The 115,343-nt window shown below is 71.3% G+C and carries 90 protein-coding genes, 1 pseudogene and 1 riboswitch (2 of these 92 cut by a window edge); of the genes and pseudogenes, 40 read left to right on the top strand and 51 right to left on the bottom strand.

Features of this window, described 5'->3' with window-relative positions; translation table 11 throughout:
• A protein-coding gene (locus ACTWQF_RS06995; protein WP_443278119.1) for a putative bifunctional diguanylate cyclase/phosphodiesterase crosses the window boundary here: on the top strand, nt 1-1,262 show its 3' portion. It extends 928 nt beyond the left edge of the window; the window shows 1,262 of its 2,190 coding nt (coding positions 929-2,190); its start codon lies off the left edge, out of view; the stop codon is at nt 1,260-1,262.
• A 23-nt stretch (nt 1,263-1,285) separates the two neighbouring features.
• On the opposite strand, the gene ACTWQF_RS06990 is transcribed toward ACTWQF_RS06995, so the two are convergent.
• The 6 genes from ACTWQF_RS06990 to ACTWQF_RS06965 form a co-directional block, all read right to left on the bottom strand.
• Nucleotides 1,286-2,221, bottom strand: coding sequence for an alpha/beta fold hydrolase (locus tag ACTWQF_RS06990; RefSeq protein WP_443278117.1), 936 nt, complete (start codon nt 2,219-2,221; stop codon nt 1,286-1,288).
• Nucleotides 2,222-2,470: 249 nt separating this feature from the next.
• Complete coding sequence (locus ACTWQF_RS06985; RefSeq protein WP_443278482.1) at nt 2,471-2,911, bottom strand: roadblock/LC7 domain-containing protein; 441 nt, start codon at nt 2,909-2,911, stop codon at nt 2,471-2,473.
• Nucleotides 2,901-4,610, bottom strand: coding sequence for an ATP-binding protein (locus tag ACTWQF_RS06980; protein ID WP_443278115.1), 1,710 nt, complete (start codon nt 4,608-4,610; stop codon nt 2,901-2,903). The genes ACTWQF_RS06985 and ACTWQF_RS06980 overlap by 11 nt, the downstream gene beginning before the upstream one ends.
• A 295-nt stretch (nt 4,611-4,905) precedes the next feature.
• Nucleotides 4,906-5,574: an alpha-ketoglutarate-dependent dioxygenase AlkB family protein gene (locus ACTWQF_RS06975; RefSeq protein WP_443278113.1), complete on the bottom strand. Its 669-nt coding sequence runs from the start codon at nt 5,572-5,574 to the stop codon at nt 4,906-4,908.
• A 37-nt stretch (nt 5,575-5,611) separates the two neighbouring features.
• Nucleotides 5,612-16,477: an amino acid adenylation domain-containing protein gene (locus tag ACTWQF_RS06970; protein WP_443278111.1), complete on the bottom strand. Its 10,866-nt coding sequence runs from the start codon at nt 16,475-16,477 to the stop codon at nt 5,612-5,614.
• Complete coding sequence (locus ACTWQF_RS06965) at nt 16,437-17,711, bottom strand: MFS transporter (protein ID WP_443278109.1); 1,275 nt, start codon at nt 17,709-17,711, stop codon at nt 16,437-16,439. The genes ACTWQF_RS06970 and ACTWQF_RS06965 overlap by 41 nt, the downstream gene beginning before the upstream one ends.
• 308 nt (nt 17,712-18,019) lie before the next feature.
• Between ACTWQF_RS06965 and ACTWQF_RS06960 the strand changes: the two genes are divergently transcribed.
• Nucleotides 18,020-18,814: a tyrosine-protein phosphatase gene (locus ACTWQF_RS06960; protein ID WP_443278107.1), complete on the top strand. Its 795-nt coding sequence runs from the start codon at nt 18,020-18,022 to the stop codon at nt 18,812-18,814.
• A 67-nt stretch (nt 18,815-18,881) separates the two neighbouring features.
• A riboswitch (cobalamin riboswitch) is annotated at nt 18,882-19,101 on the top strand.
• A 165-nt stretch (nt 19,102-19,266) separates the two neighbouring features.
• Nucleotides 19,267-21,612, top strand: a complete 2,346-nt coding sequence (metE, locus tag ACTWQF_RS06955) for a 5-methyltetrahydropteroyltriglutamate--homocysteine S-methyltransferase (protein ID WP_443278105.1) — start codon at nt 19,267-19,269, stop codon at nt 21,610-21,612.
• 101 nt (nt 21,613-21,713) lie between these two features.
• Here the strand turns inward: metE and ACTWQF_RS06950 are convergent, their stop codons facing one another.
• From ACTWQF_RS06950 to ACTWQF_RS06905, 10 genes are all read right to left on the bottom strand, one after another.
• On the bottom strand, nt 21,714-23,096 hold the full coding sequence (locus ACTWQF_RS06950; protein WP_443278102.1) for an aspartate aminotransferase family protein: 1,383 nt from the start codon (nt 23,094-23,096) through the stop codon (nt 21,714-21,716).
• Entirely contained in the window at nt 23,093-23,254 is a 162-nt protein-coding gene (locus ACTWQF_RS06945; protein ID WP_443278100.1) for a hypothetical protein, read from the bottom strand. The genes ACTWQF_RS06950 and ACTWQF_RS06945 overlap by 4 nt, the downstream gene beginning before the upstream one ends.
• 27 nt (nt 23,255-23,281) lie before the next feature.
• A complete protein-coding gene (hpnH, locus tag ACTWQF_RS06940) occupies nt 23,282-24,304 on the bottom strand; it encodes an adenosyl-hopene transferase HpnH (RefSeq protein ID WP_443278098.1) in 1,023 nt (340 codons plus the stop codon).
• Nucleotides 24,305-24,311: 7 nt separating this feature from the next.
• Nucleotides 24,312-24,977: a phosphorylase family protein gene (locus ACTWQF_RS06935; RefSeq protein WP_443278096.1), complete on the bottom strand. Its 666-nt coding sequence runs from the start codon at nt 24,975-24,977 to the stop codon at nt 24,312-24,314.
• Nucleotides 24,977-26,977, bottom strand: a complete 2,001-nt coding sequence (gene shc / locus ACTWQF_RS06930) for a squalene--hopene cyclase (RefSeq protein ID WP_443278094.1) — start codon at nt 26,975-26,977, stop codon at nt 24,977-24,979. The genes ACTWQF_RS06935 and shc overlap by 1 nt, the downstream gene beginning before the upstream one ends.
• A 52-nt stretch (nt 26,978-27,029) precedes the next feature.
• The gene (locus tag ACTWQF_RS06925; RefSeq protein ID WP_443278092.1) at nt 27,030-28,220 is read right to left on the bottom strand and encodes a polyprenyl synthetase family protein; all 1,191 of its coding nucleotides are present in this window, start codon (nt 28,218-28,220) and stop codon (nt 27,030-27,032) included.
• Entirely contained in the window at nt 28,207-29,664 is a 1,458-nt protein-coding gene (hpnE, locus tag ACTWQF_RS06920) for a hydroxysqualene dehydroxylase HpnE (RefSeq protein WP_443278090.1), read from the bottom strand. The genes ACTWQF_RS06925 and hpnE overlap by 14 nt, the downstream gene beginning before the upstream one ends.
• Before the next feature lie 103 nt (nt 29,665-29,767).
• On the bottom strand, nt 29,768-30,694 hold the full coding sequence (gene hpnD / locus ACTWQF_RS06915) for a presqualene diphosphate synthase HpnD (RefSeq protein ID WP_443278481.1): 927 nt from the start codon (nt 30,692-30,694) through the stop codon (nt 29,768-29,770).
• 62 nt (nt 30,695-30,756) lie between these two features.
• Nucleotides 30,757-31,701, bottom strand: coding sequence for a squalene synthase HpnC (hpnC, locus tag ACTWQF_RS06910; protein WP_443278088.1), 945 nt, complete (start codon nt 31,699-31,701; stop codon nt 30,757-30,759).
• 394 nt (nt 31,702-32,095) lie between these two features.
• Complete coding sequence (locus tag ACTWQF_RS06905) at nt 32,096-32,815, bottom strand: TetR/AcrR family transcriptional regulator (RefSeq protein ID WP_443278086.1); 720 nt, start codon at nt 32,813-32,815, stop codon at nt 32,096-32,098.
• Nucleotides 32,816-32,949: 134 nt separating this feature from the next.
• Between ACTWQF_RS06905 and ACTWQF_RS06900 the strand changes: the two genes are divergently transcribed.
• Nucleotides 32,950-35,190 carry an MMPL family transporter gene (locus ACTWQF_RS06900; RefSeq protein WP_443278084.1) on the top strand — a complete coding sequence of 747 codons (2,241 nt, stop codon included), beginning with the start codon at nt 32,950-32,952 and terminating at the stop codon, nt 35,188-35,190.
• A 100-nt stretch (nt 35,191-35,290) separates the two neighbouring features.
• Here the strand turns inward: ACTWQF_RS06900 and ACTWQF_RS06895 are convergent, their stop codons facing one another.
• From ACTWQF_RS06895 to ACTWQF_RS06865, 7 genes are all read right to left on the bottom strand, one after another.
• Entirely contained in the window at nt 35,291-36,136 is an 846-nt protein-coding gene (locus ACTWQF_RS06895; protein WP_443278082.1) for an ABC transporter ATP-binding protein, read from the bottom strand.
• Nucleotides 36,123-37,076 (bottom strand): ABC transporter permease, encoded by a 954-nt coding sequence (locus tag ACTWQF_RS06890; protein ID WP_443278080.1) that lies wholly within the window; start codon nt 37,074-37,076, stop codon nt 36,123-36,125. The genes ACTWQF_RS06895 and ACTWQF_RS06890 overlap by 14 nt, the downstream gene beginning before the upstream one ends.
• A gap of 66 nt (nt 37,077-37,142) precedes the next feature.
• Complete coding sequence (locus ACTWQF_RS06885; RefSeq protein WP_443278078.1) at nt 37,143-38,015, bottom strand: glycosyltransferase family 2 protein; 873 nt, start codon at nt 38,013-38,015, stop codon at nt 37,143-37,145.
• A gap of 29 nt (nt 38,016-38,044) precedes the next feature.
• Nucleotides 38,045-38,824, bottom strand: a complete 780-nt coding sequence (locus tag ACTWQF_RS06880) for a CDP-alcohol phosphatidyltransferase family protein (RefSeq protein WP_443278076.1) — start codon at nt 38,822-38,824, stop codon at nt 38,045-38,047.
• Nucleotides 38,802-39,863 (bottom strand): iron-containing alcohol dehydrogenase family protein, encoded by a 1,062-nt coding sequence (locus ACTWQF_RS06875; protein WP_443278074.1) that lies wholly within the window; start codon nt 39,861-39,863, stop codon nt 38,802-38,804. Before ACTWQF_RS06875 ends, ACTWQF_RS06880 begins: the two co-directional genes overlap by 23 nt.
• Nucleotides 39,851-40,588 carry a phosphocholine cytidylyltransferase family protein gene (locus ACTWQF_RS06870; RefSeq protein WP_443278072.1) on the bottom strand — a complete coding sequence of 246 codons (738 nt, stop codon included), beginning with the start codon at nt 40,586-40,588 and terminating at the stop codon, nt 39,851-39,853. Before ACTWQF_RS06870 ends, ACTWQF_RS06875 begins: the two co-directional genes overlap by 13 nt.
• A complete protein-coding gene (locus tag ACTWQF_RS06865; RefSeq protein ID WP_443278480.1) occupies nt 40,585-42,360 on the bottom strand; it encodes a DUF5941 domain-containing protein in 1,776 nt (591 codons plus the stop codon). Before ACTWQF_RS06865 ends, ACTWQF_RS06870 begins: the two co-directional genes overlap by 4 nt.
• Nucleotides 42,361-42,595: 235 nt before the next feature.
• On the opposite strand from ACTWQF_RS06865, the gene galE reads away from it, so the two are divergent.
• The gene (galE, locus tag ACTWQF_RS06860; RefSeq protein ID WP_443278070.1) at nt 42,596-43,606 is read left to right on the top strand and encodes a UDP-glucose 4-epimerase GalE; all 1,011 of its coding nucleotides are present in this window, start codon (nt 42,596-42,598) and stop codon (nt 43,604-43,606) included.
• 126 nt (nt 43,607-43,732) lie between these two features.
• On the top strand, nt 43,733-44,293 hold the full coding sequence (idi, locus tag ACTWQF_RS06855) for an isopentenyl-diphosphate Delta-isomerase (RefSeq protein ID WP_443278068.1): 561 nt from the start codon (nt 43,733-43,735) through the stop codon (nt 44,291-44,293).
• Nucleotides 44,294-44,348: 55 nt separating this feature from the next.
• Here the strand turns inward: idi and ACTWQF_RS06850 are convergent, their stop codons facing one another.
• Nucleotides 44,349-44,798: an ATP-binding protein gene (locus ACTWQF_RS06850; RefSeq protein ID WP_443278479.1), complete on the bottom strand. Its 450-nt coding sequence runs from the start codon at nt 44,796-44,798 to the stop codon at nt 44,349-44,351.
• Between the two features lie 404 nt (nt 44,799-45,202).
• Between ACTWQF_RS06850 and ACTWQF_RS06845 the strand changes: the two genes are divergently transcribed.
• The 3 genes from ACTWQF_RS06845 to ACTWQF_RS06835 all read left to right on the top strand — a co-directional run bounded on the left by ACTWQF_RS06845 (nt 45,203) and on the right by ACTWQF_RS06835 (nt 49,590).
• Nucleotides 45,203-45,997 carry an enoyl-CoA hydratase/isomerase family protein gene (locus ACTWQF_RS06845; RefSeq protein ID WP_443278066.1) on the top strand — a complete coding sequence of 265 codons (795 nt, stop codon included), beginning with the start codon at nt 45,203-45,205 and terminating at the stop codon, nt 45,995-45,997.
• Between the two features lie 166 nt (nt 45,998-46,163).
• Entirely contained in the window at nt 46,164-47,036 is an 873-nt protein-coding gene (locus ACTWQF_RS06840) for an SCO6745 family protein (protein WP_443278064.1), read from the top strand.
• 163 nt (nt 47,037-47,199) lie between these two features.
• Nucleotides 47,200-49,590, top strand: coding sequence for a Tex family protein (locus ACTWQF_RS06835; RefSeq protein WP_443278062.1), 2,391 nt, complete (start codon nt 47,200-47,202; stop codon nt 49,588-49,590).
• A 126-nt stretch (nt 49,591-49,716) separates the two neighbouring features.
• On the opposite strand, the gene ACTWQF_RS06830 is transcribed toward ACTWQF_RS06835, so the two are convergent.
• Nucleotides 49,717-50,784 carry a hypothetical protein gene (locus ACTWQF_RS06830; RefSeq protein ID WP_443278060.1) on the bottom strand — a complete coding sequence of 356 codons (1,068 nt, stop codon included), beginning with the start codon at nt 50,782-50,784 and terminating at the stop codon, nt 49,717-49,719.
• 409 nt (nt 50,785-51,193) lie between these two features.
• Here ACTWQF_RS06830 and ACTWQF_RS06825 point away from each other — a divergent pair.
• Nucleotides 51,194-52,814 (top strand): annotated as a pseudogene (locus ACTWQF_RS06825) (ABC-F family ATP-binding cassette domain-containing protein).
• Nucleotides 52,815-53,004: 190 nt separating this feature from the next.
• On the opposite strand, the gene ACTWQF_RS06820 reads toward ACTWQF_RS06825, so the two are convergent.
• From ACTWQF_RS06820 to ACTWQF_RS06800, 5 genes are read right to left on the bottom strand one after another with little or no spacing between them, the layout of a single operon-like run.
• Nucleotides 53,005-53,886, bottom strand: coding sequence for a Gfo/Idh/MocA family protein (locus tag ACTWQF_RS06820; RefSeq protein WP_443278058.1), 882 nt, complete (start codon nt 53,884-53,886; stop codon nt 53,005-53,007).
• On the bottom strand, nt 53,883-55,124 hold the full coding sequence (locus ACTWQF_RS06815; protein ID WP_443278056.1) for an ROK family transcriptional regulator: 1,242 nt from the start codon (nt 55,122-55,124) through the stop codon (nt 53,883-53,885). The genes ACTWQF_RS06820 and ACTWQF_RS06815 overlap by 4 nt, the downstream gene beginning before the upstream one ends.
• A gap of 40 nt (nt 55,125-55,164) precedes the next feature.
• On the bottom strand, nt 55,165-56,055 hold the full coding sequence (locus tag ACTWQF_RS06810) for a carbohydrate ABC transporter permease (RefSeq protein WP_443278054.1): 891 nt from the start codon (nt 56,053-56,055) through the stop codon (nt 55,165-55,167).
• On the bottom strand, nt 56,055-57,107 hold the full coding sequence (locus tag ACTWQF_RS06805; protein WP_443278052.1) for a carbohydrate ABC transporter permease: 1,053 nt from the start codon (nt 57,105-57,107) through the stop codon (nt 56,055-56,057). The genes ACTWQF_RS06810 and ACTWQF_RS06805 overlap by 1 nt, the downstream gene beginning before the upstream one ends.
• Nucleotides 57,104-58,516, bottom strand: coding sequence for an ABC transporter substrate-binding protein (locus ACTWQF_RS06800; RefSeq protein ID WP_443278050.1), 1,413 nt, complete (start codon nt 58,514-58,516; stop codon nt 57,104-57,106). The genes ACTWQF_RS06805 and ACTWQF_RS06800 overlap by 4 nt, the downstream gene beginning before the upstream one ends.
• 143 nt (nt 58,517-58,659) lie before the next feature.
• Here ACTWQF_RS06800 and ACTWQF_RS06795 point away from each other — a divergent pair, with 143 nt between their 5' ends.
• From ACTWQF_RS06795 to ACTWQF_RS06775, 5 genes are all read left to right on the top strand, one after another.
• Complete coding sequence (locus tag ACTWQF_RS06795; RefSeq protein WP_443278048.1) at nt 58,660-59,706, top strand: zinc-dependent alcohol dehydrogenase; 1,047 nt, start codon at nt 58,660-58,662, stop codon at nt 59,704-59,706.
• Nucleotides 59,707-59,788: 82 nt separating this feature from the next.
• The gene (locus ACTWQF_RS06790) at nt 59,789-60,607 is read left to right on the top strand and encodes a sugar phosphate isomerase/epimerase family protein (RefSeq protein WP_443278046.1); all 819 of its coding nucleotides are present in this window, start codon (nt 59,789-59,791) and stop codon (nt 60,605-60,607) included.
• Nucleotides 60,604-62,154 (top strand): MGH1-like glycoside hydrolase domain-containing protein, encoded by a 1,551-nt coding sequence (locus ACTWQF_RS06785; RefSeq protein ID WP_443278044.1) that lies wholly within the window; start codon nt 60,604-60,606, stop codon nt 62,152-62,154. The genes ACTWQF_RS06790 and ACTWQF_RS06785 overlap by 4 nt, the downstream gene beginning before the upstream one ends.
• Nucleotides 62,155-62,158: 4 nt before the next feature.
• Nucleotides 62,159-64,156, top strand: coding sequence for an amylo-alpha-1,6-glucosidase (locus ACTWQF_RS06780; RefSeq protein WP_443278042.1), 1,998 nt, complete (start codon nt 62,159-62,161; stop codon nt 64,154-64,156).
• Nucleotides 64,157-64,204: 48 nt separating this feature from the next.
• A complete protein-coding gene (locus ACTWQF_RS06775) occupies nt 64,205-65,158 on the top strand; it encodes an FAD-dependent oxidoreductase (RefSeq protein ID WP_443278040.1) in 954 nt (317 codons plus the stop codon).
• A gap of 16 nt (nt 65,159-65,174) precedes the next feature.
• Here the strand turns inward: ACTWQF_RS06775 and ACTWQF_RS06770 are convergent, their stop codons facing one another.
• A complete protein-coding gene (locus tag ACTWQF_RS06770) occupies nt 65,175-66,518 on the bottom strand; it encodes a M14 family metallopeptidase (RefSeq protein WP_443278038.1) in 1,344 nt (447 codons plus the stop codon).
• Nucleotides 66,519-66,696: 178 nt separating this feature from the next.
• Here ACTWQF_RS06770 and ACTWQF_RS06765 point away from each other — a divergent pair, with 178 nt between their 5' ends.
• Complete coding sequence (locus tag ACTWQF_RS06765) at nt 66,697-68,175, top strand: M1 family metallopeptidase (RefSeq protein WP_443278036.1); 1,479 nt, start codon at nt 66,697-66,699, stop codon at nt 68,173-68,175.
• A gap of 37 nt (nt 68,176-68,212) precedes the next feature.
• Here the strand turns inward: ACTWQF_RS06765 and ACTWQF_RS06760 are convergent, their stop codons facing one another.
• Nucleotides 68,213-69,091 carry an oxygenase MpaB family protein gene (locus ACTWQF_RS06760; RefSeq protein WP_443278034.1) on the bottom strand — a complete coding sequence of 293 codons (879 nt, stop codon included), beginning with the start codon at nt 69,089-69,091 and terminating at the stop codon, nt 68,213-68,215.
• A gap of 188 nt (nt 69,092-69,279) precedes the next feature.
• Between ACTWQF_RS06760 and ACTWQF_RS06755 the strand changes: the two genes are divergently transcribed.
• The 6 genes from ACTWQF_RS06755 to ACTWQF_RS06730 all read left to right on the top strand — a co-directional run bounded on the left by ACTWQF_RS06755 (nt 69,280) and on the right by ACTWQF_RS06730 (nt 75,141).
• Nucleotides 69,280-71,166, top strand: coding sequence for an ATP-binding protein (locus ACTWQF_RS06755; RefSeq protein ID WP_443278032.1), 1,887 nt, complete (start codon nt 69,280-69,282; stop codon nt 71,164-71,166).
• Complete coding sequence (locus ACTWQF_RS06750; RefSeq protein WP_443278030.1) at nt 71,163-71,603, top strand: roadblock/LC7 domain-containing protein; 441 nt, start codon at nt 71,163-71,165, stop codon at nt 71,601-71,603. Before ACTWQF_RS06755 ends, ACTWQF_RS06750 begins: the two co-directional genes overlap by 4 nt.
• Complete coding sequence (locus ACTWQF_RS06745; protein ID WP_443278028.1) at nt 71,600-71,962, top strand: DUF742 domain-containing protein; 363 nt, start codon at nt 71,600-71,602, stop codon at nt 71,960-71,962. The genes ACTWQF_RS06750 and ACTWQF_RS06745 overlap by 4 nt, the downstream gene beginning before the upstream one ends.
• Entirely contained in the window at nt 71,943-72,584 is a 642-nt protein-coding gene (locus ACTWQF_RS06740) for a GTP-binding protein (RefSeq protein ID WP_443278026.1), read from the top strand. The genes ACTWQF_RS06745 and ACTWQF_RS06740 overlap by 20 nt, the downstream gene beginning before the upstream one ends.
• 80 nt (nt 72,585-72,664) lie before the next feature.
• On the top strand, nt 72,665-73,873 hold the full coding sequence (locus ACTWQF_RS06735; protein WP_443278478.1) for a cytochrome P450: 1,209 nt from the start codon (nt 72,665-72,667) through the stop codon (nt 73,871-73,873).
• Nucleotides 73,870-75,141, top strand: a complete 1,272-nt coding sequence (locus tag ACTWQF_RS06730; protein ID WP_443278024.1) for a cytochrome P450 family protein — start codon at nt 73,870-73,872, stop codon at nt 75,139-75,141. The genes ACTWQF_RS06735 and ACTWQF_RS06730 overlap by 4 nt, the downstream gene beginning before the upstream one ends.
• 133 nt (nt 75,142-75,274) lie before the next feature.
• Here the strand turns inward: ACTWQF_RS06730 and ACTWQF_RS06725 are convergent, their stop codons facing one another.
• Together ACTWQF_RS06725 and ACTWQF_RS06720 are read right to left on the bottom strand one after the other, a co-directional pair.
• Nucleotides 75,275-76,732 (bottom strand): amino acid permease, encoded by a 1,458-nt coding sequence (locus tag ACTWQF_RS06725; protein WP_443278477.1) that lies wholly within the window; start codon nt 76,730-76,732, stop codon nt 75,275-75,277.
• Between the two features lie 157 nt (nt 76,733-76,889).
• Complete coding sequence (locus ACTWQF_RS06720; protein ID WP_443278022.1) at nt 76,890-78,725, bottom strand: AMP-dependent synthetase/ligase; 1,836 nt, start codon at nt 78,723-78,725, stop codon at nt 76,890-76,892.
• A gap of 119 nt (nt 78,726-78,844) precedes the next feature.
• On the opposite strand from ACTWQF_RS06720, the gene ACTWQF_RS06715 reads away from it, so the two are divergent.
• Nucleotides 78,845-79,675 (top strand): MerR family transcriptional regulator, encoded by an 831-nt coding sequence (locus tag ACTWQF_RS06715; RefSeq protein WP_443278020.1) that lies wholly within the window; start codon nt 78,845-78,847, stop codon nt 79,673-79,675.
• Between the two features lie 31 nt (nt 79,676-79,706).
• Here the strand turns inward: ACTWQF_RS06715 and ACTWQF_RS06710 are convergent, their stop codons facing one another.
• From ACTWQF_RS06710 to ACTWQF_RS06695, 4 genes are all read right to left on the bottom strand, one after another.
• The gene (locus tag ACTWQF_RS06710) at nt 79,707-81,917 is read right to left on the bottom strand and encodes a 3-hydroxyacyl-CoA dehydrogenase NAD-binding domain-containing protein (protein WP_443278018.1); all 2,211 of its coding nucleotides are present in this window, start codon (nt 81,915-81,917) and stop codon (nt 79,707-79,709) included.
• Between the two features lie 68 nt (nt 81,918-81,985).
• On the bottom strand, nt 81,986-83,200 hold the full coding sequence (locus ACTWQF_RS06705; protein ID WP_443278016.1) for an acetyl-CoA C-acetyltransferase: 1,215 nt from the start codon (nt 83,198-83,200) through the stop codon (nt 81,986-81,988).
• Nucleotides 83,201-83,272: 72 nt separating this feature from the next.
• The gene (locus ACTWQF_RS06700) at nt 83,273-84,415 is read right to left on the bottom strand and encodes an acyl-CoA dehydrogenase family protein (RefSeq protein ID WP_443278476.1); all 1,143 of its coding nucleotides are present in this window, start codon (nt 84,413-84,415) and stop codon (nt 83,273-83,275) included.
• Nucleotides 84,416-84,423: 8 nt separating this feature from the next.
• Nucleotides 84,424-85,653, bottom strand: coding sequence for a CaiB/BaiF CoA transferase family protein (locus ACTWQF_RS06695; RefSeq protein WP_443278014.1), 1,230 nt, complete (start codon nt 85,651-85,653; stop codon nt 84,424-84,426).
• Nucleotides 85,654-85,830: 177 nt separating this feature from the next.
• Between ACTWQF_RS06695 and ACTWQF_RS06690 the strand changes: the two genes are divergently transcribed.
• From ACTWQF_RS06690 to ACTWQF_RS06675, 4 genes are all read left to right on the top strand, one after another.
• The gene (locus ACTWQF_RS06690; RefSeq protein WP_443278012.1) at nt 85,831-86,346 is read left to right on the top strand and encodes a DUF1203 domain-containing protein; all 516 of its coding nucleotides are present in this window, start codon (nt 85,831-85,833) and stop codon (nt 86,344-86,346) included.
• A 138-nt stretch (nt 86,347-86,484) separates the two neighbouring features.
• The gene (locus ACTWQF_RS06685; protein ID WP_443278010.1) at nt 86,485-87,378 is read left to right on the top strand and encodes an SIS domain-containing protein; all 894 of its coding nucleotides are present in this window, start codon (nt 86,485-86,487) and stop codon (nt 87,376-87,378) included.
• Between the two features lie 183 nt (nt 87,379-87,561).
• A complete protein-coding gene (locus ACTWQF_RS06680; protein WP_443278008.1) occupies nt 87,562-88,434 on the top strand; it encodes a class II fructose-bisphosphate aldolase in 873 nt (290 codons plus the stop codon).
• Nucleotides 88,421-89,224 (top strand): DeoR/GlpR family DNA-binding transcription regulator, encoded by an 804-nt coding sequence (locus tag ACTWQF_RS06675; RefSeq protein WP_443278006.1) that lies wholly within the window; start codon nt 88,421-88,423, stop codon nt 89,222-89,224. Before ACTWQF_RS06680 ends, ACTWQF_RS06675 begins: the two co-directional genes overlap by 14 nt.
• Nucleotides 89,225-89,384: 160 nt before the next feature.
• Here ACTWQF_RS06675 and ACTWQF_RS06670 read toward each other — a convergent pair whose 3' ends face one another.
• Nucleotides 89,385-89,732 carry a VOC family protein gene (locus ACTWQF_RS06670; protein ID WP_443278004.1) on the bottom strand — a complete coding sequence of 116 codons (348 nt, stop codon included), beginning with the start codon at nt 89,730-89,732 and terminating at the stop codon, nt 89,385-89,387.
• 234 nt (nt 89,733-89,966) lie between these two features.
• On the opposite strand from ACTWQF_RS06670, the gene ACTWQF_RS06665 reads away from it, so the two are divergent.
• The gene (locus tag ACTWQF_RS06665) at nt 89,967-90,290 is read left to right on the top strand and encodes an AMP-binding enzyme (RefSeq protein WP_443278002.1); all 324 of its coding nucleotides are present in this window, start codon (nt 89,967-89,969) and stop codon (nt 90,288-90,290) included.
• Here ACTWQF_RS06665 and ACTWQF_RS06660 read toward each other — a convergent pair.
• Both ACTWQF_RS06660 and ACTWQF_RS06655 read right to left on the bottom strand, forming a co-directional pair.
• Nucleotides 90,280-91,140 carry an NAD(P)H-binding protein gene (locus ACTWQF_RS06660; protein ID WP_443278475.1) on the bottom strand — a complete coding sequence of 287 codons (861 nt, stop codon included), beginning with the start codon at nt 91,138-91,140 and terminating at the stop codon, nt 90,280-90,282. The genes ACTWQF_RS06665 and ACTWQF_RS06660 overlap by 11 nt on opposite strands.
• A gap of 118 nt (nt 91,141-91,258) precedes the next feature.
• A complete protein-coding gene (locus ACTWQF_RS06655; protein ID WP_443278000.1) occupies nt 91,259-92,209 on the bottom strand; it encodes a LysE family transporter in 951 nt (316 codons plus the stop codon).
• A 175-nt stretch (nt 92,210-92,384) separates the two neighbouring features.
• Here ACTWQF_RS06655 and ACTWQF_RS06650 point away from each other — a divergent pair, with 175 nt between their 5' ends.
• Nucleotides 92,385-93,347, top strand: a complete 963-nt coding sequence (locus ACTWQF_RS06650; protein ID WP_443277998.1) for a LysR family transcriptional regulator — start codon at nt 92,385-92,387, stop codon at nt 93,345-93,347.
• A gap of 20 nt (nt 93,348-93,367) precedes the next feature.
• On the opposite strand, the gene ACTWQF_RS06645 is transcribed toward ACTWQF_RS06650, so the two are convergent.
• Nucleotides 93,368-94,519 carry a WD40/YVTN/BNR-like repeat-containing protein gene (locus ACTWQF_RS06645; RefSeq protein ID WP_443277996.1) on the bottom strand — a complete coding sequence of 384 codons (1,152 nt, stop codon included), beginning with the start codon at nt 94,517-94,519 and terminating at the stop codon, nt 93,368-93,370.
• A 141-nt stretch (nt 94,520-94,660) separates the two neighbouring features.
• Between ACTWQF_RS06645 and ACTWQF_RS06640 the strand changes: the two genes are divergently transcribed.
• On the top strand, nt 94,661-96,397 hold the full coding sequence (locus ACTWQF_RS06640) for a CoA transferase (protein WP_443277994.1): 1,737 nt from the start codon (nt 94,661-94,663) through the stop codon (nt 96,395-96,397).
• Between the two features lie 163 nt (nt 96,398-96,560).
• Here the strand turns inward: ACTWQF_RS06640 and ACTWQF_RS06635 are convergent, their stop codons facing one another.
• Nucleotides 96,561-96,971: a hypothetical protein gene (locus ACTWQF_RS06635; protein WP_443277992.1), complete on the bottom strand. Its 411-nt coding sequence runs from the start codon at nt 96,969-96,971 to the stop codon at nt 96,561-96,563.
• Between the two features lie 219 nt (nt 96,972-97,190).
• Entirely contained in the window at nt 97,191-97,760 is a 570-nt protein-coding gene (locus tag ACTWQF_RS06630) for a glycoside hydrolase family 25 protein (RefSeq protein WP_443277990.1), read from the bottom strand.
• A gap of 251 nt (nt 97,761-98,011) precedes the next feature.
• On the opposite strand from ACTWQF_RS06630, the gene ACTWQF_RS06625 reads away from it, so the two are divergent.
• From ACTWQF_RS06625 to ACTWQF_RS06610, 4 genes are all read left to right on the top strand, one after another.
• Nucleotides 98,012-98,437, top strand: coding sequence for an OsmC family peroxiredoxin (locus tag ACTWQF_RS06625; RefSeq protein WP_443277988.1), 426 nt, complete (start codon nt 98,012-98,014; stop codon nt 98,435-98,437).
• 42 nt (nt 98,438-98,479) lie between these two features.
• Nucleotides 98,480-99,349 carry an Fpg/Nei family DNA glycosylase gene (locus tag ACTWQF_RS06620; protein WP_443277986.1) on the top strand — a complete coding sequence of 290 codons (870 nt, stop codon included), beginning with the start codon at nt 98,480-98,482 and terminating at the stop codon, nt 99,347-99,349.
• A 63-nt stretch (nt 99,350-99,412) separates the two neighbouring features.
• A complete protein-coding gene (locus ACTWQF_RS06615) occupies nt 99,413-100,618 on the top strand; it encodes a saccharopine dehydrogenase family protein (RefSeq protein ID WP_443277984.1) in 1,206 nt (401 codons plus the stop codon).
• An 18-nt stretch (nt 100,619-100,636) separates the two neighbouring features.
• Entirely contained in the window at nt 100,637-101,053 is a 417-nt protein-coding gene (locus ACTWQF_RS06610) for a VOC family protein (protein ID WP_443277982.1), read from the top strand.
• A gap of 9 nt (nt 101,054-101,062) precedes the next feature.
• On the opposite strand, the gene ACTWQF_RS06605 is transcribed toward ACTWQF_RS06610, so the two are convergent.
• On the bottom strand, nt 101,063-101,512 hold the full coding sequence (locus ACTWQF_RS06605) for a YchJ family protein (protein WP_443277980.1): 450 nt from the start codon (nt 101,510-101,512) through the stop codon (nt 101,063-101,065).
• Between the two features lie 99 nt (nt 101,513-101,611).
• Here ACTWQF_RS06605 and ACTWQF_RS06600 point away from each other — a divergent pair, with 99 nt between their 5' ends.
• Nucleotides 101,612-103,321: an L-lactate permease gene (locus tag ACTWQF_RS06600; RefSeq protein WP_443277978.1), complete on the top strand. Its 1,710-nt coding sequence runs from the start codon at nt 101,612-101,614 to the stop codon at nt 103,319-103,321.
• Between the two features lie 83 nt (nt 103,322-103,404).
• Here ACTWQF_RS06600 and ACTWQF_RS06595 read toward each other — a convergent pair whose 3' ends face one another.
• A complete protein-coding gene (locus ACTWQF_RS06595; RefSeq protein WP_030405997.1) occupies nt 103,405-103,608 on the bottom strand; it encodes a cold-shock protein in 204 nt (67 codons plus the stop codon).
• 215 nt (nt 103,609-103,823) lie between these two features.
• Nucleotides 103,824-104,816 (bottom strand): multicopper oxidase domain-containing protein, encoded by a 993-nt coding sequence (locus tag ACTWQF_RS06590; RefSeq protein ID WP_443277976.1) that lies wholly within the window; start codon nt 104,814-104,816, stop codon nt 103,824-103,826.
• A 241-nt stretch (nt 104,817-105,057) separates the two neighbouring features.
• Between ACTWQF_RS06590 and ACTWQF_RS06585 the strand changes: the two genes are divergently transcribed.
• Entirely contained in the window at nt 105,058-107,547 is a 2,490-nt protein-coding gene (locus tag ACTWQF_RS06585) for a ThuA domain-containing protein (RefSeq protein ID WP_443277974.1), read from the top strand.
• Nucleotides 107,544-109,520: an OmpL47-type beta-barrel domain-containing protein gene (locus ACTWQF_RS06580; RefSeq protein ID WP_443277972.1), complete on the top strand. Its 1,977-nt coding sequence runs from the start codon at nt 107,544-107,546 to the stop codon at nt 109,518-109,520. The genes ACTWQF_RS06585 and ACTWQF_RS06580 overlap by 4 nt, the downstream gene beginning before the upstream one ends.
• Nucleotides 109,521-110,024: 504 nt before the next feature.
• Here the strand turns inward: ACTWQF_RS06580 and ACTWQF_RS06575 are convergent.
• Both ACTWQF_RS06575 and ACTWQF_RS06570 read right to left on the bottom strand, forming a co-directional pair.
• Complete coding sequence (locus tag ACTWQF_RS06575) at nt 110,025-110,564, bottom strand: TerD family protein (RefSeq protein ID WP_443277970.1); 540 nt, start codon at nt 110,562-110,564, stop codon at nt 110,025-110,027.
• Between the two features lie 86 nt (nt 110,565-110,650).
• Nucleotides 110,651-111,322 (bottom strand): TetR/AcrR family transcriptional regulator, encoded by a 672-nt coding sequence (locus ACTWQF_RS06570; RefSeq protein WP_443277968.1) that lies wholly within the window; start codon nt 111,320-111,322, stop codon nt 110,651-110,653.
• 105 nt (nt 111,323-111,427) lie between these two features.
• Here ACTWQF_RS06570 and ACTWQF_RS06565 point away from each other — a divergent pair, with 105 nt between their 5' ends.
• On the top strand, nt 111,428-112,828 hold the full coding sequence (locus tag ACTWQF_RS06565) for an NAD(P)/FAD-dependent oxidoreductase (RefSeq protein ID WP_443277966.1): 1,401 nt from the start codon (nt 111,428-111,430) through the stop codon (nt 112,826-112,828).
• Between the two features lie 70 nt (nt 112,829-112,898).
• Here the strand turns inward: ACTWQF_RS06565 and ACTWQF_RS06560 are convergent, their stop codons facing one another.
• Nucleotides 112,899-113,504: a DsbA family oxidoreductase gene (locus ACTWQF_RS06560; RefSeq protein WP_443277964.1), complete on the bottom strand. Its 606-nt coding sequence runs from the start codon at nt 113,502-113,504 to the stop codon at nt 112,899-112,901.
• 20 nt (nt 113,505-113,524) lie between these two features.
• A complete protein-coding gene (locus tag ACTWQF_RS06555; RefSeq protein WP_443277962.1) occupies nt 113,525-114,259 on the bottom strand; it encodes an SDR family NAD(P)-dependent oxidoreductase in 735 nt (244 codons plus the stop codon).
• A gap of 112 nt (nt 114,260-114,371) precedes the next feature.
• On the opposite strand from ACTWQF_RS06555, the gene ACTWQF_RS06550 reads away from it, so the two are divergent.
• Together ACTWQF_RS06550 and ACTWQF_RS06545 are read left to right on the top strand one after the other, a co-directional pair.
• A complete protein-coding gene (locus ACTWQF_RS06550) occupies nt 114,372-115,205 on the top strand; it encodes a helix-turn-helix transcriptional regulator (protein WP_443277960.1) in 834 nt (277 codons plus the stop codon).
• Nucleotides 115,206-115,274: 69 nt separating this feature from the next.
• A protein-coding gene (locus tag ACTWQF_RS06545) for a DUF1266 domain-containing protein (RefSeq protein WP_443277958.1) crosses the window boundary here: on the top strand, nt 115,275-115,343 show its 5' portion. 1,242 nt of this gene lie beyond the right edge of the window; the window shows 69 of its 1,311 coding nt (coding positions 1-69); it begins with the start codon at nt 115,275-115,277; its stop codon lies beyond the right edge, outside the window.

Genomic DNA, 115,343 nt, shown 5'->3' with positions numbered 1-115,343 from the left:
TGCCGAACCGCACCCTGTTCGCCGAGCGCCTGGACCGCATCCTGACGCCGGGCAACGGGGTCAGCCGGTTCGGGCTGTGCTATCTGGACATCGACGGCTTCAAGACGGTCAACGACAGTCTCGGGCACGCCGTGGGCGACCAGCTCCTGGTCGCGGTCGGCGAGCGCCTGCAGTCCTGCACCACCGCGCCGGCACATCTGGTGGCCCGGATCGGGGGTGACGAGTTCGCCGTACTCATGTCCGACCCCGAGGGTACGGAGGAGGTCACCTGCCTGGCTCGGGCCCTGCTGGCGACGCTGGCGACCCCGATCTCGGTGGACGGGCGCGAGCTGTCCGTCCGCGCCAGCATCGGGATAGTCGAGGGTGCCTCCGGGCAGCTGGAGCCGGCCGAGGTGCTGCGGAGCGCCGACATCACCATGTACCGGGCCAAGGACGCGGGCGGCAACCGCTACGAGCTGGCCGACCCGGACTCCGAGGCCCGCGCGATAGACCGGCACAGCCTCACCAACCGGCTCCCCGCGGCACTGGAGCGGGACGAGTTCTTCCTGGAGTACCAGCCGCTGATCCGGATGAGCGACGGCAGTGTGGACGGTGCCGAGGCGCTGGTGCGGTGGAAGCACCCGGTGCACGGGCGGCTCGGCCCGGACCGGTTCATCCCGCTGGCCGAACACACCGGGCTGATCGTGCCGTTGGGCCGCTGGGTGCTGGAGCAGGCCGTGGCGCAGACCTGCGCCTGGTCGGCCGGTCAGCCGCTGCGGGTCAACGTCAACCTCTCCCCCCGGCAGCTGCACCACCCGGACCTGGTGCCGGACACCATCGCCGTACTGGAGTCGGCGGGCGTGGAGCCCTCGTCGCTGTGCCTGGAGGTCACCGAGAGCGCGCTGATCGGTGCGGACGAGGACGAGCTGAAGCCGCTGTGGCAACTGGCCGAGATCGGCGTCGACATCGCGCTGGACGACTTCGGCACCGGCTACTCCAACCTGGCCAACCTGCGCAAGCTGCCTGCCACCACGCTCAAGCTGGACCGCTCCTTCACCCAGGGCCTCCAGCAGCACCCGGCCGACCCGGTCGACCTCACCTTCGTGGAGGGCATCGTCTCGCTCGCCCACGCGCTCGGCCTCGCCGTCACCGTCGAGGGGGTGGAGACCGAAAGCCAGGCCGACCAGTTGCGCGACCTGGGCTGCGACACGGCGCAGGGCTGGTACTACGCGCGCCCGTCCTCGCCCGGGGAGTTCGCCAAGGACTGGGCGACGGCGGGCTGACGACCGAGCGCCCCGGGGGGGAGCTAGGGCGCCAGGTCCAGGTGGCTCTCGAACCACTCCACGAGATCGGCCTCGACCTCGTCCCGTACGGTCTCGTTGAGGATCTCGTGCCGCGCGCCCTCGTACGCCCGCCAGCTCAGATCGCTGGTGCCCAGGTGGCGGAAGTCCTCCAGCAGCTCGTAGACGAGCGTCATGCGCTGGTTGCACGGGTCCTGGTCGCCGACGGCGATGTGGACCGGCAGTGCGCGCGGAATGCGGGCGAACTGCTCCGGGTCGTTGATCTTGCGGGAGCCGAGCACCCAGTCCAGCGACAGTCCCGCGCTGAACGGGAAGCCGCAGCGCTCGTCCTGGGCGTAGGCGTCGACCTCGGCCTCGTCGCGGGAGAGCCACTCGAAGCCGGTGCGGTGCTCGAAGGGATCGTTGAAGGAGCTGAACAGTACGGCGGTGAAGTCGGACGGTGCGTCCCTGCCCCGCTCGGCGATCTCCCGCTCCAGCTGCTGCACGGCGGTTTCGGTCTCGCAGCCGGGCAGCGAGCGGAACGTGCCCGACAGCACCAGCCCGGACAGCCCGGCGCCGTACTCCTGTGCGTAGTCACGGGCGAGCTGCGAGCCCATGCTGTGCCCGAGGAGGAAGAACGGGGCGTCGGAGGGCATATGGGCGCGGGCCCGGTCGCCGACCTCCTTGAGATCGTCGACCGTGGCCCGCCAGCCCTCGGCACCCACGGCGCCGTAGCCGCCGGTGTGGGACGCCGTCGCACCGTGCCCCCGGTGGTCGGAGGCGACGACGGCATATCCGCCTGCCGTCAGCCGCCGGGCGAACCGGTCGTAGCGCAGCGCATGTTCGGCGGCGCCGTGTGCGATCTGGACCAGGGCGCGTACATCGCCCTCCGGCAGCCAGGTGTAGGTCGCCACCGGCGTCCCGTCCGCCACGGTCGTGAAGTCGTCCCGCCGTTCCGCCACGCCCGGCTCCTTCCCACTCGTCCTGCCTGCCGTGTGTATTGCCGCGCGCGGATCACGGCACCGCGCGCAGGCGGTAACCGTAGCGGTAGGTGCGGTCGGCGTGAAGGAGGTGTTTCTCCGGCGCCGCTGCGCCCCACGAGTCGGCCCCGCAGCACGAGAGAGAGGTTCAGCCAGTTACTCCGCGCCGGTCGCCGCCACGGCGGGTCAAGGCGGGAACGCGGGCGGCGGCGGGGTGCGCACGGCGCGGCCTCAGGGATGGACGGACTGCCGGACGGGCGCCGTCAGAAACGGCCGGACCCGCTTGATCAGCATCGTCATCTCGTACCCCAGCACCGCGGGGTCCGCCTCGCGGGCGGCCAGCACGGCGAGGCGGGTCCCTTGGCCCGCCCTCGACACACACAGCAGCGAGCGGTCGAGCTCCACCACGACCTGCCGGACCCCGTCGCCCTCCGCCATCCGCAGCCCGAAGCTCCGGGCCAGCGAGTGCAGTCCGGAAGCGAGTGCCGCCAGGTGGTCGGCGGCGTCGGGCTCCAGCCCGTGCGCGGCCTGCGTCAGCCCGTCCGCCGAGAGCAGCAGCGCGCTGGTGGCATGCGGTACCCGCCGCACCAGATCGGCCAACAGCCAGGAAAAGTCGGTGTTCCGCTCGCTGTCCCGCTCGCCGCTCCGCCGCTGAGGGGCCTCATTCACCATCATCGCGCTCTTCTCCTTGAGGGCGCGCATGCCGCGCCACGGCCGTACGGTGGCGGCGGGGCGACTTCCCCGCCGCCACGGCCTGTTCGGGGTGAGGGTCGGTGTTGTCCGCGAGACTGCTGCCCCGCCGGAATGCGGCCATCAGCCCTGGATCGGGCGGCTCTTCGGACGGGTTGCCGTCAGCCCGCCGAGGCCGTCCGGGCTCGCGCCGCTCCGGGACGAGATGCTTGTGACGGCTCCGTACGGGCAGCGGCGGGCGCTCCGCCTCGGCCCCGCCTTCCGTACGAGCACCGGGCGGCACCAGCGGCAACGGGGTGGCAGGCCCCCGCTCCTTCCCACGGACCCGGGCACGCGGCCGCGGATCGGGCCCCGACTCCGCGCCCGGCTGCGGAGCCGTCTTCGAGCCGGAGCCCGGAGTGAGCTCCGCGTCCGGGCCGGGAGCGGTTTCGGGCGGCAGGGGGGCGCCTTGGTCGCGGCGCCGGCCGAGGAGGCGCCGGGGCAGTACGGCGACGGCCTGCACTCCGCCGTAGATGTTGCTCCGCAGCTGGACGACGATGCCGTGGCGGCGGGCCAGCGCCGAGACGACGTAGAGGCCGATGCGACCGTTTCGCACCAGCTCGGGGACGTTGATCCGGTCCGGTTCGGCGAGCACCGCGTTGAGCCGGTTCTGTACGCCTGGGTCCATCCCGGGCCCTCGGTCCTCGACCTCGACCGCGAGCCCGGCGGTGACGCGCTGGGCGCGCACCAGTACCTGGCTGTCCGGCGCGGAGAACACCGTGGCGTTCTCGACGAGTTCGGCCAGCAGATGGATGACGTCGGCGACGGCGTGCCCGCGCACGGTGCCCTCGATCGGGGGCACCAACTGGATCCGGGTGTACTGCTCGACCTCCGCGACAGCGGAGCGCAGCACCTCGGAGAGGGAGACGGGGCGCGTCCACCGGCGGTGTGCGACGGCGCCGCCGAGTACGGCGAGGTTCTCCGCGTGACGCCGGGTGCGGGTGGCGAGGTGGTCGACGTGGAAGACGCCCTTGAGCAGTTCCGGGTCCTCGACCTTGTTCTCCAGCTCGTCGATGAGCTCGATCTCCCGGTGCACCAAGGACTGGAGCCTGCGGGCGAGGCCGAGGAAGACCTGGGCCCGCTCCTCGCCGCCGCCGCGCGCCTCCGCCGTCAGGGCGACGGCCTCGACGACAGCGGCCTCCGCGGCGCACTGGGCGAGCGCGACCTGGTGGCAGAGTAGGTCGAGCGAGTCGCCGACCGGCTCGTTCTCGGCCACACGGGTGCGGGTCACGGGGCGTTCGCCGTGCCGCAACGCCCAGAGCATGGAACGGAGTTCGGCCTGTCCCCGCACCAGGGATTGCCGCAGTGCCGCACAGCGCGCTGCCGTACCGCGTGCTTCGGCCGCGGCGAGCACTCCCGCAGTGCCGAGCACTCCGCACACCACCAGTGCACCGACGGCCAGCACGGCCAACAGCGCGGCGCCGATCGGGTCCGAGCCGTCGCGGTCCGCCAGCAGACACCCGACGACGACGGCGCCGGTGACCGCGACCAGTCCTGAGGGCAGCACGGCGAGCCGTACCAGTCGGTGGCGTACGGCGGCGTCGCCCACGCTCTCGCGCGCCCGGGCCTGCGCCGGGGTCCTGCCGTGCCGGCGCCGCGCCGGAACGTTCCCCTCGGGAGGAACGGACGGTGGGGCGGTCATGGAAACGGAATTGGATGATCCTCTTCCGTTTTGCGCCGCGTTGCTCGGGGCTTCGGCCATGGGTTCCTCGGGAGAGTTGAGGCAGGTGAGCGGTGGAAGGGACAGGTCTGTGGAGGCAGCGGGGCGTCGACGCCGTGGTCACGCTAGCCCGCAGCCCGGCCCCTCCTTGACCCGTACAACGGATTCGCCATGGTTCGCCAGCTCCTAAAGAGTGAACCCGTCCGGCTTCCGCTTGACAGGCCGTACGCGCTCAACTCGCCGCGCCCCGCGCGCATTTCGTACGCCGCTCCGGCGGTCAGTACGCCCGGACGGTGACGTTCACCCGCCCCCGCAGCCCCAGTTCGGGTGGCGCCGAACCGGGCTCGGTGCGGGGTACGCCGTGGTACGCCCGCCGCGCGGGTCCGCCGAAGACGAAGGCGTCCCCGCTGCGCAGCTCCACGTCCCGCCACGGCCGGCCCCGCCCCTCGGTGTTCCCGAACCGGAAGACGCAGGCGTACCCCAGGCTGAACGAGACGACAGGCGCGGCGGAGCGCTCGTCGCTGTCCCTGTGCATGCCCATTCGCGCACCGTCACCGTAGAAATTGACCAGCGCGATGTCGTACGGGACGGCACAGGGCCCCGCGCCGTACACCGGCTCCCCGGCCACCTGGGCCGCGGCGTCCACCGCGGCCCGCGCCCACTCCCCCAGCCAGCCGGGGAACGGCTTCACGGGCTCGCCGCCCCCGTCCACCACGGTCGGCGCGTAGCCGTACGGATACCAGTGCCGCCCCAGGCTCAGCTGCCGTACCGACATCTCGCCACCGCTCGGCAGCCGCACAGTTCGCAGCCCGGCGGGCGGCTTCGACCACTCCCGGCACGCCGCAAGCAGCTTGTGCTGCTCCTCCTCGGACAACCGGTCCGGCAGGTGCACCGCACCAGGGGCGACCTCCTCCGCTTCGCGCGGGAACAGATCACCTGGGCCCATCCGTCGATTGTGCCGCAGCTGACGCTGAGCCGTCTTCTCAGACCCCGTCCTCCCCCGGTTTGAGCAGCGCCGACAGGGCAGTCTTCGGTTGGTCGGTGGCAGTGGCCAGTAGCCGCGTGAATTCCTGAGCCCAGGACGCGATCGTCGCGGCGTCGAAGAGGTCTGTGGAGTACTCGAAGGTCACGGTGATGCTCCCGTCGTGAGGTTCGAGGACGACGTACAGCTCGTTGCGGGCGACTCCGACGGTGGGCAGGCTCCGGATGGTGGTGGAGACTCCTCTCAGGTCGAGGACCGGTGGCGGGGTGGTGACCACGGTGAACAGAACGGTGGGGTAGAGCCCGTCCGCGTCCTCGGGCGCCAGCAGACGGACGACCTCGTTCAGCGTCAGTGCCTGGTGATCGAGGGCGTTGAAGAGAGTCGGTCCGAAACCGGTGACGAGGTCGGCGAAGTCGGTGGCTTCGGAAAGGCGTGCGCGCAGCAGAACGGCGTCTCCCAGCAGGCCCACTGCTTCCTCGTGTTCCCGGCGGCCGGCGCGGTTGGCGCTGGAGGCGGCGAACACCACGTCGGACACCACGTCGGTGGAGTGTCCGCAGAGCCGGGCGGCCCAGGTGGCGAACGCGGCGGCGAGGACCACGTAGGGCGTGGTGCCGAGACGGGTGGCGGTCTCTGCGACGCGGCCCGGTACCGCGCCGTCGATGACCTGCTGGTGCAGGGCTCCCCCACCGGAGAGGGTGTCAGGGCGTGGGTGGTCGTAGGGCAGGTCCAGGCGCAGGGGTACGCCGTCGAGTTCGGACCGCCAGAATGCCTCGAGCCGTCCTCGGCGCTCGCCGTCGAGCTGTTCCCGTTCCCAGCGCGCGTAGTCCGTGAACTGGGCGGCGGGCGGGGGGAGCTGCTGTGCGGAGCCGCCGTTGTAGAGCGTCTGCAGTTCCTGCCACAGGACGCCCATCGACCAGCCGTCACAGATCGCGTGGTGCAGGACGACGATCAGGACCCATCGGTCGTGGGCCGACCTGCCGAGCCGGAAGCGGAACAGCGGCGCCTGGTCCATCGCGAACGGGCGTCTCGCGTGGTCCTGGCACCATTGGTCGATCTCCGGAGAGCCGAGCCGGGTGAGGTCGCTGACGGGGAGTTCGACCGGCACCTCGGCCAGGACCTCGACCGCGAGCTCACCGTCGCGCCGCACGGCCCTGCTGCGCAGTGCGTCGTGCCGTCGTACGAGTCCTTCGAGTGCGCGGGTCAGAGCCTGCGGGTCCAGCTCGCCCCGTAGATCGACCCGGTGGGCGACGTTGTAGACGCTGGGGTCGGCGCGCTCGTGGTGGCGGCGCCACAGCCTGCGCAGTGTGGCGGGCATGGGGACCGTCTCCGCCGGCCGCCGCGGTCCGGGGCCGACGCGGTGGGCGACGGCGCGGATGGTCGGTGCGCGGAAGAAGTCCGCCATGGACAACTCGATACCGACTTCCGTGGCCATCCGGTTCAACAACCGTACGGCGCTCAGGGAATGGCCACCGAGCTCGAAGAACGAGCGGTTCAGGGGCACACGGCGGGAGCCGAGCTCGGTGCACCACAGTTCGTGAAGCGTCTTCTCCAGAGGGCCGGCCGGTTCCTGGTACTCGTTCTCCGGCCCGTCCGCGGTGTCGTGGGGGTCGGGCAGTCGGCCGCGGTCCAGTTTTCCGGCGGCGTTCACCGGCAGTCTCTCCAGCCGTACCCAGCGCCGGGGCACCAGATGGTCGGGGAGCTCCGCGGCCAGGGCGGTGCGCAGTTCTTCGGTGGCGTCCGGGCGGTCCGGGCCGCCGAGTGCGACGTAGGCGACGAGTTCGCTCGCGCCGTGGCTGTCGCCGCGGGCCAGCACCGCGGCCTCGCGTACGCCGGGCTGCCGCGTCAGTGCCTGCTGGACCTCGGCGGGTTCGACGCGATGACCCCTGATCTTGACCTGGTCGTCGATGCGGCCGAGGTAATCCAGCGTCCCGTCGCCCCGCCACCGGGCCAGGTCTCCGGTGCGGTAGTACACCTCCTCGCCGGCGCCGAGTGGCGTGAAGGCAGCGGCCGTCTCCTCGGGGCGGCCGTGATAGCCGTACGCCATCGCCGTACCGCCTACGTGGAGCTCGCCCACGGCGCCCGCCGGGACCTCCCCGCCCTCCGCGTCGAGCAGCCGGATCCGCACCCCGGGGATCGGTGTGCCGATGGGCGGGCACATGCCGTGGGCGGGGTCGACCCGGTGCGAGGTGACGATGACGGAGGTCTCGGTCGGCCCGTACTGGTTGAAGAGTGCGCACTCGGGATGGGCGGTGAGGAATCTGTGGAACGCCGGGGTGAGCCTCAGTGCCTCGCCCGCGGAGAACAGCTCGCGCAGGGCGGGCATCCGGGGGCCGGTCTCCATCAGGTACGTCAGCGGAGTGCAGGGCATGAACATCCGCTGTACGCCGTGGCGGCGTACAGCCTCGCCCAGTGCGGCGGGGTCGTGCCGCAGTTCGTCGTCGATGAGCACGAGTGCTGCTCCGGATGCCAGCGTTGTGAAGATCTCCTGGACGCTGACGTCGAAGGCGGGCGAGGTCCACTGCAGGGTCCGCAGCGCCGGATGCTGCTCAAGGTGGCGGAGCACCAGGTTGACGGGGCCTCGGTGGGGCACGACCACGCCCTTGGGACGGCCGGTGGAGCCCGAGGTGTAGATGCAGTACGCGGAATCCTCAGGGCGTACGGCGCGGACGTCCTCGTCCGGGCTCCGGTCCGGTGCCTGCTGCCGGCGGGCTGCGTGCTCCATGGTCAGTACGGGCCACCGCTGGAGCGCGGGATGCCGGGTGAGCAGTGCCTCGGTGGTCAGGATCAGCACGGGACGGCCGTCGTCCAGGAGCTGTTCGACGCGGGCGGGCGGCAGGGAGGCGTCGAGCGGCAGGTAGGCCGCACCGCTTTTGAGCACGCCCAGCAGCGCGCTGATCAGCTCGGGGCCGCGCGGCAGCAGGACCGCGACGCGTGCGCCACGGCCTGCCCCGTGCGGGCGGAGCCACCGGGCGAGGCGGTCGGCACGCTGGTCGAGCTCCCCATAGGTGAGCTGCCCGTGATTGGTGAGCAGCGCGACGGCGTCGGGTGTCCGGCGCGCTTGCGCTTCGAACAGGCCGTGCAGGGTCTCCTCGACGGCGGGCAGGGGCTCCTGTTGCCGGCCGAGCCGCGCCAAGGTCGTACGGTCGGCTTCGGTGAGCGCGGTGAGCGCCGAGAGCGGGGCACCGGGGTCGGCGAGGGCCCGCCGCAGTACGTGCTCCACGTAGTCCACGAGCCGTCGCACCTCGCTCTCCCCGAACAGCTCCGTGTCGTACTCGACCATGAACCGCACGCCCTCGCGGTGGTGCGTCAGATAGATGCCGGGGTCGAACGGTGCGCGTGCGGAAGGCGTGTCGAGGAGCGTGGCGGTCAGCCGCGGCGGGTCGAAGTCCGCCTGCCTTTCGTTCTCGTACTCCACCATCACCTGGAAGAGCGGGTTTCGGCTTGGGTCGCGACGCGGATTGAGTGCGCTGACGAGTTCGTCGAAGGGTACGTCCCGGTGTTCGTACGCCGCCGTGCTGCGCTCGCGCACGCGGTGCAGCAACTCGGTGAAGTCCGGGTCGCCGGACAGGTCGAGACGGAGGGCCACGGTGTCGAGGAACATACCGATTTCGTCCGCGGCCTCCTCCGGCCTGGCGGCGACAGCCGTGCCCACCACGATGTCCCGCTGCCCGCTGAACCGGCCGAGCACGGCGCCGATCGCACCGGTCAGCACCATGAAAAGGGTGGCGCGCCGCTCGGCGGCGAACTCCCGCAGCCGGGACGTCAGCCGGGCGTCCAGCTCATGCGTGAGGCTCTCGCCCGTGCCGGAGCGCACGGGTGGCCGGGGCCGGTCCGAGGGCAGAGTCAGCTCGGGTGCGTCCGTCAGCTCGCGCCGCCAGAAGGCGAGCGCCTCGGCCACCCTGGCGGGGTCCGCGGGCACGATCGGCCGCGCGACGAGAGGCCGCAGGCCGGGGTCCCCGTCCGGCCCGCAGCGGTAGTGGGCGGCGATCTCGCGGGTGAACACCTCCGTGGAGGAGGAGTCGAAGACAATGTGGTGGGCCAGCAGGAACAGCAGGTGCCGCTCTTCGGACAGGCGCAGCAGCCGGGCCGAGAACAAGGGCCCGGTACTCAGGTCGAAGATCCGGCGGCCCTCGGTCTCCAGGACGGAGCGCAGGGCCTGCTCCTCGGTCGCTCCGGTGTGGTCCTCCACCGGGAAGTCGACCGCGACGTCCTCCCGCGTCTCCTGGTACGGGACCCCGTCGGCGGTGCCGAAGACGGTACGCAGAGCGGGCTGGCGGGCCACGGTCCGGCGCAGGGCCCCCTGCAGCCTCGGTATGTCCAGCGGGCCTTCCAGCCGGATCGCCTTGGGCTCGTGGTATATGCTGGTGCCGGGGTGCAGCTGCTCCATGAACCAGATCCGTCGCTGCGCAGGCGACAGGCACCTTCTGGCAGGCTCCACCGTGGCTGCGGGCTTCTCCGTGGCTGCGGGCTTCGCCGTGGCCGTGGGCGTCGCTTGGTGCGTGCGGGCGCGGAGGCGGTCGATCCTGGGAAGGGCGGCGAGCACCTTGTCCGCCGGGACGCCGAAGTCCACGAAGCAGGCGATCTCGTCCGCACCGGCTTCTGTCAGCCGACGTACGGTCCCGGCCGCCGACTCCTCGTCGCCGATCAGGGCACGGGAGTCGCAGTAACGCTGATAGGCCCGGCCGAGCAGGAAGTCCACATCCTCCTCGGGGGTGTTCTCCAGGTCGACTTCGAAGCCGAGGCTGTTGGTGACCTGGTCGAAGAGGGCGAGCGAGGAACGAAGGTAGGAGACGAACGGCCGGTACGCCTCGGCGCGGGCGGTCTCGGCGTCCGCGCCGAGGTAGGTGTGCACCAGTACCACCACCCGCCCCGCGGCGGGGTCGTGACCGTGCTCGGCCCGCGTGCGCCGGTAGAGTTCGATGTTCTCCGTGAGCTGTTCGACCGACTGCGCCATCAGATTGGTGACGATTCCGAGGCCCTCCGCCGCGGCCCGGCGGTAGCTGTCGGGGTTGCCCACCACCGCGACGTACAGGGGCGGTTGGTCCTGTACGGGGCGCGGGTGCAGCTGGATTTCGACGGGTTCGCCGTCGCCGCCGGTCAGAGTCAGTGGCTTACCCGACCAGAGCGTGCGTACGGTCTCCAGCTGCTCGTACATCACCTCGCGGTGCCGTCCGAAGTTCTCCGGCGCGAGCGCGAAGTCCGCGGCATGCCAGCCGCTGGCGAAGCACAGGCCCGTCCGGCCGCCCGAGAGGTTGTCCACGACCGACCACTCCTCGGCAACCCGCACCGGATGGTGCAGCGGCAGCACCACGGAGCCGGCATGCAGCCGGATCCTGCTGGTGCGCGCGGCCAGTGCGGCAGCGAGCACCGAGGGGTTGGGGAACGGCGCGCCGAAGGAGTTGAAGTGCCGCTCAGGAAACCACAGGGCGTAAAGACCATGGCTGTCCGCGAACTCGGCGGCCTCCATGATCAGTGCGTAGGTATCGGCTGTGCCGGTCTCGGGGTAGTCGCCGAAGAAGTACAGGCTGAAGTCGCATCCGGCCGAGCCGGATCGGACCGGTTGGACCGGTTGGACCGAAGCGGACGACGGCTGTGGCACAAAGGCTTCGAGTGGCACGTGCGGTGCGGGGGCGGCGGTTGAGGGTGTCGTACCCGAGATGATCTCCAATTGGCGGGACATCAGGCCGCTGACCTGGTCGACAAGCTGCCCGGCAAGCCGCAGTTGCTGCGTCAGGACGTCCTGAAGCCCGGCGTCGTCAATTCCGGCGTCGGCGCCGCGTGCCGGTGTCAGCTCCGGTGCCGGTACCGAAGCGGGCGCCGGTTTCAATGCGGGCGCTGATTCCGATGCGGGCGCGTCCCGCCCCGCCCGGGTCCCGGTGTCCGGAGCCGGGCCGCCGCGCAGTCGTACGACGCATTCGGCGAGCTTGCGCGGAGTGTCGGACTCGGTGAACAGCTCCCGGACCGGGACCCGCACTCCATACAGCCGCTGCAACTCCGCGGTCATGCCCAATAGGGCCAGTGAGTCGGCGCCCAGCGCGAAGAAGGACGTATCCGGCGCCACGTCCGCCTGCGCTGATCCCAGCTTCAGCGCTGTCAGTTCGCGAATGCTCTCCACGGCCTCGTCCAGTGCCGGACTCCCGGCAACCGGCGCCGGTTCGGACACCGCCGGAACGGCCGCATCCGCTGCTGCGCCGGAAACCGGGAACCGGCGTCGGCGCAGGGGATGGCCGGGCAGCGGGACGCGGCCGCCGTCGCGGGTCACCGCCCGCCAGTAGATGTCGGCGCCCCGGCTGTAGAGCTCGCCGAGCGAGGCCAGCACACCGTGCCACTGCCCCGTACCCGTACCGGTATCCGGGTCGGTGCCCTGGCCGGGCAGCCAGCGGCTGTCGGGCAGGCAATGCCTGCCCAGGCCGCTGAGTACGTTGCCCGCGCCGATCTCCAGGAAGTCCATACAGCCCTGCCGGGACGCGGTCGCCGCCGCCAGGTCGAAGCGGACCGGTTCGCGTGCCTGGCGTACCAGGTAGTCGGTATCGACGGTCCAGCCGACCGGACGCAGTACGCCGTCGAGCGCGCTGGCCAGCGGAACCCGCAGCGGGTGAAGAGCCAACCGCTCGACGCGTGAGCGGAGTTCGGGCAGTACGGGGTCGAGCGCGGCGGAGTGAAAGGCCCGGTCCACGGGCAGCGACCGCCATCGAATGCCCTCCTGATCGAGGAGGCGCTCCGCCTGCCGCAGAGTTTCCGCCGGGCCTGAGATCACGTGGGAGCGCGGCCCGTTGGCCGCTGCCAGTTCGGCTCCGGCCGCCTGTGCGACGCGTCGCGCGGTCGCCGCATCGGCGCGTACGGCAAGCATCGCCCCGGGCGGGCATCCGTGCTGCATCGACCTGCCGCGCCATGCGGTGATCCGCAGCCCGTCCTCGACGGACAGCGCGCCGGCCGCGCAGAGTGCCGCGTACTCTCCGGCGCTGTGTCCGAGCAGCAGTGCGGGGCGGATCCCGAAGGCGCGCCACAGCTCGGTGAGGGCCATCTGGTGGGCGAAGAGCGCGGGCTGGGCGGTCTCCGTCGGCCAGGGCACATCGGGGTCCCCATCGGGGTCCGCGGCGCTGTCGTCGAGGAGCAAAGGCAGCAGGGTGCCGCCGAACTCCTCGGCGTAGATCTGCTCGCACAGGTCCAGAACCCGGCGGGCTTCTGGGTGGGCGGCGTAGATCTCGCGTGCCATGCCGGCGACGGCACTGCCCTGCCCCGGGTATGCGAGGGCCTGCGGTCCCAGCGGAGGGAGGGTGACGGCCGCACGCTCCAGAGCCCGGGCCAGCTCTCTCCCCGTACGCCCCACCGCGGCCGTCCGGTGCTTGTGGTGGGGTCTGCCGAGGGCCAGCGTGGCGGCCAGGTCGGAAGGGTCGAGCCCAGGGTGTTCCCGGAGGTGTTCGCGCAGTCCGTCGAGGAGTTCGCTCAGGGCCCGCGGATCCCGTGCGGAGACGGGCACGACCACCGGGTGGGCGGGAGTTTGCGGGTGGTGCCGGGGCGGTGCCTCCTCCAGTACGACGTGCGCGTTGGTCCCGCCGACGCCGAGCGCGCTGACCCCCGCCCTGCGCGGCACGCCTGGCCGCGCGGCCCAGGGTTTCAGTTCCGTGCCGAGCACGAACGGGCTGCCGTTCAGCCGGAGGCCCGGATTGGGCCGGCGCAGGTGGAGCGTCGGTATGAGAGTGCGGTGCTTCAGCATCAGTACGGTCTTGATCAGTCCTGCCATGCCGGCGCAGCTGTCGAGATGGCCGATGGACGGCTTCACCGAGCCAAGGGTGCAGAACCCGGTGCGGTCCGTGCCCTCGCCGAAGGCCCGCGACAGTGCCTCGAACTCCACCGGATCCCCGAGCTGGGTGCCGGTGCCGTGCGCCTCCACGTACGACACGGAGTCCGGCGGGACCGCGGCCTTGTCCAGCGCCTGCCGCACCACCTCGATCTGGCCCGCCACCCCGGGGGCGCTGAACCCGGCCTTGCCCGCCCCGTCGTTGTTGACGGCCGAACCGAGGATGACCGCGTGCACGGTGTCACCGTCGGCCAACGCCCGGTCGAGCCGCTTGAGCAGTACGGCGGCGACTCCGTTGCCGCCCACCGTGCCGTCGGCGTCCGCGTCGAAGGCCCGGCAGCGCCCGGTCGGCGACAGGATGGAGCCCGGGTGGCTGCGGTAGCCGGATTCCTGCGGGGTGTGCACGGCGGCCGCTCCGGCGAGCGCCAGATCGGCGTCACCGCTGATCAGGGCCTGCGCCGCGAGATGGACGGCGACCAGCGATGTCGAGCAGGCGGTCTGCACGCCGATGGCGGGGCCTGTGAGGTTGAGCCGGTAGGCAACTCTGGTGGCGAGGAAGTCCGGTTCCCGTCCCATGGCCGTCAGCAGGCCGGTGGCCGGGTCGCCGTCCAGGCGCCGGGGTACGGCGCCGGGCACGTCCTGGTGGTCGTACAGATTCATGCCGGAACCCGCGAACACACCGATGCGGGTGCCGGGCGCCGAGGCCGCGTAGCCCCCTTCCTCCAGCGCCTGGTGGCAGCACTCGAGGAAGAGTCGGTGCCCGGGATCGGTGAGCCCGGCCTCCTTGGGGCTGATACCGAAGAAGTCCGCGTCGAAGCCCTCGATGTCGTCGAGGACACCGCCGACCGGGACATGGTCCGGCTCGGTGCCGCGCGCGGGGAAGACGCTGACGCTGTCGACGCCCTCGCGGAGGTTCGCCCAGAACGCGGCGACGGACGGCGCCCCGGGAAAGCGCGCGGACATACCGATGACCGCGATCCGGTGCTCCGGCACGACCGGTTTCGAGGCCGGGAGCGGGGACGGTCCCAGGCCCGGGGCCGGGAGCAGGGACGGTCCCAGGCCCGGGGCCGGGAGCAGGGACGGTCCCGGGCCCGAGGCCGGGAGCCGGGGCGGTTCCGGCTCGGCCGCGGCCAGATACGCCGCGAGCGCGCCGACCGTGGAGTGTTCGAAGAAGGCCGACTGCGGTATCGACCGGGCCAGCCGCGACTCCAGCCGACCACGGAGCCGGGTGAGCGCCGGGGAGTCCATGCCCAGCTCGTAGAACGGAGTATCGGTGTCCACCGCGTGCCCGAGCAGGGCGGCGGCGTCTTCGCGTACCGCGTGCAGCAGATCGGTCCCGTCCCCCGGACCCGTGTCGAAGGCACCTGCCAGCAGCCGGTCACGCAGCTCCGCACGGCGTACCTTCCCCGCCGGGGTACGCGGGAACTCGGCAGCGGCGGTCGGCACGGCGCGTGCGACGGTGAGCCGGAGTCTGTTGAAGACGGCCGCCTTGATGCCCCGGGCAACACGCTCGTCCGCGTCCGCGTCGCCGTGGCTGACGAAGAACACGACGAGCGACTCACTGCCGGTGTCCGGGTCGGGCACTCCACAGGCGGCAATCTCCCCCGCCCGTACGCCGGGCACGGCGGAGGCCGCGTCCTCGACCTCGTGGCCGTGGACGTTGTGCCCGTTGAGAATGATCAGGTCCGTGCTTCTGCCGGTGATCGTCACCTGGCCGTCGGCGAGGAAGGCCAGGTCGCCGGTGTCGAGCCAGTCGGGTCCGTCGGTGAACGCGGCCCGGTCCGCGTCGGGGTTGTTGACGTATCCGGGGGTGACGCGGGCCGCCGACCGTACCTGGAGTCTGCCGATCCGCTCCTCCGGAAGAGGCTCTCCGCGCTGGTCCACGACGCGCACCACCGCCCGGTGTGCGGGGGCTCCGACGGCGACGAAGGTCACGCGGTCCCGTTCCTCGGTGTCCTCGCCGACGCGGACCAGGTCCCCGCCGAGGCTGTCCTTGCGCACATGGTTCACGCCGCCCGCGCCGCGGAGCCTGCCGTGGGTGATGGCCGTGACCGTCTCCGCCATCCCCCAGACGGGCACGATGTGTTCGTCCCGCACGCCGAACGGTCCCGTGGCGGCGAGGAACCGTTCCATCACCGACAACGGGATCTGCTCCCCGCCGCACACCAGAGTCCGTATCCGGCCCAGGTCCCAATGTCTGTCCGGGTGTTCGCCGACCGCGTCGGCGATCATCCGGTACGCGAACGCGGGCGCCCAACCGTGGTGCGCTCCGTGCTCCTCCAGCAGGTCCAGCCAGCGCAGCGGCGCTGCCAGCACATGGCCGGTCGTCGCATGGACATTGGTGCAGCCCACGAAGACCTCGAGGAGGTGGTAGAGCAGGAGCGCCCCGCTGTGATCCACCGGAAGCCAGTTCACGGTCGTATCGCCCGGCCGCACATCCAGGATCCGGCGGCTGCTCGCCGCGAACTCCGTCAGCCCTCGGTGCGTGAGCTGGGCCGCCTTGGGCACGCCCGTGCTGCCCGAGGAGAGCATCAGCAGCGCCACATCGCAGCCGTCCGGCTCCACCAGATCCTCCGCGGGCGGGTGGCGCAGACAGTCCTGGGCAACCACGGCCCGTACGGACTCGGCTGCCCCGCCCACCATGGCCGCGCCCGCCCGGTCCGTCACCACCAGCGGGTCGCCGAGCAACTCGCAGGTGTGACCGAGGCGTTCCAGGGCCGGGGAGCCCGCCTCGGCCCGCTCCGCGATGGCGACCGGTCTGGCGCCGCCGAGCACACAGGCCCAGAACGCGGGAAAGAACTCGTCCAGGGGTAACCCGCACAGGACGATGTCGGCGCCGGGGCGCAGTCCCCGTTCACGCAGCCCTGTGAGCATCCGGCGTGCCGTGGACAGCAGTTCAGGATACTTCTGGACGGTCGTGCGGCCGTCGTCCGCTACGGTCACGACGCCCGCGTCCGCAGAGCGCTCCGCCGCCCGCAGCAGGGCGCTGACCACGTTCTGCGGATCGTCGTCGGTCAGCTCCAGCTCAGGCCCTCGGTACAGAGCCGGTCCCCGTGCACGGGCCATGGATGTTCGCTCCTTCACTGTGTGACGGCTGTTCATACGGTTGCTCGATCACCCGGCGTCGGGCGGCGAGAGACAGCAGGAGAAACGCCAGCGCCCCGCAGAGCGCCACTCCGTGGAAGAGGCCCACGACCGCAAGCGCCGGCCATGCCTCCAGCGCTGCCGCCGCTGCCACCATGCCGACGGCGAATCCGGAGGTCTCCGCTGCGGCGGACAGCCCGAACAGACGGCTGCGTTCCCGGTCCGGAGCCGCCTGCAGCCGTGAGGTGTACACGATCTCCGTGAACCCGTCGGCCAGCCCGGCCACCCCGGCGACAGCCACGAGTACGAGGGGCGCCGGACCGGTGAAGGCCAGCACGAAGGACAGCGACATCACGCAGGTGCCCACCGCGAACGCATACGCCCCCCACCGGCCCTCCGACCACGACGCGTGCCGCCGCTTCAGTAGCTGGTGGGCCAGGAAAGTGCCCACCGCCCATGAGGCCCAGAACTGCGTCATGAACATGGCCGGATTCCCCGGCGACTCCACATCGGCCACCAGGGGAAGAGCCACGTTGTGTGACGAAGAAGCGAGCGCGTCGACGCCCCGCAGAAGGACCATGCCGAGCAGCAGCGCGGGCACCGCGCTCAGCACCTGCCGCAGAGAAGCGGCCCCCGGCTTCGGCACGGTCCGCGCGGCCGACCGGTCTTCCTCCATACGGTGCCGCAGCAGCGACAACGCCACCGCGGACACCAGGAAACTGGCCGCGTTCACAGCGAACGCGGCGCTGTGGCCCGCCAGTTCGATGACCGGGGCGGCCGAAGCGAAACCCGCCACGGTGGCAAGAGAACGAGCCGTCGCCAACTGCCCGTTCGCCCGAACCCGCGCCTCCTGCCCCACAATCACCGGGACCGCACTGCGCAGTCCGACGTTGAAGAACGTGTTTCCGGCACCGAGCACCACCGCGACGACAGCCAGCAGCCACACCGGAGCCGACCCCGCCGCGCACAGCGCGAGAACCACCATGGCCGCCGCCTGGACGAGATCCGCGCCGATCATCATGGCTCTGCGCCCCACCCTGCCCGCCAGAGCCCCGGCTCCCAGCCCCGCCAGCACACCCGCGAACAACCGCAGCGCCATGAGCAGGCCCAGACCGAGCCCGCTCCCCGTGACCTCGTAGGTGAACAGGCTCAACGCGATCAGATTGAGAAAACTGCCATAGACGGACACCGCATACGCGCCCACAAGAGCGCGCACACGCCAATGCAGGTGACTCAATCCAGACTCCTCATATGTAGGGCATGAGCCAGATACATGGCAGTGCACAGGGAGTTGGGCGATATGCGGGAGGCTACCGCGAGTACGGCGTTCTGCCGCCGAAGCCCATGGAATTGGTCGGAGCTCGCGGGCCGCCCGAACAGCTCCGCAGTCACGCGGTGGCGTGTGCCCCCCCCCCCCCCGCGCCCGGCGGAACGTCGTACGGGTCACGCATCCAAGGACTGATCGCCTCAGGCATCCATGCCTTATGGTCGAACGGACGGTCGTCGGAAATGCTAGGAGTGCGCGTGAGTGTGGAGTCCGCCGATACGGTGCTGACCGGGGTACGGAATTTCCGGGACGTCGGGGGCCTGCCGACGGTGGACGGGCGCCGGGTGCGGCGCGGGGTGCTCTTCCGCAGCGGGCACCTGGCACACGCGACACCCGAGGACGCCGCCTTCCTCGGCGAGCTCGAGCTGCACACGGTCTTCGACTTCCGCAACTCCGCCGACCAGGCGCTCGACGGCCCCGACATCGAGCTTCCGGGTGTCCGCAACGTCAATCTCCCGCTCTCCGACCCGGCCGACGGGGCCGAGTTCTGGCGGCTGGTGCGCGACGGCGAGCTGGATCAGCTGCGGGCCATACTCGGGGACGGCCTCGCTGCCCAACGGATGACCGACTCCTACCGCACCATGATCCGCGAGCGCACCGCCGAGCACAGCCGTATCCTGCACGCCCTCGCCGAGGACAGCGTGCCGGCGCTGATGCACTGCGCCGCGGGCAAGGACCGGGCCGGTCTGTCGATCGCCGTCACGCTGCTGGCCCTCGGCGTCGAGCGGGCCGCCATCGAGGAGGACTACCTCCAGTCCAACCAGCCGCACCGGCGCTACAAGATCTACCGCAGCAGCAAGTCCAAGGCCGGGATGTCCCCCGAGGTCCTGGAACTCCTCGCCCCCCTCTTCGACGCCCGCGCCGCCTACCTCCACGCGGCGTTCGCCACCATCGACGAGACGTGGGGCGACGCGGACACCTATCTGAAGGAGGGCCTCAAACTCTCCCCCGGCACCCGCACCAGGTTGCAGTCCCGCCTCCTGGAGCCCTGAGGCTCCGGGGGAGGAGCGACTGCCCACGCGGCGGATGCGGGCCGGCCCTCACGCGGCGGGCCCCGGCTATGCTGGCCATGCAGCTGGTTCGCCCCGTCCGCCAGGCGGGAGGCGTCGTAAGAGGGAACCCGGTGTGAATCCGGGACTGCCCCGCAGCGGTGAGCGGGAACGACCGCCGTCACACGCACTGGACCGACGGTCCGGGAAGCGACGGCCAGTAGGTGCCCGCCGGGAGACCGGCAGGCGCGCCCGCGAGTCCGAAGACCTGCCCGCTGCCCGTACGCGTCCACACGCGTACGGTCCTCCCGGAGACCTCGAGGGCGGGTCGGAGAGCACAGCGCACAAGGCGGCGGACACCAGCCACGCGTTCGCGCCGTCCCGTGCCGTCTCCCCTTCGCATCCTCGTCCCGATCTTCCGGGAGCGCTGGAGACATCTCGCGAAGGAGAGTTGCGTGACAGCGACAGCAGCGAACCCGGCCACCACTGCCCCGCCCGCACCGGTGCGTGCCACGGTGCACGGCTATCCCCGCCAGGGGCCGAACCGCGAACTGAAGAAGGCCATCGAGGGCTACTGGAAGGGCCGCGTCACCGCCGAGGCCCTGCACTCCACCGCCGCCGCACTGCGCAGCGCGAACTGGCGGCAGCTGGCGGAGGCGGGCATCCACGAGGTGCCCACCGGAGATTTCTCGTACTACGACCACGTGCTGGACACCACCGTCATGGTCGGCGCCCTCCCCGAGCGGCACCGGGAGGCGGTGGCGGTGGACCCGCTGGCCGGGTACTTCGCCATGGCCCGCGGCACGCAGGACGCCGCGCCGCTGGAGATGACCAAGTGGTTCGACACCAACTACCACTACCTGGTGCCCGAGCTCGGACCGGGCACGGTCTTCTGCGCTGACGCGAGCAAGCAGACCGCCGAGCTGAAGGAAGCCCTCGCACTGGGCCTGAAGGCGGCCCGGCCGGTGCTCGTCGGGCCGGTCACCTACCTTCTGCTGGCCAAACCGGCGCCGGGCGTCGCCCCCGACTTCGAGCCGCTGACACTGCTGGAGCGGCTGCTGCCGGTCTACGCGGAAGTGCTCGCTGACCTGCGCGCCGCAGGCGCTCAGTGGGTGCAGCTGGACGAGCCGGCGCTGGTGCAGGACCGCACCGCTGCCGAGCTGGAGGCCGCAGCGCAGGCATACCGGACGGTCGGCATGCTCACCGACCGGCCCCGCCTGCTGGTCGCCTCCTACTTCGACCGGCTCGGCGAGGCGCTGCCGGTGCTGGCGAAGGCACCCGTGGAGGGCCTGGCGCTGGACTTCACGGGCCCGGCCGCCGGAAACCTGGACGCGCTCGCCGCGGTCGGCGGGCTGCCCGGGAAGCGGCTGGTCGCGGGCGTGATCGACGGCCGCAATGTGTGGATCAACGACTACGAGCGGTCCATCGCCACCCTCGCCACCCTGCTGGGCCTCGCCGAGCGGGTGGATGTGGCGACCTCCTGCTCGCTGCTGCACGTGCCGCTGGACGCCCGCGCCGAGCGCCATATCGACCCGCAGGTGGCCCGCTGGCTGGCGTTCGCGCGGCAGAAGGCGGCCGAGGCCGTCACACTGGCGCGCGGGCTGTCCGAGGGGACCGGCGCGATCGGCGCCGAGCTCGCCGCCAACCGCGCCGATCTGGCCTCCCGTGCGGCCTCACCGCTCACCCACGACAAGACCGTACGGGCCCGCTCCGCCGCCGTCGCCGACGCGGACACCCGGCGGGCACTGCCGTACGCGCAGCGCACGGCGGCGCAGCGCACCCGGCTCGGTCTGCCGCCGCTGCCGACCACCACCATCGGGTCGTTCCCGCAGACGGCCGAGCTGCGTGCGGCCCGTGCCGACCTGCGGGCCGGCCGGATCGACGAGGCCGCCTACGAGGAGCGGATCGCGGCCGAGATCCGTGAGGTGGTCGGCTTCCAGGAGCGCGCCGGGCTCGACGTGCTGGTGCACGGTGAGCCCGAACGCAACGACATGGTGCAGTACTTCGCCGAACAGCTCACCGGCTACCTCGCCACCCGGCACGGCTGGGTGCAGTCGTACGGCACCCGCTATGTGCGCCCGCCGATCCTCGCGGGCGACGTCGCGCGCCGGCGGCCGTTGTCGGTCCGCTGGACGCGGTACGCCCAGTCGCTGACCTCCCGCCCGGTCAAGGGCATGCTCACCGGCCCGGTGACCATGCTCGCCTGGTCGTTCGTACGGGACGACCAGCCGGTGTCCGCGACGGCGCGCCAGGTGGCCTTGGCGCTGCGCGACGAGGTGTGCGAGCTGGAGGCCGCGGGGACCGCCGTCATCCAGGTCGACGAGCCGGCCCTGCGCGAGACGCTGCCGCTGTGCGCCGCCGACCGGCCCGGTTATCTGGCGTGGGCGACGGCAGCGTTCCGGCTCACCACCAGCGGTGTGCGACCGGACACCCAGATCCACACCCATATGTGCTACGCGGAGTTCGGCGACATCATCGAAGCGATAGCCGCCCTGGACGCCGATGTCATCAGCCTGGAGGCCGCCCGCTCCCATATGCAGGTCGCGGACGAGCTGGCAGGCCATGGCTACCCGCGCGAGGCGGGACCCGGCGTGTACGACATCCACTCCCCGCGGGTCCCGGGGGCAGATGAGATGGCGGCCCTGCTGCGCAAGGGGCTGGAAGCCATCCCGGCCGACCGGCTGTGGGTCAACCCGGACTGCGGACTGAAGACCCGCGGCTGGGCCGAAACCCGGACCTCGCTGGAGAACCTGGTCGCCGCGGCCCGTACGGTCCGGCAGGAACTCCCCGGCCAGAGCTGACCCTCTGGCAGCAGTTCCCCGCGCCCCGTCAGGGGCGCGGGGAACTGCGCGAGCAACCACGAACAACCCGCAGCCCGCGACGCACGGGCAGGGGCACCCCCTCAGCGATGAGCCACCGCCTGGCGGACCAGCGTGCGCCCGAAGTCCCACATGAGGCCGCCGCCACTGTGCGCGTCGTCCATGACCTGGGTGAACGCGTCCACGAAGCGGTCAACTTCCTCCTCACCGATCACCAGCGGCGGGATCAGCTTGATGACCTCCAGATGGTCCCCGGAGACCTGGGTGAGGATGCGGTGCTTCTGCAACAGCGGGACCACGACCATCTGCGCGAACAGCCCCTTGCGCGCGGCCTGGAGCATCGTCCAGCGGCTGCGCAGCTTCAGCGACCGGGGCTTGCCGAACTCAATGCCGATCATCAGCCCGCGGCCGCGCACCTCGTGCAGCAGCTCGTAGCTGTCCACGAGCGCCGCGAGCCGGGTGCGCAGCAGATCGCCGGTACGGCGGGCGCTCTCGGTGAGGCGTTCGTCGTCCATGACGGCGAGGGTGGCCAGGCCCGCCGCCATGGCCTGCGCGTTGGAGCCGAAGCTGGCGGAGTGGACGAGCACCCGGTCCATGGACGAGTAGACCTTCTTGAAGATCCACTCCTTGCCGAGCGTCGCACCGACCGGGACATAGCCGCCGGAGAGCGACTTGGCCACACACACCAGATCGGGGTCGGCGTCCTTCTCGTGCTGGTAGGCGAAGAAGTCGCCGGTGCGGCCCAGCCCCGTCTGCACCTCGTCGGCGATCAGCAGCGCCCCGTACTTGTGCAGCAGTTCGCGGGCAGCGCGCAGATAGCCGGGCGGAGCCGCGTGCACGCCCTTGCCCTGGATGGGCTCGACGACCAGCGCGGCCACGTCCTTCTTGCGCAACTCCCGCTCCAGCGCGGCCAGGTCGCCAAGCGGCACGGGGGTGTCGGGCAGCAGCGGCGCGAACCCGTCGCGGAAGCCGTCCTCGCCGTTGACGGAGAGCGAACCGGTGGTCAGCCCGTGGAAGGCGTGTGCGCAGTACAGCACCCTGGGCCTGCCGGTGGCGTAGCGGGCGAACTTGAGCGCGGTCTCCACCGCCTCGGTGCCGCTGTTGCCGAAGAAGACCCGGTCGAGCCCGGGAGCGTACGAGAGGAGTTTCTCGGCCAGCAGTCCGGGCAGCGGCTGGCAGTCGAAGCGGGTGAGGTCGGCCAGCTGCGCGTCCAGCACATCGTGCAGCGCCTGCCGTACGACCGGATGGTGGCGGCCCACTCCCATGACGCCGAACCCGGCAAGCATGTCGAGGTAGTCGTTGCCCTCGGCGTCGTAGAAGTAGGCGCCCTCGGCACGCTCGTAGACCTTGTCGAAGCCGATGGCGTGCAGCATGCGCGGCAGCTGGTGGTTGAGATGGCGCGTGTGCAGTTCGTAGCGCTCGGCGCTCCGCTCGGCCAGCAGCTTCGTCAGGTCGAAGCCGGTCACGCCGTACTCCCCTCACCCGTGCGGGCCACGCCCACCCGTACCGCGCCCCACCGGCCGCTCTCCCGCTCCAGCTCCGGCTCCAGCTCGCTCGACAGATCTCCCATCGCCCGCAGCGCGTCGAGGTCGCGTGGCCCGTCGATGGACTCCAGCAAGGACATGGTCGGCCCCCCTGCTCCGGCGAATTGTCAGTGTGACGCGCTGCCTGCGGTCTCGCGGGCGGCGCGCAGGGACTCCCTGAGGGAGCCCATGGTGGCCAGCACGGCGGTCGGCTCGTATCCGCAGTGCGCCATGCAGTTGGCGCAGCGGGGGTCCTTGCCGCGGCCGTACTTGTCCCAGTCGGTCTCCTCCACCAGCTCCCGGTAGGTGGGCACATAGCCGTCGCTCATCAGATAGCAGGGGCGCTGCCAGCCGAAGAGGGAGTAGTTGGGGATGGCCCAGGCGGTGCAGTCGAAATCGGCCTTGCCCTCCAGGAAGTCGAGGAACAGGGGGCTGTGGTTGAGCCGCCACCGCTCCCTGTTGCCCCCGGCGAACGCCTTCTTGAACAGCTCCCTGGTCTGCTCGACGCCGAGGAAGTGCTCCTGGTCGGGTGCCTTTTCGTAGGCGTAGGCGGGCGAGACCATCATCTCGTCCACCTTCAGTTCGTCGTTGAGGTAGTTGAGAACCTCGATGACGGTCTGCGCGGTGTCGGTGTTGAAGAAGGTGGAGTTCGTGGTGACGCGGAATCCGCGCCGCTTGGCCTCCTTCATCGCCGCGACCGCTTCGTCGAACACGCCCTCTTTCGCCACGGATTCGTCGTGCCGCTCACGAAGGCCGTCGATGTGCACAGCGAACGCGAAATAGGGAGAAGGCTTGAACTCGTCCATCTTCTTGCGCAGCAGCATGGCATTGGTACAGAGAAAAACGTATTTGCGCCGGGCAATCAGCTGCCGCACGATTTCCCCGATCTGCGGGTGCATCAGCGGCTCGCCGCCCGCGATGGAGACCATGGGCGCCCCCGACTCCAGTACGGCTCCCACCGCCTGCGCGACCGGCATCCGCTGCTTGAGCACCCCGGCCGGGTGCTGGATCTTTCCGCAGCCCTCGCACTTGAGATTGCACGCGAAGAGCGGCTCGAGCTCCACGATGAGGGGGAACTTCTCCCGCTTGCGGAGCTTCTGCTGAAAGAGATACGTCCCGATACGGAGCGTCTGGCGGAGCGGCATGGCCATTTCTGGCTCACCTCCAGGGGAGCAGCAGGGATCGGTGCCATTCGAGGAATGCGGGCAGGACACCGCGAAGGACGCGGAATGCCGATATTCCACCCCGCAGTGTCCCGATGCGGATCAGTTCATGGCCCGGAGCGTCCACCACCACCCGTACGGCCGCAACCGGACGCCGGGCCGTGCCCGCGGCGGCGTGCAGGGTTGCGGCGGACTCCATGTCGGCGGCGATCGCTCCGGTCTCGTGCAGCGCGGCCCTGGCCTGGCCCCGTACCACATGGTCGGTGCCCGCCAGCGGGCCCACATGGACGGTGCCGTACCGGGACAGCTCGGTGGTCAGCAGCTCGGTTCCGGTACAGGGCGTGTGCCCGTGCGGGTCACGGGTCTCGGCGGCCACCACCAGGTCGCCGGGGCGCATGCCGGGCACCAGCCCCGCGCAGAAACCGGTGGCCAGCACGGCGGTGCCGCCGGGCACGGTCTCCCGGGCGAGAGCCCGGGTCATGGCGCGCCGGGCGGCCTGCGCGCCCATGCCGGTACGGAGCAACCGCACGTTCTCGGGGCCGGTTCCCCCGTTCGGGTCGTCAGGGCCCGGGCGGCGCCCCGGCCCGCGCCGCAGTGCGAGGTGCTCGATGCCGAGCGCACACGTCAGCAGCAGCGGGTCCGGGGCTGCCGGGCTCGCCATCAGGCGTCACGCCTCACGACCCGCTCCAGTCCGTCGCCGTGCAGATAGCGGCCCAGTGCCGTGAGCGGGAAGACCATCCGGTAGAGGTGGTAGTTGATGGAGAAGTCCCAGGGGAAGCCGGTGCCGGTGAAGTACGGCTCGTCCCAGTAGCCGTTCTCGCGCTGGGTCTCGGCCAGCCAGCCGATACCCCGTTCGACGGCCTTGCTGTCCTTCTCGCCGGCCGCCAGCAGCGCCATCAGCGCCCAACCGGTCTGCGAGGCGGTCGAGGTGCCGCCTGCGATCCACTCGGCGTCGATGTAGGAGCGCAGGTCCTCGCCCCAGCCTCCGTCGTCGTTCTGGACGCTCTCCAGCCAGCTGACGGCGCGCCGGACGGCGGGGTGGGAGGTGGGCAGTCCGGCGGCCACCAGCGCGGGAACGACCGACCCGGTGCCGTAGAGGTAGTTGACGCCCCAGCGGCCGAACCACGAGCCGTCGGCCTCCTGTTCGGCCAGCAGCCAGGAGATCGCCTTGCGGGTGCGCGGATCGTGCTGCTTGCCCTCGGCCGCCAGCATCTCCACCACGTGCGCCGTGACATCGGATGACGGCGGGTCGATGACCTCGCCGAAGTCGCAGAACGGCAGCCGGTTGGGGAACGTGCTGGTGTTGTCGACGTCGAAGGCTCCCCACGCGCCGTTGCCGGACTGCATACCGAGGTTCCAGCGCACGGCCCGGCTGATCGCCCGCTCGACCCGCTCGGGGTCGGGGTGCTGGATGCGGCGCAGCGCGAGCGCGACCTCCGCGGTGTCGTCGGTGTCCGGGTAGTTGTCGTTGTGGAACTCGAACGCCCAGCCACCCGGGATCAGCTGCGGACGGCGTACGGACCAGTCGCCGGGGCGTACGACCTGCTCGCCCAGCATCCAGTCGGCGGCCTTCACCAGTGCCGGGTGGTCGCGGGGCAGTCCGGCGTCGGCCAGCGCGATGGAGGCCAGGCAGGTGTCCCAGACCGGGGACTGGCACGCCTCGATCATCCTGGTCTGTTCGTCGGGCCAGACGGCGAAGCGGTCCAGCGATTCCAGTCCGGCCCGCATCACGGGGTGGTCGAGGTCGTAGCCGAGCAGCCGCAGCGCGATCAGCGAGTAGACGGCGGGCGGCTGGATGCCGCCCCAGCAGCCGTCGTTCTCCTGGCGCTCGATGATCCAGCGCGACGCTTCCTTCAGTGCCGCGCGGCGCAGCCTGCGGGAGGCCACCTTGCGGTAGGCGTGCAGGGCGCGGTCGATGCGCTGGAAGGCGCCGTCCCAGGTGCTGACGGGCGCCATCGGGGTGGGCGGCAGCGGGCGCGCCGGGTCGCGGTGCAGCTCGTCCAGGCGGAACGGCGCGGGGTGGACGGGGCGGAAGGCGGAGACGACGGTCAGCGGCACGATGGTCTGCCGGGCCCAGCAGCCGAAGTCGTAGATGTTGAGCGGCACCCACGTGGGGAAGTAGATGATCTCCGGGGGCAGTTCGGGCAGGTCCTCCCAGCGCCACCAGCCGAACAGCGCGAGCCAGATCCGGGTGAAGACCCTGCTGCGGGCCACTCCCCCGTGTTCGCGCACCCACTGCGCGGCCCGCGTCATATGGGGGGCCTCGGGATCGTCACCGGCGAGCTTGAGCGCGACGTATCCCTCGACAGTGGTGGACAGGTCGCCCGGTCCGCCGTAGAAGGTGGCCCAGGCGCCGTCCTCGCGCTGCTGGGAGCGGATGAACCGGGCGGCGGCAGCGTAGGTCCGCTCGTCGCGGATGCCGAGGAACTCGCGCAGCAGCAGGTCCTCGGCATCCATGGTGACGTTGGTTTCCAGGTCGCCCTTCCACCAGCCGGCCTCGTCCTGGCGGGCGAGCAGGTGGCCGACGGCGCGGGCCGCGGTCCGCTCCGCCAGCGCTGTGATGTCGCCGGTGCCCGTGGGGGCAGGGGCGGGAGTTTCGCGTTCTCTGTTCTTCGTTCCGGAGACGCCGGGTCCAGCGGGGCCGTCCGTCGTGGCTGTCATCCCTTCTCCTTCCGAAGTGTCCGATTGCTCGGAGCCGCGAGTGGGAGCCGACTCACCCCCGCCGTACGACGACGAAATCGGCGAGCGCGGCGAACTGGTCGCGCACCCGGACCGGCATCTCGACCGAGTCGAGCGCCGCCAGAGCCGTGGTGTGCTGGCGCTGGGCCTCCTGCGAGGTCCACTCGCGGCCCCCGGCCTCCTCGATCAGCGCGGCCCGCTCGGCGAACTCCGCCTCGTGGAAGTCCTCGAACTCCGCCTGGCTCTTCTTCGCGTCCTCCGTCATCAGCTTCGCGAGCCGCGCCGCGGCGGGGCCCTGGGAGCCGAGTGCGGCGGCGACCGGGAGCGACTTCTTGCGCTGCCGCAGATCGCTCCAGGTCTGCTTGCCGGTGGCCTGGGGGTCGCCCCAGATCCCGAGCAGGTCGTCGACGGCCTGGAAGGCGAGACCCAGGTGGTGGCCGTATGCCTCCAGCGCGTCCGCCGTGCGGTCGTCGGCGCCGCCGAGCACCGCACCGATGGAGGCGGCACAGGCCAGCAGCGCGCCGGTCTTGTTCCCCTCCATCTCCAGGCACTCCTCCACGGTCACCAGATCGCGGTGCTCGTAGGAGATGTCCTGAGCCTGACCGTCGATGAGCTTGCGGGTCGCCAGCGTGAGCCGCCGGGTGGCGCGCCCGGCCTCCACCGTGCCCAGCTCCAGCAGTATCTCGCCGGCGAGTGCGAACAGCGCGTCACCGACGAGGATGGCCTGGGCGGGTCCATGCACCTTCCAGACGGTGTCGCGGTGGCGGCGCTGCTCGTCCCCGTCCATCAGATCGTCGTGCAGCAGGGAGAAGTTGTGCACCAGCTCCACGGCGACCGCACCGGGGATACCGGTCTCCGGTGCGCCACCGGTCACCTCCGCGGACAGCAGCGCGAGCGCGGGCCGTACCGCCTTGCCGCCAGCGGCGTCCGAGGGGCGGCCCTCGGCGTCGATCCAGCCGAAGTGGTAGGCGGCGACGGTGTCCATCGGGGAGGCCAGCCGCTCGACGGCCGCGCGCAGTACGGGGGTGGAGAGCGTGCGCCCACGCTCCAGCAGTGCGCTCACGTCCCTGCTGCCGGCCTCTTCGCCCTTCACGCCCTCGTCGTCCTCGTTCACGAGTTGTTGGTTCGGCGGGGTCACAGGGTCTCCTCTGTGCGATGCTGTGGTGCTGGCTGTACCGCCCGTGCTGCCTGGGCCGGCCGGACGTTCTGCGTCAGTGGTGCTCATGGGCCCTTCCTTCGATGCCGGGGACCGGTTCCGCCCCGTACGGGCGCCCCAGTGCGACGAGGGCTTCGCGCGCGGCTGTCACCCCGCTGCGGACAGCGCTCTCCATGGTCGCGGGCCAGCCGGTCGCGGTCCACGCCCCCGCGAGGAAGACGCCGGGAGCCAGAGTGCGCGCCGAGGGACGCAGCCGCCCGACTCCGGGCGCGGGCGCGAAGGTGGCGGTGCGTTCCCGGGTGACGAAGAAGTCCCGCACCCCGGCGCCCCTGGCCGCGGGCAACAGCCGCTCCAGCTCGGGGAGGTAACGCTCGCGCAGCGCGGCGACCGGCTGGTCGATCTCCTCGTGCGCGACCGACTGGGAGAGCGCCAGGTACTGGCCGCCGCCGGTCAGCCCGGAGGCGGTGGTGCGGTCGAAGACCCACTGGACCGGAGTGCCGAGCGCGGCGAAGAAAGGTCTGCGCAGCACCTCGCGGTCGTAGATCACATGCACGTTCAGGATCGGCTCGGTGCCGATGTCCAGCAGCCGCCCGGGGTCGGCCAGCGCCCCTGGGGGCAGCAGCCGGTGGGCCTCGCGCTGCGGTACGGCGAGCACGACCGTGCCCGCCGCCAGCTCCTCGGCGCCGCTGCCGCCCTGCTCGACCGTCACCCGCCAGCCGTCTTCCCCGGCGGGCTCGACGGCTCGCGCACGGGTACGCAGCAGGGTGCGCACCCCGGCCTTCCGCAGCGCCGCATGGGCGAGGGTGTCGTGGATGTCGCCGAGCGGAACATGCGCCCAGCCGATGTCTGCGGCGCCGGGCTCGGAGAGCAGTCCGGTCTTGAAGACCATCGCCGCGAGCCCCATGGACGCCTGGGGTGCACGGGCGTTGAGGGTGGCGGTGCCGACCAGGTCCCACAGGGCCTCGACGGTACGGGCCGACTGGCCGTGCCGGTGCAGCCAGGTGCCGAAGTCGATGGCGTCCAGCGCCGGGTCGGCCGGGTCGAGCCCTTTGAGGGCGAGCGCCGCGCGGGCCACCGCGCCCCGCTCGGCGAGCGAGAGGTGCGGATAGGTCGCCAGGCTCGCGGCCAGGTGCAGGGGTACGGGCAGCGCGGTGCGGCGCAGCCGTCCGAGCCGGGGGCGGCTGCCGCCGACGTCGAGCACCGCTACGTCCAGCCGGTCCTGGAGCGGGGCGAGCCCGGCGGCGCCGACCCGGTGGAGGAACCAGCTGTAGGCGGTGCAGCAGCGCAGATAGACGTGCTGGCCGTTGTCCACGGTCAGTGGCCCGGCGGCGGAGTCGCGCCGGAAGGAGAAGGCGAGCCCGCCCAGCCGGGGGCGGGTCTCGACGAGGGTGGTTTCCAGGCCCGCTTCTGCCAGCCGCAACGCGGCCGTCGTACCCGCGAGGCCGCCGCCGAGAACCACGGCGCGCCGTGCGGCGCCGGGCCGCTCACCGGACCGCACATCGTCCGCAGTCATGGACGCTCCTCCCCTGAGTCCGATGCGTGGGTGTGGTCCGTGCCCGCTGGGACGCCCCCGCCACGGCGGTGGGTTGCCCGGCGCGGCAGCGGCATCAGGGCCATCAGGCGCTCCGCCGCGACGCCTGGCGGGAGACCAGCCGCGCGTCGAAGCCGGACAGGCCGCGCACCGCCACGTACGCCTTCTCGTGTCCCGGCAGCGAGACCCGGCCGCGCAGCACAGCGGCGGGGTCCGCCGCGATGCGGTCCAGCAGCCGGTGGTAGATCCCCGCCATGGCCGCGACGCAGGCGCCCGAGCGCCGGTCGAGCATCGGCAGCAGTCGGTATCCCTCGGCGAACAGCGCGCGTGCGCGGCGCACCTCGAAGTGGACCAGTCCGGTGAAGTCGGCACCGGGCGGCACCGTATCGGTGGTGAAAACCGCGGCGCAGCCAAATTTCTCGAGATCCTCCGAGGGCAAATACGTTCTTCCGCCCTCCGCGTCTTCCCGTACGTCCCGGAGAATATTGGTCAGTTGGAGGGCGAGCCCCAAGGTGTCGGCGTACTCGGAGGCGCGGGACGTCTCGCGTGCGCCGGGTACGGTGCCGAAGACCCCCAGCGAGAGCCGGCCGATGGCGCCGGCCACACAGCGGCAGTACACCCTCAGGTCGTCCCAGGTCTCGTAGGTGGTGCCGCGGACGTCCATCAGCACGCCGTCGATGAGTTCGTCCAGCGCGTCGAGCGGGATCCGGAACCGCCCTGCGGCGTGCCTGAGCGCGACCGCGACCGGGTCGGTGTCGTCCCAGGAGATCGTGCGGCTCTTGATCCGGGCGAGCAGCGCCCGGGTCTCCTCCAGCCGCTGCTGTTTGGCCTCCCCGGGCAGTTCACCGTCGCCGATGTCGTCCACCCGCCGGGAGAACGCGTACAGCGCGGACATGGCCTGCCGCTTGGGTGCGGGCAGCAGCCGGATGCCGTAGGCGAAGTTGCGGGCCTGCGCTCCGGTGACGGCCTCGCAGTAGCGGTAGGCGGCGGACACCTGCGCGGGGAGCTGCAGCGAGGACCCGGCCTGGGCCCGGTCCGCTCTGGCGGCCTTCTCCGTCTTCCCCACCGTCCCGGTCACCCCTCTCCTCGCAGGCTCGCCCAGGACTCGCGCAGCACGCTCGCGGTGCCGGCCCGGGGAGCTCCTGCCAGTACGTCGTACCGTGCGGCTCGCAGGGCTGAGGCGGCAGCGCGTCCGCCGCCCGTGAATCCGGCGAGCAGCAGCCGGAGCCTGCCGTGGACGCTGCGCGCCAGCGGCGTGCCCTCGTCCAGCAGCCCCAGCGCGCGCTCCGTCTCGTAGGCGATCAGGGCACGCACCGAGGCGTTCGCGGTCGGCGCCGCGAGATCGGCCTCGTTGACGCGGAACCGCGCCATGTCCTCGGCCGGCAGGTAGATCCGGTCGCGGCCCAGGTCCTCGGCGACGTCCTGGAGGTGTTCGATGATCTGGAGCCCGGTGCAGACCGCGTCCGAGCGGCGCACCCGCTCCGGAGTCATGGTGCCGGTGATGGCCAGGACGAGACGGCCGACAGGGTTGGCCGACAGCTCGCAGTAGGCCAGCAGTTCGGCATAGGTGGCGTAGCGACGGACCTTCTGGTCCTGCCGGTTGGCCTCGATCAGGGCGAGAAACGGCTCCGGGGTCAGCCCCCGGCGACGGACGGTGGGGACCAGGGCACGCAGCAGCGGGTGACCGGGCCCGGGCCGGTCGGTGGACGGGCCGCTCGGCATGGGGCCGCCCCACGAGATGTCTTCGAACACCCGGTGGACATCGGCCTCGAACGCGTCCAGCATGGCGAGCGGATCGTCGGCCTGCTCAGATGCCAGGCCGAGGGAGGAGGCATGCGCCGGGCCGGAGGCTCCCAGATCACCGTCGCCGATGTCGTCGACCAGGCGGGCGAATCCGTAGACGGCCATCAGATCGTCCCGCCACGCGCGGGGAAGGAAGCGGGGCGCCACCGGGAAGTTCTCCGTCTTGGCCTTGGAGAGCACCGCGCTCGCGTGCGCGTCCTCCTCCGCGGTCACCACGTGCTGCCCATGGCCATTGCCGTCACATCTCCGTTTCTACACCGCTGCACCAGAAGATCCTATTTCGGACACGCCGCACGCGCTGGCCTGCGAAAGCGGCCGGCGGCGCAGTCCGACCGGGCCCTGTTCGCCCGACTTACCGCGAATCAGCACCGAAACAGCTTACGCCGTACATCAACCCGATGTGCGAGGGGTGACGACGCCGCGCTCGGACTCCGCCTTCCCCTGTTCTGGGCAGGGGGTCCCCCTACCTGACGCCCGCAGGCTGCGGGTGCTTTGTGGCTGGTGGGGGCACCTCCCGGCCGGAGTCCCCCAGCCCGGCCGGGAGGTGCCCCCAGGGGAGCAGTTCCCCGCGCCCCTTACGGGGCGCAGCCCCCATGCCGGGCACGGCCGGTCACGGGGCCAGCAGGCCGGCGAGGATGTCGTGCAGGGTGCGTTCGATGACGTAGCCGGCTTCCTCCTCGGAGAGGACGTCCAGCGGCCCGTCGAGGAAGAGCATCGCCGTGCCGTGCACCATGGCCCAGGCGCTCAGCTCGGCTCCGGGCCTGCGCTCGGGGCTGATCAGGCCCGCGGCGACGGCCTCGTCCAGGGTTTCGGTGAGCATTTCGAACGAGCGCGCCTCCCAGCCCGGCACCTCACCGACTTCCACGATCGCGCCCTCCGTGGTGATGCCGAGGGCGCCGAGGGCCTTGCGGCAGAAGGCCGTGCGGTAGAGGCCGGGCTCCTCCCTGGCGAACCGGATGTAGCCACGGCCCAGCCCCTTCATCCGCTGCTTGGTCGCCTCCGGGCCCTCACCGTGCACCTCGCGGCCACCGGCCTCCATGCACTCGACGAGGCGCTGCTGGCCGTACTCCTTGACGGCGCCCAGCAGGTCGCTGTGGCTGTCGAAGTGCCGGTAGGCCGCGGTGGCCGAGACGCCGACCTTCCGCGCGGCGGCGCGCAGCACGACGGCGTCCGGGCCGCCCTCACCGGCCAGTTCGATGGCGGCCTGGATCAGTGCGTTGCGCAGGTCCCCGTGGTGGTAGCGGCCTTTGCCGCGCCGGCCTGCCGCCTTGCCGGCCGGCACGGAGGGTTCGTCCGCGGCCCCGCCCGTCGCTTCGGTGTTCGCGTGCATGCTCCTATCCTGCCCGATGTTGACAGCACTAACATCCCTGGCATTATTCATGTTGACGCCGTGAACATCCTCGGTGTCCACTTTCTGGTTCCACATCCGTTTTCCATCCTTCGCGCCTCCCCGGGGGAATTGACGTGCTCCAACGCATGGCCGATCTGACGTATCGCAGGGCACGAACCGTGCTCCTGCTCTCCCTGCTGGCGGTGGTGGGTCTGGCCGCCGTCGGCTTCGGCGCCTTCGGCAAGCTCCAGGGCGGCGGGTTCGACGACCCGGACTCGCCCTCCTCGCGCGCCGCCGCCGTGATCGACGACAAGTTCCACGGCGAGGACAACCTCGTCCTCCTGGTCCGCGCCAAGGACGGCAACCTCGACTCCCCCGCCGTCGAGCAGGCCGGACAGAAGCTGACCCGCGGACTGCGCGAGGAGCCCGGCGTCTCCCAGGTGACCTCCTACTGGGCGCCCGGCGGCTCGGCCCTCACCTCGCGCGACGGTGCCCAGGCGCTGGTGCTCGCCCACATGGACCAGGAGGACACCGAGCGCGTCACCGAGGTGACCGAGAAGTGGACCGGCGAGCGGGGCGCGGTCTCGGTGCGCGCGGGCGGCGGAGCGGCGCTGAACGAGCAGGTCAATGCGCAGGTCTCGAAGGACCTCGGGGTGGCCGAGGCAATTGCCGTACCCGTGACGCTGGTGCTGCTCATCATCGCCTTCGGCAGCGTCGTGGCGGCACTGCTGCCACTGGCCATCGGGCTCATCGCGATCCTCGGCACTTTCGCCGAGCTGTACGTCCTCGGCAGCATCACGGACGTCTCCGTCTTCGCGATCAACCTCACCACGGCGCTGGGCCTCGGACTCGGCATCGACTACGGACTGCTGCTGGTCAGCCGCTTCCGCGAGCGGCTCGGCGCCGGTGACGAGACGGCCCAGGCGCTCCGTACGACCGTACGCACGGCCGGCCGGACCGTCCTGTTCTCCGCCTCGACCGTGGTCGCGGCGCTCGCCGCGCTGCTGCTCTTCCCGCCGTACTTCCTGCGCTCCTTCGCCTACGCGGGTATCGGCGTGGTCGCCATCGCCGCGCTCTCCGCGCTGCTGGTCGTCCCGGCGCTGCTGGCCGTGCTCGGGCCCCGGGTCAACAAGGGACGGCTGCCGTGGGCCGACGCGGTCCGCAAGCCGGAGGCCCCGCTGTGGGGCACGCTGGCCCGTACCGTGATGCGGCGGCCTGCGCTGACCGCGCTGCCGGTGCTGGCCGTACTGCTGCTGGCCGCGAGCCCGCTGCTGGGCGCCAACTTCGGCACCCCGGACGAGCGGGTGCTGCCCGAGAGTGCCGAGAGCCGCCAGGTCTCCACAGCCCTCCAGCACGACTTCGCGGGCAACGATGCGGCGGGCATCTCCGTCGTCACCGACGGGCGGGCCGCCGACCAGGCCGTGGGCCGGTACGCCACGCAGCTCTCGAAGCTGGAGGGCGTCACCCGCGTCCAGGCGGCGACCGGAACCTACGCACAGGGGCACTCGGTGCGCGGGCCCGGCGCGGCGAGCGCCGCGTTCGAGCAGCAGGGCACCCACCGGCTGTCGGTCACCAGCAGCCTGACCCCCGCCTCCGGCAAGGCGCAGGACCTGGTGCGGGAGATCCGCGACCTGCGCGGGCCCGGCGGTACCAAGACGCTGGTCGGCGGCACGGACGCCCAGCTGATCGACGCCAAGAAGGCCATCGCCGACAAGCTGCCCGCCGCCGTGGCCTGGGTCGTCGGCTCGACGTTCGTCCTGCTGTTCCTCTTCACCGGCAGCATCGTGCAGCCGCTGCGCGCCCTGGTACTCAACGCGGTCAGCCTGACCGCCGCGATCGGCGCCATGGTGTGGGTCTTCCAGGACGGCCACCTCTCCTCGCTGCTGGGCTTCACCGCGATGCCGATGGACACCTCGATGACGGTGCTGATGTTCTGCATCGTCTTCGGTCTGTCCATGGACTACGAGGTCTTCGTGACCAGCCGTATCAAGGAGCTGCACGACGCCGGGGCCGGCAACCACGAAGCGGTGACCGGCGGGCTCTCCCGCACCGGGCGGATCGTGACCATGGCCGCCGGGCTGCTGGCGGTCAGCTTCTTCGCCTTCACCACCAGCAAGGTCTCCTTCATCCAGATGTTCGGCCTGGGCAGCGGCCTGGCCATCCTCATCGACGCGGTGGCGGTACGCGGGGTGCTGGTTCCCGCCGCGATGCGGGTGCTGGGACGTACGGCCTGGTACGCGCCGGCTCCGTTGCGTAGGCTGCACGCGAAGGCGGGCCTGAGCGAGGGGGCCGACGCCGATGCCACCGAGCTCCGCGAGGGGGAGCCGCGGGAGGGGGAGCCCGGCGAGAGGGAGCCGGCCCGCACCGGGGTGTGATCCCGGCCCACATGCGGAAGCGGCCCGCTTCACCGGCTGGTGCTGGTGAAGCGGGCCGCTTCGGCGTTCTGCCGCTTGTGGGCAACGGGGGAGGCCCCCGCTACTTGCTGGTGAACTTTTCGTACTCCTTCAGGACCTCATCCGTAGGCCCGTCCAGCAGCAGCTGGCCCTTTTCCAGCCACAGCACCCGCTCGCAGGTGTCGCGGATGGACTTGTTGTTGTGGCTGACGAGGAACACCGTGCCGGCTTCCTTGCGCAGCTCGCGGATGCGGGCCTCGGAGCGCTTCTGGAAGCGCTTGTCGCCGGTCGCCAGGGCCTCGTCGATCATGAGGACGTCGTGGTTCTTGGCGGCGGCGATGGAGAACCGCAGCCGGGCCGCCATGCCGGACGAGTAGGTGCGCATCGGAAGGGTGATGAAGTCGCCCTTCTCGTTGATGCCCGAGAAGTCGACGATGCCCTGGTAGCGCTCCCCGACCTCCTCGCGGGACATGCCCATCGCCAGGCCGCCGAGTACGACGTTCCGCTCGCCGGTCAGGTCGTTCATCATGGCCGCGTTGACGCCCAGCAGCGAGGGCTGACCGTCGGTGTACACCTTGCCGCTCTCGGCAGGCAGCAGGCCGGCGATGGCCTTGAGCAGCGTGGACTTACCGGAGCCGTTGGAGCCGATGAGGCCGATGGCCTGGCCCCGGTACGCGGTGAAGCTGACGCCGCGCACCGCGTGCACCTCGCGCATGCCTCCGCCCGGCTTACGGCGGATGATGCGATTGAGCGCTGCGGTGGCGCTGCCCCTGCCCTTGGAGCCGCCGTAGACGCGGTAGACGATGTGCAGGTCCTCGGCGACGACGGTGGGCACCCACGGGGCAGCAGTCTGCTCCGCCTGTGCCTCGGTCTTCTTGCCGGTCTCGGCGGAAGGTCCGCTCTGCTCGGTCTGCTCAGCCACGGCCATAACGCTCCTCCGCCTTCCAGAAGAAAACAAATCCGCCGACGCCCACGACCACGGCCCAGCCCAGGGCGAGCGCCCAGACGTGCGGCGGGAGCTGGTCGCTGGGGTACTCATGGATGAAGGAGAACCGCATCAGGTCCATGTAGACGGCGGCGGGGTTGGCCTGCAACAGGTCCGCCACCCAGCCGGGCGCCTTCGCGTTGTTCTCCAGCATGTGCTTGAGCGGGAACATCACACCGGACGCGTACATCCACGTCCGGGTGACGAACGGCATCAACTGCGCCAGATCGGGTGTCTTGCTGCCGAGCCGGGCCAGGATCAGCGCCAGGCCGGTGTTGAAGACGAACTGGAAGGCCAGCGTCGGGAGGATCAGCAGCCAGGCGAACTGCGGCAGCTCACCGAACCCGAGCAGGATGACGACCAGCACGATCATCGAGTAGAGCAGCTGCTGGAGCTGCTGCAGCGCGACGGAGATCGGCAGCGCGGCGCGTGGGAAGTGCAGCGCCCGTACCAGTCCGAGGTTCGAGGAGATCGCCCGCACACCGGTGAGCACCGAGGTCTGGGTGAAGGTGAAGACGAACACCCCGGTGACCAGGAACGGGATGTAGTTCTCCTTGCCGCCCGGCGTGCCGTCCCGGCCGCCCAGCAGCATGCCGAAGATGAAGTAGTAGACGGCCGCGTTCAGCAGCGGCGTGGCGACCTGCCACAGCTGCCCCAGCTTCGCCTGGCTGTACTGCGCCGTCAGCTTCGCCCGGGAGAAGGCGAGAATGAAGTGCCGCCGCGCCCACAGCTGGCGCACGTAGTCGGGCAGCGAGGGGCGCGCTCCGCTCACCGACAGGCCGTATTTGGCCGCGAGTTCGGACGGAGTCAGACGGTCGTCCGGTGACGGCGGAGGCAGCACGCCGACCGAGCTGTCGGCGCTGTCGTGGGTTGTCTCGCTCACGTTGGAAACTTTCGTCCTCACACTGCGCAAGTGAATCCGGGGCTGATGCTCTCAGACACGAGCTTGTCAGATCACGGGCGGGCGACCCAGCCGCGTCAGACGCCATACCGTACGCCACCGCATCGGCCTCCGCGCTCCGGCCGACGTGGTCCAGCCTTCCTTGAAACCGCCCAGCCAGGCTCGCAGCGCCGGCATGGAGGGCCGTCGGGCGAGGGTGAGCAGCAGCCATACGCCCAGATACACCGGGACGAGCAGCGCGGGAAGGTTGCGGCGGGCGAGCCAGACGCGGTTGCGGGCCACCATCCGGTGGTAGACGGCGTGCCTGCTGGGAGCCGTGGTCGGGTGGTGCAGCACCATATCGGCGCGGTACTCGATGCCCCAGCCGGCGTCGAGGGCGCGCCAGGCCAGGTCGGTCTCCTCGTGTGCGTAGAAGAACTCGTCGGGCAGGCCGCCGACTTCGGCCAGCACCTTGGTACGCACGGCGTTCGCGCCGCCGAGAAAGGTGGTGACCTTCGAGGAGCGCATCGGGTCGGAGGCGCGCAGCCGGGGTACGTGGCGGCGCTGGGTGACGCCCGTTTCGGGGTCGGCGATCCGGAAGCTGATGATCCCGAGCCGGGGGTCGGCCTCGAACGCCTCGCGCACCAGCTCGGCCGTGTCGGACGAGGGCAGCAGCCCGTCGTCGTCCAGGAAGAGCAGTGCGTCCACCTCGGCGCCCGAGGGGCCGAACGCCTCGATGCCGACGTTCCGGCCACCGGGGATGCCGAGATTTTCCGGAAGCTCGACCTTCCGTACACCCTCCGGCAGCTCGGGCAACGGCGCGCCGTTACCCACCACCACGACCTCGATCGCCTCGCCGTCCTGCTTGGCGACCGAGTCCAGCAGTGCGCGCAGCTCCTCGGGGCGGTTGCCCATGGTGAGCACGACGGCACCCAGTCGCATAGCTTTCCTGCCCTCCGTCATGTCACCCGTCACTTCAGCCTGCTCGACGCGAGGATGGACACCAGGTGCAGCAGCGTCTGGAGCACCGCGATGGCCGCGAGGACGACGACGCCGAGCCGGGTGAAGTACAGGTCGCCCCGGATCTGGTCCACGATCGCGAGCGCCAGGATCAGCAGGGACGCCTCGATGCCCAGCACCAGCCGGTGGAACTTCAGCGCCGCGGCGGCCTTGCGCGCCAGGGCCAGCCCCGAGGAGCGCGGCTCGGCGGCCGACTCCTTGACCGGCGGCAGTCCGCCCTGGTGACGGGCGACGCCCACCAGGTCGGACTCCGCCTTGATCAGGATGGCGCCGAGCGCGGCCAGCGTGCCGAGGAAGGCCCACAGCCAGTCCACCCGGCCGCCGCCCCACAGGTCGGCGGCCCGCAGACCGAGGCCGACCAGCACGGCGGCGTCGCACAGGTAGGCACCGACCCGGTCCAGATAGACCCCGCCCAGCGAGAACTGCTTCTTCCAGCGGGCCACCTCACCGTCGACACAGTCGAGCAGCAGATAGAGCTGGACCATCACCACACCCAGGACGGCGCCGCCGACACCGGGCACCAGCAGCGCCGGCGCGGCCAGCACGCCGGCGACCGTCATCACGTACGTCAGCTGGTTGGGGGTGACCCGGGTGTTCACCAGGTGCCGGTCGACACGCAGCGAGAGCTCGCGCATGTAGAGCCGGCCCGCCCAGTGCTCACCGCTCCGCCGGTCCTTCACCCCGGCGGGGTGAACGACCGGCCGCAGTTCAGCTACCGATGGTTTGTGCATAGTCCGCGTACGCGTCCCTGATCTGGTCGGTGGACAGGTCGAGGTGTTCCAGGATCGTGTACCGCCCGGGGCGGGTCTGCGGCGCGTACGCGACGGCCTCGACGAACTCGTCCCGGTCGAAGCCGATATCGGCGGGCAGCACCGGCAGCTTGTGCCGACGCAGCACCTCCACCATCAACTTGGCCGTGTCCTTGTCCCCGCGCAGATAGGTGGCGAAGGCGGCGCCGAGGCCGCACTGCTCGCCGTGCGGAGCGGCGCGCTTGGGGAAGAGCAGGTCGAAGGCGTGGTTGATCTCGTGGCAGGCGCCGGACGCGGGGCGGCTGTCCCCGGCGACCGACATCGAGATGCCGGTGAGCACCAGGCCCTCGGCGAGCACCTGGAGGAAACCGTCGTCGCTGACGTCGCCCGGGTGGTGCAGGATCGCCTCGCCGGCCTGCCGCGCCATGGCGGCGGCCAGCCCGTCGATGTCCTCGCCGCGCACCTCGTGCCCCAGCTCCCAGTCCTTGACGGCGGAGATGTTGGAGATCACGTCACCGATGCCGGAGCGGATGTAGCGCTCGGGGGCCTCGCGGATGACGTCGAGGTCGATGACGACGGCGATCGGGTTGGGCACCCCGTAGGAGCCGCGGCCCGCGTCGTTGTCGAGGGTGGCGACCGGCGAACACAGGCCGTCGTGCGAGAGGTTGGTCGCGACCGCGACCAACGGCAGCCCGATCCGCGCCGCTGCGTACTTCGCACAGTCGATGATCTTGCCACCGCCGAGCCCGACAACCGCGTCGTAGCGGCCGGACTTCATGGCGTCGCCGAGCTTGATCGCATCGTCGATGGTGCCGCCGCCGACCTCGTACCAGGAGGCGTTGGGCAGCAGCGGCGCGAACCGCTCGCGCAGCGCGGCACCGGAGCCGCCGCTGATGGCGAAGGCGAGCTTGCCGTTGGTGGAGATCCGCTGATCGGCCAACAGGCCCGCCAGGTCGTCCAGTGCGCCGCGGCTGATGTCCACGACGACCGGCGACGGAATGAGGCGGGTCAGTACTGGCATGCGATCTCCCGGCCCTTGGCGAGGTCGTCGTGGTTGTCGATCTCGACCCACTTGACGTCGCCGATGGGGGCGACGTCGACCTTGAAGCCGCGGTTGACCAGCTCCTGGTAGCCGTCCTCGTAGTAGAGCTGCGGGTCCTTCTCGAAGGTGGCCTTCAGCGCGTCGGCCAGCTCGGCGCCGGCCTCCGGCTCGATCAGGGTGAGGCCGATGTACTCGCCGGTGGCCTCCGCGGGGTCCATCAGCTTGGTGATGCGCTGGACGCCCTTGTCCGGGTCGACGACGACCTTCATCTCCTCGTCGGCGAGGTTCTTGACGGTGTCGAGGGCGAGGATGATCTTCTGGCCGTTGCCGCGCGCGTCCAGCAGCGTCTTCTCGACGGAGACGGGGTGCACGGTGTCGCCGTTGGCGAGCAGCACGCCCTCCTTGAAGACCTCACGGGCGCAGTAGAGGGAGTAGGCGTTGTTCCACTCCTCGGCCTTGTCGTTGTCGATCAGGGTGAGCTTGACGCCGTGCCGGGCCTCCAGCTCGGCCTGCCGCTCGTAGACGGCCTCCTTGCGGTAGCCCACGACGACCGCGACATCGGTGAGACCGACCTGTGCGAAGTTGGCCAGGGCGATGTCGAGGACGGTGGTTTCACCGTCCACGGGCACCAGGGCCTTGGGCAGGGTGTCGGTGTAGGGGCGCAGACGCCTTCCGGCGCCGGCCGCCAGCACGAGGCCGATCATGCGGGTTCTCCTGTTTCGTCGTGTACTGCGGGTGCTTGCGACGACACCCAGAAACGGATGCTCTCGACGAGCACCACTGCCGCGATGACCACGGCAAGCGTGGTCAGCGCGAAGATGAAGCCTTGCGTGTGACCGCCGTCGCCCAGCCAGAGGGCTGCGGCGACGGTGACCACCAGGGTCCGTCCTTCATGCCCCCCGATCGCCCGCACCAGCCAGTGCGGAGGCGCACCGGTGCCCCCGCGGATGCGGTACACCGTGTCGTAGTGATGGTAGGCGAGAGCCGCTACCAGCCCGAATGCCGCGGGCAGCGTGCCGTCGGTCTGAGTACGAGCGGCCAGCACCAGAATCGTGCCGTATTCCGCGATACGGAAAAAGGGCGGCAGCAGCCAGTCCAGCGGGCCCTTGACCGGCTGGGCCAGCGCGACCCCGGCACAGAGGGCGTAGACCGCGGCGGCCGGTACGGGCCAGGGGCTGCCGAGTGGCGTGGCCCACGCGGTGGCAAGGATCACGGCGCCGCCGAGCAGCGCGACGGCCGGCACGCCCAGCCGGGGCAGCGGCAACGGGCGCAGCAGCCGGGCGGCGAGCTCCGCGAGCGGGCCACTGTCGGTGAGGGCGCGGACGCCCTCGGCCGCGCGGTCGGTGCGGGCCCTGCGGTGCAGGGAGCGCAGCAGCCGCCCCGTGGTGGTGTAGCAGGCGGCGAGGGTGCCGGCTGCGAGCAGCACGAGGAAGGTGATACGCGGCGTGGTGGCGGCCGTCAGCACAGCGATGAGGGCCCAGCGCTCCCCGATGGGCAGCACTATCATCCGCCGGGCCCATACGGTCCAGCCCGCGCTGTCCAGCCGGCTGGAGAGCGCGGCGGTGCGGCTGGTGTTGGCGGCGGCGTCGTGGCTGGCCTCGCTGAAGGAGAAGTCGACGGTGTGCCGCGCGGTCATCAGCAGCATGGCGCCGAGCGCGAGCGCCCATACGTCGTCACCGCCGCGGGCGGCACCGAGCGCCAGGCCCGCGTAGTAGGAGTACTCCTTGGCCCGGTCGAAGGTGGCGTCCAGCCAGGCGCCGAGCTTGGAGTACTGGAGGTCGTAGCGGGCGAGCTGGCCGTCCGTGGCGTCCAGCACGAACGAGGCGATCAGCAGCACTCCGGCGGTCACGAAGCCCCACCGCTGGCCGCTCGCCGCGCACCCGGCGGCGATCAGTGCGGTGATCAGCGAGGCGGTGGTGACCTGGTTGGGGGTCAGTCCGCGGCGGGCGCACCAGCGGGCGATGTACCGCGAATAGGGGCTGACGCAGAAGGTGGTGAAGAAGCCGTCCCGGGACTTGACCGCGGAGCGCAGCCGTACCGCCTCGTCGTCGACCGCGGCGACCGCGGTCTCGGCCTCCTTGCGCGCCGTCTCGTCGGCGGGGACGGTCGCCACGAGGGTCCCCAGCTCGGGCCGGTGCACCTCGATGCCGGCCGCCTCCAGCGCGTCGGCCGCTTCCTGGGGGCCGCCCGTCAGATCGTGCGGCAGCGCGCGCCGCGCCTCCGGGGTGACGCCGAGCACGCCGGGCAGGGCGCCCGCCTCGAAGCGGGGGTCCTTCAGGGCGAGCCGCAGCGCGTGGGTGTGGCCGACGAAGCCGGGGTCGATCAGGGCGAGCCGTTCGTTCGCCGCCATGGCGGCCAGATGGGCGCTGACCTCGGCAGGCTGGGAGGCTACGCGCACCTCGAAGCCGAGCGAGCGCAGGTCGGCCTCGAGCGACGACCCGGCAACCGGCGGACCGGTGAGGATGGCGGTCGACAGAACGAACTCACTCCTTGGAAGCTGGCATACCCGCGCGAGAGAGGACAACTAAGGCAGCGGGCAGGGTGCGCCGTCACCCGCAAGGGTCGGCAGCACGTCGGCAGAGAGTATCGGATCGCCAAAGGGAGCCTTCACCGAGCGTTCACCGCCCCGGTGTTGCCCGGGAAGCGCCCGCGGGCCCCAGCATGGTGGATCATGGGCTCATGCCACAACCGAGGCCGATAGGGTTCGGGACATGACGTGGTTGATCACAGGCGGTGCGGGCTACATCGGCGCGCACGTCGCACGGGCCATGACAGCCGCCGGCGAAAGCGCCGTCGCGCTGGACGACCTCTCCAGCGGGCTGGCCGAGCGGCTGCCCGCCGAGGTGCCACTGGTACGTGGCTCCGTACTGGACCGCCCGCTGCTGGACCGTACGCTCGCCGCGCACGGCGTAGGCGGTGTGATCCATCTCGCGGCCAAGAAGCAGGTCGGCGAATCCGTCGAGCAGCCGCTGTCCTATTACGAGGAGAACGTGCACGGCCTGGTCACCCTGCTGGGGGCCGTGGTCGACGCCGGAGTGGGCCGCTTCGTCTTCTCCTCCTCGGCCGCCGTCTACGGAATGCCGGACGTGGATCTGGTCACCGAGCAGACCCCGACGGTACCGATGAACCCGTACGGGGAGACCAAGCTGGCCGGCGAGTGGCTGGTGCGGGCGACGGGCAGGGCCCACGGGCTGTCCACGGCCTGTCTGCGCTATTTCAACGTCGCCGGGGCCGCCGAGCCCGAGCTGGCCGACACCGGTGTCTCCAACATCGTCCCGATGTTCTTCGACGCGCTGACCCGCGGCGAGTCCCCCCGGATCTTCGGCGACGACTACCCGACGCCGGACGGCACCTGCGTACGGGACTACATCCATGTGCGGGATCTGGCCGAGGCGCATGTCGCGGCGGCACAGGCGCTGACCGGTTCCGCGGAGCCGGGCACGGAAACCGGTGGGAACGACCTGACCCTCAACGTCGGAACGGGCGGGGGCGTCTCCGTGCGGGAGATGGCCGGGCTGGTCGCCGAGATCACCGGCAAGCGGGAGCCCGCACCCCGGGTGGTTCCGCGACGCGCCGGTGACCCGGCGCGGGTGGTGGCCTCGGCGGACCGGATCCGCAAGGAGCTGGGCTGGGAGCCGCGCTTCGGAGTACGCGAGATGGTCGCCTCGGCGTGGGAAGGCTGGCTGCTGCGTCACCCGGAGGCACGTACGCCGTCGAGTTGAGCCGCACATCGACAGCAATGGGCACAAATGTGAGCGATATAGACAGAATCCCGCAGAATGCGGAGTAACCGCGCTACCTGCGGCACACTGGATCACGCTGCCCACAGGCCCATCAGAAGGATCACCATGGCGAACAGCTCAGCGGCCCCGATCATGCTCGAACTGGTCGACGAGGACGGGGCGACGATCGGCACCGCGGAGAAGCTCTCCGCCCATGTGGCCCCCGGGCGGCTGCACCGCGCCTTCTCCGTCTTCCTCTTCGACGACGAGGGCAGATTGCTGCTCCAGCGCCGGGCCATGGGCAAGTACCACTCGCCGGGTGTGTGGTCCAACACCTGCTGCGGCCATCCCTATCCGGAAGAGCCGCCGTTCGCCGCCGCAACCCGGCGGGTCGTCGAGGAGCTGGGAGTGGCGCCCTCGCTGCTGCGTGAGGCGGGCACCGTCCGCTACAACCACCCGGACCCTGCGTCGGGCCTGGTCGAGCAGGAGTTCAACCATCTGTATGTGGGCCTGCTGCGCGGCGCGCCACGGCCGGATCCGGCGGAGATCTCCGAGACCGTGTTCGTGACTTGGGACGAGCTGGAGAAGCGGCACGCGACGGACGCGTTCTCCACCTGGTTCATGACCGTGCTGGACGCGGCTCGTCCCGCCATCCGCGAGCTGACGGGCGGCGCCGGGAGTTGGTGACCGCCCCTGGAACCGCCGGCCGATGCCGCGGACACCAGGCTTTTCCGGCCCCGCTTCAGCCGATCGGCAGCGCGGCCCAGATGATCTTGCCACCCGCACTTGTCTGCTCCACGTCGCAGACGCCGCCCGCCTCACCTGTGAGCGCCTTGACCAGCAGCAGCCCCCGGCCGCCGGTGTCCTCCCGGAACGGCTCGGCCTCCAGCGCCTTGGGCCGGTAGGGATGACTGTCCTCCACGGCCACCCGGAGCCATCCGCCGCCCACTGAGACCTCGACCCCGATCTCGGGCGAGAGCAGCGCCGCGTGCTGTACGGCATTGGTGACCAGCTCCGAGAGGATCAGCAGCGCCCCTTGCAGCACGTCCTCCGGCACCCGGACGGGCTGCCGCCCGAGCAGATCCCGTACGGCGTGCCGCAGCCGGGGCACCGAGGAGGCGGCCGCGGGTGCGGTGAACCGCCAGGCTCCCTCCTGTGCCGGACCCGGCGTGCTGGCATGCGCGTACCCCAGCGAGCCCTCGTGCCCGCAGCCGAGCGTTCTTGGCTCGGTCCGTCGTTTCCGCTCCGCGCGGTCCCGCACCGGCAGGACGGCGGAGACCGCACGCGCCGCTCCCGCCGCCGCTGGGCCGCGCACCGCACTCAGGGACCCGTCTCTCTCCCCGGCTGGTGGAGCCTCGTCGACAACGCCGGACAGCTGCCCACCGCGGCTCTCCATCTGAGCACCCACTTCCCTGCTCGGTACCTCTCAGCACCTGGATGTACTTGCAGATGTACTTGCATTGCATGGTGGTACCGCGCGGGGCAGACCTGGCCGGGTGACTGCAACTTGGCACGTATCGATGGCATTTGACAGAAGACTTACGCCACAGTCAGCTCCGTGACAGATCGTGGTACGCGCTGGATACGATCACGCTCATGGAGCCGACCCTGCGCACGGCGCACGACGAGGGCGTCGCGACCGTCACCATCGACCATCCCGCCAAACGGAACGCGATGACGCCCGCCATGTGGCGCAGGCTGCCCGTACTGCTGGCCGAAGTCGCGGGCGATCCCGGGGTACGCGTCCTGGTGCTGACCGGGGCCGACGGAACCTTCTGCGCGGGCGCGGACATCGGCGCTCTGCACGACGCGGCACGGAGCGGACCGCGGGACGGCGGTGAGCCAGGCGGTGCCGCGCGGGAGCATCAGACACTGGCCGTGGCCGCGGAGGAGGCGCTGGCCGCCTTCCCCAAGCCCACTCTCGCCGTGGTGCGCGGGCACTGCGTCGGTGGCGGCTGCCAGCTCGCCGCCGCCTGCGATCTGCGGTTCGCGGCACATGACGCACTCTTCGGAATCACCCCGGCGAAGCTGGGCATCGTCTATGCGGCCTCCTCCACCGAGCGCCTGGTGCGCCTCGTCGGTCCCGCCACCGCGAAGTTCCTGCTCTACTCCGGGGAACTGGTCGACGCCGCACGGGCGCTGCGGACCGGGCTGGTGGACGAGGTGCACCCCGGGGACGAACTCGACAAAAGGGTCGCCAAGTTCGCGCGGACGCTGACGACGCGCTCGGCGCTGACCCAGGCAGCGGCCAAGGAGTTCGCGGACGGGCACACCGGTCCCGACCGCGTCGAGCACTGGCAGCGCGAGGCGGCGGCGAGCAGCGAGGTCGCCGAAGGCGTGGCGGCGTTCATGGAGCGCCGGGCCCCGCGATTCCGCTGGCCGCGGGGCTGAGCCGGCCTGTCCCTGGGGCTGGAGAGGGGGTGCCCCTGCCAGGCTCGCGCAGGCTGCGGGTGAACTGTGGCGGGGCGCGCAGTTCCCCGCGCCCCTTCGGGGCGCTGGCCGCTGCGCTTGCCGGGCAAGCCTTCAAGCGTGATGTACCCAGCGGTAGCGTACGGGCATGACGCCACTTCCCGAACGCGCCGGGCGGCGCTGCCACAACGCCCTGAACGCCCTGCACTCCGCGCTCTACTTCTCACCCGCGCTGGGGAAGGAACTCTCGCCCTACGGCATCGACGACCCGCATGCGGTCAATCTGGCCTCGCGGTCCGCGCCGCTGGGTGCCGTGAGCGCGGGGACGGTGACGGCCACCTTCTTCAACTACAGCCACGCGCTGGTCGCCCGCTTCGTCCCGGAGGTGTGGGACGCGGCGTCGCCGGAGACCGTACTGGCTGCGCGGCTGCGCGCCGTCGACACGACGCTGCGCAGTCTGCTGGGCGAGGAGACCGTCCACTCGGCGGAGATGGCCGAGGCCGCGCGGCTGGCGCTTCGCGCGACCGAGGGCTGCACCCGCTCGGGACGGCCGCTCCACTCCGCCAACGCGGACCTGCCCATACCCCCTGTCGAGCAGTCGCCGCACCTGGCGCTGTGGCATGCGGCGACTCTGCTGCGCGAGCACCGCGGGGACGGCCACATCGCGGCCCTCCAGAACGCCGAACTCGACGCGCTGGAGGCCCTGGTGAGCCACACGGCCAGCGGGCGCGGGATGAACCCCAAGTGGGTGATGAGCACCCGCGGCTACAACGAGCGGGACTGGGCGGCTGCCCAGCAGCGGCTGAGCGAGCGCGGACTGCTGGACGGCGAGGGGGAGCTGACCGAGCAGGGCGTCGAGCTGCGTAAGCGCCTGGAGGAGGAGACCGACCGGCTGGACCGCCGTCCCTACGAGTTCCTGGGCACCGAGGGCGTGGCACGGCTGACCGAACTGGCCGGCGGGTTCGCTCGGACGGCGACCGAGGCCGGCGCGTTCCCCGCCGACCTGCTCGGCAAGGGCTGACGTACAAGGGCCGGCGTACCAGGGCTCACGCGCCGGCGGAGCGGCCGGAACGGCAGCCCACGGGCGCCGCCGTCGCGCCCGCCTGCGCGGGGCTGTCGGACCCGCCTGCCACAATGCATGCCTACCGGGGGACCACAGCACCGAGAAGGCGGAACGAACCATCGTGACGACGACCATCGAAGGCAGGATCGCCGAGGAACTCGGCGTACGCGAGCGGCAGGTCCGCGCCGCTGTCGAGCTGCTCGACGGCGGGTCGACCGTGCCGTTCATCGCGCGCTACCGCAAGGAAGCGACCGAGATGCTCGACGACGCGCAGCTGCGCTCCCTGGAGGAGCGGCTGCGCTATCTGCGGGAGCTGGAGGAGCGGCGCGAGTCGATCCTGGAGTCCGTGCGCGGGCAGGGCAAACTCACCGAGGAACTGGCGGAGCAGCTCCGCGCCGCCGACTCCAAGGCGCGCCTCGAGGACATCTACCTGCCGTACAAGCCCAAGCGGCGCACCAAGGCGCAGATCGCCCGCGAGGCCGGTCTCGAACCGCTCGCCGAGGGGCTGCTCACGGACCCCACGGTGGAGCCGTCCGCCGCGGCTGCCGCGTTCGTCGACGCCGACAACGGCGTCGCGGACGCCGCCGCGGCCCTGGAAGGGGCACGCGCGATCCTGACCGAGCGCTTCGGCGAGGACGCCGATCTCATCGGCGAGCTGCGGGAGCGCATGTGGGAGCGTGGCCGGCTGGCTGCCAAGGTGCGGGAGGGCAAGGAGGAGCAGGGCGCCAAGTTCGCCGACTACTTCGACTTCTCCGAGGGCTTCACCGAGCTGCCCTCGCACCGGATCCTCGCCATGCTGCGCGGCGAGAAGGAAGAGATCCTCGACCTCAGCATGGAGCCCGAGTCGGCCGGGGAGGACGGCGCGGCCGAGGAGGGTCCGAGCTCCTACGAGCGCTCCATCGCACATCGCTTCGGGGTACGCAACGAGGGCCGCCCGGCCGACGCGTGGCTCGCGGAGACGGTGCGCTGGGCGTGGCGTACGCGCATCCTGGTGCACCTGGGCATCGATCTGCGCACCCGGCTGCGGACCGCGGCCGAGGACGAGGCGGTGCGGGTCTTCGCGGCCAACCTGCGCGACCTGCTGCTCGCAGCGCCGGCCGGCACCCGGGCCACCCTCGGTCTGGACCCGGGGCTGCGGACGGGCGTGAAGGTGGCCGTGATCGACGCGACGGGCAAGGTCGCCGCCACGGACACGATCTACCCGCACGCGCCGCAGAAGCAGTGGGACCAGTCGCTGGCGAAGCTGGCCGCGCTCGCCGAGGCGCACAAGGTGGAGCTCGTCGCGATCGGCAACGGCACCGCCTCCCGCGAGACCGACAAGCTCGCCGGTGAGCTCGTCGCCGCCAAGCCGGAGCTGAAGCTGACCAAGGTGATGGTCTCGGAGGCGGGCGCCTCGGTCTACTCCGCCTCGGCCTACGCCTCGCAGGAGCTGCCCGAGCTGGATGTGTCGCTGCGCGGCGCCGTCTCCATCGCCCGGCGGCTCCAGGACCCGCTGGCCGAACTGGTGAAGATCGACCCGAAGTCCATCGGCGTGGGCCAGTACCAGCACGACTTGTCCGAGGTGAAGCTGTCGCGCTCGCTGGACGCCGTGGTGGAGGACTGTGTGAACGGCGTCGGGGTGGACGTCAACACGGCTTCGGCGCCGCTGCTGTCCCGGGTCTCGGGCATCGGCTCGGTCCTGGCGGAGAACATCGTCGCGCACCGCGACGCCAACGGCCCCTTCAAGAGCCGTCAGGAGCTCAAGGACGTGGCACGGCTCGGCCCCAAGGCGTTCGAGCAGTGCGCGGGCTTCCTGCGTATCCGGGGCGGCGACGATCCGCTGGACGCCTCGGCGGTGCACCCGGAGGCGTACCCGGTCGTGCGCGATATGGTGGCGAAGACGGGCGCCGATGTGCCCTCGCTGATCGGCAATGCGAAGGTGCTGCGCACGCTGGACGCGAAGGAGTTCGTGAACGGCTCGTTCGGTCTGCCCACGGTCACCGACATCCTGCGGGAGCTGGAGAAGCCGGGCCGTGACCCGCGGCCCGCGTTCCGTACGGCGAGCTTCAAGGAGGGTGTCGAGAAGCTGAGCGACCTCACCACGGGCATGGTCCTGGAGGGTGTGGTCACCAACGTCGCCGCCTTCGGCGCTTTCGTCGATGTCGGGGTGCATCAGGACGGCCTGGTGCATGTCTCGGCGATGTCGAAGACGTTCGTCAAGGACCCGCGCGACGTGGTCAAGCCCGGCGACATCGTCAAGGTGCGGGTGCTGGGCGTGGACGAGGCGCGTAAGCGGATCTCGCTCACGCTCCGGCTGGACGACGAGCCGGAGGCCCGCGCCGCCGGCAAGCGCGCGGGAGGGGGCGCCCCGCGGCAGCGCCAGGGCTCGCCCAAGGGCGGCTCTCCCCAGGGGGGCTCGCCCAAGGGCGGCCGAGGCAGCGGCAGCAAGCGCCGTGGTAGCCAGGGGGCTTCAGCGCCGGCGCCGAACAACAGCGAGATGGCGGAGGCCCTCCGCCGCGCCGGTCTGGCCTGACCGGCTGGTTTTCGGGGGGCCTCAGGTCACGGCCGCCGAAAGACCGCCGGACCCTGGTGCCGGGTGGCTGCTCGTCGTTGCGGCGGGGAAGGTTCCGCCGCAACGATGAGTCCCGCGAAGGCATGCTCAGCTGTTGGCGCCCGGCATCTCGCCGTCCTGGCCGGAGCCCGCGGCGGCGCCCGTCATGTCGTACTCGGTGCCCAGGAGCCTGCTCTTGCCCTTCGGGGGGATGTAGGCGCTGGAGATGTGCAGCCAGTCGACGAAGAAGGCGGGTGCGGAGGTGTTGTTGCCGACGTAGACCTTCATCGAGTCGGAGGGGTGGACCACCGCCGAGAGCTCGGTGCCCCGGTCGTGCTCCCTCACCTGGGTGCTGAAGACGGCGAACGTGCCTCCGTCCTGCGTACGGAGCGCGTGGATCTTCTCGTGGGCCGATTCGCCCCGGCTGAAGGTGGCCTCGGCATGGGGACGGAGCAGCTTGTTCTGCGTCTTGGGGATCTTGCGGATCGCGTTTGTGGATTTCGAGGCGCGGAAGCCGTTCTGGGTGGAGCCCTGCTTGGTGTAGAGGTCCAGCAGGGAGCCGGAGAGGGAGTCCGGAGCGACGGCGCCGGACTTCTTCGCGGTGTCGTTGACGGGCTCCACGAAGCCGTTTTTGTCCTTGGCGAACTTCGGCAGCCACTTGGTCTCGCTGTAGCTGCCGGCAACCATCTTCCAGTCGCCGCTCTTCTGCTTCTCCATGACGAGAATGCCGGGGTATTTACCCTTCTTCTCCCCCGGCGACTTGGAATGCGCCACCATCGCGAACCAGTCGGCGCTCCCCTTCCGGGGAATGTAGAACTTCCGGTCGACGTAACGGAACGGATTCCGGTAGTCGGCACGTTCCTTCGCCGACCAGGTCTTCTGCATCTTGAAGGTGGCCTTGCTCTGCTCGAAGACCGCGCCACCTTCGACGGTGGAGAGCAGCTTCGGGTCCGAGTTCTTGTTGGCCCGGTTGTTGACCTTCTCGTAGTGGTCGATGAGCTTGTCGGCCTGGGCGCGGCTGACGATGCCGACCCCCGCCGACTGCTCCTGCTTGTCATCGGTGGAACCCGAACCGTCGGCGGAGTCCTTCCCGGACCCTCCGCCGCATCCCGCCACCATGAGGACCAGACTGCTCGCGCAGGCTATGCCCGCGACCCCCCGTACCGCACTCTTCATTGCACGCTCCCGCCGTTCGCTGTTGTGCGCTGGGAGTATGCCGGGTCGTTCCGGTCCCGCCGCCAGTGGGGTGGTCACAAGCGCACCAGCACCTCCATCCCCTGCCCCCATGCGGGGTACGCAAGATCCGCGGGGCGCGCGCACCCGGAAAACGGCTTGCGGGCGGCAAAAGCGCACGCGTATCGTCCCGGACGGCCCTGTCGCCGTCGATTGGAGAGGCCGTTGCGTATCTGAGGTCTGAGACACCGTGTGCCCTGTCTGTGTGCCACGTGTGTGACCTCGGAAGCGAGTCGGCCGGCCGCTGCGCCTTCTTCTCCTCCCTTCTGAATTCCGTCCCCAGGCGTTCTTGCCGGGGCCCGGTGTCTCCCGCGTTGTTCATCCCCCACCGCGATGCGACCAGGAGGCCCGTGTGCCAACTCCCCCTGCTCACTCTCTCGTCTGCTCCCGGCTGACCTTCAGCTGGCCGGACGGCAGCCCCGTCCTGACCGACTTCGAGCTGACCGTCGGCCCTGGCCGCACCGGCCTGATCGGGCTCAACGGCAGTGGGAAGTCCACCCTGCTGAAGCTGCTCGCGGGCGAGCTGCGCCCCCAGGCGGGGAACGTCAAGGTCGCGGGAGAGGTCGGCTATCTGCCGCAGAACCTCACCCTCGACACCACCCTGCGGGTCGACGAGGCGCTGGGCGTCGCCCGTACCCGGGCCGCGCTGCACGCCATCGAGGCAGGCGACGTCAGCGAGGAGCACTTCACCGCGATCGGCGACGACTGGGACGTCGAAGAGCGGGCCCGCGCGACGCTGGACCAGCTCGGCCTCGCTCACGTGGGGCTGGACCGGACCATCGGCGAGGTGTCCGGCGGCGAGTCGGTGTTGCTGCGGCTGGCGGCGTTGCTGCTGGCCAGGCCCGATGTGCTGCTGCTCGACGAGCCCACCAACAACCTCGACCGGGCGGCCCGTCGGCGACTCCACCACGCGGTCGCCTCCTTCCACGGCGTCCTCGTCGTCGTCAGCCATGACCGCGAACTGCTTGCGCTGGTCGACCAGATCGCCGAGCTGCGTGGCGGCGAGGTCACCTGGTACGGCGGCAATCTGGCCGCGTACGAGGAGGCCGTCGCCGCCCAGCAGCAGGCCGCCGAGCGGATGGTGCGCGCGGCCGAGACGGACGTACGGCGGCAGCAGCGCGAACTGGCCGAGGCGCAGACCAAGCTGGCCCGGCGCCAGGTACGGCAAGAAGATCCAGGCCGGCGGGAGCGAGCCGAAGATCCTGATGGGCGCGCGCAAGCGCAAGGCGCAGGAGTCGGCCGGAAAGCACCGCAACCTGCACGAGCAGCGCCTCGAAGAGGCGAAGGAACGACTGGAGGAGGCGGCCGAGCGGGTACGGGACGACGCCGAGATCCGTGTCGAGCTGCCGTTCACCGCGGTGCCGCGCGGACGGCGGGTGCTGGAGCTGGACGAGGTGGAGCTGCGGCACGGCGCGTGTGTCTCGCTCGGCGTGGCCGGGCCCGACCGGATCGCGCTGGTCGGCCCGAACGGCGCGGGTAAGACGACGCTGCTGCGCACCATCGCCGGACAACTTCCGCCCGCCGCGGGAGAGGTACGCACCCATGTGCCGCTGCGCTATCTGCCCCAGCGGCTGGATGTGCTCGACGACGCGCTGTCCCTCGTCGAGAACGTCGCCGCGTTGGCGCCCGAGGCGACCGATCAGCAGATCCGCGCCAGGCTTGCCCGGTTCCTCTTCCGGGGCCCGCGCGCCGAGCGTGCCGTCGGCACGCTCTCCGGGGGCGAGCGTTTCCGTGCCACCCTCGCCGCCGTGATGCTGGCCGAGCCCGGCCCTCAGTTGCTCATGCTGGATGAGCCGACCAACAATCTGGACCTCGCCAGCGTGCGGCAACTGCGGGAGGCGCTGTCCGGCTATGAGGGAGCGCTGGTGGTCGCCAGCCATGACGTCCCGTTCCTGGGCGAGTTGGGGATCACCAGGTGGGTGGAGATGAGGGAGGGGGAACTGCGGGAAGTTGATCCGCCGCTGGTGCGGTGAGGGGGTGCCCCTGCCTGTCGGTTGCGGACTGCGGGTGAGCTGTGGCTTGGCGCGCAGTTCCCCGCGCCCCTTACGGGGCGCGCGTCCCCCTGCGAAGCTTGGGCAGTCTGCTCCCCCAAGCTCTTCGAGCAGGGGGTACCCCCAGGGCGCAGGGTGGGCAAGCGCAGCCCCCTGCCGGGTGCCCTGGCTGCTACCGGACCACCTGCTCCAGCAACTCCTGGAGCCGCAGCCCGCGTCGGGCGTCGATGTCCCCTGCGGAGCCACTCCGCACCGCGGTCGCGAACTCGCGGCGCAGGACCGGCCAGCACTCCTCGTGGTCGAGGTCCGCGGTGTCGTAGACCAGCTCTCCCTCGGGGGCGTACAGCTCGATACGGGTACGGGCCCGGGGCAGCGCGACCGCGCCGGAGAGCGAGGCCTGGCTGACGGCACCGTTCTCGTGCTCGCAGGTCAGCTCGGTCCAGCGGCGCGGATCGCCGGTGGCGCGTACGGCGGTGACGGGGCCGACCGCGAGGTCGAGCAGGTCGAGAAGGTGCGGGCCCAGGTCGAGCAGGGCGCCGGCTTCCAGTCGCCAGGCGGTGGCCTGGTCGCCGCCGAGGAACGCGCCGTGCAGATAGCAGGAGCGGGCCCCGGTGACCGTCAGCTCGCGGGCCCGGGCGAGGAAGTGCCGGGTCGCCGGGTGGTAGCGCTTGGTCAGCACCAGCTGGGAGACGACGCCGCTCTCCGCCACCGCGTCGGCGACGGCGCGGGCAGCCGCCAGGTCGGGCCCCAGCGGCTTCTCCAGCAGCAGCGCCCGGCCCGCGCGGGCGGCGCGCGGCGCCAACAGTGCCTGGACCGCGGGCGGTACGGCGAAGGCCACGGCCTCGCACTGGTCGAGGAGTTCGTCGAAGGAGGCCGCGGTTTTCGAGCCGCGTTCCACGGCGACCTGTGCTGCGGCTTCCGGTCTGCGCGCCCAGACGGCGGTCAGCTCGGTCTCGGGCCCGGCGGCGAGCATCCGGGCGTGCATGGTGCGGGCCCACGGCCCGGCGCCGACGAGCCCGACACGTATCGGAGGGCCGGGCCAGGGTGGGCTCACGGTGCGGTCTCCTTCGAGGTGGGACGGTCGTACGCGGACGCGGCCAGCCGGGCGTCGGCGCGGTCGGGGGCGTAGCGGTCCTCGACGACCATGCCGGCGGCGCCGATCAGGCCGGCCCGCTCGCCCAGTTGGGAGGTGACGACGTTGAGGTGCGCTGTGGTGCGGGGCATGGCGCGCTGGTACAGCAGCTCCCGTACGCCGGTCAGGAACGGGGTGCCCGCCAGGTCCCCGGCGATCATCAGGACGCCGGGATTGAGCAGGGTGACGACGGTGACCAGCACCTCCCCCACGCGGCGCCCGGCCTCGCGGGCCAGCCGTACCGCTTCGGGCCGGCCCGCGGCGAGGTGGTCGCGGACGCCGGAGCCGGAGGTGGTGGGCACGCCGGCGGCGGTGAGCTGGTTGGCCAGCGCGCGCCCGCTGGCGACGGCGGCGAGGCAGCCGTAGTTGCCGCACATGCACAGCGCGTCCTGGCAGTCGTGCAGCCGGATGTGTCCGATGTCGCCCGCACCGCCGTCGATGCCGCGGTAGGGCTGCCCGTCCACGACAACGCCCGCACCGATGCCGGTGGCCACCTTGATCAGCAGAAAGGCCGCACAGTCGGGGTGGCCGACGCGCTGTTCGGCATAGGCCATGAGGTTGGCGTCGTTGTCGACGAGGACGGGAACGGACGGTCCCGCCTGGACGTGTGCCGCGTACGCCTCCTGCATCCGCTCGCGCAGCGGGTAGCCGTCCCAGCCGGGCATGATCGGCGGCTGGATGACCAGTCCGGAGTCGAAGTCGACGGGCCCCGGCACCGACAGACCGATACCGCAGACCCGGGACGGGTCCGTGCCCTGCTCCTTGAGCAGCCCGGCGAACCACTGGCCGAGCCGGTCGAGCACCCGGTCGGGTCCGTCGCCGATGACCATCTCGCCCGAGCGTTCGGCCAGCACGTTCCCGGCGAGGTCGAGCACGCCGACAGTGGCGTGCCGGGTACCGAGGTCGGCGGCGAGCACCACGGCGTGCCCGGCGTCGAACTCCAGGCGTGCCGAGGGGCGCCCGCCGGTGGAGCCCGCCGCCGGCGTGGCCTCGCCCTCGCGCAGCCAGCCCGCCGCGAAGAGCTGGTCGAGGCGGTGGCCGACGGTGGACCTGGACAGCCCGGTGGCCTGTTGCAGTGCACCGCGGGTGGTGGCCCGGCCGTCCCGGATGAGCTGCAACAGATGTCCCGCGCTCGACTGGTTGCCGGTGGTACCGGTCATGCTCTCCTCAGCTCTTGTCCGCCGGGCGGCTCCAGGCCGCTCAGCTCTTGTCCGCGCCGCTGGTCAGGCCCTCGGTCAGGAGCCGTTCGGCGGCGAAGAACAGCAGGACGACGGGGATGGTCAGTACCACCGATCCTGCCATCAGCACCGTCTTGGAGACCTCGACGCCGTTGGCGAGCTGCTGGAGGCCGAGCGAGACCGTCCAGTTCTCCGGCTGCGCGGCCAGGAAGAGCAGCGCGAAGAGGAACTCGTTCCAGGCGATCATGAAGACGTAGAGCCCGGTCGCCATCAGCGAGGGCGCGGCGAGCGGCAGGACCACTTTGCGCACGGTCTGCAGCCGGGTACAGCCGTCGAGGGCGGCGGCCTCCTCGATGGAGTAGGGGATGGTGACGAAGTAGTTCTTCATCATGTAGATCGACACCGGCACGGTCTGTGCGATGTAGACGATGGCGAGTCCGACCAGGCTGCCTTGGAGCCCCATCTTCGCGAACATCACGAACAGCGGCACGGCCAGCAGCGTCGCCGGGAAGAGGTAGACCGCGAGGAAGAGGACGCTCACCTGCCTGTTGCCGAAGAACTTCAGCCGGCTGACCGCGTAGGCGCCGGGAATGGCGGCGAGCAGGGTCAGCACCACCGCACCGAGAGAGACCAGCGCGGAGTTGGCGAGCATGTGCAGAAAGCCCTGGCCGCCCTCGGCGGTGGGCTTCAGCACTTCCTCGTACGTACTGAGGGTGAAGTCCTCGGCGGAGACCCACAGTTGGCCCGGATTCAGCAGCAGCGCGTCGATGGGCTTCACCGACAGCAGCAGCATGTAACCGAAGGGCACCAGGGTGATCAGTGCCAGGAAGGCGATCACCACCCGCCGGAGCACTCCGAAGAGCCGCTCCTCGAACTGCGCGCGGCTCGGCAGGGACGTACGGATGCCGCTCATCACGCCTCCTCCTCGACCTTCTTGGCGAAGAACTTGAAGTACACGCCCAGCAGCACCATCAGCACGACGGCGAGCACCAGTGCCTGGGCCGCGGCGGCACCCACGTCGAAGCGTGCTGTGAGGAAGTCGTAGACCCGTACGGCCACCACGTCGGTGCCGGAGCCGCCGCCGGTGAGCAGATAGATGTCGTCGAACTTGTTGAACGTCATGATGAAGCGCAGTACGCACAGCAGCGCGATGACCGGCATCAGCTGGGGCAGCAGGACATAGCGGAAGCGCTGGGTGGGCGTGGCGCCGTCGACCGTGGCGGCTTCCTCCAGGACGTCGGGGACCGCCTGGAGGCGGGCCAGCAGGAAGAGGAAGGCGAACGGGAAGTAGCGCCAGGTCTCGAAGGCGATGACGGTCAGCAGCGCCAGCGGCACCTCGAAGTGCAGCCCGAGCAGGGAGACCTCGTAGGAGCGGGTGGAGAGGAAGGCGATGGGGTCGTCCCAGCCCAGCAGCTTGCCGCCCCACTCGTTGACGATGCCGAACTGTGGGCTGAGCGCGATCTGCCACACGAAGGCGACGGCCACCACGGGCGCCACGTACGGCAGCAGCATCGATCCGCGCAGCAGGCCACGGCCGCGGAAGGGCCGACGCAGCGCGAGGGCCGCGACCAGACCGAGCAGCACGGATCCCGCGGTGGAGCCGACGGTGTACAGCAGCGTCGTCCACAGGCTGGTCCAGAAGCCGGGCGAGGAGAAGACCCCGGCGAAGTTGTCCAGCGACCAGTTGCCGAACAGGCTCATGCCCTGGATGTCCACCAGCCGGGCGTGCTGGAAGGCCAGCAGCACCGTCCAGAGGATCGGCAGGACGACGACCACGAGGACGACCAGGAAGGTGGGGGTGACGAAGGCCAGCCCGGCGCGGTTCTCCCGTGCGGCCCCGGTCAGCGGGCGCCGGTCGGGACGACGGGACCCCGATCCGCCCTCTTTGTCATTAATGCCTGTTTTGTCGGGCTTTGGGGATTGGGTGGGCGCAGCGCTCGACGGAGTGGGGGATGTGGTGCTCATCGCAGGGACCTCCGCAGTGCGCCGACTTCCTCGTTGACCTTGCGGGCGGTCTCGCCGGGCCCTGTCTGTCCGCTGGTCAGCTCGCCGACGGCCTTGGCGACCGGCAGCTCGCCGTTGGTGGCGCCGACCAGGGCGCCCTCGCCCTCGGTGATGCCCCAGCGGCGCAGGTGACCGACCCCCTCGGTCAGCTCCTCCAGCAGCTTCTCGGGGTAGATCTCGTCGAGCCGCTTGCGGTGGGTGGCCTCGACGCCGAGCCTGCTGCTGCGCCAGGCCCGGGTGTACTTTTCCGGGTCGTCGGCGGTGCCCTCGCGGACCGGGATCTTGCCCTCCGGGGCCATGCCGTACCAGTCCTGGTATCCGGCCCCCATCATGTACTCGATGAAGCCGCGGGAGGCCGCCGTCTCGGCGGTCCTGGTCACCGTCCAGGAAGTGATCTCCCCGAACTGGGCGGCCTTCGCCGCGTCCGGGCCCTTGAGCGCTGTGGTGATACCGCTGTGCTCGGCGAGGAAGCCGGGGTCACGTTTGCACTGGGCGCAGCTGGGGCGGGCGTCCGCGCGCTCCCCGGCCAGCTCGTCCAGCAGGAAGGAGGACCACATCACCATGGGTGAGCGGCCCGCGAAGTAGGTGGCGCGGGTCGAGTCGACCGTCTGGGTGCCCACCGGCCCATGATCGTGGGCGAGCGTCCGGTACGTGGCGAAGGCACGGCGGCAGGCGGGCGAGTCGAGCGCCACCTCGCCCTTGGTGATCAGTTGGCAGTCGTCGGCCAGCGCAAGGTTCTCGAAGCTCTGCTGGGTGAAGGCGTCGCCCGGGTCGGTGGCCAGCGAGATGCCGTCCATCCGGCCCTTGTCGAGCTTCCTGGCGGCCTTCGTCATGGTGGCGTAGCTGGTGGGCGGCTCGAGGCCCGCCTTCTTGAACAGATCCTTGCGGTAGACGAGCAGCTGGAGCCAGGCGTCGGAGGGGACGGTCAGCCGGGTGCCGCCGTCGGCGGTGAGCCGGAGCGCGTTGGCGTTGAAGGTGCGAGGGCCGAGCTCCTTGACGATGTCGGCCGGGATCTTGGTGTTGAGCAGGTCGTTCTCGTACATCTGCCAGACCTGGCCGAGCGGGAGCGCGGCGATCACGTCGGGGAGGTCACCCGCGGCGGCGGCCGACATGATCAGCTGCGGCAGCTGGCCCTCGTCAACGCCGACGAGCTTCACCTGGACGCCGGTCTTCCGCTCGTAGCGGGAGACGATCTTCTCGGTGGCCGCCATCCGCGCCGGCATGTTCTCAAGCGTCCACACCGTAAGTTTTTTGTCCGGTTTGTCCGGGCCTGCCGCGGCATTCCCGGAGCAGCCAGCGAGGAGACCCACCCCGAGCACTCCGGCGAGCCCGGCCGCGGTCACCTTCGACCGCCGCGTCCACGTCTGCATGCCTCACCCTCGGTTCCGACTTCGGTTCGTTCCGAATTCAGCTTGTGAGTTACGCATCTCAACACCAGTTCTGTCTGTTCACAAGACGTAACCCCGATGTATCTTCTACGAAACCGCCGAAGCCGAGCCGTCCGGAGTCCCTTGTGGAGCGAGTTGTCCAGTTCACCGGCCCGCGAGCGGTCGAGGTGGCCGAGCACGAGAGCGCACCGCTGCCGCCCGGCCACTTGCGCGTCCGCACCCGCTGCTCGGGCATATCGGCGGGCACGGAACTGACCGCGTACCGGGGCACCAATCCCTATCTCACGCGCAGCTGGGACCCCGAGGCACGACTCTTCCGGGAGGGCGCGGCGGGCATCGCGTACCCGGTGACAGGCTGGGGCTATTCGGAGGTCGGCGAAGTCACGGAGGTCTCGCCCGAGTTGGCCGACACGCCGGACATCCCCCGCGTGGGCGACCTGGTGTGGGGCATCTGGGGCCACCGCAGCGAAGGCATCGTTCCCGCCGAGCGGATGGCCGGGCACACCCTGCCGGACGGACTCGACCCGCTGGCCGGAGCGTTCGCGCGGGTCGGTGCCATCGCCTACAACGCCGTTCTCGGCGCCGACATCCACCTCGGCGAGGACATCGCCGTCTTCGGCCAAGGTGTCATCGGCCTGCTGGCCACCCGGCTCGCCCAGCTCAACGGGGCCCGCGTGACGGCCGTCGACGCGCTGGACGTACGGCTGGAGCACGCGAAGCACCATGGCGCGGAGCAGCTGCTGAACGCCCGTACCGACGCCGTCGCGGAGCGGATCCGCGAGGCGACCGACGGGCGCGGCGCGGACGCGGCGATCGAGATCAGCGGTGCGTACCCCGCGCTGCACGAGGCGCTGCGGTCGGTCGCGGTCGGCGGGCGCGTGGTGGCCTCCGGCTTCTACCAGGGGGACGGGACCGGGCTGCGGCTCGGCGACGAGTTCCACCACAACCGGGCCCAGCTGGTCTGCTCGCAGATCGGCGGCGTCCCGCAGGCACTCTCCGGCCGGTGGACCGTCGAGCGGTTGCAGCGGACCTTTCTGCGGCTGGTCGCCGAGGGACGGGTGGACGTCAAGTCGCTGGTCAGCCATGTGGTGCCGGTGACCGACGCGGCAGACGCGTATGTGCTGCTGGACGAGCGGCCGGAGGATGCGTTGCAGGTGGTGCTCGAGTTCTGACGGCCCCTCTTGTCAGGGCCCCCTGGTGCTCCGCACCGAGCCCCACCGCGCAACCACCCTCCGACCTCCCGAAAGGCGAACCATGTTCAAGACGGCCTGCCAGGAGCAGCTGCTCCCGGGCGAAACCCTCCAGCAGAAGTGGGAGTTCGCCCAGGAGGCCGGATACGACGGCATCGAGCTGCGCGGCAAGGGCGACTTCCACTTCCGCGACCGGCTGCCCGAACTGCGCCGGGCCAAGGCGGACGGCGTGGTGATGCCGACGGTCTGCGTCGACATGCTGCACTTCTTCGCGGCGTTCGACGCGGACCAACGCCGCGACGCGCTCGCCCAGTTGAGGTCCCAGCTGACCGTCATCGCCGAGCTGGGCGGCGTGGGGGCGCAGACCCCCGCCTCGTACGGGATGTTCTCGCGCCGGCTGCCGCCCTTCACCCCGCCCCGCAGTGCGGAGGAGGACCGCGATGTGCTCCTCGACGGGCTGACGACGCTGGGCGAGCATGCCCGGGCCGAGGGCGTCACCCTCTTCCTGGAGCCGCTGAACCGCTACGAGGACCACATGGTCAACCGGCTGGAGCAGGCGGCGGAGCTGATCCGTACCGTCGGCCTGGACTCCGTCCGGATCGGGATCGACAGCTACCACATGAACATCGAGGAGGCCGACCCGCCCGCGGCGATCCTGGCGGCGGCCCCGTACATCGGGCACGCGCAGGTCAGCGACTCCAACCGGTACCAGCCGGGTGCCGGGCACCTGGACTGGTCCGCATGGCTGGGCGCCCTGGACAGCGCCGGCTACAGCGGCTGTCTGGCCGTGGAGTGCCGGCTGTCTCCGGAGTCGGACCCCGCGGAGGCCCTCAGGTCCATACCACCGTTCCTCGCCGCCCGCACCGGTGGAGTGGCACGGTGACGCCTCCCTCAGCGCCGGCCGGCACCGCGTCCACCTCCGCGTCCGACTCCGCGCCGTCCCGCCCCCCGGAGTTGCCGCAGCTGCCCGAAGCGCGCCGCGCCCTTCGCCGCGCCGCCTGCCAGGTGCTGCTCGGCAACTGGACCGGCAGCTCCACCGTGCCGTCCCACGGGCTGTATCCGCACCAGTGGAGCTGGGACTCGGCGTTCATCGCCATCGGGCTGCGCCATCTCTCCCCCGTGCGGGCGCAGCAGGAGGTGGAGACGCTGCTGGGAGCGCAGTGGGGAGACGGGCGGGTGCCGCACATCGTCTTCAACCGCGCGGTGCCGCTCGACGCGTACTTCCCCAGCCCCGACTTCTGGCGCTCGTCCTCGGCGGGCGCCGCCGCCGGTGCGCCGCGCACGGTGGAGACGTCCGGAGTGGTGCAGCCGCCGGTGCACGCGCTCGCCGCCTGGCTGGTGCACAGCGCCGATCCGGGTACGTCGGCGCGGCGCGGCTTTCTGGCCCGGGTGTATCCGCGGCTGGTGGCCTGGCACCGCTATCTGTCCGACCAACGCGACCTGGGCGGGCACGGGCTGGCCGCCGTGGTGCACCCCTGGGAGCCGGGGATGGACAACAGCCCGTGCTGGGACGGTCCGCTGGCCCGGATCGAGCCCGCCGCCGCCGGTACGTTCCGGCGCGCCGACCTGGTGCATGGAACGGCGGCCGACCGGCCCACCGACCTGGATTACGGGCGCTATGTGCGGCTGGCCGCCGAGTACCGCGACCACGGCTACCACGACGCCGGGGCCCCGCACTCCTTCGCCGTGGAAGACCCCGGGTTCAACGCCCTGTTCATCGCCTCCGAGTACGCACTGGCCCGGATCGCCGAGGTGCTGGACGGGGGCCCCGGCCCGCACCGGCAGCGGGCTGCGGCACTGACCGAGGCGCTGGTGGAGCGGCTGTGGTCGCCCGAGGCCGGGCAGTTCCTCTGCCGCGACCTGCGCGCGGAAGCCGTCGGCGACGCGGCGGGGGACGCCGCGCGGGACGGGCATGGCGGGCGGCTGGTGGCCGAGCGCAGCGCCGCCGGGCTGCTGCCGCTGGTGGCCCCGGAGCTGCCCCGGCACATCGTGGAGACGCTGCTGCGTACGGTCTCGGGCGAGCACTACGGCCTGGGCACCACCGTGCGGCTGCTGCCCAGTTACGACCTGCGCGGCGCTGCCTTCGACCGGTGCCGGTACTGGCGCGGTCCCGCCTGGTTCAACGTCAACTGGCTGCTGGAGCACGGACTTCGGCAGCACGGTGAGAGCGCGTGCGCCGACGCGCTGGCCGCCGAGGTGCTGCATGCCGCGGCGGCCAGCCGCTTCGCGGAGTACCTCGACCCGTACACCGGGCAGGGCCGTGGTGCCCGCGACTTCAGCTGGACGGCTGCGCTCGCCCTGGACCTGCTCGCCCGGGACCCGGCCTGCGCGGCGCCCGCTCCCCGTACGGCCGTTCCAGTGGCGGCGTCCGGCGCCGCACCGCACATTCCGGCGCCCGCGCCGGTGCCCGCGTCCGAGAAGGGGCCGTGAACCGATGACGGGGACCGAGCACCGGTTGCTCGTGCACGACGGCACCTTCGCGGTGCTGGCCCCTTCCGGGGACATCGCCGGAACCCCGGCTACGACGACGCCGGACGGGCTCTTCCGCCGTGACACCCGCCATCTGAGCCGCTGGCAGCTGACGCTCGACGGGTCGGCTCCGACGGTGCTCGTCCCGGCACCGGAGCCCGACCGGGGCGCCGACCCGGCCGCCGCGGTACTGACCCCGCGCGGTACCCGCGAGGCGCCGCCCGGGTGCACTCTCTTCCGCGAACAGGCCGTGGCGGACGGGGTGCTGACGGAGCGCATACGTGTCGTCAGCAACCAGGGCTCGGCGGCGCCGGTACGGCTGAGCCTGACCGTTGACGCCGACTTCGCCGACCAGATGGAACTGCGCTCGCCGCACCACGAGTACCCGCGCCCTGACGCCGTACGCAGCACTGTCAGCCGCCCGGACGGGATCGAGTTCCACTACCGGCGCGGCGCTGACTGGCATGCCCGTACGGTCATCACCGCCGATCCCGCACCCGTTGAGACCGTGGCCGCCGAGACGACGGAGACCGACGGCACGGCACGCAGGATGAGCTGGCTCCTGGAGCCGTCGCCGCACGGCGCGGTCGAGCTGCGGCTGCGGGTGGCGGCGCTGCCGCACGGCGCGCCGGAAGCCGACTCGGCCACCGGAGCGGACGGAGCCCGGGACCCGGCGTCCATACGCTCCGAACTGGCCGCCGCGCGGCATGCGTTCGTGGCGGCCGAGCCGTGCCCGAGCCGGCGTACCGCCCGCCCTGAGCTGGCCCGCGCCTGTGAGCAGGGGCTGGCCGACCTGGCCGGGCTGTGCATCACCGTCCCGGGACCGGCGGATGTGCCGCTGCGGGTACCGGGTGCCGGAGTGCCCTGGTTCCTGGCGCTGTTCGGCCGGGACTCGCTGCTCACCTCCTTCTTCGCCCTCCCCTTCCGCCCTGAGCTCGCCGAGGCCACCCTGCTGGCGCTGGCAGCCACCCAGGCCGAGACGACTGATCCGGCGCGGGTGGCCGAGCCCGGCAAGATCGTGCACGAGGTGCGGCACGGCGAACTGGCCGCCTTCGGACAGGTGCCGTACGGCCGCTACTACGGATCCGTCGATTCCACCCCACTCTTCCTCGTCCTCCTCGGCGCCTACGCGGAACAGCAGGGCACCGAAGGCCAGAAGCTCGCCCGCCACCTGGAGCCGCAGGCGCGGGCCGCGGTGCAGTGGATGTTCGCTCATGGCGGTCTGGAGGACCTGGGCTACCTCGCCTACCGGCCGGACAACGGCGGTCTGGCCAACCAGAACTGGAAGGACTCCCCCGGCGCGATCTGCGCGGCCGACGGCACCCTGCCGACCGGCGCCGTGATGGTCGCCGAGGTGCAGGGGTACGCGTACGACGCGCTGTGCCGCACCGCCGAGCTCGCCCGTACGGCCTGGGACGACCCCGGCTACGCGGGCCGGCTGGAGCGGGCCGCGGCCGGGCTGCGCGAGCGCTTCGGGGCGGACTTCTGGCTGCCGGACCGCGGCTTCCCGCCGCTCGCGCTGGACGAGACCGGACGCCGTCTGGACGCGCTCGCCTCCGATGCGGGGCATCTGCTGTGGTCGGGCATCCTGGGACAGCGCCGGGGCGAGACGGTGGGACGGCGGCTGCTGGAGCCGGACTTCTTCTCCGGCTGGGGCGTACGCACGCTGGCCGCGGGCCAGGCCGCGTACCACCCGCTCTCCTACCATCGCGGCAGCATCTGGCCGCAGGACAACGCGCTGATAGCGCTCGGTCTGGCCCGCTACAGCCTGCGGGCCGAGGCCGCACGGCTGGCGGAGGGGCTGCTGGCCGCTGCCGCGCGATGCGATCACCGGCTGCCGGAGGTGCTGGCCGGGTACGACCGCGAGGACTTCCCGGAGCCGGTCCCCTACCCGCACGCCTGCTCACCGCAGGCATGGGCGGCGGCCACCCCGCTGGCGCTGCTGACAGCGCTGAGCCGCTGACCGGGGGCGTTCCCGCGGCGTAGTGTCGCGGAATGGGTGAGGTGACACATGGGTGAGGCGAGGCAGCGCGGAGGCGGCGCCGGGGGCGTGGTCGTTCTCGGCGGCGGGGTCATCGGGTTGACGACGGCCGTGATCCTGGCGGAACGCGGCATGGACGTACGGGTGTGGAGCCCGCAGCCGCCCGGTGGCACGACCTCCGCAGTTGCGGGCGGCCTGATCTGGCCGTACCGCATCGAGCCGGAGAAGCAGGCCCTCGACTGGGCAGTCCGCTCGTTCCGGCACTTCTCCTGGCTCGCCGAGCAACCGCCGACCACAGGGGTACGGCTGGTGCGCGGACGGATGCCGGGCAGCACCCCGCCCCCGGAGTGGAGCGCGCTGACCGGCACCCCTCCCCGGGCTCCGCTCGTCGACATGCCGAGCTATCTCCGTTATCTGGTGGGCCGGTTCGAGGCCGCGGGCGGGCGTTGGGAGCAGCGCGCGGCCCGCTCCCTCACCGAGGCGGCAGCCGCGGCGCCCACCGTCGTGAACTGCACCGGACTCGGCGCCCGCGAACTGGTGCCCGACCCGGCGGTGCGTGCCGTACGCGGTCAGATCCTCGTCGTCGAGAACCCGGGCATCGAGGAGTGGTACGTCGCCGCGAGCGACAGCGCCAGTGAGACGACGTACGTCCTGCCGCAGCCCTACGGGCTGGCCCTCGGCGGTACGGCGGAGGACGGCGCCGAGGAGCGGGAGCCCGACCCCTCGACCGCTGCGGCGATCGTGGAGCGGTGCGCCGCGGTCCACCCGGAGCTGGCCACCGCCACCGTCCTCGAACACCGGGTTGGGCTGCGTCCGTTCCGGCACAGTGTCCGGCTGGAGGCCGAGCAGGTGCCCGACGGGCGGGGCGGTACGTCGCTTTGCGTGCACAACTACGGGCACGGCGGCGCGGGCGTCACCGTCTCCTGGGGCTGCGCGGTGGACGCCGCCCGGCTGGTCGGGCCGCCGGGCTCTGCCGCCGGGTGACCGGCCCGAGCCGCGCTCAATCGCACTGCGCCACCGGTGTCCCCGCCGTCAGCCCGAACTTCGCGCGTCCGTCCAGCAACAGCGGTACCAGCGCGCGCTGCGACTGGCGCAGCGGCACGAACGCGCCGTCGCCGCGCCGCTCGGCCCGCACGCCGTGCAGCTGGAGCGTTGAGCTGACGTCGTGCCACTGCTCGGGGGTCAGCGCATAGCCGCAGGGAGGGTCGGTCAGCACCTGGTCGTCGGCGGGCTCATCGTTATCCGCGCCATCGAGGTAGACGGGCCCACGGTCGGCGAGGCCCTCGGCGCGAGCCCGGTCGGTGGCCGCCTCGATACGGCCGCGGTGGGTGTCGGCGAAGTCGAACGCGCCCTTGAGCGCGGCCAGATGGGAGCCGACGCGGCGGCGGTTGTTGGTGGCGTCGTCCGACTTCTCCTCGTCGGTGAGGGGGTCGGTGCGGGTCTCGACGAGCAGGCCGACGGAGTGTTTGACGCCCACGGTGTTGCGGAGAATGCGCTCCTGCCCGTCACCCGCAACCTGTTTGACGGGCTCGCCGGTCTCCGGGTCGGTCCAGATGCCGTAGATGCCGGTGCTGTAGCCCGCGTCCTGTGCGGCGGGGCGTACATACCTCTCGGACAGCGCCGTGGACTCCCGGTGCAGAGCGCGCGCGGTGTTGAGGTTGCGGGGCCACAGGGAGAGCAGGTCCTTGATGTAGTACGGCTCGTGGGCGCTGTATTCGTGCAGGTCGTAGACGGTGTCGGGGCGCCGGTCGCGGAGGACGGCCGCCATGGCGCGGGCCTCGGCGGTCTGGAGGGCGAGGTGGTCGCGGTTGATGTCGGTGCCCGTGGAGTTGCCACGAGTGTCCGCGGCCCGGCCGTCGGGGTTGGCGGTGGGGATGACCAGCAGTGTCGTACGGGAGAGAAAGCGCCGGGTGGCGCGGTCCTCGGCGAACGCCAGATCCCGCACGGTGCTCAGACACGCCTCACGGCCCGCGGGCTCGTCGCCGTGCTGGGAGCAGACGAGCAGCACGGAGTTGCCGCCTCGCGCCGTCTCCGGGCTCAGCGGCGCGGGGGCGCCGACGCTGATGAGCTGGAGGGGGCGGCCCTGCTCGGTGCGGCCGATGGTGTCGAGGGTGACGCGGCTGCTGGCCCGGTCCACGGTGCGGAGGAAGTGCTGTTCCTCGGGCTGAGTCGTCCAGCGCGCACCGTGGGAGCGCTCGAATCCGGTGCGCGGGGCCGGGGAGTTCGCCGCGGAGCCCGGGGTGGCCCGCGCGGAGGTGGTGGCGAGCAGCGGAACGAGCAGCGCCGCCGAGGTCAGGGCAGCGGTCTTCCACCGGGAGCGGCCGGGCCGCGGGCGAATCACCATATGAGGGACGGTAGTCGTACGAACTCCCGTGCAGAAGGGGGCGTATGTCGTCAGGATGACGGCCGGATGACGAGGGTTGCTGTGGACATGCGGTGTGACGCGTGAGTACATACGCTCCGGACGAAGTGACTCCTGTCGCGGAAGAAGTGGCTCCTGTCACAGAAGAGTTGGAGGACTCGTGCGTCACAGACTGATCGTCCCGGGTGCGATAACGGCGGCCTCACTGCTGCTCGCGGTCCCGGCCTCGGCGGCCGAACCGACCCCGGGAGCCCCCGGCGTGGGCGACCCCTACTACCCGGACTACGGGAACGGCGGCTACGACGTCTCCCACTACGACCTTCGGCTCACCTACCAGCCGAAGACGGACAAGCTCACGGGCACCGCCACACTGCTGGCCACCGCGGAACAGGACCTGTCGCGCTTCAACCTGGACTTCGCACTGGACGTCAGCGAGGTGCGGGTCAACGGGAAGAAGGCCCGCTTCGACACCTCGGGTGCGCACGAGTTGGAGGTGACCCCGGCCGAGCCGCTGGCCAAGGGCGAGAAGGCGACCGTCGTGGTGCGCTACCAGGGCGTCCCCTCCCAGGTCGAGGTGAACGGCTTCACCTCGTGGCACCGCACCAAGGACGGCGGCGTCGCCGCCAACGAGCCCGAGTCGGCCTGGTGGTGGTTCCCCAGCAACGACCACCCCACCGACAAGGCGAGCTACGACATCAGCGTCGCCGTGCCGGACGGCACCCAGGCCATCAGCAACGGCACCCTCCAGTCGCAGCGCTCACAGGCCGGCTGGACGCGCTACAACTGGCGCTCCCGCGCACCGCAGGCCACCTACCTGGCCACTCTCGCGCTCGGCAAGTTCGACATCACCAAGTCGAAGACCGACTCCGGACTGCCCGTCATCAACGCCTACAGCAAGGACCTTGGCGAGCACGAGGGCGCGGCACGGGCAAGCATCGAGCGGACCGCCGAGCTCACCGAATGGCTGGAGGGCTACTTCGGTGAGTATCCCTTCGAAGCGCTGGGCGGCTATGTGCCGGCCACCGACACCACATACGCGCTGGAGACCCAGACCCGTCCCTTCTACAGCCCCGACGACTTCGCGGACGGCTCCAACACCTCCGTCGTCGTCCACGAGATGGCCCACCAGTGGTACGGGGACAGCGTCTCCGTGAAGGGCTGGAAGGACATCTGGATCAACGAGGGCTTCGCGCGGTACGCACAGTGGCTCTGGTCCGAGGAGCAGGGCGAGGGCACGGCGCAGGAGCTGGCCGACTACGCCTACGCCTCGCGCCCGGCCGACGACCCCTTCTGGAAGGTCAAGCCCGGTGACCCCGGCCCCGACAACCAGTTCCACCGCGCGGTCTACGACCGGGGCGCCATGACCCTGCAGGCGCTGCGGAACGAGATCGGCGACAAGGACTTCTTCGCCGTGCTGAAGGGGTGGCCGCAGAAGCACAAGGGCGGCAACGCCGCCGTGGGCGACTTCGTCGACTACGCGGAGAAGGTTTCCGGCAAGCCGCTCGACAAGCTCTTCGACACCTGGCTCTACCAGCCGTCGAAGCCTTCAGCGGGGGCCGCGTCCTTCGCTGCCGAGAGCACCCCGAAGCAGCCCCGCTCCTGGAAGCAGATCCACACCGCGGACCACCACCGCCACTGAGGCGGTCCCCGTCGCGAGTGGGGGTGTCCGCCCCCACTCAGCGGCGGGCCGCACGCGCCTTCCGTGCGTACGGGAAGTAGCGGAGACGCTCCGGAACCAAGGGCAAGGTCCAGGCGAGGACGCGGCCGAGGCGGCGCAGCCGGCGTTCCTGACGCGGCGTCCAGGGCAGCCGCAGCACCTCACGTGCGTCGGGCGGCATCAGTCCGACGGTCATGAAGCGCTGGAACCGGGCGAACCCGGGAACGACGAGCGGCCAGACCACCCGCAGCGCCCACCGCACGGCCCGCGGCCCGTAAGGCGGCGGCGGAACGTCGGTGTTCACCGTGGTGAGCTCACCGACGACCTTGGTGGGCTCGATCTCCTCGGCCAGCATCCGCCGCCAGTAGGGCCAGAACTCTTCCCGCGTACGGGGCATGTCCCTCTCGTGGATGCCCAGGACGCGGCCGACCTGGAGCCACTCGGCGTACAGCCTGCGCTCCTCCTCGTCCGTGTAGGGGCGGCGGCCGAGATACCGCTGGGCGTTCTGATAGGTGGGGAAGCCGGTGGCGTGCACCCACGCGTAGTAGGCGGGTGTGAGCGCGTGGTAGCGGCGGCCGTGCGCATCGACGCCCTGGATGGTCTTGTGCAGCCCGCGCAGCCTGCGCCCCTCGGCGATGCCTTCCTCGCCGCCGTAGACCCACAGCAGAAAGCTCCGCAGCGAGCGTTCTCCGCGGCCCCAGGGGTCGGTACGGAAGACGGAGTGCTCGTCCACTCCTGCACCCACGGCGGGGTGGGCCACCTGGAGAGTGAGCGCGGCGGGCAGCATGAGCAGCTGGCGGACCTCCCCGACGACGTCCCACAGGATGCCGTCCGGGGGCGGGGGCTCCGGCCCGGTGCGTGCCAGGCGGTCTCGTTCGCTTGCTTGCACTCTTCTCATGATGCCTCTGCGGCCCTCATGATGCCTCCGGTGCCCCTTCCGGCGCGGCGCGCGGCGATTCTGTGCGGAACCACCACACCCCTCGGCTGCTTAGTGATCACTAACTGGCCTATATTGGTGCGACGTTGATCGGAGGGCTGCGGCTCAGCTCTCGCCTCTGCCCGGTTCCGTCCCCTAGGACCTGATTGATGACCTCCCCCGAGATATCACCGCCTCCGGCCACAGGCACGGGCCAACCGGCAGTCGGCACCGCTCAGCCGGTCACAAACCCCGCACAGCCGGTCGGGAACGCCGCACAACCGGTCGCGAACGCCGGTCAGCCGACCACGGGCACTCGGCCGGCCGCCGCCGGTGGTGGTGGGACCGCCACCGGCACGGCGCTCGCGCTGCTGATCTCCGTCGCGGTTGCGGGCATCGCGTGCCTGATCGCCGTCTACGCCAGTGCCGAGTCGGCACGCATCGCGGTCGCCTGGAGCGCCGGCGCGGCCGGTGCGGTGCTGTGCGCGGCTGTCACGGTGGCGGCGCACGCCCGGCTCACCAGCCGCTCGCTGCGTGCCGCGGTGGCCGCGGGCCACTCCCGGGCGGCCGAACGGGACGCGACCGACAACTACTTCGCCGACGCGACCGTGCCCGCACTGGTGGAGCGGCTTCGGCACGGCGGCTCGGCCGAGACCGCGCTGGCCGAGGCGCCGCCGGTGGCCTCCGAGGCACAGCGCCGGGTGCTGATCACCGTGGCGAACGAGGTCCACAGGGGCGAGAACATGCGTGCCGCGGCGATGTCGGCGTGCGCCAACGCGGCGGGCCGGGTGCAGGCGCTGGCCACCAGCATGGCCGCCGACCTGCGCGAGATGGAGCACACGCACGCGGACGAGGATGTGCTGGCCGACCTGTTGCAGCTGGACCACAGGAACGCGCAGATGGGCCGGATCGCCGACTCGATCGCCGTCCTCACCGGCGCCCGTTCGGGCCGCCGCTGGGCGAAGCCGATCGTGATGGAGTCGATTCTGCGCGGCGCCATGGGCCGGATCAGCGGCTACCAGCGCGTGCGGCTGCACTCGACGAGCGAGGTCGCCATCGCGGGCCATGCGGCCGAGGGCGTCATGCACCTGCTGGCCGAACTGATGGACAACGCGGCGAACTTCTCCCCGCCCACCTCCGAAGTGCACGTCTACGTCGAGGAGGTGGCCGCGGGCGTGGTCATCACCGTCGAGGACGGCGGCCTGGTGATGGGAGAGGTCGCGCTGCGCCGCGCCCAGCAGGCCGTCTCCGCCGACCACGGTGACCTGACCACGCTGTCCGGTACCCGGCTGGGTCTGGCCGTGGTGGGGCGACTGGCCCGCAAGCACGGCCTGTCCGTCTCCTTCCGGCCCTCCGCGCACGGCGGCACCGGCGTGCTCGTCCGCGTCCCGCGCGAGCTGCTCACCGAGCCGCGCCGCGAGGAGCCCGCGCCCCCGGTGGCCGGGTCCACCCGGGCAGCGACCCTCCCCCAGCCTCCGGCCGGTGGGACCCCCACCTCGCTGGGCGCCACCCAGAGCGCCCCACTGCCGGCCGCGGAGCAGACCCGCCCGGCCGTGGGCCAGGCCCGTACGACGGCGGAGCAGGACCGCCCGGCGGCGGATCACGTACGTGGCGCCGCGGATCACATCCGTCCGGCCGCCGATCACACCGCGCAGCCGGAGTCCGCCGTCCCAGCCCAGCAGGGCGCCCAGGGCCACGACCAGCGGGAGAGCGGCGCCTACGCGACCGCGGCCCCACCGCCCCAGCAGTACGGCGACAGCGGGCTGCCCAAGCGGCGGCGGGGCCAGACCCTCGCGGCCGTCGCCCGGGCCTCGGCCGCCTCGTCGCGGACGGGGAGCTCCTCGTCCGGGGCGGAGCGCGAGGCCGCCGAGGAGGCGACCGCGGACGGCAAACGCCCGGCGGCCGGCCGTACGAAGCGTCCCTCCGGCACCCGGTTCGGCGACTTCCGCCGGGCCGTCCAGGGCGCCGGCGACTCGGAAGAAACCGGCCAGAACGCCATGCCTTCCGCCTCCTCCCCCTCTCCCTCCTCTTCCCTCTCGGAGGACGACACCGAATGATCACTGACAGCAAGCTCGACTGGCTGCTGGAGAACCTCCTGGAGCGCACCCCCGGGGCCCGGCACGCTCTCGTGCTCTCCCGTGACGGCCTCAAGCTGTGCCGTACACCGGAGCTCTCCATCGACCAGGCCGACCAGCTCGCGGCCATCTCGGCCGGTATCCAGAGCCTGTCGCACGGGGCTTCCGTGGAGTTCGGCGACGGCAACGGCGGGGTGCGCCAGGCGATGGCGGAGTTCTACGGCGGCATCCTGTTCGTCGTGGAGGCGGGCGCCGGTGCGCATCTGGCCGTCGTCGCCGAGGAGGACTCCGACGTGGGCCTCATCGGCCACAACATGAACGAGCTGATCGAGCAGCTCAGCGAATACCTCAGCGCCCCGCCGCGCAAGTCGGCCGCAGGCGACGTCCGCAGCGGCGTAGACGGAGGCGGAGCAGTATGACTCGGCCGGGCCGGGACGAGGACCCGGACCGGCTGTACACCGTGACCGGCGGGCGCAGCCGTTCCACGACCGGAGCCGACACCTTCGACCTGGTGACGCTCGTGGTCAGCGAGAGCGCCCCGGTGCGTGGCATGCAGTCGGAGCACGCCGCGATCCTCCGTATCTGCCGCTTCCCCACGGCGGTCGTGGAGCTGGCCGCCGATCTTGGACTGCCGGTGAGCGTCGTCCGCATCCTGCTGGGCGACCTGCTCGCCCAGGGGAAGATCACCGCTCGCCATCCGCGGCGGGCCCAGACCGCTGACGCACTGCCCGATCCCGACCTCCTGAAGCAGGTGCTCGTTGGACTCCGCAACATCTGACGCGAACTCGGTGACGACAGCCGGCACCGAAGCCCGCCCGCCGCTGCTCAGTACCGCGGCCCAGGGGCTGAAGATCGTGATCGTCGGCGGCTTCGGTGTCGGCAAGACGACCATGGTGCGGGCCGTCAGCGACATCCGTCCGCTGAACACCGAAGAAACGATGACCCGCGCCGGCGAGGGCGTCGACGACCTCTCGGCCGTGCAGGGCAAGACGACCACCACGATCGCCTTCGACTTCGGCCGGATCAGCCTCAACGACGAGACGGTGCTGTACCTGTTCGGTGCGCCGGGCCAGGAGCGGTTCTGGTTCCTGTGGGACCGGCTCTTCTCCGGCACCCTGGGCGCCGTCGTCCTGGTGGACACCCGGCGGCTGGAGGACTCCTGGTACGCCATCGACCGGCTGGAGGCGCACGGCACCCCGTTCATCGTCGCCCGTAACGACTTCGGCGGACCCCAGCACACCGCCGAACAGGTGCGCGATGCCTTGGACCTGCCCGAGGACGTCCCGCTCGTCGAGTGCGACGCGCGCTCCCGCGAGTCCAGCAAGGAGGTGCTGCTCGCCCTCGTCCAGCACCTGTACACCCTGTCCACCGCGCGTTCCGCCCCGGAGAACACCCCTTGACACCCGCTCAGCAGTTCAGCACCGCCTCCGCACCACCGCCCGGCTGCCCCGCACACCCGAGTCCGGACGCCGTTCCCCTGATGGGTCCGCGCTTCCAGAACGACGACCGTGCCCGGCTCTACCGGGAGATGTACGAGCAGCACGGGGCGCTCGCGCCGGTCGTCCTGCCTGGCGACGTGCCCTGCTGGCTGGTGCTCGGCTATCGCGAACTGCACCAGATCACCTCCGACCCGGCGCTCTTCAGCCGCGACTCGGGGCTGTGGAACCAGTGGCCGAACATTCCGGCGGACTGGCCGCTGCTGCCGATGGTGGGCAAGCAGCCGTCGATCCTCTACACCGTCGGCGAGCGGCACCACCGCCGCGCGACGCTGATCAGCGACGCGCTGGCCGCCGTCGACCCGTTCGAGCTGCGCGAGAACTCCGAGCGGTTCGCCGACCGGCTGATCGACGAGATCTGCGGACGCGGCTCGGCCGACCTGATCGCCGAGTACGCCAAAGTGCTGCCCGCGCTGGTGCTCGCCCGGCTCTACGGCTTCTCCGACGAGGCCGGGGCCGACCTGGTGCCCAGCATCAACGCGCTGGTCGACGGCGGGGCCGAAGCGCTGGAGGGCCGCGACCGGGTGAACTCGGCGATGCGCTCCCTGCTCGCCTCCCGGCGCGAGGCACCGGCCGCCGGGGTGGCCTCCCGGCTGCTGCACCACGACTACTCGGACGACTTCTCCTTCGAGGAGATCGTCGAAGACATGATGGTGACCTTCGTCGCCGGCCACCAGCCGACCGCCGACTGGATCGGCAACTCGCTGCGGCTGATGCTCACCGACGACCGCTTCGCCGCCTCCCTCTCCGGCGGCCGGCACAGCGTCGCCGAGGCCATGAACGAGGTGCTGTGGGAGGACACCCCCACCCAGAACATCGCGGGCCGCTGGGCGACCCGCGACACCCAGCTGGCCGGGCGGCACATCGCCGCCGGCGATCTGCTGATGCTCAGCTTCGCCGCGGCCAACGGCGACCCCCAAGTGCGTCCGGACCGTACGGCGTTCACCGGCGGGAACAGCGCCTTCCTCTCCTTCGGGCACGGTGAACACCGCTGCCCCTACCCGGCCCAGGACATCGCCGAGGGCATCGCGCGTACCGGCATCGAGGTCCTGCTGGACCGGCTGCCGGACGTGGATCTGGCGGTCGGTGCGCAGGCCCTGGTCTGGCGTCCGTCGCCGTTCCTGCGCGGTCTGGCGTCGCTTCCTGTGCGCTTCTCCCCGACCCCGACCAGCACCGCAGGAGGCCACGGATGACGTCGTGTCCCGTCACCGGCACCGGCTCGGGCTCGGACCGCGAGGGCGCCGCCGGCGAGGTGATCGTGCTCGACCCGCTGGTGCGCGACCTGGTCGGCGAAGGTGCCCGGCTGCGTGCCGCGGGTCCCCTCGCCCCCGTCGAACTGCCGGGCGGCGTACGGGTGTGGGCGGTCACCCACCACGCGGAGGCCCGCAAGCTGCTGACGGACAGCAGGCTGGTCAAGAACATCGACCACTGGGCCGCCTACCAGCGCGGGGAGATCCCGCAGACCTGGCCGCTGATCGGGCTGGCCGACCCGGGCCCCAGCATGCTCACCTTCGACGGCCCCGAGCACCGCAGGCTGCGGACGCTGACCGCGCAGGCGCTCACCCCGCGCCGGGTGGCGGCGATGCGGCCCCGTATCGAGGAGATCACCCGCGAGTTGCTGGACGGCCTGGAGGCGTCGGCCGACGCGGCGGGCCGCGTCGATCTCAAGGCCGGCTTCGCCTACCCGCTGCCGATGGCCGTCATCGGTGACCTGCTGGGCATCGACACCACCCAGATCCCGCGGCTGCGCACCCTGTACGACGGCTTCTTCAGCAGCGTCACCCCGGCCGAGGAGGTGCAGGGCATCATCGCCGAGCTGGGCTCGCTGTTCAGCGCCGTTGTCGCGCAGAAGAAGGAGTCCCCCGGCGACGATCTGACCAGCGCCCTGCTGGCGGCTGCCGAGGAGGGCGACTCGCTCAGCGACGAGGAGATCGTGGCCACGGTCCAGGTGCTGATCACCGCCGGGCACGAGACGACGATCAGCCTGATCGTCAGTGCGGTACGGGCGCTGCTCACCCACCCCGGACAGCTCGCCCTGGTCCGCTCGGGCGAGGTCAGCTGGGAGGCCGCCATCGAGGAGACGCTGCGCTGGGACGCGCCGACCACCCATGTGCTGGTCCGCTTCGCCACGGAGGACATCGATGTCGGCGGCACCGTGATGAAGCAGGGCGACGCGGTGATCATCGCCTACGGCGCCATCGGGCGCGACGAGCAGCAGCACGGGCCCGACGCGGAGCGCTTCGACGTCACGCGTACGCCGCCGACGCGGCACCTGGCCTTCGGACACGGTCCCCATGTGTGCCCCGGCGCGCCGCTGTCCCGCCTCGAGGCCCTGGTCGCCCTCCCCGCGCTCTTCGACCGCTTCCCCGGTCTGGGCCTGGCGGTCGACCCCACGGAATTGCGGAACAAGCCCGCCATCACGCAGAACGAGCTGTACGAGTTGCCTGTGCGGCTGCACTAGCGCCGGTGAGGGGGTGCCCCTGTCCGACGTACGCGGTCTGCGGGCTCGTCGTGGCTGGTCGCGCAGTTCCCCGCGCCCCTGACGGGGCGCTCCGCCCCCACCCCCGGGAGGGGGCAGGGGCGGCGGCAAAACGTTACCGCTTCAGTTGATCTTCGGCGGCCAAGGCGCGGACGCGCCCTCGTACGGCGAACCAGCCACCCACCAGCGCGGCGGCGATCAACGGCAGCAGCATCACCGTCTTGCGTCCCACATCGGGGTCGTTCCACATCAGGGCGATGACGCCGACGAGGAAGGCGATGGTCACCCACTCGGTGACCGGCGAGCCCGGCAGCTGGAAGGACGGCCGCTCGACGAGCCCGGCCTTGGCACGCCGCACGAACACCCAGTGGCACAGCATGATGGTGCACCAGGTGCTGACGATGCCGAGTGCGGCGATGTTCAGCACGATCTCGAACGCCTTGCCCGGCACGACGTAGTTGAGCCCGACGCCGATGACGCAGACGGCGGAGGTCAGCAGGATGCCTCCATAGGGCACCTGGCTGGCGTTCATCCTGGCGGTGAACTTCGGCGCCGTGCCGGCCATCGCCATGGAGCGGAGGATGCGCCCCGTCGAGTACAGCCCGGAGTTGAGGCTGGACATGGCGGCCGTGAGGACGACGAGGTTCATCACGTCGCCGGCGCCGTCCACGCCGAGCTTGGACAGCACGGTCACGAACGGGCTCTGCCCGTCCTGGTACTTGTCCCACGGCAGCAGCAACGCCAGCAGCAGCACGGAACCGACGTAGAAGAAGCCGACGCGCCACATGATGGCGTTGACGGCCTTGGGGACGACCTTCTCCGGCTCGGCGGTCTCGCCCGCCGTCACGCCCACCAGCTCGACGCAGGAGTAGGCGAAGACGACGCCCTGCATGACGATGATCACGGGCATCAGCCCGTTGGGGAAGACGCCGCCGTGGTCGGTGATCTGGCTGAACCCGGGCGTCTCGCCGCCGACGGGGTGCTGGGTGGCGAGCAGCACGATGCCGATGACCATGAAGACGACCAGCGCCGCCACCTTGATCACGGCGAACCAGAACTCCAGCTCACCGAAGATCTTCACGGAGATCATGTTGATGGCCAGCACCACGGCCAGCGCGATCAGCGCGAGCACCCACTGCGGGATGTCGGTGAAGAAGCTCCAGTAGTGCGTGTAGAGCGCGATCGCGGTGATGTCCGCGATGCCGGTCGTCGACCAGTTCAGGAAGTACATCCAGCCGGCGACATAGGCGCCCTTCTCCCCGAGGAATTCCCGCGCGTAGGAGACGAAGGAGCCGGAGGAGGGCCGGTGCAGCACCAGCTCGCCGAGCGCCTTGACGACGAAGAACGCGAAGAGTCCGCAGACGGCGTAGGCGATCGCGAGGGCCGGTCCCGCGGAGGCGAGGCGTCCGCCTGCACCGAGGAAGAGCCCGGTACCGATCGCCCCGCCGATGGCGATCATGTTGATATGACGTGCTTTGAGGTCCTTGCTGTAGCCGGCGTCACCGGCGTCCGCAGCCGACCCGTGCGGGGACGGCGGTGCGACCTGGTCGCCTCCGCCGGATTTCGACGGGATGGCGTCCTGGACGACATCGTTGCTCACAGTTGGTCCAACTCACTCTTGAAATGGCTTGTTGGGTCGGCGGCCGCCGTGATCACGGCTGCGGACCAAGGCGTCACCTAACTCCGGAGGGCCCGTCTACGCGGTGATGGATCTCACAACTGGAGGTTTCTCACACATGATCTTCATATAGCCCGTCAATGACCTGCTGGTAACGGGAGCGTACGACCTCCCGGCGCAGCTTGAGCGAGGGGGTCAACTCCCCCGTCGCCGGGGTCCACTCCCGCGCCAACAGCCGGTAGCGCTTGACCTGTTCGGTGCGGTTGAGGCGGGCGTTGGCGGCGGCCACGGCGCGGTGGGCCTCGGCACGTACGGCGGGGTGCCTCGCCAGTTCGCCGGGCGGTACGTCGATCCCGTTGCGGGCCGCCCAGGCCGGTGCCGTCTCGCCGTCCAGGACCAGGAGGGCGACCAGATACGAGCGGCCGTCCCCGTGCACCAGGGCCTGGCCGATCAGCGGGTGCTCCTTGAGGGCGTTCTCCACCAGCGCCGGTGAGACGTTCTTGCCCGTGGAGGTGACGATCATCTCCTTCTTGCGGTCGGTCAGCCACAGGAAGCCGTCCTCGTCGATCCGGCCGATGTCCCCGGTGGCGAACCAGCCGCCGGCGTCGGTACCGGGCTCGACCGAGCCGTCGGGGCGCAGATACCCCGCGAAGAGGGTGCTGCCGCGCACCAGGATCTCCCCGTCCTCGGCGGTACGGATCTCGGTTCCGTCGAGCGGACGCCCGACGGAGCCCAGCCGGAAGGCGGCGGGACCGTTGACGGTGAGCGCCCCGGTCGTCTCCGTCAGCCCCCAGGCATCCATGATCACGATGCCGAGGCCCGCCCAGAAGTCGAGCACGTCCTGCGGCATGGGTGCCGAGGCGCTGGCCGTCCACACCAGCCGGTCGAAGCCGGCGGGCGCGAGCAGCGGCCGGAGGACCTCGCTCCGTGCCTTCTCGTACGCCGCTGCCAGCTCGGGCCCCGCCGGGATGCCGCGCTCCCGGCAGCGCACATGGGCGCGGGCCACCTCCGCCGCCTCGGCCACGGCGGCCCGCCGCTCCTCGGGCAGCGCCTCCAGCCCGGCGCGGACGGCGGCGGCCAGCTTCTCCCACACGCGCGGCACCCCGAAGAACTCGGCGGGGTGCAGCTCGCTCACGCGCGCCGCGATCTTCGCGGGGTCGGCGCACAGATGGACGTGCGAGGCGCGGAAAACGGGCAGGTAGATGCCCAGCATCCGCTCGGCGATATGGGCGAAGGGCAGGTAGCAGATGTGGTCGGCGTGGTCGGGCAGTTCGGCGACGCCGTCGAGTGCGACGCCGTTGAGGACCACGTTCCGGTGACTGATCACCACGCCCTTGGGGTCACCGGTGGTGCCCGAGGTGTAGACGACGGTCACCGGGTCGCCGGAGCGCACCCGGCGCCACCGCTCCTCGAAGACGGCGGACTCGTACGGGCGCGGCAGGGCGTGCCATGCGGTGTGCGGGCCGACGGCGTCCTCGTCGGCCACCACGAGCTGCCGGATCCGTCCGGGAGCCTCCCCTTCGGCCGCCAGCAGCGGCTCCCAGAGCGCCCGCTCCTCCGCTCCTCCGACGACGGCGAGGCGGGCCCGGGAGTGCCGGACGATATGGGCGATCTGCTCGGGCGCGGCCGTGCCGTACACGGAGACCGGGACGGCGCCCAGGTGGACGAGGGCGAGGTCGGTCAGCCAGTGCTCGGGCCGGTTGGCCATCATGAGCATTACGTGTTCGCCCGGGGTGACGCCCAGCGCGTCGAGACCGGCGGCCAGTTCGGCGATCCGGTGCCGGGCCTCGGCCCAGGTGAGGGTGGTGCGCTTGCCGTCGGCGTCGTTTCCGTCATCGGGGTACCAGGAGAGCGCCGGGAGGTCGCCGTGGTCCTGCACATTGCGCAGCAGCAGATCCGGGATGGTCAGCTCGGACGGGTCCTTGGGGAGTCGCAGGATCGTCGTCATGGGACCTCCGTCGGCGAACGTTCCCGAAGGTTTCACAGGAGTGGTGAGACAGCAATACTGTTGAACATGATCGGTACGGACGGCACCCCGGTGGTGCCGCGGTGAGAGGGGCGCGGCAGATGGAGCGACAGGACGGGGCGGTGGGCGAGCCCACCGACCAGCTCACCGTCGACCAGCTCGCGGCCCGCGCAGGTGTGACCGTACGTACGGTCCGTTTCTACAGCACCCGGGGCCTGCTGCCGCCGCCCACGATCGGCCCCCGCCGTGTCGGCCGGTACGGCCCCGAGCACCTCTCCCGGCTGGCGCTGATCGAGGAGTTGCAGAACCAGGGCATGACGCTGGCGGCCATCGAGCGCTATCTGCAACGGCTCCCCGACGACATCAGCGCCCACGATCTGGCGATCCACCGTGCGGTTGTCACCTCCTGGATGCCGGACACGGTGGACGAGACGACGCGGGCCCAACTGGAGGGCCGTGTCGGCCGGGAGCTGACCGACGACGACCTCGAGCGGCTGGCGGCGATGAGCGTCCTGGCCCGCACGGACGACCCGGACGTCTTCCGCGTCGATCCGGCGCTGGTGCAGCTCGGGGTGCGGTTGCTGGACGTACCGATCTCGCAGGAGGCGATCCTGGCGGCGCGCGAGGTGATGATGGAGCACACCCGCTCGGCGGCGCGGGAGCTGAGCCGACTGTTCAAGCAGGAGGTGTGGGACCCGTACCGGGAGCTTGAGTCGGACCCGGAACGGCTGGAGCGGATGAAGTCGCTCTCCGCGCATATGCAGCCGATGGTGGTGCAGGCCCTGGTGACCGCGTTCCAGCGCTCGATGAAGGAGGAACTGCGGGAGGTCTTCCCGCTGGAGCGCGCCCCGCGGACGGGCTCGTCCGGAACCGGCTCGTCCGGAACCGCAAACGGCTCGTCCCGGAACGGCTCGGACCCCGCGCAGGAGTGACGCGGGGTCCGTCGAACCCAATACCGACCGGTCAGTCGGTGAAGGTCTCACCCCTGGCGGCCTTCTCCTCCAGCAGCGCGGGAACCGCGAACCGCTCCCCGTACCGCTCGCCCAACTCCCGGGCGCGGGCCACGAAGCCGGGCAGTCCGCCCTCGTAGCCGTTGATGTACTGGATCACACCACCCGTCCAGGCCGGGAAGCCGATGCCCATGATGGAGCCGATGTTGGCGTCGGCGACGGTGGTGAGCACGCCCTCCTCGAAGAGCCGGACGGTGTCCAGCGCCTCGGAGAAGAGCATCCGCTCCTGCATGTCCTTCAGCGGGATCCCGGCGTCGCCCTCCTTGGTGCTCGTGCCTTCCTCGACGCTCGTGCCTTCCTTGCTGAAGTGCTCGCGCAGGCCCGGCCACAGCCCCGCCCGCTTGCCGTTCTCGTCGTAATCGTAGAAGCCCGCGCCACCGCTGCGCCCGGTGCGGCCGAACTCGTCGACCATCCGGTCGAGTACGGCGTCGGCCGGGTGCGCGGGCAGCTCCTTGCCCTCGGCGCGCAGGGCCTGCCGCGTCTCGTCGCGGATCTTGCGCGGCAGGGTGAGGGTGAGCTCGTCCATCAGGGCGAGCACCTTGGCCGGGTAGCCTGCCTGCGCTGCGGCCTGCTCCACGGTGGCGGGGTCGACGCCTTCGGCCAGCAGCGCGACGCCCTCGTTGATGAAGTGGCCGATGACGCGCGAGGTGAAGAAGCCACGCGAGTCGTTGACCACGATCGGCGTCTTACGGATCTGCCGTACGAGGTCGAAGGCGCGGGCCAGCGCCTCGTCGCCGGTCTCCTTGCCCTTGATGATCTCGACCAGCGGCATCTTGTCGACGGGTGAGAAGAAGTGCAGCCCGATGAAGTCGCCCCGGCGCTCGACCCCTTCGGCGAGCGAGGTGATCGGCAGGGTGGAGGTGTTCGAGCACAGCAGGGCGTCGGGCGCGACGATGTGCTGGATCTCCTGGAACACCTTGTGCTTGAGCGCGGGGTCCTCGAACACCGCCTCGATGACGGCATCGCAGCCCGCCACGGCCTGCGGGTCGGCGGTGGGGGTGATCCGTGCCAACAGGGCGTCCCGCTCGGCCTCGGTGGTCTTCCCGCGCGACAGCGCCTTCTCCAGCAGCCCCGCCGAGTACGCCTTGCCCTTCTCGGCCGCCTCCTGGCTGACGTCCTTGAGGACGACCTCGATGCCCGCCTTGGCGCAGGAGTAGGCGATACCGGCGCCCATCATGCCCGCACCCAGCACGGCGACCTTGGCGACCGTGCGCCCGGCGATCCCCTCCGGCCTGCTGCGGCCCGCGTTGACGGCCTGGAGGTCGAAGAAGAATGCCTGGATCATGTTGGTGGAGATCTGCCCGCAGGCCAGCTCCACGAAGTAGCGGGCCTCGATCACCTGCGCCGTCTCGAAGTCCACCTGGGCACCCTCGACGGCGGCGGCCAGGATGTTGCGCTGCGCCGGGTAAGGCGCGCCGCCCGTCTGCTTCTTGAGGTTGGCGGGGAAGGCGGGCAGGTTCTCCGCGAACTTGGGGTGCGCGGGCGTACCGCCGGGGATCTTGTACCCCTTGACGTCCCAGGGCTGCTGCGCTGCGGGGTTGGCCTCGATGAAGGCGCGGGCGGCCGCCAGCATCTCCTCCGGCGTCTGTACGACCTCGTGGACCAGGCCGATCTCCTTGGCCTTGCCCGGGTGGTACTGCTGGCCTTGGAGCAGCACGTTCAGCAGCGCGTCGGTGATGCCGAGCAGCCGTACCGTACGGGTGACACCGCCGCCCGCCGGGAGCAGCCCCAGCGTGGCCTCCGGGCAGCCGATCTTGGAGCCCCGCGCGTCGAGCGCGACGCGGTGATGGCAGGCCAGCGCGATCTCCAGCCCGCCGCCGAGTGCGGCCCCGTTGATCGCCGCCACGACCGGGATGCCGAGGGTTTCGATACGGCGCAGATCACGCTTGATGCGCATCCCGTTGTCGAAGACCTCCTGGGCGTTCTCGGGCCGCGCCTGGATGAGCAGCCGCAGATCGCCGCCCGCGAAGAACGTCTTCTTGGCGGAGGTCATGATGACGCCCCGTACGCTCTCCCGCTCCGCCTCCAGCCGGTCGGCGACCGCGGTGAGGGAGGTCTGGAAGGCCGCGTTCATGGTGTTCGCGGACTGGTCCGGGTCGTCGAAGGTCAGCGTGACGATGCCGTCGCTGTCCTTGTCCCAGCGGATGGTGGTGGATTCAGGCATGGGTGGTCTCCTCCTTTTGCCCGCCGCAACGGCGAGCAACAACAACGGCGTGGGTACGGCGGCTGCAGCTACACCCGCTCGACAACGGTGGCGATCCCCATGCCACCCCCCACGCACAGCGTGACCAGCCCGTACCGCTGATCCGTCCGCTCCAGCTCGTCGATGCACGTACCGAGCAGCATCGCGCCCGTGGCCCCCAGCGGATGCCCCATGGCGATGGCGCCGCCGTTGACGTTCACCTTCTCCAAGGGGAGGTCCATATCACGCGCGAACCGCAACACCACCGCAGCGAACGCCTCGTTCATCTCCGCGACGGCGATGTCGTCGGCCGTCAGCCCGGCCTTGGCGAGGGCCTTACGACATGCCGGCGCCGGGCCGGTCAGCATGATGGTCGGGTCAGCACCGGAAACAGCAGCGGAAACAATCCGCGCACGGGGGCGCAGCCCGTACCGCTTGCCGACCTCCTCGCTGCCGATGGCAACCAGCGCCGAACCGTCCACGATGCCCGAGGAGTTGCCGGCGTGGTGCACATGGTCGATCTTCTCGACCCAGTGGTACTTCTGGAGTGCGACGGCGTCGAACCCGCCCATCTCCCCGATGGTGGCGAACGACGGCTTGAGGCCCGCGAGGGTGTCGGCGGTGGTGCCGGGGCGGATGTGCTCGTCGTGGTCGAGGACGGTTAGCCCGTTGCGGTCCCGTACCGGCACCACCGAGCGCTCGAACCGGCCCTCCTTCCAGGCGTGCGCGGCCAGCTCCTGCGAGCGCGCCGCGTACTCGTCCACGTCCCGGCGGCCGAAGCCCTCAAGGGTGGCGATGAGGTCGGCACCGATGCCCTGGGGGACGAAGCCGGTCTCGAAGCTGGTCATCGGGTCGTTGAACCAGGCGCCGCCGTCCGAGCCCATCTTCACCCGCGACATGGACTCAACACCGCCCGCCAGCACGAGGTCCTCCCAGCCGGAACGGACCTTGGCGGCGGCCATGTTGACCGCCTCCAGGCCGGAGGCACAGAAGCGGTTCTCCTGGACGCCGGCGACCGTGTCGGGCAGCCCGGCGGCGATGGCGGCGATCTTGGCGATGTCCGAGCCCTGGTCTCCGACGGGGCTGACGACGCCGAGCACGATGTCGTCGACGGCCTGCGGATCGAGGTCGGGCATCCTGCGGCGCAGTTCGTCGATGAGGCCGACGACGAGGTCGACGGGCTTGGTGCCGTGCAGGGCGCCGTTGGCCTTGCCGCGCCCGCGCGGGGTGCGGATGGCCTCGTACACGAACGCTTCTGAGCTCACGAGGGGATGCCTTTCGTGCGGGTGCGGGAGGTACGGGTTGCGGGGGGCTCGGCGGCCGGCCGGCGCGGCGGGTCAGTTCAGCAGCGACCGTCCGATGATCTCCTTCATGATCTCGGTGGTCCCGCCGTAGATGGTCTGGACACGGCCGTCGGTGAACGCCTTGGCGACGCGGTACTCGTTCATGTAGCCGTAGCCGCCGTGGAGCTGGAGGCAGCGGTCGGCAGCACGCTTCTGCAGTTCGGTGGCCCACCACTTGGCCATGGAGGCTTGTACGGCGTCCAGTTCGCCCCTGGCGTGCTCCTCGATGCAGCGGTCCAGGAAGGCGCGGGTGACGGCGCACTCGGTGGCCAGTTCGGCGATCTCGAAACGGATGTGCTGGAGCTTGGCGAGCGGCCGGCCGAACGCGGTGCGCTCCTTGACGTACTCGGTGGTGAGCTCCAACAGCTGCTCGGCCCCGGCGATCCCGGCGACGGCGATGGCCATCCGCTCCTGCGCCAGATTGGTCATCAGGTGTGTGAAGGCACCGTTGAGTTCACCGAGCAGGTTCTCCTTGGGCACGCGTACGTCGGTGAAGAACAGCTCGGCGGTGTCCTGCGCCTTCTGGCCGATCTTGTCGAGGTTGCGGCCGCGCTCGAAGCCCGCCGTGCCGCGCTCGACGACGAGCAGGCTCAGCCCGTGCGCGCCGCCCTCGGGGGTCGTTCTGGCCACGACGACGACCAGGTCGGCGAGGATGCCGTTGGAGATGAACGTCTTCGAGCCGTTCAGCAGCCAGTGGTCGCCCTTGTCCTGGGCCGTGGTGCGGATGCCCTGCAGATCGGGGCCGGCGCCGGGCTCGGTCATGGCGATGGCGGTGATGGTCTCGCCTGTGCAGAAGCCGGGCAGCCAGCGGCGCTGCTGCTCCTCGGTCGCCAGCCCGGTGAGGTAGGGGCCGACGATGTCGTTGTGCAGCCCGATCGCCAGCCCCGGGGCACCCGCACGGGTGAACTCCTCGGCCAGTACGGCGGCGTAGCGGAAGTCCGGCTCTCCCCCGCCGCCGAACTCCTCGGGGACCGCGATGCCGAGCAGCCCCTGCCGGCCCGCCGCCCGCCACACGTCGCGGGAGACGACGCCGTCCCGCTCCCACTGCTCGTAGTACGGCTCCACCTCCTTGGCCAGGAAAGTGCGCACGGTCTGCCGGAACGCCTCGTGGTCCTCGGTGAAGATCTGCCGCTTCATCTGATGCTTCATGAGGTGGGGTGGTCTCCTTCGCGCGGTGCGGCGGGGGCGGTGGGTGCGGCGGCTGGGGCGGGTGCGGCGGAGGATGCCCGGTCGGCTGCGGCGAGCTCTGGAACGTCCCAGTCGCGGGCGACCTCTGCTGTGTGCGCGCCGGGTCGGGCCGGGCCGGAGACGACGCGGGTGGGCGTCGCGGAGAACCGGGGCGCGGGCGCGGGCTGGGTGATACCGCTGTGTTCGAGGTAGGTGCCGCGCGCCGCCAAATGCGGGTGGGACGGCGCCTCGGTCAGGGAGAGCACGGGGGCGACACAGGCGTCGGTGTCCTGGAAGATCTCCGTCCACTCCGCACGCGTACGGGAGGCGAACCGAGCGGCGATCAGCTCCCGCAGCTCCCCCCACGCGGCGAGGTCCTCACGGGGCGGTGCCTCGTCGGCGATACCGAGCAGGCGCACGAACTCCGTGTAGAACGCGGGCTCCAGGGCGCCGACGGCCATGAAACCGCCGTCGGAGGTGGCGTAGGTGCCGTAGAAGGGGCAGCCGCCGTCCAGCAGGTTGGCAGCACGCCGGTCCCGCCAGCTGCCCGCCGCCAGCAGGCCCTGGATCATCGCTGTGAGGTGGCTCGTGCCGTCCACGATCGCCGCGTCCACGACCTGTCCCGCGCCCTGCGGGCCGCGCGCATGGTGCAGGGCCGCCAGGATGCCGATGACGAGGTAGAGGGAGCCGCCCGCGTAGTCGCCCAGCAGATTGCCGGGTGCGACGGGCGGCCCCTCGGCCGGCCCTGTCATGCCCAGGGCTCCGGTCACGGCGATGTAGCCGATGTCGTGCCCGGCCCGGTCGGCCAGCGGCCCGTCCTGGCCCCAGCCCGTCATCCGGCCGTACACCAGGCGCGGGTTGCGGGCGAGACAGACCTCGGGGCCGATGCCGAGGCGCTCGGCGACGCCGGGCCGGAACCCCTCGACGAGCACGTCGGCGCGCTCGGCGAGCGAGAGGGCCGCGGCAACTCCCGTCTGCTGTTTGAGGTCGAGCACCACGGAGCGCTTGTTGCGGTTGGTGACGTCGTATTCCGGCGCGACGGCGAGCGCGCCGCCCCCGGGCCGGTCGACGCGGACGACGTCGGCGCCCAGGTCGGCCAGCGTCATGGCGGCGAACGGCCCCGGTCCGATCCCGGCCAGCTCCACGACGCGCACCCCGGCCAGTGGGCCCCCGGCGGCGGCTCCGGCGTGTTCCTCCGCTGCTGCCATCGGGCCCCCAGCACTGTGACACAACTGATGTAACACCGGCGATGCTATGGACAGCCCCGCCAATCCACAAGCCCCTACGAGGGCCCCGGGGAGTGGCGCCGACCCGCTCGGCACCCGCTGAACGCCACGGCCGAAACCCGCCAGCGCCCGACCCGCCACCGGCGCAGCCTGGGACACATGAACAGCAGTTACGAGATACGAGCAATCCCGCCCCGGACGCTGGACGAACTCCGCACACGGGACGACGCGGGCGCCCCGCCGCGCCGGGTGGTGGACGAGGAGGGCGGCAACCCGCTGCGCTGCTGCCTGGAGCGGAGCAAACCGGGCGAGGCCCTCGCCCTCGTCTCGTACGCGCCGTTGCGCCGCTGGGCACGCGAGACGGGCGCGGACCCCGGTGCGTACGACGAGGTGGGTCCCGTCTTCATCCATCACCACGACTGCGGCGGCTGGTCGGGCGCCCCGGACGGCAGCTACCCGGAGGCCATGCGCGGCGCACGACGCACGCTGCGCGCCTACTCGACGGAGGGCCGCATCCTCGGCGGCCTGCTGCTGGACCAGGGGCGGGAGGGGGCGCCGACGCTGGAAGAGGGGCTGACCCGGCTGTACGGCGACCCTCGGGTCGCGGTGGTGCATGTACGGGCGGTCGAGTTCGGCTGCTTCCACCTGGAGACGCGGAGAGCCGTCACGAGCTGAGCCGCCCGGAGGGCGTTCACCCGGGAGTGGGATGGACAGCCACGGCTGGCAGTGCGTAAAGTTGCGTGAAAGTCAGAGATTTCATGCAGCTTTACGCACCGGGCCCCAGGGGCTACGGTCCAGGAGGGGGTCCCACGCATGGGCGAGACGGCATACATGGAGCAGGAGTTGCGCAGCCAGCCGGAGACATGGCGGGCAGCCGCGAAGATCGGCTCCGGCGCCACCCCCCTCCCGGCGGCGGGCGCACGCGTGGCCGTGGTCGGCTGCGGGACCTCATGGTTCATGGCCCAGTCCTACGCGGCGCTGCGCGAGCGGGCCGGACTGGGCGTGACGGACGCGTTCGCCGCCTCGGAAGCCTTCCTCGGCGAGGCCCGGGGGTACGACGCGGTGGTCGCGATCACCCGCTCCGGCACCACGACGGAGGTGCTGCGCGTGCTGGAGGCGGTGCGGGGCCGGATCCCCACCGTCACGGTGCTGGGCGACCCCGACACCCCGGCGACGTCACTGTCGGACGAGACGGTCGCGCTGCCGTTCGCCGACGAGAAATCCGTGGTGCAGACCCGTTTCGCCACCTCGGCCCTCGCGCTGCTGCGCGCGCACCTGGGCGAGGATCTGGCGGGCCCGGTGAGCGACGCGGAGGAGGCACTGGACTGCCCGCTGGAGCAGCAGTGGCTGGACGCCGAGCAGTTCACCTTCCTGGGCACGGACTGGACCTTCGGCCTGGCCAACGAGGCGGCGCTGAAGATGCGGGAGGCGTCTCAGAGCTGGACGGAGTCCTACCCCGCCATGGAGTACCGGCACGGGCCGATAGCCATCGCAGCGCCCGGGCGGGTCACCTGGCTGTTCGGGGAAGCGCCGGAGGGGCTGGAGGGCGAGGTGATCGCGACGGGTGCCCGGTTCGTGTGCCACGCCCGTGACCCGCTCGCCGATCTGGTGCTGGTCCACCGGGTCGCGCTGGAGCGGGCCCGGGTCCGCGGGCTCGACCCGGACAACCCGCGCAGCCTCACCCGCTCGGTGATGCTGGACGGCTGACGGGAGGGCGGCACGGGATGGTGCGCCCCCGATGGCCGCGCCCTCTCGTCCCCCGCTCTTCTGCCTCCTCTGCCCTCCCGTCGCTCCCGTCCTCCCTCTCTCCTGCCCTCCCGTCGCTCCCGTCCTCCCGTCGCTCCGGTCCCCCCCGGTCCTCCCGTCCTCCTCCTGGTCAAGGAGCCCCCGATGCCCCTCGTTCCCACCGCCTCGATCCTCGCCGACGCCCGTGCGGCGGGCATCGGCGCCGCCGCCTTCAACGTCATCCATCTGGAGACCGCCGAGGCGCTGGTCGCGGCCGCCGACGACACCGGCCTCCCACTCATCCTCCAGATCAGCGAGAACTGCGTGCGGTACCACGGCAGTCTGCTGCCGATCACCCGCGCGACCCTCGCGCTGGCGGAGGCAGCGCGGACCGATGTCTCGGTGCATCTGGACCACATCACCGAGGCGGAGCTGGTCCGCCAGGGTGTCGCGGCCGGGGTCGGCTCCGTGATGATCGACGCCTCCACGCTGCCGTACACCCAGAACGTGGCCACGACCGCGCGGCTGACCTCCTGGTGCCACGACCGGGAGGTGTTCGTCGAGGCGGAGCTGGGCGAGGTGGGCGGCAAGGACGGGGTGCACGCGCCAGGGGTGCGGACCGACCCGGAGGAGGCCCAGGCATTCGTCGCGGCCACAGGCGTGGACGCACTGGCCGTCGCGGTGGGCTCCTCGCACGCGATGCGGGAACGCACGGCGAAGCTGGATCTGGAGCTGATCGGGCAGCTGCACGAGAAACTGTCGGTGCCGCTGGTGCTGCACGGCTCCTCGGGGGTTCCGGACGAGGAGCTGCGAGCCGCCGTCGCGGCGGGGATGACCAAGATCAACATATCGACGCATCTCGTCTCGGTCTTCACCCAGGGCGTGCGTAAGGTACTGGAGGCCGACCCCGCGCTCATCGATTCGCGCAAGTACGTCGCCCCGGCGCGGGAGGCGGTCCGGAGCGAGGCGGCGCGGCTGCTGCGCGTACTCGGGGGCGAGGGGCGGGAGAAGGAGAAGACCTCAGGTGAAGCGCCATGAGCGGATGAACGCCCTGCTCGAACTGCTGGGAGAGCGCGGCAGCGTGGAGGTCGAGGAAGCGGCCACCGCACTGGAGGTCTCGGCAGCCACGATGCGGCGCGACATGGACGCGCTGGCCGAGCAGCAACTGCTCACCCGCACCCGGGGCGGTGCTGTGCTCAGCGCGGTGACCTACGATCTGCCGATCCGCTACAAGCGCGGGCACCACGTGGGAGCGAAGCAGTCGCTGGCCCGGGCCGCCGCCGCGATGGTGGAGCGCGGCAACGTGGTCGGGCTGAGCGGCGGCACCACGACCACGGAGATCGCCCGCGCCCTGACCACCCGCCCAAACCTGGCCGAACCCGGTCCGCAGCCGCATCTGACCATCGTCACCAACGCGTTGAACATCGCCTATGAGCTGGCCGTGCGGCCGCAGATCAAGACGGTCCTCACGGGCGGGGTGGCGCACTCCCGGACGTTCGAGCTGACCGGCCCCTACAGCGAGCTGGTACTGGGCGAGATCACCGTGGACATAGCCTTCATCGGCGCCAACGGTATGGACCCCAAGGAGGGTGCCACCGTCTACGACGAGTCGGAGGGCCGCATCAACGGGCTGATGGCCGAGCGGGCCGGGCGGGCCGTGGTCGTCACGGACTCCTCGAAGGTCGGCGTGCGCTGCTTCGCCCGGATCGGCGGCCCGGACCTGTTCGACACCTTCCTCACGGACAGCGGCATCCCGGACGCCGCGCGCCGGGAGTTCGAGGAGCAGGGGCTGACGGTGGCGCTGGCGGAGCCGGACCCCGACGACTGACAGGCCGGGGCCGGGCGTCGCACTCGGCATGGAAGACGCGCCCCGAAGGGGCGCGGGGAACTGCGCGCCCAGCCACGGCGCAGCCGCAGCCGCAGCCCGCAAGCGACGGACAGGGCACCCCCACCCCCTCACCGGCACAACGAAGGGCTCCGGACACGGCCTATTGGTGACTGACGACATTGACGATGCGCCCGTCGGGGTCGAGGGCAAAGAAGCGCCGCACTCCCCAGGGCTCGTCGCGGATGTCGTGCACGATCTCGGCACCGCTGTCGACCATCGCGGCGTAGGCGGCATCGACGTCGTCCACCTCGACGCTGAAGTCGGGCTGTACGTCGGCCGTCCGGTCGGCCGTCATCAGGATGATCTGCGCGGTCGGGTTGCTGGGGGAGGCCAGGTTGATGACCCAGCCCAGGTTCATCACCTCCTCGAAGCCCAGCCGGGCGTAGAACTCCCGGCATTTGTCGAGGTCTTCGGAGGTGAGGTCGGGAACGACTCGGCGAATGGTCATCACAGCTCCAGAATTCGGCCTGATGTTCGATTACCAGTGAGCATAGAGCAAGGTGGCGCCTGAGGGGCGGAAGCGCCGTGGCCCCATGTACGGGTAGCCGGGGCCAGGGCGGCAGTCAGCACGACCTCCCCCAGCCTCCGGCCGGGAGGTGCCCCCAGCGACATCGGCCACGTCGACGAGGACTGCTATCTCTTCCTCACCGACCGCAAGGCGTTCACCATCATCTCCGGCGGGGTGAACATCTACCCGCAGGAGATCGAGGACTGTCTGACGCTGCATCCGAAAGTCGCCGATGTCGCGGTGATCGGCGTGCCGGACGCGGAGATGGGCGAGTCGGTGCACGCCGTCGTCCAGCTCGAACCGGACGCGGCCCGCACGGCGGACCCGGCGGACCCGGCGCTGGAGCGCGAACTGCGGGCGTACGTCCGGGAACACCTTGCCGGGTACAAGGTCCCGCGTACCGTGGAGTTCACCGATCGGCTGCCCCGCACCCCCACGGGCAAGCTCGCCAAGGGGGTGCTGAAGCGCCGGGGAGCGGCTGCGGTGGTCAGCCGTTGACGAGGGCGGCGAGGGCGGCGCGCAGCGGGGTGGTGGGACGGCCGATCAGCTGGGAGAGGTCACCGGGGGTGTCGGCCAGGGTGCCGGCGGCGGTGTCGGCCTCCAGCCGGCCGAGGAACTGCGCTGTGTCCTCGGGAATTCCGTTGTCGGTGAGTGTGCGCACGAACTCCTCGGTCGGCAGGTCGCGGTAGACGACCTTGCTGCCCGAGACATCGGTGAGGGCCTCGGCGAACTCCGTCCTGCTCCAGGCGGTGTCGCCGGACAGTTCGTGGACCGTGTTCCGGTGGCCGTCACCGGCCAGCACGGCTGCCGCGGCGGCGGCGTAGTCGGCGCGGGTGGCCGAGGCGACCCGGCCGGCACCGGCAGCCCCCACGAACTCACCGGTGGCCAGGGCCTGCTGGACGGTCTGGGCGTAGTTCTCGGTGTACCAGCCGTTGCGCAGCAGGCTGTAAGGCAGCCCGGACGCGCGCAGGTACTCCTCGGTCGCCTTGTGCTCGGGGGCGAGGGAGAGAGTGGTGGTGTCGGCGTGCAGAACACTGGTGTAGGCGAGCAGTCCGGCACCGGCGGCCTTGGCCGCGTCGATGGCGGCCCGGTGCTGCGCCACGCGCTGACCGACCTCGTTGCCGGAGATCAGCAGCACCTTCTCCGCGCCCTGGAAGGCGTTGTGCAGCGTTTCGGGCCGGTCGTAGTCGGCCTCGCGTATCCGCACTCCCCGGGCGGCGAGATCGGCGGCCTTGTCGGGCGTACGTACGGCGGCGACGATACGCCCGGCGGGCACATCGCGGTCGAGCAGAGCGTCGATGACCAGGCGGCCGAGCTGGCCGGAGGCCGCGGTGACAACAAGCATGATCCGTTCCTCGGCTGTCCCCGGAAGGGGCTGCGCCGGTCCGGTCCGGGGGTTGCCGGGCCGACGTCGTCGGTTGAAGAGGCAAGCAATTTCCTCGCCGCTTCATTCCCACGCGCGGCAGTCAGCCCCCGACCCCGGCCGCCAGGGCCACCGCCAGCGCGGCGATGATCGCGCTCGAGGCCAGTCCGGTGACGGCACGGCCTCGCGGCCCGGTGAGGGCGCGGCCCAGCGCCGCTCCGCTGGAGGCGAGCAGAAGCTGCCAGGTCACCGAGGCGAAGACGATCCCGGCGACGAAGGCCACCTGGCTGGGCCCTCCGGTCCCGCCGAGTCGCTGGTTGCCGAGCGTCAGCGCGGAGAAGTAGATGATCGCCCAGGGGTTGAGCAGGGTCATACCGAGCAGCCCCAGGAAGGCGCGGGAGGGAGTGCCCAGCGCCGCTTCGCCGGGGAGGACCGACCTGGCGGCCTCGGGCGCCGGACCGCACGGCCCGTCGCGGAACCGGTCAGCGCACCCGTCGACGGACTGGTCACTGGGGCCGTCGACGGACTGAGCACCGGACCCGTCGACGGACTGGTCGCTGGGGCTGCCGACAGGACGGTCGCCGGACCCGTCGACGGACTGGTCGCTGGGGCTGCCGACAGGACGGTCGCCGGACCCGTCGGCAGGACGGTCGCCGGACCCGCGGTCGAGTCGGCCGCCGCCGGGCGGCGCTGTTTGCGGCTGCAGCCAATCCGCCCGCGTCCGCTGCCGCCGCCGGACCGCCCGCGCCTGCCGCAGCGCCCGGACGGCCGTACGGGCCGAGCGGGCGGCCATCAGCACCAGCACCGCGGAGGCCGTCCACCGCAGCGGGTCTGCGATCGGCTCGACGGCCCGGGCAACGGCGGCCCCGCCCAGCACGGCCACGGTGGCGTAGGCGCCGTCGGCGACCGCCACTCCCAGGGCGCCCGCCACGCCCACCCGCAGCGAGGTCCTGGCGGCCAGGCTCACCAACAGCACGGCGAGGGCCCCGACCGGAACGGCGACGGCGTACCCGGCCACCAGGCCCGCGACGGCCGCGTCCGACACAGAGGACACGGAGGACACGGAGGACAGGGGGGACGTTGCCGAGGCGGCCCCGGCGTCCGCCGAAGAAATATGCCCAGATGAAATAAGCCCATGAGTCATGTTCCGCAGCGTCGCGGTCGCACACCGTACGAGTCCATCGAAAGTTTCCGCACCGGATCGTTCGGCTGAACGACATGATGGAGAAATGATCGATCCCCGTCTCCAGACGCTTCGGGTGCTGCACCGGTGCGGCACGGTCACGGCCACCGCCGAAGCGCTGCATCTGACGCCGTCCACCGTCTCCCAGCAACTGCGCCAGCTCGCGGCCCGGTTGGACCTGCGGCTGCTGGAGCCGGTGGGCCGCCGGGTACGGCTGACTCCCGCCGCGCTGGCGCTGCTGGAGCACGCCGACGCGCTGCACGCCCACTGGGAAGCTGCGGCAGCCGAACTGGCCACGCACCGGCGCGGCGGCGCCGGACGGCTGCGCTTCACCTCGATCTCCACCGCACTCGCCACGCTGGTCGCACCTGCCGCGGCACGACTGCGGCAGGAGTGGCCCCAGGCGGCGGTCGAGATCTCCGAGGACCCGACGGAGGACCGCCACGGCCTGCTGCTGAGCGGCGCTGCCGACATTGCCGTCGTCCTGCCGTCGCCCGACAGCCCGTCTCCGGACGACCGCCAGTTCCGCCAGCACCCGCTGCTCACCGAGCCGCAGGATCTGCTGGTGCCCGACGACCACCGGTTCGCACGGCACTCTCCGGACGCCCGGGACGCCCGGGGCGCCCAGGGCACCGCCGGGGTGACGCTGGCCGACGCCGCAGAGGAGTCCTGGATCCGGGCGGGCGACCCGAACGACCAGCACCAGCTGCTGCAGGCCGCCTGTGCGGCGGCCGGATTCACACCCCGGGTCGCGCAGGCGGCCGTCGACTGGACGGCGGTCGCCTCCCTCGTCGCGCACGGCTTCGGTATCTGCCTGATCCCCCGGCTGGCCCGCGTACCCGCAGGGCTGCCGGTGACCCGCGTCCCGCTGTCCGGGGTGCACGCCCCGATACGCCGCATCCTGACCTGCGTACGCAGAGGCGCGGAGCAGCAGCCCCTCATCGCCTACGGCCTGGCCGCGCTCCAGGAAGCCGCCGCGGAGTACGCCACGACGACGCAGCCGGAGTGAGTGACAGCGCAACCCAAGGGCTACCGGCGCGCCTCCAGTCGCGCCACCCGTCCCTTTTCGCCCGCCGCCCAGCATCCGAGGTCCGGGGCGCAGTCGACCGTGTCGTAAGAGCCGCTGCCGAACGTGCGCCAGCTGCGCCCGCCGTCGAGCGTGAGGTCCGAACCGGTCGGGCCGACAGCCACCGCGGCCCGCCTGGTGTGCGGCAGCCAGGCGACGCCCGAGCGGTAGGCGGGAACGGGGCGGGCGCTCGCCGTCCAGCTCGAACCGCCGTCCCCCGTCGCGGCAGAGGCCCGCGGAGCCGGCTCGCCGGGCTCGTAGTCGCCCCCCACGGCCAGCCCGCGCGCAGGGTCTCGGAAGGCGAGCCCGAAGACGCCGCGGGCGGGTTCGGCGGCGGGCACGGGGGTCTCGGCGGCTTGCCAGTGCCGTCCCCGGTCGGCGGTGCGGAAGACGCGTGAGGCATCGGCACCGCCGGTCGCGAACCACGCGTGCCGCCCGCCCGCGCTGGTCAGGCACTGCCCGCTGGCGGCGAAGTTCGCCTCACCGCGCAGTGCCGCGGGCATGCCGTCCGAGGGCAGCAGCCGCCAGTGCCGGCCGCCGTCGCGGGTCGCGAGGACCTGGAACTTGCCGTCCACCGGGTCGCCGACGATCAGGCCGTTGCGGCGGTCGAAGAAGGTGACGCAGTTGTAGAAGGCGGCCGGGTCGGCATTGCGGAAGGTCTCCTGCCAGTGCGCCCCGCCGTCCTGGGTGCGGAACACCCGGGAGGCGTCGCCCTCCCCGATCGCCAGCACCACGGCGCCACGCGTACCGAACGTCTCGATGTCGCGGAACTCCAGCCCTTCGGCGCCCGGCGGGGAGACGTCGCGCCACGTCCGGCCGCCGTCCCCGGTGCGCAGTACGGTGCCGCCGGTGCCCGCCACCCAGGCAGCGGGCCGGCTGACGGCCGACAGCCCGCGGAACCGGGCCGTGCTGCCGCTGTCCTTGCCGGACCAGCCGAACCCGGCCGGCTCACCGGTGGCGGCCTTCGGGCGGCCCGCACGTGGCAGGGAATCGCCGACGAGGGGTGCCGACGCGGCCTGCTCACCGCCGTCCCGCTGCCCGGCCGTTGCCGGCCCGCCGCTCACGGCCGTACACACGGCCACCCCCGAGAGCACCAAGGCCCACGCCCGCCGCATCGTCCCCACCCGCCTCCGCCATCTCGACGACCGTCCGGCCGGCCAGCAGTCCGACGTTCCGACAACCGGCCGCCGCAACCTAAGCCCATCACCGCCCCGCCGTCACCCGATCCGGTGCCGACGGGTGCCAAAATGCGCGCTATGGATCAGTTTTCTGCGGCTGGGAAGCCCAGGGAGGCTCGGGATTTCGCCGCGCGCGACTCCGCGAGCACCCCGAAGCCCGACACCGAGTTCGTACCCGGCGAGTTCGAGCACCGCGGCAAGCCCGGCGGAGGCCGGTCCGGCGGGACCGCGTCGGCCACCGGCCCAGCGGCATCCGCCACCGACGGCCCGCCGGCCCTCGAAGGCACGGCCGCCGCCGGGCCCGCCGTACAGCAGTCCGGTACGGCGCAGGCGTGGACGGCGCTCGGCGGGGATCCGGCGCTGCTGGCCCGCGTCTCGCGGGAGCGCCGGCCGGGCCTGATCCCTTCCGCGCTGCCCGTGCTGGAGCTGGCCTCCGCCACCGTGGCGGCGTGCTCGCTGGCGGCGGCCGAGTTCTCGTGCGTACGGGCCCGCAGCGCGCTGTTGCCGCCCGTCCGGGTGGACGACGGTGCCGTGGCCACCGCCTTCCACAGCGACCGGCTGGTACGCATCGACGGCCGGGCTCCGCTGACCTTCGCGCCGCTGTCCCGGTTCTGGCGTACGGCCGACGGCTGGGTACGCACCCACGCCAACTACCCGCACCACCGTGCCCGGCTGCTCTCCGCGCTCGGCATGCCCGACCACGGCCCCGCGGAGGACGAGGCGGCGGCCGGCCGGGTGGCCACCGAGCTGGCGGGCCGTCAGGCGCTGGACGTCGAGGAGGCGGTCTACGCGGAGGGCGGGCTCGCCGTCGCGGTCCGGACCCCCGAGGAGTGGGCGGCGCACCCGCAGCGGGCGGCCGTCGCCCCCACCCCGCTGGTGGCCCTCAGCAGGCTGGACGGGGCCCCGACGCTCCCGCTGGACGGCCCGCCCGGGCCGGGAGGGCTGCACGGCCTGCGCGTGCTCGACCTCACGCGGGTCCTGGCGGGCCCGGTCGCCACCCGTACGCTCGCGCTGCTCGGCGCGGACGTGCTGCGTATCGACGCGCCGGAACGGCCGGAGTTCCTGGACACACACGCGGACACGGACCTGGGCAAGCGCTCGACGCTGCTCGACCTGTCCAGCCGCGCGGGGCAGGCCACCTTCGAGGAGCTGCTGGCCTCCGCGCATGTGGTCGTGACCGGCTACCGACCCGGCGCACTGGACCGGTTCGGGCTGGCGCCCGAGTCGCTGATGGACCGTCGGCCCGGGCTGGTGGTGGGCCAGCTCAGCGCGTGGGGCGCCGGCGGGCCGTGGCAGCGCCGACGCGGCTTCGACAGCCTGGTGCAGGCCGCCACCGGTATCGCCTGCCTGGAGGCGGCGGGCAAGGCCGGCCCGGCGGGCAAGGTGACGAGCTCACCCGATCTCGCCCCCGGCGCACTGCCGGCCCAGGCGCTCGACCACGGCTCCGGCTATCTGCTGGCCGCCGGACTGCTGCGGGCCCTCACCGAGCAGCGCACCGGCACCGCCGGGTCCCGGCTGGTGCGGCTCTCGCTGGCCCGTACCGCCCACTGGCTGCTGCACGACTTGCCTGCGGCCGAAACCGCCGAACCCGCCGCCGAGCCGGGCGCACTGGAAGCTCCAGGTGCGGAGCAGTCCCCGTTCGACCAGGCACCGTGGCTGACGGAGGCCGACAGCCCGCTGGGACGGCTGCGGTACGCGCTCTCCCCGGTGGGCTTCGGTCCGGCTGGCTTCGCGGCGCCGAGCACGGCAGGCAGCCCTCGCGACTGGGCACGGATCACCGGCCAGGTGGGCGGCGACGCCATCGAGTGGATCTGAGGGCGCCCCGGCCGACGCCCTTCGGCGGATCTTGCCCCGGCCCTCCCGTGTTCCGGTTGGGGGTGCCCCTGCCCGAAGTTCGCAGATTGCCGGTACGTTGTGGCTGATCGCGCAGTTCCCCGCGCCCCTTTCGGGGCGCGCCTGCTCGCGTTCGGCGTCCGGATCAGGGGCCGCCCGAGAAGCCCAGCAACCACTCGCCGAACACGACGAGGACGAAACCGAGCGCCAGTACCGCCGTCGCCACCCGGGTGCGGCCCCTGCGGCTGAGCGCGATGGCCGTACCCGAGAGGATCAGCGCGACGCCGTAGAAGCCGACGGTGAGCACCGAGGGCGCCGAGCCCAGCCGGATGACCAGAGCGACGGCCACCGCGAGCATGACGACGGCGGAGACGACTATGCGTATGCGCCGCGCCTGGCGCGGTGTCAACGCCGGCCGCTCCGCCTCGCCCTCGTCCGGCCTGTCCTGCTGGTTCGACCCGTGCGGTTCGGGCGCGGTCGCGGGGTCGTCGGTACGAGCGTCGTCGTCGGAGCGGGCGGCGCGGGCTGGGGAGGAGGGGGAGTTGGCTTCCGGCATGCACGGGAGCGTAACCCTCCCCGGTGCCGGGCGGGAGCCCAGGCCGTGTCCGGCGGATCTTGCACCGCCCCTCCGTTGTGCCGGTAAGGGGGTGCCCCTGCCCGAAGTTCGCGGGCTACAGGTTCGTTGTGGCAACTCGCGCCCACGCGGCGGAGCCGCACATGAACACAGCCCCGCGCCCCTTCGGGGCGCAGCCTCCCCACGAAAACCGCGCCCTGCTCACTTCTCGTCCGAGTCGCCCTTTTTGCCGCCCGCCCAGGTGCGCAGCGCTTCGCGGCTGTCGAACTCGCCCAGGTTGGTGTCGATCGGGTCGCTCGTGTACTGGTGGAAGCGCCAGCGGTGCTTGATGTCGGGCTCGCCGGGCTTGCCGTTGTACTGCGCGATCCACAGGCCGTCGCCTGCGAACGACGTCTTGTCACGGTTCAGCCAGAAGTCGCGGTTGCAGTACAGCAGGACCTTGTGGCCGTCGGCCTTGCCCTGCACGTACTTGATCCACTCGTCCTTCTCGTCGTTGCTGACCTTGGGGTCCTCCCAGTCCAGCGCGAGCATGTCGCCCGCGACGAGGTTGATCTTCGAGAGGAAGTAGTCGGCCTGGGCCTTCATGCTCCCCGACCTGACGAAGTGGTAGAAGCCGGTGACCAGGCCCGCGTCGCGGCCGGTCTTGCGCTGCTCGACCCACTTGGGGTTGGTGTAGGACTTCCCCTCTGTGACCTTGATGAAGACGAACTCGATGCCCCGAGTGCTGTAGTCCTCGGGCTGGTACGAGGAGACATCGATCCCCTTGATCATAATTGCGCGCCACCCACTCTCATTTCACTCTCTGCACGACGTTGATTACTTTTTGATACCCGTTGAATCCCATACCGTACCCCCGCACGGGCCCTCGTCCGGCCGGAAGTTGTTGAACGGGTTGAGCGGGATCCGGGCGCCCCGGCGCGTCAGAAGGTGCGACGGGTGTGGTGGGAGCGCAGGATCGGGTACTGCGACACTTGCGGGACCACCTGGCACTGTTGACATCAGCGTTACGGAGAGAGATCACGATGGCCACCACACGCACCGCCCACACGGTCTGGAACGGCAACCTGACGGAGGGATCGGGCACCGTCACCTTCGACTCCTCGGGCATCGGCCAGTACCCGGTCTCGTGGGCGTCGCGCGCCGAGGAGCCCGGCGGCAGGACCAGCCCGGAGGAGCTGATCGCCGCCGCGCACTCCAGCTGCTTCTCGATGGCGCTCTCCAACGGCCTCAACAGCGCGGGCACCCCGCCCACCCGGCTGACCATCAAGGCCGCCGTCGACTTCCAGCCGGGCACGGGCATCACCGGTATCCATCTGACCGTGGAGGGCGAGGTGCCCGGCATCGACCAGGCCGCGTTCGCCTCCGCCGCCGCGGAGGCCGCCCAGAACTGCCCGGTGAGCCAGGCGCTGAAGGCCACTCCGATCACCCATGAGGCCAAGCTGGTCTGACGACCCGCGTCCCGGCCGGGTCGCGTCCCGGGAGGAGACACCATGCCGGAGCTTCCCGAAGTCGAGGCGCTGCGGGGCTTTCTGGCGGAACGGCTGACCGGACGCACTGTCCGGCGCGTCCTGCCGGTCGCGATCAGCGTGCTCAAGACGTACGACCCGCCGCTGGACGCGCTGGAAGGCCGGGCCTTCACCGAGGTCGTACGGCATGGAAAGTTCCTCGACCTGGCGCTGGGCGGGGAACTGCATCTGGTCGTCCATCTCGCCAGGGCGGGGTGGCTGCGGTGGCAGGATGCCCTGCCCGCCACGCCGCCGCGCCCCGGCAAGGGCCCGCTCGCGCTCCGTCTGGAGCTGGCCGGCGAGCAGGCCGAGGGGTTCGATCTGACCGAGGCGGGCACCCAGAAGCGGCTCGCGGTCTATGCCGTACGGGACCCGGAGGAGGTGCCCGGCATCGCGCGGCTCGGCCCCGACCCGCTCTCCCCCGCCTTCGACCGCGAGGCGTTCGCCGCTCTGCTGGCGGGCCGACGCCAGCAGATCAAGGGCCTGTTGCGGGACCAGTCGGTCATCTCGGGGATCGGCAACGCCTATTCGGACGAGATCCTGCACGCGGCGAAGATGTCGCCGTTCCGGCTCGCCGCCGAGCTGTCCGACGCCGAGACCACCACGCTGTACACCGCGCTGCGGGAGGTCCTCGTCTCCGCCGTGGAGCGGGCGCGGGGGCTGTCGGCCACCGAGCTGAAGGCGGGCAAGCGGCTCGGGCTGCGGGTGCACGGCCGCGCGGGCGAGCCGTGTCCGGTGTGCGGGGACACCATCCGCTCCGTCTCGTTCCGTGACTCGACGCTGGAGTACTGCCCCACCTGCCAGACCGGCGGGAAGCCCCTCGCGGACCGGCGGCTGTCGCGTCTGCTGAAATGAGGGCCGTACCCGAACTACCCGTCGGTAAGGCCGGTAAGGGCTCCTGGGCCCGGAGAGGTTTCTGTGGTTGACGCCGAGGCAGCGGAGCGAGACCAGCGAGAGTTCGATGTCGTCCTGTACGGGGCGACCGGATTCGTGGGCGAACTGACCAGTCGGTATCTGGCCGCACATGCGCCCCGTGCCTGCCGCTGGGCGCTGGCCGGGCGCAGTCAGCAGAAGTTGAAGGCTCTGCGCGACCGTCTGGCCGCCGCGCACTCGCACACGGCCGATCTGCCCTTGGTGACCGCCGACGCCGACGATGCCCGCTCCCTGGCCGAACTGGCGGCCCGCTCCCGGGTGGTGGCCAGCACCGTGGGCCCCTACCTGCGGTACGGCACCCGGCTGGTGGCCGCCTGCGCCGAAGCCGGTACGGACTATCTCGATCTCACAGGCGAGCCGGAGTTCGTGGATCTGATGTACCTGCGGCACCAGTCCCGCGCCAAGGAGACCGGTGCGCGGCTCGTGCACGCCTGCGGCTTCGACTCGGTACCGCACGACCTGGGCGCCCGCTTCACCGTGGAACAGCTGCCGGTGGGCGTGCCGCTGAGCGTGGACGGCTTCGTACGCTCCAACGCGGCCTTCTCCGGCGGTACGTGGGGAAGCGCGCTGCTGTCCTTCTCCCGTGCCGACCGGATGCTCCGCACCGCCAAGTCCCGCCGCGCCGCAGACCCACGCCCTGCGCACCGTACGATCCGCACACCCACCGGCAGGGTGCGGCGCGAGGACGAGCTGGGTCTGTGGGCCGTGCCGCTGCCGACGATCGACCCGCAGATCGTGGGGCGCTCGGCCGCCGCGCTGGAGCGGTACGGTCCCGCCTTCACCTACCGCCACTACGCGGCCGTACGGCGGCTGCCGGTCGCCGTCGGCGGCATCGCGGGTGCGGGCGGCGTGTTCGCCGCGGCGCAGCTGCCGCCCCTGCGGCGCTTCCTCGCCGCGCGGCTGGCCCCCGGCGAGGGACCGGACGAGCAGCGGCGGGCGCGCAGCTGGTTCTCGGTGCGCTTCGTGGGCCGGGGCGGCGGGCGCCGGGTGGTCACCGAGGTCGCGGGCGGCGACCCCGGCTACGACGAGACGGCCAAGATGCTCGCCGAGGGCGCGCTCTGCCTCGCCCACGACGACCTGCCGCCCACCTCGGGCCAGGTGACGACCTCCGTCGCGATGGGCGAGGCGCTGACCGGCCGACTGATCCGCGCCGGACTGGAGTTCCGCGTACTGGAAGACTCCGAGGACTGAGCTACCGAAGGGTTACCGATGAAGGTCAAGGACTTCGACCACCTCGTGCTCAATGTGCGTGACGTCGAGCGCGCGCTGGAGTTCTACTGCGGGCCATTGGGGCTGGAGCCGGTCCGGGTCGAGGAGTGGCGGGCCGGTGAGGTCCCGTTCCCTTCGGTACGGGTCAGTCCGACCACGATCATCGATCTGCTGGACCGCCCGCGTGGGGGCGCCTCCCGGCCGGAGGCCGGGGGAGAGTCGAACGTCGATCACCTCTGTCTGGTCGTCGAGCCGCTCGACTGGCAGACGGTCATCGACTCGGGTGACTTCGAGGTGCTGGAGGGCCCGGTCAGCCGCTTCGGGGCCCGGGGCTCTGCCCAGTCGGTCTATGTGCGGGACCCGGACGGCAACACCGTCGAGCTGCGCTGGTACCCGCAGGACGTCGCGGGGGACTGACACCGGGCCTCAGGCCACGCTTCCGCCCACATACATCCAGACACCGTCCACCCGGATGAACCGGCTGCGCTCCTCCTGCACGCCGGGCTCGCCGCCGGCTCCGAGGTAGTGGGCACGGAAGGTGACCGTTCCCTCGTCGTGGAAGGCGCTCCCGCCGGAAGTGGCGAGGATCTCCAGTCCGGTCCAGCGGGGGCCGCCGCTCAGGTCGAGGGTCGCCGGGCGGGTGTCCGGGTGCCAGGTGCGCAGCAGATACTCCGTCTCCCCCAGCGCGAAGGCGGCGTAGCGGGAGCGCATCAGCTCCTCCGGGGTGGCGGGCGCCGCATCGCCGCGGTGGAAACGGCCGCAGCACTCCTCCCTCAGCGTCCGGCCGGGAGGTGCCCCCCGGCGGGCGGCTCCGCAGGGGCAGGCCGAGGGCGGGGCGGGGCGGCGTACTGGGCGGGCGGGTTTGCGTCGGGCCATACGTTCATGATGCCGGACCTATGGACAGCGGGCTGTTCTCGAACCAACCTTGCGGAACGATCAGTTCGGGACGCACCTGTTCGAGGGCGAGGGTGAGACATGTACCGTCCGGACCTGTCCCCCGTGGCCGACAGCCTCGCGCTGTCCGCCTTGGTGGGAGCGCTGCCCCTGCTCACCCTGTTCGTGCTGCTGGGGGGTCTGCGGCTGAAGGCCCACTGGGCGGGGCTCGCCGCGCTGGGCACCTCGGTGGTGGTGGCGGTGTGGGCCTACGGGATGCCGGTGGACCTGGCGCTGCTGGCGGGGACGGAGGGGGCGGCCTTCGGGCTGTTCCCGATCATGTGGATCGTGCTCGCCGCGCTGTGGGTGCACCAGCTCACCGTCACCAGCGGCCGGTTCGCGGATCTGCGGCGCGCGTTCAACCTCGTCAGCGACGATCCGCGGATCCAGGCCCTCATCATCGCCTTCTGCTTCGGCGCGCTGCTGGAGGCGCTGGCCGGGTTCGGCGCCCCGGTGGCGATCACCGGTGTGATGCTGATGGCGCTCGGCTTCTCGCCGGTGCGGGCCGCCGTCACAGTGCTGGTGGCCAACACCGCTCCGGTGGCGTTCGGGGCGATCGCGACGCCGATCATCACCGCGGGCACCCTGACCGGCATCGACTATACGGACATCGGTGCGTACGTCGGCCGCCAGACGCCGCTGCTGGCGCTGTTCGTCCCGCTGCTGCTGGTGGCGCTGGTGGACGGGGTGCCGGGCCTCCGGCAGACGTGGCCCGCCGCGCTGGTGTGCGGAGGGGCGTTCGCCGTGGCGCAGTTCGTGAGCGCCAACTACATCTCCGTGGAGCTCACCGACATCATCGCCTCACTGGTCGCGTTGGGGGCCGTCGTCGCCTTCCTCCGCGTCTGGCGGCCGGCCGAGAGCGAGCGGGTACGGGAGGAGCTGCTGCGCGCGGCGGAAAGCGAGCGCCGGGAGGCGGCGGGCGACAGCGCCGGGCCGTCCGGCGCGGGAGTGCCCGGCGAGGGGTCGCCCGACGGGGTGGAGCGGGACGGCGGGGGCCGGCCGCTGTCCGGGGCCCGGATCGTGCTGGCCTTCGTTCCCTATCTCATCGTGATCGCCGTCTTCTCGGTCGCCAAGCTCTGGGAGCCCGCCAAGGAGTTCCTCGCCGACAGCGATGTGTCGGTGCCGTGGCCGGGGCTCGACGGGGAGGTGCTCACGGCCTCCGGGGAGCAGTCCTCCACCACCACGTACGTCTTCCCGTGGCTGTCCTCCCCCGGCTCGCTACTCGTGCTGTGCGGGGTGCTGGTGGCCGCCGTCTACCGGGTGCGCGCGTGGGACGCGGTGCGGGAGTTCGCCCGTACAGTGCTTACGTTGCGTTGGGCGCTGCTCACGGTGGGTTCGGTGCTGGCGCTCGCGTATGTGATGAACCTGTCCGGCCAGACCATCACCATCGGCACCTGGATCGCGGGCGCGGGTGCGGCGTTCGCCTTCCTCTCACCGGTCCTCGGCTGGCTCGGCACCGCCGTGACCGGCTCGGACACCTCGGCCAACGCGCTGTTCGCCACCCTTCAGCAGACCGCGGCCGACGAGGCGGGGCTGGACCCGACGCTGCTGGTCGCCGCGAACACCTCAGGCGGGGTCGTCGGCAAAATGATCAGCCCGCAGAATCTGACGATTGCGGCTACCGCGGTGGGGTTGCTCGGCAAGGAGGCCGTTCTTTTCCGGAAGGCCATCGGCTGGAGCGCGCTGCTTCTCTTGGGCGTCTGCCTTTTGGTGCTGCTCCAGTCGCATGCGCTGGCGTGGATGTTGCCGTAGCCGGTCGGCCCGGGACACCAACTGGGGCCCGCACCTTGACGGTGCGGGCCCCAGTTGGTGTTGCTATGCGTCAAGCGTCAGCTTCACGCGGGGGTGATGTTCTCCGCCTGCGGGCCCTTCTGGCCCTGCGTGACGTCGAAGTTGACCTTCTGGCCTTCGTGGAGCTCACGGAAGCCCTGGGCCGCGATGTTCGAGTAGTGGGCGAAGACGTCGGCGCCGCCGCCGTCCTGCTCAATGAACCCGAAGCCCTTTTCCGAGTTGAACCACTTCACGGTGCCGGATGCCATCTTCTTCTCCTTCAGGGTGGCTGGGAGTCGCACACCTCGTACGCTCCGCGTCGCCGCAATGACCCCTTCCAGAAAGGCTCCGGAAGACAAAACACGCCCGAGCTACAAAGCTCAGGCGCGCATAAGTTATGGGTACCAAAACTGCAACAACTTCACCCTACCACGCCCGGCGCGGCGGTGCGTTGTCGCAGTTCAGCGGCCTCGGCGCGCAGCCGTCAGTGATGGCCCCCGTGGTCCCCGTGGCCCGGCACGGTGCCGTCCGGTTTGGCGATCAGCAGCAGGCCCGCCATACCCATGTCGGAGTGGCTCTGGACGTGGCAGTGGTACATCCACGCGCCCGCTCCCACGCCCTCCCCCGCGATGAGCTGGAAGCCGAAGGAGTCCGCGGGGCCGGTGATCTTGTTGTCGATGATCCGGCTGGTGTCCTCGGGGCCCTCCAGCAGTCCGGTGCGGTTGTCCGCCCAGCGGTGACCGTGCACATGGAAGGTGTGGTAGTACTCACCGTGCGTGATCATGATGATCTCGATGCGGTCGCCCACCGTCGCCTTGAAGTCGGGGCCCTTCTTGAGATTGTTGGTGGTCATGTCGTTGAAGACGATGGTGAACTGCCGGTCGGCGTCGGGCAGGATGTCTCCCTCGCGACGCACGATGACGGGCCCGTAGAGGCCGTTGCGGATTCCTCCGGTGCCGTGCTCGGTGCCGACGACGTGGTCGTGGTAGTGCCAGTAGCCGGCGCTGCCGGGACGCCAGGTGCCGTCCTTGCGGCGGCCGGGCTTGTGGGTGCGCCAGGTGTAGGTGCGCTTGCCGCCGGGCTCGACGTGGCTGTTGTTCATCTTGGTGCCGTCGTTGGCGATGTCGTAGTCCACGCCGTGCGGGTGGAGGCTGGCGGCGACATCCATGGTGTTCTCGAACTCGATGTGCAGAGTGTCGCCCTCGATGAGCTCGATGAGCGGGCCGGGGACGGTGGCCTTGCCCTTCTCCAGGCCGTAGCCCATCTGCCCGTCGGAGAGCTTCTCGGCGTACATCTTGATCCGCCGGGTCTCGCCGCCCTTGCCCGCCCGGCGTACAGCCGAGGAGCGGACGGGTGCGGCCGTGGACGACGTGGTCGCGGCAGTCAGCGCGCTGCCGCCGACCGCTGCGACGGCGCCTGAAGCCAGCAGACCTCTGTTGAAGGAACGGCGGCTCGGGGTGCTGGGGTTTCCGCTCATCGTTCTCGTTCTCCCCGGAGACGTGAGGCGTGAGTCGTGTGGCGTGGGGTGTACGGGGGGTGCTGAACGGTGCGCCGTACGAAGCGAGTTGAGGACGGTCGAGGGGGACGGTAGCGCCGACGGGACTGTTTATCCACACTCAGGACAAAGTTCGTCGAGTTGTGGTCATAGACCTTGGCGAACCGCCGAAAGAGGTCTAGCTTCTGCCACGTTTCTGTGACGGAAGAGGGGTGGATCACGCATGCGGCTCCAACCGCACCCAAAACGGGCGAGACCCCGGCGCAGAAGGATTGCCGCGCTGCTGGCCGGTGCGCTCGCCGCCGGGCTGCTCGGCGCACCGGCGCTCGCGGCGCCGCCACCGGGAACACCCGCGCCCAAGCTTGCGCTGCCGAGCCCGCCGGGCAGCGAGGACGTACGCGTCCTGGTCTTCCACGGCGCGACGGGCGAGGAGTCCCCCACCGTCGACGCCGCGATCGAGGCCATCGAGAAGATCGGGCAACAGGGCCCGGCCCAGGAGCGGTTCACGATCCAGGCCACGGACGACCCGGCGATCTTCACCAAGCCGCGGCTGGGCCGCTTCAACGCCGTGGTCTTCCTCACCGGTGACGGCGATGTGCTCGACCCCGAGCAGGAGGCCGGGCTGGAGAGCTTCATGGAGGCGGGCGGCGGCTTCCTCGGTATCCACGATGCGGCGCGCGCCGAACCGTACTCGGACTGGTACTCCGGGCTGATCGGCGCCCGGCCCGCCGAGCACAGCCCGGCGAAGGTGCAGCGTGCCGTCGTCGAGGTCGGCGACCGGCAGCACCCGGCGACCAAGGAGCTGCCCGTCGAGTGGAAGCGCCCCGACAAGTGGCTCAACTGGCAGGAGAACCCCTCCGGCAAGGTGCACACGGTCGCACGGGTCCGTACCAACAGCTACGACCCGGGCCAGGACGCGGGCAGTTGGGACCACCCCGTCTCCTGGTGCCGCGACTACGACGGCGGGCGCTCGTTCTACACCGCCATGGGCGGCACCAGGTCCAGCTTCGCGGAGACCGACTTCCGCAGCCATCTGCGGGGTGCGCTGATGTGGACGACGCGGCTGGCGCGGGCCGACTGCCACGCGGCGATCTCGTCCAACTACGAGGCGAAGCGGTTGACCAAGCCCAACCAGCCGGGCCAGTCCGACCAGATCGGTGAGCCGCACGGTGTGGTCACGGCGAAGGACGGCCGGGTCTTCTACATCGGCCGCGGCGGCGGCGACGCCGACCAGCCGGTGGTCACCGACTGGAACGACCCGGACATCGGCAAGGGCAAGGGCCAGGTGCACATCTGGAACCCGAAGACGGAAAAAGTCACCCTCGCGGGCGAGCTGACGGTCTTCGGTAACAAGGGCGGCGGCGACGAGCTGGTCAAGAACGAGGAGGGGCTGCTCGGCATCGAGCTGGACCCGGACTTCGCCGAGAACGGCTGGGTCTATCTGCACTACACGCCGCACAGTGAGATCGACCGCGAGACGCATATGGCCGAGCGGCGGGTCTCCCGCTTCACCCTGGACAAGGCGACCGACAAGCTGGCCCTGGACTCGGAGAAGGTGCTGCTCAAGTGGCCGGTGCAGATCCACAGCTGCTGCCACGCGGGCGGCGGCATGGCCTGGGACTCCGAGGACAACCTCTACATCGCCACGGGTGACAACAACTCCTCCCGGTTCAGCGACGGTTACTCGGGCAACAACCCGGAGCCGTCCTTCAAGGGTGTCTCCTTCGCCGACGCGCGCCGCACTGCGGGCAACACCAACAACCTCAACGGCAAGATCCTGCGTATCCACCCCGAGGACGACGGCACCTACACCCTCCCCAAGGGCAACCTCTTCACCGGCAAGGAGACCGATGAGGGCGGCGGCAAGACCCGCGGGGAGATCTATGTGATGGGCGTGCGCAACCCGTCACGGATCGCCGTCGACAAGAAGACGGACACCCTGTACGCGGGCTGGGTCGGCCCCGACGCGCAGACGCCGAGCCCGACCTGGGGGCCGGCGAAGTACGACACCTTCGCCAAGATCACCAGCGCGGGCAACCAGGGCTGGCCGTACTGCATGGGCAACAAGCAGCCCTACCGCGACCGCAATCTGCCCGACCCGAGCAAGCCGCTGGGCTGGTACGACTGCGACCATCTGAAGAACGAGTCGCCCAACAACGACGGCCTGGTCAACATCCCGCCGGCCCGCAACAACAACATCTGGTACTCCCCGCAGGGCGGAGGTCCCGACTTCCCCCGCGACGAGAACGGCGTCCCGAGCTACAAGCCGGCCGAGCAGAAGCTCACCCTCTCCTGGCTCAAGGGCGGCGGCCAGGCGGCGATGAACGGGCCGCTGTACCGGTACGACGCCGACAACCCGTCGCAGCACAAGTGGCCCTCCTACTGGGACGGCAAGTGGTTCGTGGGCGACTTCTACGACGGTGACCAGCCACGGCACGCGCTGGTGATGCCCGAGGGCGACACCGTGGGCGCGCTGCCGGCCCACCCGGAGAGCCTGGACCAGATCGTCCCCGTCGGCGAGGGCGGCATCCGCAACCTCATGGACTGGAAGTTCGGTCCGGACGGGTCGCTGTACGTCCTGGACTACGGGCGAGGGTTCTTCACCTCCGACGACAAGTCGGCGCTGTGGCGGGTGACGTACAAGGGCGGCGAGCCGACGCCGAGCCCTGAGGACATGGCCGAACCGGCACTGCGGAAGGGGACGGGCCGATGACGGCGAGCGCACGGGTGAGGCGCCGGCAAAGACGGGAGCGGCGCAGACTGCTGACGGCCCTGCTGGCGGCGCTGTTGATGGTTCTCGGTCTCACCTCCGCCACGGCGTGGGGCAAGGGCACGGCTCCGGCCGGGACCGCGAGCGCCCAGCGGGGCGGGGCCGGGGCGGCCGAGCAGGTGCTGACCTGGACCGCCGACGACGACATGACGAAATACGCCTCGGCGCCGACGACCGCGGTGGCGGGCAAGGCGACGATCGTCTTCGAGAACAGCGCGGCCACCGGCAACACCTCCGGTATGTCGCACACCCTCACCTTCGTCACCTCCGACCCGGACTACAACCAGGACGTCGACCTCAACATCCTGGCCTCGCCCAACGACTCGCAGGGCGGCAAGCACACGGCGGAGGTCACCCTGACCCCGGGTACCTACAAGTACCACTGCACCATCCCGGGGCATCAGCAGATGCAGGGCACCCTGGTGGTGACCGGCGGCGATCCGGGTGAGGACACCACGCCGCCGCAGACCTCCGCCACGGTCGAGGGCGACAAGGACGAGGCCGGCAACTACCTGGGCAGCGCAACGGTCACGGTGACAGCCTCGGACGCGGGCTCGGGCGTCGACACCGTCGAATACGCCCTGGACGGCGGCGACTTCCAGCCCTACACCGCACCGGTGACGGTCACGGACGCGGGCGAGCACACCGTCCGCTACCGGGCCAGGGACAAGGCGGGGAACGCGGCGGAGGAGAAGTCGGAGAGCTTCACCGTCGTCGAACCGCCGGATGTGGACACCACCCCGCCCACGACCGAGGGCAAGGCCGAGGGCAGCAAGAACTCGGACGGCAACTTCGTCGGCAAGGCCACGGTCACGGTGACCGCGACGGACGACAAGTCCGGCGTGGCGAAGATCGAGTACTCGCTGGACGGCGCGCCGTACGTCACCTACTCCGGGCCACTGGTCGTCGACCGGGCCGGCTACCACGCGGTGACGTACCGCGCCACCGACAAGGCGGGCAACACCTCCGAGCCGCAGAAGGTGTCCTTCCGCGTCGTGGCGGGCGGCGGAGTGCCCGCTCCCGACTGTCCGGAGTACGACGAGCGGGAGACGGTGATCGTCGGCACCGTCGACACAGGCGTACCCAATCGGATGACGAAACGCCGCTGCACCATCAACGAGCTGATCGAGGACGAGAAGGAGTGGACGTCACAGGCACTGTTCCTCAAGCACGTGCGCGGTGTCACCGCGCAGCTCGTCAAGGAGGGCGTGATCGTCGCCCGCGAGCAGAAGCTCATCAACCGCGCCGCCAAGAGTTCCGGCATCGGTACGCCGGGTCAGAACACCGGGTATCGCGACCTGTTCGACGGCAGCAAGGAGTCCTTCGCCAACTGGGAGCAGGTCGGCGGCGGCAGGTTCGGGCTCAACGACGACGGCACCATGACCAGCGACGCGAAGGTCGACGGCATGGGGATGCTGTGGTATCCGAAGCGGAAGTACGCGGACTTCTCGCTGAAGCTCCAGTTCCGCGACGACGCACCCGGTGAGGGCAGGGCCAACAGCGGCGTCTTCGTCCGATTCCCCGATGTGCACGACCACCCGGAGGAGTCGCGACCGGAGTGGGTGGCCATCAAGTACGGCCACGAGTTGCAGATCCTGGACCGCCCGGACGGGGACATGTACAAGACCGGCTCCGTCTACGGGTTCGACCGCGTCGGCCTGGCCGGCGCCGGCGTCACCCCGAAGGGCACCTGGAACGACTACGAGATCCGCGTGATCGGCCAGCACTACGAGATCTACCGCAACGGCAGGCTGATCAACGAGTTCGAGAACGACCGCGGCCAGGTCTTCGAACCGCCCCGCGGTGATGACCCCGGCACCGACGGTCGCCGCTACGCCTCGGGGTACGTGGGCCTCCAAGTCCACGGGGCCACTGACGTGGTGTCTTTCCGGAATGTGCGGGTCAAGGAGTTGTAGGGGGGTTCCCCCTACAACTCCCCCCGCTGCGCTTGGCGGCGCGGCGCTTGCTGCGCGGCGCAACCCTTAGCTGCGCTTGGGCGGCGCGGCGCAACGCTTGGCGGCGCTTGGGCTGCGCGGGCCGCAACCCTAAGCTGCGCTTGGGCAGTCTGCTCCCCCAAGCTCTTCGAGCAGGGGGTACCCCCAGGGCGCAGGGTGGGCAAGCGCAGCGGCCACCGGGCCGCAGACGGCAACGAAACGGCCCGCACCCGGGCGGCGGCCGCCCCTCGCAGGGGCTGGCGCATCGTCGCCGGGTGCGGGCCGGTGCGCTGCGCTTGCCAGCCCTGCTCCCCCAAGCTCTTCGAGCAGGGGGTACCCCCAGGCGCAGACCTCCCAAGCACAGCACAGCACAGCAACGCACTGCTGCAGCGCAGCGCAGCACGCGCAGCGTGGGGCGGCGCAGCGCAGCACGCGCAGCGTGGGGCGGCGCGGCACAGCGCGACGCGGCACGGCGCGGCGCGGGGGTCAGGGCTGGCGCTGTTCCGGGATGCCCATGTGGGAGGCGAAGTCTTCGGGGGCGCCGTCATAGCCGCGGAGCACGACGGTGTGGTGCCATTCCCCGCTGTCGCCCCGGACGAACTCGGCGACCGTCGCCGCCGTGGAGCGCGCGACGCCGGAGAAGTCGGTCGTGGACAGCTCCTCGTAGCCCTCGCGGATCTGCACCGCTGTATTGGGCACCTGGTCGAACGTCTTGCGGCCCTCGCCCTGCTGGATGGCGACCCCCACGACGACCCGTGCGTAGTTGTCTGCCAGGCGCTCCAGTTCGAGGATCATCACCTCGTCGGAGCCGAACCCTTGGCCCGTCTTGCTGTCCCGGTTCAGGGTGATGGTGCCGTCCGGCGAGCGGCTGTCGAAGTGAACGAGGTAGGCGGGCTCACCGTAGGGGGCGTCCGCGGTGTACGTGGCGGCCACGATGTCGAGGTCGTGCGGCGGCTCCCCCATGGCGCTGGGGTCCCATTTGAGGGTGACCTCCACCTTGCCGATCCCTTTGTTGAGACTGCTCATCCTGCCCCCTCCTGCTACCGGGTCGCGCGCTGCAACCGACCGAACGTGCACGGCAGTTCCATCCTGCCATGTCGATCGTGTCCCGCTCAGGGCCGCTTCCGGGTGACACGGGAGCGCTCGAAGCCGGTCCACACGGCGTCGACCGCGGCCGACACCACCTTTTCGCGGGGGACTTCGGAGCGTTCGTGCCACCACAGGGCCAGCCCCTGGAGCACGCTGCGGCACACCTCCCAGGCCATCTCCGCCTCGATCCGGGTCTCTTCATCGGGGGCCCTGTCGGGGTCCTCGTGGAGGGGGATGCCGACCAGCCGGGCGAAGAAGGGGAGCAGCGCGTCGCGGCTCTCGGCGATGACGGCCTGGTGGTCGGCGCGGACCGCGGCGTCCCCCGTGGTGTCGCGGAAGAGCATCCGCCATGCGTAGGGGTGGGTTTCGATGTAGCGGAACCAGGCGTCGAAGGCCCGGGACACCTCCTCGGTGCCCAGTTCCTCCGGCGCACCGCCCGAGCCGGGGTCGGGGAGCCGCTCGCGCCACAGTCGGCGCAGGTCGGCGAAGTGCCGTTCCAGCAGGCGGCGATGGAGCTGGCGCTTGGAGGAGAAGTGGTCGTAGACGACGGGCACGGAGACGCCGGAGCGGCGGGCGATCTCCTCCATCGAGGCGCGCTGGTAGCCGTGCGCGGCGAAGACCTCGGTGGCTGCCTCCTCGATGACGGTACGGCGCTGCTCCGCGCTCATCCGCTTGCGGGGCTTGTCGGTTGACAACCTAGCGATCCTTAGGTTTAGTCGGACCAGATGAACCTAGCAACGACTAGGTTACTGGTCCGGCTACGGCACGCGCAGCACGCGGACGAAACGCGAGGGGCAGCGATGAGCAGCAGTGACGAGCAGTACGACGTGGTCGTGGTCGGGGCCAGATGCGCGGGGGCACCGCTGGCGACGCTGCTGGCCCGGGAGGGGTTCGAGGTCTGCCTGGTGGAGAAGGCGGAGCTGCCCTCCGACACCCCCTCGACCCATGTCTTCGAGGCCGACGCGCTGGCCTTCCTCGACTCGCTCGGCGTGCTGGACGAGCTGCGCGCGACGGGTGCCCCGATGATCGCGCGGGCCGACGCGCGTGTGGGCGATGTGCGCTGGCCCGCGACCTGGCCGGTGCGCCCGGGCGATCCCGGCGGAGTGATGTCGGTGCGCCGCTTCCGGCTCGACCCCGTACTCGTCAGGGCCGCCCAGGACGCGGGCGCCGCGCTGCTGACCCGTACCGCGGTGACGGACCTGGTCAGGGCGGAGGACGGCAGGGTGACGGGAGTCCGGGTCTCCACTGCCACGGGGGACGGGGAATCCCGGAGCGGCACCGGGACGGCGCCCCGGGGCGGCGCCGGGGAGGAGCGGGTGCTGCGGGCCCGGCTGGTGGTGGGCGCCGACGGCCGCGCCTCCACCGTCGCGCGGCTGGCGGGCGCCCGTTCCTACCATGTGACGCCCAACCAGTTCGCCCTGTTCTGGAGCTACTTCGCGGACGCCGAGATCGGGGATCCGACCTTCGTCTTCCACCGCTGGGCCGACCGCGTGGTGCTCGGTCTGCCCACCGACGACGGGCTCTACCAGGTGCAGGTGGGGGTCGACCCGGCCCGGCTGCGCGAGTTCCGCGCCGGACTGCCCGGCAGCCTGCTGGAGTACGCACGGGCCTCCGAGCCGGTGGCCAAGGCGCTGGCCGGCGCCCGGCTGGTCGGCGAGCCGCACGGGACGACCCACTGGAAGGGATACTTCCGCGAACCGACCGGCCCCGGCTGGGTGCTGGTGGGCGACGCGGGCCACTTCAAGGACCCGACAGCAGGACGTGGCATCGGCGATGCCTTCCTCCAGGCGGCTCGGCTGGCGGAGACCGTCACTGGGCAACTCGGCGGGGGCGGCGGAGACGCGGCAGAGCTGGACGAGGCACTACGCCGCTGGGGCGCCTGGCGGGACGCGGAGTTCGTGGAGCCGTACTGGTTCGCGACCGACATCGGCAGCCTCGCACCGCTGCCCGCCGTCCTGCCCGAGGTGCTGCGCGGGATGCGTCGCGCGGGCGTGGCCGACGGTCTCTTCGAGATGGTCAACCATCGGGCGAGACCCACCGACATCCTGACCCGGCCCCGGCTGCTCGCGGCCGTTGGCCGACTGCTGGCCCGCGGCCGGTTGGGCGTCCTGCGGGAGGTCGTCCAACTGGCCGCCGTCGACCGCCACCGGCGGGCCCTTGGCCGCCGCCCCCAGTATGAGGCCCCTTCGTTGCCCCGGTGAGGGGGTGACGCTTCCTGAAGCTTGCGGGATGCGGGTTGGTTGTGGCCGATCGCGCAGTTCCCCGCGCCCCTTACGGGGCGCGTCTGCCCTCCCTCAGGAAAGCCAGCAGTTCGTCCTCCGTCGGCTCCTCGTGGAGGACTTGGTGGCCCGCGACGAGGAAGACCGGGCCGGTCGGGCTGCCGAGGGGCTGGGTGAGGGCCAGCTCGGCGTCGAGCTCGTCGCGGAGATCCGGTTCCTGCCGTACGCCCTCCTCGGCTGCCAGCCCGGCCAGCACCGTGGGGTCGGCGATATGCAGGCCGTCGGTGAAGTAGGCGCGGAAGAGGCGGGCGGCCATCCGGAGCGCGCGACCCTGGGTGGCGGCCTGGGCCGTCAGGTGGTGGGCCGCGTAGGTGTTGGTGAAGACCGCACGGTCGAAGCGGAAGGTGAGACCGTCGGCGGCGCCCAGGGTGCGGTCCGCGCGGATGGCGCGGGCGATCTCCTCGCCACGCTCGCGGCGGTGCACCTCGAACAGCGGCTCGCCCTCGGCCGATGCCTCAGGCCGGATCCGGGACGGGCGCAGGACGAGTTCGGCCGCGCCGCCCTCCGCGCGGTGGCGCTCGACTGCCCGCCGCAGCCGGGTGAAGCCCAGGTAGGAGCGGGCGCAGACGAGGTCGTGGACGAGCTCGACACGGGTCACGTTGGGCGTCCCCCGGCCGCTCACCACGGCAGTGCTCCGTGGTCGGCGAAGTAGCCGCCGGTGGGACCGTCCGGACCGACGCGGGCCATCCGCACGATGATCTCGGCGCCCTCGGAGACCGTCCGCCGACCGCTGTGGCCGTTGAAGTCGGTGGCGGTGAAGCCGGGGTCGACGGCGTTGATCCGGAAGCCGGGCAGGGCGTGCGCGTACTGGGCCGTGAGCATGTTCAGGGCGGCCTTCGACGAGGCATAGGTGAGCGCCGGCAGCCAGTCGGGCACGGCGACCTCGCGGACCTTCGGGTCGCCCACGGCCCCGATGCAGCCCAGCCCGCTGCTGACGTTCACCACCACGGGTGCCCGCGAAGCGCGCAGCAGCGGCAGGAAGGCGCGGGTGGTGCGGACGACGCCGAAGACGTTGGTGTCGTAGACCGTGCTCATGTCGGCGGCCGTCGTCTCCTCGGCCGTCATGACAGCTCCGGGGACGCCCGCGTTGTTGACGAGGACGTCCAGGTGCTGCTCGCGTGCGCCGAGCAGTTCGGCGGCGGCTCGTACGGACTCCTCGCTGGTGACGTCGAGCGGCAGCAGGCGCCCGCCCGTCTCGCGTGCCGCGCGCTCGCCGCGTTCCGGGTCGCGGGCCCCGAGGTAGACGATGTGGCCCAGGGCATGCAGCCGGCGGGCCGTCTCCAGACCGAGGCCCCGGGTGGCGCCGGTGATCAAAGTGATCGGGCCGGTCGGTGTTGTCGGTGTGTTGCTCATGGCTCCCACCCTGGTGCGGGGCGGCGATCACCGGGAGTAGCCGGTTCTTCCTGGGAAAAGCAGTACCAGGACCAGCCCTTGCCCTCCACCGTCCGGCCCGCAGACTGGACGCATGAGCGAGCTGGGCCGCACGTTGCGGCGGTGGCGGGACCGGGCGGACCCTGCCGACTCCGGGCTGCCCACGGGCCGGGCGCGCAGAGCGGCCGGGCTGCGGCGCGAGGAGCTGGCCGGGCTCGCGGGCATCTCGGTGGACTACGTCGTACGGCTGGAGCAGGGCCGGGCCGCCTCGCCGTCCGGACAGGTGCTCGCGGCGCTGGCGCGGGCGCTGCGGCTGTCGGAGGACGAGCGGCGTCACCTCTTCCTCCTGGGGGGCCGCGTGCTGCCGGACAGCGGACAGCTGCCCAGCCGGCTGTCGCCGGGCGTGCGACGGCTGCTGGAACAGCTGGCGGGCACGCCGGTCAGCGTCTACGACGCGGCGTGGACGCTGCTGGAGTGGAACTCGCTGTTCGCCGCGTTGATGGGTGACCCGTCGCCACTGCGCGGGCGGGAACTCAACGTCCTGTGGCAGCACTTCACCGGGCGGCCCACGCGAGTACGGCACACCGCCGAGCAGGCGGCGCGATTCGAGGTGGCTGCGGTGGCCGACCTGCGCGCGGCGACCGCCCGCTATCCGTCCGACCCCGGACTGCACGGCCTGGTCGCCGAACTTTCGCAGCGCAGCCCCGCGTTCCGGCAGCTGTGGGAGGACGGCACGGTCGGCAGGCACACCATGGACACCAAGACGGTGGACCATCCGGAAGCCGGCGCGATCGTGCTGGACTGCGATGTCCTGGTAGCGCCCGACAGCGATCTGCGGGTGGTGCTCTACACGGCGGCGCCGGGTACGGACGCGGCGGAGAAGCTGGCGCTGCTGAGCGTGGTGGGTATCCAGCCGCTTTGGGCGTAACAGACGGGAGGGAAGATCCGCCCCGGCGTCCGGCCACCCCGCCAAGAGCGGTAGCGTGACCGTTCGATCATGGTCAGGGCCTCGGCGCGGGAACGGCGGGGCCGGGAACGGGGCGCGAGGGTGTACGCGGTAGGCGAG

Source organism: Streptomyces sp. 8N114 (assembly GCF_052245835.1).
In the GTDB taxonomy this organism is placed as follows: Bacteria; Actinomycetota; Actinomycetes; order Streptomycetales; family Streptomycetaceae; genus Streptomyces.
This window is presented reverse-complemented; position numbering and strand designations above follow the sequence as displayed.

What these genes read in the sequence shown, in the direction of transcription:
- ACTWQF_RS06985 (WP_443278482.1), bottom strand. Translation starts at nt 2,911, where the DNA reads ATGGTGAATGAGGCCCCTCAGCGGCGGAGCGGCGAGCGGGACAGCGAG.
- ACTWQF_RS06980 (WP_443278115.1), bottom strand. Translation starts at nt 4,610, where the DNA reads ATGACCGCCCCACCGTCCGTTCCTCCCGAGGGGAACGTTCCGGCGCGG.
- ACTWQF_RS06975 (WP_443278113.1), bottom strand. Translation starts at nt 5,574, where the DNA reads ATGGGCCCAGGTGATCTGTTCCCGCGCGAAGCGGAGGAGGTCGCCCCT.
- ACTWQF_RS06970 (WP_443278111.1), bottom strand. Translation starts at nt 16,477, where the DNA reads ATGGCCCGTGCACGGGGACCGGCTCTGTACCGAGGGCCTGAGCTGGAG.
- ACTWQF_RS06945 (WP_443278100.1), bottom strand. Translation starts at nt 23,254, where the DNA reads ATGTCCTTGCTGGAGTCCATCGACGGGCCACGCGACCTCGACGCGCTG.
- hpnH (WP_443278098.1), bottom strand. Translation starts at nt 24,304, where the DNA reads ATGGCCATGCCGCTCCGCCAGACGCTCCGTATCGGGACGTATCTCTTT.
- ACTWQF_RS06935 (WP_443278096.1), bottom strand. Translation starts at nt 24,977, where the DNA reads ATGGCGAGCCCGGCAGCCCCGGACCCGCTGCTGCTGACGTGTGCGCTC.
- shc (WP_443278094.1), bottom strand. Translation starts at nt 26,977, where the DNA reads ATGACAGCCACGACGGACGGCCCCGCTGGACCCGGCGTCTCCGGAACG.
- ACTWQF_RS06925 (WP_443278092.1), bottom strand. Translation starts at nt 28,220, where the DNA reads ATGAGCACCACTGACGCAGAACGTCCGGCCGGCCCAGGCAGCACGGGC.
- hpnE (WP_443278090.1), bottom strand. Translation starts at nt 29,664, where the DNA reads ATGACTGCGGACGATGTGCGGTCCGGTGAGCGGCCCGGCGCCGCACGG.
- ACTWQF_RS06905 (WP_443278086.1), bottom strand. Translation starts at nt 32,815, where the DNA reads ATGCACGCGAACACCGAAGCGACGGGCGGGGCCGCGGACGAACCCTCC.
- ACTWQF_RS06895 (WP_443278082.1), bottom strand. Translation starts at nt 36,136, where the DNA reads ATGGCCGTGGCTGAGCAGACCGAGCAGAGCGGACCTTCCGCCGAGACC.
- ACTWQF_RS06885 (WP_443278078.1), bottom strand. Translation starts at nt 38,015, where the DNA reads ATGCGACTGGGTGCCGTCGTGCTCACCATGGGCAACCGCCCCGAGGAG.
- ACTWQF_RS06880 (WP_443278076.1), bottom strand. Translation starts at nt 38,824, where the DNA reads ATGCACAAACCATCGGTAGCTGAACTGCGGCCGGTCGTTCACCCCGCC.
- ACTWQF_RS06875 (WP_443278074.1), bottom strand. Translation starts at nt 39,863, where the DNA reads ATGCCAGTACTGACCCGCCTCATTCCGTCGCCGGTCGTCGTGGACATC.
- ACTWQF_RS06870 (WP_443278072.1), bottom strand. Translation starts at nt 40,588, where the DNA reads ATGATCGGCCTCGTGCTGGCGGCCGGCGCCGGAAGGCGTCTGCGCCCC.
- galE (WP_443278070.1), top strand. Translation starts at nt 42,596, where the DNA reads ATGACGTGGTTGATCACAGGCGGTGCGGGCTACATCGGCGCGCACGTC.
- idi (WP_443278068.1), top strand. Translation starts at nt 43,733, where the DNA reads ATGGCGAACAGCTCAGCGGCCCCGATCATGCTCGAACTGGTCGACGAG.
- ACTWQF_RS06845 (WP_443278066.1), top strand. Translation starts at nt 45,203, where the DNA reads ATGGAGCCGACCCTGCGCACGGCGCACGACGAGGGCGTCGCGACCGTC.
- ACTWQF_RS06840 (WP_443278064.1), top strand. Translation starts at nt 46,164, where the DNA reads ATGACGCCACTTCCCGAACGCGCCGGGCGGCGCTGCCACAACGCCCTG.
- ACTWQF_RS06830 (WP_443278060.1), bottom strand. Translation starts at nt 50,784, where the DNA reads ATGAAGAGTGCGGTACGGGGGGTCGCGGGCATAGCCTGCGCGAGCAGT.
- ACTWQF_RS06815 (WP_443278056.1), bottom strand. Translation starts at nt 55,124, where the DNA reads ATGACCGGTACCACCGGCAACCAGTCGAGCGCGGGACATCTGTTGCAG.
- ACTWQF_RS06810 (WP_443278054.1), bottom strand. Translation starts at nt 56,055, where the DNA reads ATGAGCGGCATCCGTACGTCCCTGCCGAGCCGCGCGCAGTTCGAGGAG.
- ACTWQF_RS06805 (WP_443278052.1), bottom strand. Translation starts at nt 57,107, where the DNA reads ATGAGCACCACATCCCCCACTCCGTCGAGCGCTGCGCCCACCCAATCC.
- ACTWQF_RS06800 (WP_443278050.1), bottom strand. Translation starts at nt 58,516, where the DNA reads ATGCAGACGTGGACGCGGCGGTCGAAGGTGACCGCGGCCGGGCTCGCC.
- ACTWQF_RS06790 (WP_443278046.1), top strand. Translation starts at nt 59,789, where the DNA reads ATGTTCAAGACGGCCTGCCAGGAGCAGCTGCTCCCGGGCGAAACCCTC.
- ACTWQF_RS06780 (WP_443278042.1), top strand. Translation starts at nt 62,159, where the DNA reads ATGACGGGGACCGAGCACCGGTTGCTCGTGCACGACGGCACCTTCGCG.
- ACTWQF_RS06775 (WP_443278040.1), top strand. Translation starts at nt 64,205, where the DNA reads ATGGGTGAGGCGAGGCAGCGCGGAGGCGGCGCCGGGGGCGTGGTCGTT.
- ACTWQF_RS06770 (WP_443278038.1), bottom strand. Translation starts at nt 66,518, where the DNA reads ATGGTGATTCGCCCGCGGCCCGGCCGCTCCCGGTGGAAGACCGCTGCC.
- ACTWQF_RS06760 (WP_443278034.1), bottom strand. Translation starts at nt 69,091, where the DNA reads ATGAGAAGAGTGCAAGCAAGCGAACGAGACCGCCTGGCACGCACCGGG.
- ACTWQF_RS06755 (WP_443278032.1), top strand. Translation starts at nt 69,280, where the DNA reads ATGACCTCCCCCGAGATATCACCGCCTCCGGCCACAGGCACGGGCCAA.
- ACTWQF_RS06750 (WP_443278030.1), top strand. Translation starts at nt 71,163, where the DNA reads ATGATCACTGACAGCAAGCTCGACTGGCTGCTGGAGAACCTCCTGGAG.
- ACTWQF_RS06745 (WP_443278028.1), top strand. Translation starts at nt 71,600, where the DNA reads ATGACTCGGCCGGGCCGGGACGAGGACCCGGACCGGCTGTACACCGTG.
- ACTWQF_RS06735 (WP_443278478.1), top strand. Translation starts at nt 72,665, where the DNA reads ATGGGTCCGCGCTTCCAGAACGACGACCGTGCCCGGCTCTACCGGGAG.
- ACTWQF_RS06730 (WP_443278024.1), top strand. Translation starts at nt 73,870, where the DNA reads ATGACGTCGTGTCCCGTCACCGGCACCGGCTCGGGCTCGGACCGCGAG.
- ACTWQF_RS06720 (WP_443278022.1), bottom strand. Translation starts at nt 78,725, where the DNA reads ATGACGACGATCCTGCGACTCCCCAAGGACCCGTCCGAGCTGACCATC.
- ACTWQF_RS06715 (WP_443278020.1), top strand. Translation starts at nt 78,845, where the DNA reads ATGGAGCGACAGGACGGGGCGGTGGGCGAGCCCACCGACCAGCTCACC.
- ACTWQF_RS06710 (WP_443278018.1), bottom strand. Translation starts at nt 81,917, where the DNA reads ATGCCTGAATCCACCACCATCCGCTGGGACAAGGACAGCGACGGCATC.
- ACTWQF_RS06700 (WP_443278476.1), bottom strand. Translation starts at nt 84,415, where the DNA reads ATGAAGCGGCAGATCTTCACCGAGGACCACGAGGCGTTCCGGCAGACC.
- ACTWQF_RS06695 (WP_443278014.1), bottom strand. Translation starts at nt 85,653, where the DNA reads ATGGCAGCAGCGGAGGAACACGCCGGAGCCGCCGCCGGGGGCCCACTG.
- ACTWQF_RS06690 (WP_443278012.1), top strand. Translation starts at nt 85,831, where the DNA reads ATGAACAGCAGTTACGAGATACGAGCAATCCCGCCCCGGACGCTGGAC.
- ACTWQF_RS06685 (WP_443278010.1), top strand. Translation starts at nt 86,485, where the DNA reads ATGGGCGAGACGGCATACATGGAGCAGGAGTTGCGCAGCCAGCCGGAG.
- ACTWQF_RS06680 (WP_443278008.1), top strand. Translation starts at nt 87,562, where the DNA reads ATGCCCCTCGTTCCCACCGCCTCGATCCTCGCCGACGCCCGTGCGGCG.
- ACTWQF_RS06670 (WP_443278004.1), bottom strand. Translation starts at nt 89,732, where the DNA reads ATGACCATTCGCCGAGTCGTTCCCGACCTCACCTCCGAAGACCTCGAC.
- ACTWQF_RS06650 (WP_443277998.1), top strand. Translation starts at nt 92,385, where the DNA reads ATGATCGATCCCCGTCTCCAGACGCTTCGGGTGCTGCACCGGTGCGGC.
- ACTWQF_RS06645 (WP_443277996.1), bottom strand. Translation starts at nt 94,519, where the DNA reads ATGCGGCGGGCGTGGGCCTTGGTGCTCTCGGGGGTGGCCGTGTGTACG.
- ACTWQF_RS06640 (WP_443277994.1), top strand. Translation starts at nt 94,661, where the DNA reads ATGGATCAGTTTTCTGCGGCTGGGAAGCCCAGGGAGGCTCGGGATTTC.
- ACTWQF_RS06635 (WP_443277992.1), bottom strand. Translation starts at nt 96,971, where the DNA reads ATGCCGGAAGCCAACTCCCCCTCCTCCCCAGCCCGCGCCGCCCGCTCC.
- ACTWQF_RS06630 (WP_443277990.1), bottom strand. Translation starts at nt 97,760, where the DNA reads ATGATCAAGGGGATCGATGTCTCCTCGTACCAGCCCGAGGACTACAGC.
- ACTWQF_RS06625 (WP_443277988.1), top strand. Translation starts at nt 98,012, where the DNA reads ATGGCCACCACACGCACCGCCCACACGGTCTGGAACGGCAACCTGACG.
- ACTWQF_RS06620 (WP_443277986.1), top strand. Translation starts at nt 98,480, where the DNA reads ATGCCGGAGCTTCCCGAAGTCGAGGCGCTGCGGGGCTTTCTGGCGGAA.
- ACTWQF_RS06610 (WP_443277982.1), top strand. Translation starts at nt 100,637, where the DNA reads ATGAAGGTCAAGGACTTCGACCACCTCGTGCTCAATGTGCGTGACGTC.
- ACTWQF_RS06605 (WP_443277980.1), bottom strand. Translation starts at nt 101,512, where the DNA reads ATGGCCCGACGCAAACCCGCCCGCCCAGTACGCCGCCCCGCCCCGCCC.
- ACTWQF_RS06600 (WP_443277978.1), top strand. Translation starts at nt 101,612, where the DNA reads ATGTACCGTCCGGACCTGTCCCCCGTGGCCGACAGCCTCGCGCTGTCC.
- ACTWQF_RS06595 (WP_030405997.1), bottom strand. Translation starts at nt 103,608, where the DNA reads ATGGCATCCGGCACCGTGAAGTGGTTCAACTCGGAAAAGGGCTTCGGG.
- ACTWQF_RS06590 (WP_443277976.1), bottom strand. Translation starts at nt 104,816, where the DNA reads ATGAGCGGAAACCCCAGCACCCCGAGCCGCCGTTCCTTCAACAGAGGT.
- ACTWQF_RS06585 (WP_443277974.1), top strand. Translation starts at nt 105,058, where the DNA reads ATGCGGCTCCAACCGCACCCAAAACGGGCGAGACCCCGGCGCAGAAGG.
- ACTWQF_RS06580 (WP_443277972.1), top strand. Translation starts at nt 107,544, where the DNA reads ATGACGGCGAGCGCACGGGTGAGGCGCCGGCAAAGACGGGAGCGGCGC.
- ACTWQF_RS06575 (WP_443277970.1), bottom strand. Translation starts at nt 110,564, where the DNA reads ATGAGCAGTCTCAACAAAGGGATCGGCAAGGTGGAGGTCACCCTCAAA.
- ACTWQF_RS06565 (WP_443277966.1), top strand. Translation starts at nt 111,428, where the DNA reads ATGAGCAGCAGTGACGAGCAGTACGACGTGGTCGTGGTCGGGGCCAGA.
- ACTWQF_RS06555 (WP_443277962.1), bottom strand. Translation starts at nt 114,259, where the DNA reads ATGAGCAACACACCGACAACACCGACCGGCCCGATCACTTTGATCACC.
- ACTWQF_RS06550 (WP_443277960.1), top strand. Translation starts at nt 114,372, where the DNA reads ATGAGCGAGCTGGGCCGCACGTTGCGGCGGTGGCGGGACCGGGCGGAC.